We start from the raw sequence: 115,343 nt of genomic DNA, 5'->3' as shown, positions 1-115,343 counted from the left end.
GTCTTTTATGAGCGTCAGCCCGTCCTACCGACACACCTTTGCGTAAAGAACTCGTCAAAGATTAGGTAAGGTAACGAAGTACCGGTGGCCGGAGAATCGTTCCGGCACCCGTGCGTGAGGGCGCCTGACGGCGCGTGAGGGGAAGGATCGGCCACTGACTGTCCACCATCTCAACGAACTCCTGCTCATCTGCTCGCTCGTCCTGCTCATCGCCGTCGCGGCGGTGCGCGTCTCCTCCCGCAGCGGGCTCCCCAGCCTGCTCCTGTATCTCGGCATCGGGATCGCGATAGGGCAGGACGGGATCTTCGACGTCCAGTTCGACAACGCCGAGATGACCCAGGTCATCGGCTATGCCGCCCTGGTGGTGATCCTGGCCGAGGGCGGTCTGGGCACCAAGTGGAAAGAGATCCGCCCGGCGCTGCCGGCGGCGGTCGTGCTGTCGATCGTCGGTGTCGCGGTGAGCGTGGGGGTCACCGCGGCCGGTGCGCACTATCTGGTCGGGCTCGAATGGCGGCAGTCACTGATCATCGGCGCGGTGGTGTCCTCGACGGACGCCGCGGCTGTCTTCTCCGTCCTGCGCAAGGTCCCGCTGCCGTCCCGGATCACCGGCGTCCTGGAGGCCGAGTCGGGCTTCAACGACGCCCCGGTCGTCATCCTGGTCGTCGCCTTCTCCACGCCGGGCCCGGTGGACTCCTGGTACCTACTGGCCGGCAAGATCGCCCTTGAGCTGGCGATCGGCGCCGGGGTCGGGCTCGCGGTCGGCTGGCTCGGCTCCTACGGCCTTCGGCACGTGGCGCTGCCCGCGTCCGGCCTCTACCCGATCGCCGTGATGGCGATCGCCGTCACCGCGTACGCGGCGGGCGCCATGGCCCACGGCTCCGGCTTCCTCGCCGTCTATCTGGCCTCGATGGTCCTCGGCAACGCCAAGCTGCCGCACTGGCCCGCCACCCGGGGCTTCGCGGACGGCCTCGGCTGGATCGCCCAGATCGGCATGTTCGTCCTGCTCGGCCTGCTGGTCACCCCGCACGAGCTGTCCGGCGACTTCTGGCCCGCCGTGGTCATCGGCCTGGTCCTGACGATGGTGGCCCGGCCACTGGAGGTCCTTGTCAGCCTGGCGCCGTTCAAGATGCCCTGGCAGGAGAAGGCCCTGATGTCCTGGGCGGGGCTGCGCGGCGCCGTGCCCATCATCCTGGCCACGATCCCGATGGTCTCCGGGATCGACGGCAGCGAGCGGGTCTTCAACATCGTCTTCGTCCTGGTCGTCGTCTACACCCTCGTCCAGGGCCCGACACTGCCCTGGCTCGCCCGCAAACTGCGGATCTCGGACACCGAGACGGCCTCCGACCTGGGCATCGAGTCGGCGCCCCTGGAGCGACTGCGCGGCCATCTGCTGTCGGTGGCGATCCCACCCGAGTCGCGGATGCACGGCGTCGAGGTGCACGAGCTGCGGCTGCCGCCCGGAGCGGCGGTCACCCTGGTCGTACGGGACGGGACGAGCTTCGTGCCGGGGCCGACGACCGTGCTGCGGCGCGGCGACGAGCTGCTCGTGGTGGCGACGGATCCGGTACGGGACGCGGCCGAGGCCCGGCTGCGGGCGGTCGGCCAGGGCGGCAAGCTGGCGGGCTGGCTGGGCACGGGCGGCGGCACGGCCTCGCACCTCTAGGGCCTGTCCGGCCTCTAGGGCCTGTCCGGCGTCGTCCCGCGTCCATCGAATCAGGGAACCACCGGAAGAAGATCCGGTTAATCACAGGTGTGATCTCGGTCATCCGTGCGCTTTCACAGGCACGGAGCCGGATCCCCCTGTACCATGAAGGCACACCACTGATCGACCAACTCTGCCTGACGCAGAGCTGGCGCGACCGTATGGCGGTCGGAGGCTCTCGCAGTGAGCCCCGGCATCTACCGCAGTTCCGCGCAAGAGGACAGCTCTCGGCAACGCCCGTACTCACCCGTACCAGGGGCGCGCTACCAGGCGGCAGAAAGGCAAGGGCCGTGGCATCCACGGTCGCTTCCGAGCGTCGCCCGGGCTACGGGCAGCTCCTGCGCACTCCCGGCGCACTTTCGTACCTCCTGCCCGGCTTCGCCGCCCGGCAGCCCTTCGCGATGCTCACCATCAGCATCGTGCTCCTCGTCCAGCACACCACCGGCTCGTACGGCAGCGCCGGTGCCGTGGCCGCCGTCACCGGCGTCTCCATGGCCCTGTTCGCGCCCCAGAGCGGCAAGCTCGCCGACCGCTTCGGCCAGCGCGCCGTGCTGCTCCCCGGCGTCCTCGTGCACTCCGCCTCGGGCTCCGTGCTGATCGCGCTGGCGCTGGCCGGCGCCCCCCTGTGGGCGCTGTTCCTGGCCGCCGTCCCGACCGGCGCCTCGGTGCCGCAGATCGGTCCGATGGTCCGGGCCCGCTGGGCCGCCAAGCTCGACGGCTCGCCCCTGATGTCGACGGCCGCGGCCTTCGAGTCGGTGACCGACGAGTTCACCTTCGTCATCGGCCCGGTGCTGGCGACCGCGCTGTGCACCGGCGTCCACCCGGCGGCCGGACTGATCGCCGAAGCCGCGCTGACCCTGGTCGGCGGTCTGCTCTTCGCCGCCCAGCACCGCACCCAGCCGCAGCCCAGCCGCGCCGCCGCGGGCCACGCGCGCGTGGAGCACGTCTCCGCGCTCTCCATCCCCGGTGTGCGGGTCCTGGCCGTGTCGTTCCTCGGCATCGGCGCCGTCTTCGGCGGCATGCAGGTCTCGCTGACCGCGTTCTCCGAGGAGATCGGCAACCCCGGCGCCAACGGTCTGCTGTACGGGGTCTTCGCCGCGGGCAACATGCTGGCGGGCATCGCGTGCGGCGCCATCGCCTGGAAGTCCGCTCCCCGGACGCGGCTGATCGCCGGTTACACCGGACTGACCCTGGCCGCCTCGGGCCTGTGGGCCATGCACTCCGCGGTGCTGCTCGGCGGCCTCGGGCTGATCGTCGGCCTGTGCATCGCCCCGGCGCTGATCACCGGCTACACGCTGGTCGAGTCGCTGGTCCCGGCCTCCGCCCGGACCGAGGCCTTCACCTGGCTGACCGGCGCGGTGGCGCTGGGCCAGGCCGGAGCGGTCACGGTGGCCGGCCGACTGGCCGACGCCCACGGCTCCAGCGCGGGCTTCCTGGTGCCCATGGCGGGCACCGCGCTGGCCCTGATCACGCTGGTCTCGCTGCGCTCGCGGCTCGCGCCGCGCACCTCGGGACGGACCGTCGCCCGTAGTGGCGTGGGTCACCGAGTTCCCGTGACGGTGGACTGATCCAGCGGAATACGTCACTATGGACCGTCGTTAGCACTCATCGAGTGAGAGTGCCAGGAGGAAGACAAGTGCCGACCTACCAGTACCAGTGCACCGAGTGCGGCGAAGGCCTCGAGGCGGTGCAGAAGTTCACCGATGACGCCCTGACCGTCTGCCCGAGCTGCGACGGACGCCTCAAGAAGGTCTTCTCGGCCGTCGGCATCGTCTTCAAGGGCTCCGGCTTCTACCGCAACGACAGCCGCGGCGCCTCGTCGAGCAGCACGCCCGCGTCCTCGGCCGCCAAGCCGTCGACGTCGTCGAGCTCCGACTCGAAGCCGGCCGCCTCGACGACCTCCTCGTCGTCGAGCTCCACCAGTTCGTCGTCGGCCGCCTGACCCGGCCGTACGCCCCGGACACACCCGGACCCCGCCGTCCCCGACGGCGGGGTTTCGGCATGCCCACACCCGTTCTGGCCGCCGAGCGCCCCGGCTAGGGCCTGTCCGGCGGATCTGGTCGGCACGCGGGGGTCTGGCACGCCCTCCCCCAAGGCCGAAAGGGCCAGGGGGACCCCCAGCCGCGTTGTCGTCAATCACCGACGCTCCGCGTCGCCTCAATCCTCCGCCTTGCAGCATTGGGGTCTCCCCTGCTCGAACGAAGTTGAGAGCTTGGGGAAGCACCAGACCCCCGCTCACCAGCGCCAAAAGGCACCCCGGACCGAGGCCGACCAGATCCGCCGGACAGGCCCTAGGGTGCTGCGCATGACCAACGCGCGCGTGACCAACGCAGAGATCGGCGTCATCGGCGGCTCGGGCTTCTACTCGTTCCTGGAGGACGTGACCGAGATCCAGGTCGACACCCCCTACGGCAGCCCCAGCGACTCCCTGTTCCTCGGCGAGATCGCCGGGCGCCGGGTCGCCTTCCTGCCCCGGCACGGCCGCGGCCACCACCTCCCGCCGCACCGCATCAACTACCGCGCCAACCTGTGGGCCCTGCGCTCGGTGGGCGTGCGCCAGGTGCTCGGGCCGTGCGCGGTGGGCGGGCTGCGGCCCGAGTACGGACCGGGCACGCTGCTCGTGCCGGACCAGCTGGTGGACCGTACGAAATCGCGCGTCCAGACGTACTACGACGGCTACCCGCTGCCCGACGGCACGGTCCCGAACGTCGTGCACGTGGCGCTGGCCGACCCGTACTGCCCCGAGGGCCGCAAGGCCGCGCTCGCGGCCGCGCGCGGGCGGGACTGGGAACCGGTGGACGGCGGCACGCTGGTCGTCATAGAGGGCCCGCGCTTCTCCACGCGCGCGGAGTCGCAGTGGCACGCGGCGATGGGCTGGTCGGTGGTGGGCATGACCGGGCACCCCGAGGCGGTGCTCGCCCGCGAACTGGGGCTCTGCTACACGACGATGACCCTGGTCACCGACCTGGACGCGGGCGCGGAGACCGGCGAGGGCGTCTCCCACGAGGAAGTGCTGCGGGTCTTCGCGGCCAACGTGGACCGACTCCGCTCGGTGCTCTTCGACGCGGTGGCGGCCCTGCCGTCGGGCGAGCGGGACTGCCTGTGCACGCGGGCGCTGGAGGGGTTGGATACGGGGATTCGGCTGCCGTAGCGCTGCGGCGGGGGGGCGCTGGGGTCGGGGAGCTGCGGTCGGGGACGGGTCTGCGGTCAGCGACGGGCCTGCGGTCAGCGACGGGCCGCCCCATCTCCCCCACCGGGCGGCGGGGTTGTCCACAGCCGACGGCCCATCTGCCCGGGTGGGTGACGGAGTTGTCCACAACCCGCGAGTAATCCACAGGGCTCGGCGGGAAGTTGGCCGGGCGGGGATCGTGAGGAGCGTTCGAGCAGCACCCGCTCCTCACGATCGGTGGTGACCCGCCATGTCCTGGTCCTCTCCCCTGCCCTCCGCGACGCCCTCCTCGATCCCCTCCCCCGCCCCCTCTCCCCTGCCTTCCCCGGCCCCCGAGCCGGTCGGCGTCCCCGTCTTCCCGCCGCTGCGGGTGCGCGGGAGTCGGCACCGGCTACGGCGGGCGGTGCGGCGCCGGCGCCGCGCGATGGCGGCCGGGCTCGCGGTGGCGGCGGCCGCCCTCGCGGCGGTGGGCGCCCGGGCCCCGGGGCGTACGGATCCGGGGCACACGGACCCCGGATCCGCCGCCGCGACGAGTGCGGGCACCCAGCAGCGGAGCGCCGCATCCCGGCCCGCCCGCAAGGCCGTTGACGTGGTGTCCGCGCCGGTCCGGATCGCGGACGCGGAGACCGTGCGGCTGCTGCGGCCCGGCGACCGGGTCGATGTGATCGCGGCGGCCGACCCGCCCTCGGGCGGCCCGGGCGCGGCACACCTGGTGGCCTCGGACGTGCGGGTGACCGACGTGCCCCGGCCGCGCGAGCCCTCCTCCGACGAGGGGGCACTGGTCGTCCTGTCCGTCCCCCGCGCCACCGCGACGACGCTCGCGGGTGCCGGCGCGACCTCCCGACTGGTGGTGACCTGGCGATGAATCGCACTGACTTCCTGTCAAGTCACCTGTTTGCGTACGCGGATTGGACAGCGCGGCCATGCGCTGACGTAGGTTGCGGAACGGTTTGCTCCACCCCCCGCACCTGCGAAGAGAGGCTCACTCGTGACCGACGAGAAGAAGGGCGGCAGCCTGCTGGAGGGCTTCAAGGCCTTCCTGCTGCGCGGCAATGTGATCGACCTGGCGGTCGCGGTGGTCATCGGCGCCGCGTTCACCGCCGTCGTGAACTCGGTCGTGAAGGGCGTCATCAATCCGCTGGTCGGCGCGTTCGGGACGAAGGACCTGAACAGCTACAGCTCGTGTCTGAAGGGCCCGTGCGGGATCGACCCCAAGACGGGCGAAGCCGTCTCCGGCATCCCGATCATGTGGGGTTCGGTCCTCAGCGCGGTGCTGAGCTTCGTCATCACGGCGGCCGTCGTGTACTTCCTGATGGTCCTGCCGATGGCCAAGTATCTGGCCAAGCGGGCCCAGCGGGACAAGGCCAAGGAAGGCGTCCAGGAGACCCTGGAGGTCAGCGAGCTGGAGGTGCTGAAGGAGATCCGCGACGCTCTGGTCTCCCAGCGCGGCTCGGGGCACAGCGCGCCGTAGCGCACGGCCCGCGCACGGGTCAGATGTGGTGGGGCGGCTTCTCATCGAGGAAGCGCGCGAGATCGGCCGCGCTGCCGGTGGCAGGGGCCCGCTCACCCCACCCGCGGTCCGTGTCGTCCGAGGACTGCTGGTCCAGCGGATCGTCGAAGACCAGCTTGGGCCTGGGCTTCGGGTCGGACACCGGCTTCGCATCGCGCGGTCCGGGGGCGGGGGCGGTACTCATACCTCCAGGGTACGGCGAGGCGCCGCCCGGTGCGGCGACGCCCGGTGCGGCGACGCCCGGTGCGGCGACGGCCGATGCGGCGACGGCCGATGCGGCGACGGCTTCGGGGCCCACCCGTGCTCCCTCCCCCGCCCACGCTCCCGGCGCTCGCCCTCCCGCCGGCGGCCCTCTCCGTCAGGGCCCACCCCGTCAGCGGTCCTTCGGGTCGAGCAGCCGGAGGCCGAGGACCACGAGGAACGACAGGCCGAGGAACCCCGTGCCCCACCAGGCGGTTCCGGTGTTGCCCTTCATCCACTCGTTGACGATCACCGTCAGCCCCCAGAGCTGGCCGACGACCACGGTGATCGCCAGGGTGAGGCGGGCCGTCAGCTTCGAGGACCGCTCCGGCTCCTGCTCGGTGCCCGCGCCGGGGCCTGGTCCGGTGCGGCGGATCCGGGGATCGCCGTATCCGCTGGTGGCACGGATCTGGGGGTACCGGTCCCGTACGGGACGGTTGAGACGGGGCTGGGTGCTGCCGGAGGTGTACGGGGGCGGCGCGGGCACCATGGCCTCGCCGCTCCCGGCCGGGCCGGTGTCGGCGCTCATGTCCGCTCGCTCCTCTCGGTCTGGGTCCGCGTTCCCGGGCAGCCGATCCGGGCCGCCATGTCCGGTCGCTGCTCGCCGAACTGCCGGCACATGGCGGACTTGACGCTCTCGCCGGAGCGGGTGGTGGCGACCGCCCAGACGCTGCCGTCGATCTCCTCCACGAGGAGCACCTTCGGCAGCGGGCGGGGCGGCGGTCCGGCGGTCACCTCACCGGTGCGGGCGTCGAAGACGCCTTCGTGGCAGGGGCAGTACAGCTCGCCGTCGTTGCCCCGGTCCTCGCGCCACAGCACCGCGCAGGCCAGATGCGTACAGACGGCGGAGTAGCCGACGAGGGTGCCGTCCTTGAGGCGGACGCCGACCGCCCGGTCGTCCTCGCCGGGGAAGCGGAAGGCGATGGACTCGCCGGGGCGGAGCCGGTCGGCGACGCGCTTGGCCTTGGGGGCGTCCTCGCTGTCCCCGTGCCGGTGGAGCACGCCTCCGGCGACGGCGACCGCGCCGACGGCGAGCCCGCCGGAGACGGTGGTCACGATCCGCAGATAGTCGCGGCGGGTGGTGAGCGAGTCGGCGGCGACGCGGTCGCGCAAGGCCACCTGAGCGGGGTCGGGCCAGGGGGCCGGGCCGGGCTGACCCGGTCCGCTCTCGCCAGGGCCGCCGCCAGGGGTGCCGGGCCCTCCGGAACCGTCGGGGCCTCCCGGACCTCCCGGGCCTCCGGCTCCGCTCGGGTCGCCCGCCGCCGGGGGCTGTTCGGTCGTGCTCATCGGACCGTCCTTCCGTTCACCTCGACGATCGGGAGGCCGCCGGGGACCGGCCACTGGACCTTGTCGGCGGGGACGACCATCGCCACTCCGGTGGACACAACGACATCGCCGAACGTGAAGGAGTCGGCGACCTGGACGCCGGGGCGCTCGGCGCGGAGCTCTTCGACGGTTCCGTAGAAGAGGGCTCCGGTGGGGCAGACCGTGGCGCACATGGGGGCGAGGCCGTAGGCGGTGCGGTCGTAGCAGAGGTTGCACTTCATCTGCAGCTTCGCCTGGAGGTCGATCTTCGGTACGCCGAAGGGGCAGGCGTTGACGCAGTTGGCGCAGCCGATGCAGCGGGTGGTGTCGGCCTGCTGCACCACACCGTCGGCGGTCACCAGGATCGCGTCGGCGGGACACACCTCGGCACAGGGGGCGACCGGGTCCTCGCAGTGCATACAGACCGTGGGAAGGGAGGCGACCGAGTGCCCCTCGTCGGGGTAGTCGAGATGGATCATGGATTTGCCCCGGTGCGAATCGCACTCGCGGCAGGCCGAGACACAGGCCTGGCAGCCGATGCAGCGCCCGGGGTCGATGAAGATCGTTCTGCCCATCATGGCGGGCGTCAGCCCCTCTCGGCGGTGCCGCGCCCCTGCGGGGACGTGGGCGGCAGGGGGTCGGTACGGGAGACCTGGGCGGCCGGATAGGCCACGTGGCCGGGCGCGGTCGGGGGCGCGGGGACCTCGGCGACCCGGTCACCGGGCTCGATGCGGCAGGCGCAGACCTTGTACTCGGGAATCTTGGAACGGGGGTCGAGAGCGTCGATGGTGAGCGCGTTGGCGGCCGTGGGAACCGGCCAGTGGTACGGGATGAAGACGGTGTCGGGGCGGATCGCCTCGGTGACCAGGGCGGGGAAGACCGCGCTGCCGCGCCGGGTGACGACGCGGACCGGGGCGCCGTTGCGGAAGCCGTGCGAGGGGTGGACCTCGACCCAGGGGCGCGGGGTCTGCTCGACGAGGGCGCCGAGCCGGCGCGTCTGGTTGCCGGAGAGGAAGTGCGCCACGGTCCGGCCGGTGGTGAGGGAGAGGGGGTGCTCGTCGTCGTACGGGTCCATCGGCGGGTGCCATTCGACGACCTGCATATGGATCTTGCCGTCGGGGTGCGAGGTCCGCCCGTCCTCGAAGAGGCGGGGGGTGCCGGGGTGGTCGGTGGAGGGGCAGGGCCAGGCGATCCCGCCGGTCTCCTCCAGGCGCTCGTAGGTGATGCCGTAGTAGTCGTTGACCGTTCCGGCGGAGGCGATCCGCAGCTCGTCGAACACCTCGCGGGAGCCGGGGAAGGCGAACTTGTCGCCCGCGCCCAGGCGCTGGGCGAGCTGGCAGATCACCCAGGTGTCGGTGCGGACCCCGGCGGGTGGCTCCTGGGCCTTGTTGTGCTTGACGACCCTGGCCTCGGCGTTGGCCATCACGCCTTCGTCCTCGGCCCAGGTGGTGACGGGGAAGACCACGTGCGCGTTGGCCGCGGTCTCGGAGAGGAAGAAGTCGAATTGGGCGTGGAATTCGAGGGTGTCGTAGCCCTCCTTGACGGTCGAGTAGTTCGGGAGCGAGACGAAGGGGTTGTTGCAGATGCCGATCAGACCGCGGATCTCCTGGCGGCGCATCTGATGGACCATTTCCATCATCGAGGTTCCGGCGGGCGGGAGTTCGGACTCCTCGATGCCCCAGATCTCGCAGATCTGCCGGCGGTGCTCGGCGTTCATGATGGAGCGCCCGCCGGGCAGCAGATCGGCCTTCTGGCCGTGCTCGCGGCCGCCCTGGCCGTTGCCCTGGCCGGTGATGGTGCCGTAGCCGGCGCCGGGCTTGCCGAGGTTCCCGGTGGCGACGCAGAGGTTGATCACGGAGAGGCAGTTCTCGACGCCCTGCGAGTGGTGCTCGATGCCCCGGGCGTGCCAGGCCATGGCTTTCGGGGCGCGGGCGAAGGTGCGGGCCACCTCGACGATCTGGGCGGCCGGGACCCCGCAGATCTCGGCGGCCCGCTCGGGGGGATACTCGGCGGCTTTGTCGCGGACCTCCTCCCAGCCGGTGGTGTGGGCGCCGACGTAGGCCTCGTCGTCGAGCTCCTCCGTGATGACCACCTGGAGGAGCGCGTTGAAGAACGCCGAGTCGGTACCGGGCTTGAGGGCGACGTGGATGTCGGCGGTGCGGGCGATCGCCGTCTCGCGCGGGTCGACCACGATCAGCGAGGCGCCCCGGTCGCGCGCTCCCCACACGTACTGGGTCATGACGGGGAAGCACTCGCCGACGTTGGACCCGGCGATGAGCAGGCAGTCGGTGAGGAGGATGTCGGAGAAGGGGTTGGCGGCCCGGTCGATGCCGAAGGCGAGCTTGTTGGCGCCGGCCGCGGAGACCATGCACAGCCGGCCGTTGTAGTCGACGTGCCGCGACTTGAGCGCGACGCGGGCGAACTTGCCGACCAGATAGGTCTTCTCGGAGAAGAGGCTGGCCCCGCCGAGCAGCCCGAAGGCGTCGTTGCCGTGGGCGGCCTGGATGCGGCGGACCTCGTCGGCCGTGTGGTCCAGGGCCTCCTCCCAGGAGACCTCTCGGAACGGCTCGGCGCGGGAGTGGCGCAGCAGCGGTGCGGTGAGCCGGTCGGGGTGGTTGACCTGCTGGTACGCGTTGATGCCCTTGGGGCACAGGCGCATCCGGTTGATGTCGTGGTTGCGGGGTTCGACGCCGAAGACCTTGCCGCCCTTGTCGACGCGGAGATACATCCCGCACTGCACTCCGCAGAAGCAGCAGTGGGTGGGGACGAGGGTCTCGCCGTCCTGGTCGGCGCGCCACCGGTCGGCCGGGATGCCGCCCGCGTCGCGGAAGTTGCGGGTGCCGGGCGGGGCGAGGGAGGGGTCCAGCGGGAGCCGGTTCACTTGTAGCCCTTCTTGACGTGCGCGAGGTAGGCGGTGCCGCGCAGCACCCGCTTGCAGCGCGGGCAGTACTCGGCCCAGGCGTCGAAGCCGAGGTCCAGGTCGCGCATGGTCCCCCGCAGGTTCTCGACGTAGGGGGCGGTGTCGACGGGCTGACCGCAGCGGCGGCAGTGGAAGACCTGCTCGTCCTGGCGGGCGGTGTACTTGAACAGCTGCATCCCGACGGCGGCCGGCCGCTGGACGATGTGGAAGAACTTCCCGAACGGGATGTAGATGAGGGTCAGCACCACCGACACCATGTGCAGCACCGCGAGGAACTCGTAGCCCCCGCCGTGCAGGAAGATCGACGAGAAGGTGAGGAGGAGGCCGGTCACGGAGATGACGATCAGCAGGATCAGCGGGACCAGGTCGTAGGCGAACCGCTGGCCGGTGATCGCACCGCGGTCCTTCATCCGGCGCCACAGGAAGTACGAGGCGCCGGGGATGACCAGGACGGCGGCGATGTCCAGGCCGTGGAACATCAGCCAGCCGAGGACGTTCAGCGAGTCGAAGCCGAGGATCTTGACGCCCCAGATCCGCATCTCGTAGCCGGGTCCGGAACCGGTCGACGAGGTGAAGGTGAACCAGCCCCAGGTGAGGGGGAAGGTGATCGCGGCGGCCAGCAGACAGCCCCAGAAGATCAGCTGGTGGGCGGCCCAGCGGGCGTGCGAGCGGGCGCCAAGGAACTTCTGGAGGCCGAGGTAGGTGGCGGCCATCTTGGGCAGGGCGGTCGGTGCCCGGCGGAAGTTGGCGGCGGAGAACAGGCTGCGCCGGCCCTGCTTGAAGAGGCGGCGGGCGCCCGGGGAGGAGATCCAGACGGTGTAGCGGTAGGCGACGCCGAAGGCGAGGAAGACGGTGGCGCAGGCGTACGGCAGGAGGGCGGAGTCGAAGTCCTTCAGCCGGCGGCTGCCGAAGACGATGGCGAGGATCAGCAGGAGGGAGACGGCGGTACCGGCGGCGGTCGCGCGCAGCGCGACGGCGGGCTTCGCTGCGGGAGGCTTCGCTGCGGGAGGCTCGGTCACCCGGCCACCGTAGGTGCATCTGACTGGTTATCACCTGTTTTGACGGGTGGCGGGGTGAACCCTTCAGTCGGATGCAGCCAGACGCGGCCAGATGCACAGTCAGACGCGGTCGGGCTCGGTCGGGTGCGGGTGGATCCAGTCGGACGGCGTGCGGACCGTGGGCGGCGAAGGCCGCACGGGCGGCGGTGAGCTCGTCCGGGGACGGGACGGCGTGTCGTGCAGGGTGAAGCATGCCCAGCGCCTGCCACTTGGCCTCGCCGAGCTTGTGGAAGGGCAGGACGTCGACGCGCGAGACATTGCCGAGGGAGGCGGCGAAGGCGGCGGCGCCCTCGACGTCGGCGGGGTCGTCGGTGAGACCGGGGACGAGCACGAACCGTACCCAGACGTCCTGGCCGAGGTCGGCGAGGCGGTGGGCGAAGTCCAGGGTGGGCCGCAGGGGGCGGCCGGTCACCTTCTTGCAGGTGTCCCGGTCCCACGACTTGATGTCCAGGAGCACCAGGTCGACGTCCTTCAGCAGCGCGTCGGTGGCGCGGACGCCGAGGAGGCCGGCGGTGTCGAGGGCGGTGTGCAGGCCGAGCTCGTGCTTCATCCGGTGCAGCAGTTCCCCGGTGAAGACCGGCTGGACAGGGGCTCGCCGCCGCTGACGGTGGCGCCGCCGCCCGCGGCCGCGACGAACCGCGTGTACGTGCGGGCCTCGGCGATCACGTCGTCGGCCGAGGTGCGGCGGCCGTCGCGCATCCGCCGGGCAACCCGCCCGGCGGACCCGGTTGCCGCCCGGGGACGGGGACCGTCTGGTCTCCTATCCCCCATGCCCCGCATGACCGCACGCAGCCGCCACGAGGAACACCGCGCGGCGACGCCCCTGGAACTCTTCTTCGACCTCTGTTTCGTCGTCGCCGTCGCCCAGGCCGGCGCCCGGCTCGTCCACTCGCTCGCCGAGGGGCACCTCGGCACCGGGCTCGCCGGCTATGTGGCCGTCTTCTTCGCCATCTGGTGGGCCTGGATGAACTTCACCTGGTTCGCCTCGGCGTACGACAGCGACGACGTGCTCTACCGGGTCGTCACGCTCGTACAGATCACCGGCGTCCTCATCCTCGCCGCCGGTGTGCCGCGCGCCTTCGACGACAGCGACTTCACCGTCTGCGTCGTCGGCTACATCGTGATGCGGCTCGCCCTGACCAGCCAGTGGCTGCGGGCGGCGCGCAACGCGGCGGACCCGGCCGAGCGGCGGATGGCGCTGCTGTACGCCGCCGGGCTCGTCGTGTGCCAGCTCGGCTGGATCGGGATGCTCTTCGTGCCGGCCGGCACCGCCCGCTCCTGGGTGTTCGTGGTGCTGGCGGCCGCCGAGCTCTCCGTACCCGTGATCGCCGAGCGCGCCACGCAGAGCACCTGGCACCCGCACCACATCGCCGAGCGGTACGGCCTGTTCACCCTGATCGTGCTCGGCGAGACGGTCGCCGCCGCCACCGTCGCCGTACAGGAGGCGCTGGACGAGCACGAGGCGCTGGGCGAGCTGCTGCCGCTCGCGGGCGGCGGGCTGCTGATCGTCTTCGCCGCCTGGTGGATCTACTTCGCGGTGCCGATCGCCGGGCACCTCACCTCGAACAGCCAGGCGTTCGCCTGGGGGTACGGCCACTTCGTCATCCTCGGCTCGGCCGCCGCCATCGGGGCCGGGATGGAGGTGGCGGTCGAGCAGGCCGTCGGCAAGGCGCACATCTCCACGGCGGCGGCCGCGGCCGCCGTCACCGTGCCGGCCGCCCTGTTCATGCTGACCGTCTGGGCCCTGCACTCGCGCCACTTCAAGCGGACCCTCGCCCAGCAGCTGACCCTGCCGGTCTCGGCGGTGGCGATCCTGGCCTGCACCTTCGCCGGGCACGGCGCCGTCCTCGCCGCCGGTCTGGTGGCCGCCGCCACGGTCGCTGTCGGCGTGACCCTCAGCCGCCGTAGTGTCGGGAGTTATGACTGAGCATCAGAAGGCCCGGCCCGCGAGCGCCGACTCGATCACCGACGTGCCCGGCTTCCTCGTCGGGCACGCCTCCGTCCCCGGCGAGCGCGCCCTGTCCGGGACGACCGTCGTCCTCGCCCCGGCCCCCGGCGCCGTCGCCGCCGTCGACGTGCGCGGCGGCGGGCCCGGCACCCGGGAGACCGACGCCCTCGACCCGCGCAACGTCGTCGAGCGGATCGACGCCGTGGTGCTGACGGGCGGCAGCGCGTACGGACTCGACGCCGCGGGCGGGGTCATGGCCTGGCTGGAGGAGCGGGGGCGCGGTGTACGGGTGGGGCCCGAGCCGCACCAGGTGGTGCCGGTCGTCCCGGCCGCCTGCGTCTTCGACCTCGGGCGCGGCGGCGACTGGCGCGCCCGCCCGGACGCGGCCACCGGCCGGGCCGCCGCCGAGGCCGCGGGCCCCGAGGCCGCCCAGGGCAGCGTCGGCGCCGGGACCGGGGCGGTCGCGGGGGGCCTCAAGGGAGGGGTCGGCACCGCGAGCGTGACCCTGCCCTCGGGCGCCACCGTGGGCGCGCTGGTCGTCGTCAACGCCGCGGGGTCGGTGCTCGACCCCGACACCGGCGCGCTGTACGGGCTGCGGGGGCGTATCGCGTACCCCGAACCGGACGTCCACGAGGCGGCCTCGAAGCGGCTCGGCGAGGTCCTTGCCGCCGCCGGGCTGCCGCCCCTGAACACCACGCTCGCGGTCGTCGCCACCGACGCGCCGCTCACCCGGCCGCAGGCGCAGAAGCTCGCGGGCACCTCGCACGACGGGCTGGCCCGCGCGATCCGGCCGGTGCACCTGATGCACGACGGCGACACCGTCTTCGCCCTCGCCACGGGCGTCGGCGACCCCCTGCCGCCGGTCGACCTCAACCACGTGCTTGCGGCGGGTGCGGACGCGGTGGCCCGGGCGATCACCAAGGCCGTGCTCGCCGCCGACGGGGTGGAGGGCCCCGGTGGCACCTTCCCGTCCTACCGCGATCTGTACGGGAGTTGAGCCCCCGGGCCCGGCCTTCATGTGGCGTGAGTCACAGGCCTCGCCCGCAACCATTCCGCCCACATGGGTGCTCTGTGCACGTACTGGAGTAACGCACGTACAGATGGAGCAGCCCGTGACCTCGCCCGACACCGCCGCGCAGCCGCAGTCCCGCACCCCGCAGCAACTGCGCACCCGGCGGCGGGCGTTCGCCGCCGCCTCGGCGCTGCTGCTCGGCGCCCTGACCCTGACCGCCTGCGGCGGCAGCGCGTCGGGCTCCGACAAGGGCAAGGGCGACGGCAAGGGCGACGACGCGGCCGCCGCCCAGGAGGCCTCCTCGCTGAAGATCACCATCTCGGCGAAGGACGGCTCGGCCAACGCCAGCATCAACGGCACCGCCGTCACCGCCCAGGGCGGCAAGCTCACCCAGGTGACCCTGACCGAGGCCCAGACCGGCAAGGCGGTGGCCGGCGCGCTCGCCGCCGACGGTCTTTCCTGGAAGCCCGCAGGGAAGCTGGAGCGCGGCACCCAGTACAAGATCATGGCGACCGGCAAGGACGACAAGGGCCGGTCCGCGACCGAGAACTCGGCCTTCACCACGGTCACTTCGAAGAACAGCTTCATCGGCACCTACACGCCGGACAACGGCGCGACCGTCGGCGTCGGCATGCCGGTCTCGTTCACCTTCGACAAGGCGATCACCGACAAGAAGGCCGTCCAGTCGCACATCACGGTCAGCTCCAGCAGCGGCCAGCAGGTGGTCGGCCACTGGTTCGGCACCCAGCGCCTCGACTTCCGGCCGCAGGACTACTGGAAGGCCGGGTCCAAGGTGACGATGAAGATCGCCCTGGACGGGGTGCAGGGCGCGGCCGGCGTCTACGGCGTGCAGTCCAAGACCGTCACCTTCACCATCGGCCGCAACCAGGTCTCCACGGTCGACGCCAAGACGCAGACCATGACCGTGCAGCAGGACGGAAAGACCGTCAAGACGATCCCGATCTCGGCGGGCAGCGCCGAACACTCCACGTACAACGGGCAGATGGTGATCTCCGAGAAGTTCACCGAGACGCGGATGAACGGCGCGACGGTCAACTTCGGCGGCGAGTACGACATCAAGGACGTGCCGCACGCGATGCGCCTGTCCACCTCGGGGACCTTCATCCACGGCAACTACTGGTACCGGGGCAACCCGTTCGGCAACGCGGGAACCAGCCACGGCTGCGTGGGGCTCCGGGACGTCCAGGGCGCTCAGGGGGACACGCCCGGCAAGTGGTTCTTCGATCACTCGCTGATCGGTGACGTGGTGACGGTCAAGGGCTCGCCCGACAAGACGATCGCCCCCGACAACGGCCTGAACGGCTGGAACATGTCGTGGAGCGAGTGGCAGGCGGGCAGCGCCGGCTGACCGTCCACCGGAGCGCGGCCCGGCGCACCGCCCCGGGCCGCCTCCCCTCGCCTTTCCCGGGCCTTTCCCCGCCGTTCCAAGCCGATGAGAATGTTTCGGCCATGCCCGCTGCGCGAAGCGCGCGCAAGGGCTACGTTGAGCACCCTCTACGTGACGAACAGCTACGGCGGGGAGACGCCTTGGTGCCCAACGAGTGCGAGTACGAGACGGCCGAGGAGCACCTCGCCGGTCTGCTCGGCCGCGCGCTGAACTCGTTCGACCTGCCGGACGAGCTGGTCGAGAGCCTCGGCTCGGCCCTCGCGCACGCCACTTCGCTGCACTCGTCGCTGCACGCCTCGGGCGGCCCCGGCCGCCCCCGGCTCAGCCGCGAGACCTACCGCCACACCTATCTCCTCCTCGACGGCGCCACGGTCACCCTGTGGGAGGTCGTGCACGGCCGGGGCAACGAGGTGTACGCGGACGAGGAGAGCGCCCTGGTGGCCGCGGCCCGGCTGCGCGAGCGGGTCCTGCCGGGCCTCGCGCCCGGGTTCGCGGACGACGACCTGGACCCGGGCCTGACCGGCTTCGAGGTCCTGAGCGGGCCGGCGCCGGTGGAGCGCGCCGGGACGGGCAGGACGTACGAGGCGGACGGCTCGGCCGACCACGCGCGGCGGCTGCTGCGCCGCGCCGAGAACCCGGACCGGCCCGGCGAGAGCGTGGCCCGCCGGCTGCGCGGCGCCCTCGCCCACCGCATCACCCGGGCCCTGGGCGGCCACGGCGGGGCGGGCGGGCGCGGCGGGGTCATCCTCTACGAGCACGCGTTCCTGCTCCTCGACGGCGTCGAGCTGAGCCTGTGGGAGGTCGAGCACACGGCGACGCCGGACGGCAGCCACATGTGCGAGGTGTACGCGGCGGAGGAGTCGGCGCGGGCCGCGATGGAGCGGCGGGCACGGGTCTCCTGACGTACGAGAAGACGCCGGGCGCGGTGGAGGTCTCTCCACCGCGCCCGGCGTCGTTCGTCACCGGCGCCGCGTCACGGGGTGAGCGCGGGCTCCTTGGTGACGCCGTCGGACGGGGCCTCGTCCGCCGCGCCCTCCAGGTGCTGCTTCGGCTCGGCCGGGAGCAGGAACATCCCGACGAAGACCACGACGCAGACCGCCGTCACGACCCACAGCGAGCGCTGGAAGGCGTGCGAGAACGCCGGGCCGATCTCGGTGAGCGGCAGGTTGTCGCTGATCGCGCCGAAGAAGACCACCGAGACCAGACCGAGGCCCAGCGCGTTGCCCGCCTGCTGCACGGTGTTGATCAGGCCGGACGCCGAACCCGCGTGCTCCTGCGGGACCTCGGAGAGGACCGCGTCGGTGAGCGGGGCGACGATCAGGCCCATGCCGATGCCGAGCACCACCAGCGGCACCATCATCTGCCAGGAGGTGATGTCCGTCCCGTAGTGGTGCGCCTCCCAGATGTAGACCAGCATGCCGAGGGCGGTGACCAGGGCGCCCGCCTGGAGCACCTTGCGGCCGAACTTCGGCACCAGGGTCTGCACGGACATGCCCGCCGCGGCCGACAGGGCGATGGAGAACGGGACGCCGGTCAGACCGGCGTGCAGCGCGCTCCAGCCCAGGCCGATCTGCATGTACAGCGTCCAGACCAGGAAGAAGATGCCCATCGCGATGCCGAACGTCAGCTGCACCGCGATGCCCGCCGCGAAGCTCTTCACCCGGAACAGCGAGAGCTCCACCAGCGGCGAGCCGTCCTTGGCCGCCTTGTGCTTCTCGTACGCCACGAGCACGCCGAAGACGACCAGGCTGCCGACCATCGACAGGTGGCCCCACAGCGGCCAGCCCAGCTCGCGGCCGCGGGTCAGCGGGTAGAACAGCATCAGCAGGCCGAGGGTGACCAGCGCGACGCCCACGAAGTCGAGCTTGAGGGCCTTGGGCGCCTTGGACTCGGAGATGAACTTGGCGCCCAGGACCAGGCCCGCGATGCCGACCGGCAGGTTGATCAGGAAGATCGGACGCCACTCCAGGCCGAACAGGTTCCACTCGGTCAGCAGCGCGCCCAGGATCGGGCCGGAGACCGCGCCCAGGCCGATGATCGCGCCGAACATGCCGAAGACCTTGCCGCGCTCCTCCGCCGGGAAGGTCGCGTGGATGATCGAGAGCACCTGCGGCACCATCAGGGAGGCCATGCCGCCCTGGAGGATGCGGGAGGCGACCAGCATCTCCGGGTTGGCCGCGAGGCCGCAGAGCGCCGAGGCGACGGTGAAGCCGGTCATGCCTATGAGGAAGAGCCGCTTGCGGCCGTGGATGTCGCCGAGGCGGCCACCGGTGATCAGACCGGCGGCGAACGCCAGGCCGTAACCCGCGGTGATCCACTGGATCGAGGCGAAGGTCGCCCCGGTGTCCTTCTGGATCGAGGGAATCGCTACGTTGACGATCGTGACGTCGACCAGGTCCATGAAGGCCGCGGTCATCACGATGGCCAGGGCGAACCACCGTCGGCGGTCGTTCGCGGCGGCCGCTGTGCCGGGGCTCGCGGCTTCTGGGGGATTGGTCGTGGTGGAGGTCATGGAAAGAAGTTAGACCGTATGTAGGTCAGACTGCGTCCTAATTTTCCCGCATCCTGTATCCCATGACGGACACCCCGGCTCGGCTCCTCCAGCTCCTGTCCCTGCTCCAGACGCCCCGCGAGTGGCCCGGCGGCGAGCTCGCCGAGCGGCTGAACGTCTCGCGGCGCACGGTCCGCCGGGACGTCGACCGGCTGCGCGAACTCGGCTACCCGGTCCAGGCGACCCTGGGCACGGACGGCGGGTACCGCCTGGTCGCCGGGAAGGCGATGCCGCCGCTGGTCCTCGACGACGAGGAGGCCGTGGCCATCGCGGTCGGGCTGCGGGCGGGCGCGGGGCACGCGGTCGACGGGGTGGAGGAGGCTTCGGTACGGGCGCTGGCCAAGCTGGAGCAGGTGCTGCCGTCCCGGCTGCGGCACCGGGTCGCCACCCTCCAGGCCGCGACGATGCCGCTGGTGGGGCCGTGGCGGGGCGACGGCGCGAGTGTCGACCCGCACACGCTGACCGTGATGGCGTCGGCCGTCACCGGCAAGGAGCGGCTGCGGTTCGACTACCGCAAGGGCGACGGCAGCGAGTCGCGCCGCCAGGTCGAGCCGTACCGGCTGGTGTCGACGGGGCGGCGGTGGTACCTCGTCGCGTACGACATCGAGCGCGAGGACTGGCGTACGTTCCGGGTCGACCGGGTGGAGTCCCCGTTCGCGACGGGGTCGCGGTTCGCGCCCCGGGAGCTGCCGGCGCAGGACGCGGCGGAGTTCGTGAGCCGGTCGCTGACCCGGATGCAGCCGGAGCTGGACCTGGACGTGACGTTCGAGGCGCCCGCCGACTTCGTGGCGGCGCGGCTCACGGGGATGGGCACGCCGGTGCCGCTCGGGGAGGCGCGGTGCCGGCTGCGGGCCCGGGTCACGGAGTCGCTGGAGTGGGTGGCGGTCCGGCTGGCCCTGGTGGACTGCGAGTTCGCGGTGGCGTCACCGGTCGCGTTGACGGAGTACCTGGCGGACCTGGGCGGTCGGATCACTCGGGCGGCGGGGCCGGGGCTGGGGTAACCGGGCAAGGGGGGAGCCCCCGGCACCAGGGGGGGTGGGTGCCGGAGGCTCGTCTATGGGGGGCGGTGCTTACGCCGCCGCGTCGAAGCCCGTGTCCCGTGCCATCTTCTTCAGTTCGAGCAGCGCGTGCTTCTCGATCTGGCGGATGCGCTCGCGGGTCAGGCCGTGCTCCTTGCCGACCTCCGTCAGCGTGCGCTCGCGGCCGTCGACGATTCCGTACCGCATCTTGATGATGGAGGCGGTGCGCTGGTCGAGCTTGCCGATCAGGTCGTCGAGCTCCTCGCTGCGCAGCAGCGTGAGCACGGACTGCTCGGGGGAGATCGCCGAGGTGTCCTCCAGGAGGTCGCCGAACTGGGTCTCGCCCTGGTCGTCGACCGCCATGTTGAGCGAGACCGGGTCGCGCGCCCAGTCCAGGACGTCGATGACCCGCTCCGGCGTGGAGCCCAGCTCCGCCGCCACCTCGGTGGGCTCCGGCTCCCGGCCGTTCTCCCGGTTGAACTCGCGCTGGACGCGGCGGATGCGGCCCAGCTCCTCCACCAGGTGGACGGGGAGGCGGATGGTGCGGGACTGGTCGGCTATCGAGCGCGTGATGGCCTGGCGGATCCACCACGTCGCGTACGTCGAGAACTTGAAGCCCTTGGCGTAGTCGAACTTCTCCACCGCGCGGACCAGGCCCGCGTTGCCCTCCTGGATCAGGTCGAGCAGGGGCAGGCCCGCCCTCGGGTAGCGCCGGGCCACGGCGACGACGAGGCGGAGGTTGGAGCGGATGAAGAGGTCCTTGGCCCGGTCACCGGCGGCGACCAGGGTTTCGAGCTCCTCGCGAGAGGCGCCGCCCGCCTTGCTCTCCACCTCGCCGTCGAGGATCTGGCGTGCGTACACACCCGCCTCGATGGTCTGGGAGAGCTCGACCTCCTTGGCGGCGTCGAGCAGCGGCGTGCGCGCGATCTCGTCGAGGTACATCCCGACCAGGTCGCGGTCGGCGATCTCCCCGCTGACGGCGCGAACACTGCTCCCCGACTTGGATCCGCTGCTTGCGGTCCGACGGGCGACGGCGCGGGTTGCCATGCGTGCTCCCTTGCTGTGTAGGTCGCGACACCCTCCCGGGTGCCCTGCATCCGATGGAAACAACGGCTGGAATCCGGACAGAATTCCCGTCCCGCCCATCGATTTTCCTGATCATGCAGTACCCTGTGCCGCCACCGGTGGCGGACGGATGCCGCGGGAACGTACAGAGGCGCAGGTCAGACCCGGTGCCGGGACTCTCCGTCCGCGGCCGTGACCACCGTCCGCATGAGACCGGCGTCACACCCGAAACAGTTGCCTTCACCCCGGAAGAGCCCCATCCCCGTTCCGCTCTCCCACCCTGAAGACGACCCGCACCGCCTTCTGGTTGCTCAGGATGTCCAAACTGCCCGGATTCTCGGGCGCCCGTCCCGGCCGGACCGCTCTCAGCCGAACTGCACCGACCGCTTCGCCAGCCCCATCCAGAAGCCCTCGATGACGCTGCGGGCCCCGCCCGGCTCGCCCTCCGCCGCGCCCAGGGTCACGAACAGCGGGGCGAAGTGCTCGGTGCGGGGGTGCGCGAGGCGGCCCGCCGGGGACTTGTGCGCGAAGTCGAGCAGGGCGTCCACATCGGCGGCGGCCAGGGCACGCGCTCCCCAGTCGTCGAACTCGGCCGACCAGCCGGGCACCCCGCCCGCATGGCGCAGCGCCGCCAGGTTGTGGGTGAAGAAGCCGCTGCCGACGATCAGGACGCCTTCGTCGCGCAGGGGCGCGAGCTTGCGTCCGATGTCCATCAGCTTCCGGGGGTCGAGCGTGGGCAGCGAGATCTGGAGGACGGGGATGTCGGCGGCCGGGTACATCTCCACCAGCGGGACGTACGCGCCGTGGTCGAGGCCGCGGTCCGGGACGTCCTGGACCGGCGCTCCTGCGCCGCGCAGCAACTTCCGTACACTGTCGGCGAGTTCGGGGGCGCCCGGAGCCGCGTACCGCACCTGGTAGTAGCGCTCGGGGAAGCCCCGGAAGTCGTACACCAGCGGGACCGTCTCGACGGCGCCGAGGGCGAGCGGGGCCTCCTCCCAGTGGGCGGAGACCATCAGGATCGCCCTGGGGCGGGGCAGGTCGGCCGACCAGGCGGCCAGCTCGCCCGGCCAGACGGGGTCGTCGGCGAGCGGCGGGGCGCCGTGCGAGAGGTAGAGGGCGGGCATCCGTCCCGCACCGGAACCGGAGGTACCGGCCGCGTCGGCGGCGACTGCGGAAGTGGCGGTCATGGCGGACTCCCTGTCTACTGGACCCAGGATCTACTTGAACTCTAAAGCTTTCCTTTATACCGAGATTAGCGGTATCTTGTTCAACTTTCAAGGAGTGGCCGTACAGTGGAGTCCATGACCACCACCCCCGCCGAGGAGCCGCGCTGGCTCAGCGACGACGAGCAGCGCACCTGGCGTGCCTACCTCCATGCCACCACGCTCCTCGAAGACCATCTGGACCGCCAGCTCCAGCGCGACGCCGGGATGCCGCACATCTACTACGGCCTGCTCATCCAGCTCTCCGAGGCGCCCAGGCGACGGCTGCGGATGACCGAGCTGGCCATCGGCGCCAAGATCACCCGGTCCCGGCTCTCGCACGCGATCGCCCGCCTGGAGAAGAACGGCTGGGTGCGGCGCGAGGACTGCCCCTCCGACAAGCGCGGCCAGTTCGCGGCGCTCACCGACGAGGGCTTCGCCGTCGTGGAGCGCACCGCGCCCGGCCATGTGAGCGCCGTGCGCCAGGCGATGTTCGACCGGCTCACCCCCGAGCAGACCGAGCAGCTCGGGACGATCATGCGGGCGATCGCCGAGGGCCTGCAGCCCAAGGACGCGAACGCGGACCTGCCCTGGCTCCGCTGAGCCGGACAGATCCGCGTTCTGTTCCTTGCGTGTGCTCGCTCTCCGCTTACGCGTCCCCCACGTAGGCGGCGGGCGTCAGTGGGCGACCACCGGGACCCGGATCTCGTCCTCGGCGCCCTCGCCGTCGCCGGAGCCGGTCAGCGAACCGGTGTCCGGGCGGCCGGTGTTGATGAGGGTGACCGCGATCGCCGAGGCGAGCACCAGGATGCCGACCGCCCACCAGATGGCGCTGGTGAAGCCGTGCACCATCGCCTGGAGCTTCAGCAGCTCCACGCTCTTGGCCCCGGCGGCGTGCGAGGTGACGTACGCCGTGGTGGCCGAGGCCGCGATGGTGTTCAGCAGAGCCGTGCCGATGGCGCCGCCCACCTGCTGCGAGGTGTTGACCATGGCGGAGGCGACACCCGAGTCACGCGGCTCGACCCCGATCGTGGCCAGCGACATGGCCGGCATGAAGGCGGTGCCCATGCCGAGGCCCAGCAGGATCTGCGCCGGCAGGATCAGCCCGGCGTACGAGGTGTCGATCTGGAGCTGGGTCAGGATCAGCATGCCGATGCCGGCGGTCAGGAAGCCGGGGCCCATCAGCAGGCGCGGCGGGACCCGGGTCATCAGCCGGGCGCCGATCTGGGTGGAGCCGGTGATCATGCCCGCGATCATCGGCAGGAACGCGAAGCCGGTCTTGACCGGCGAGTAGCCCTTCACGACCTGGAGGTAGTACGTCAGGAAGAGGAAGAGGCCGAACATCGCGATGATCGCGAGGCCGAGGGAGAGGTAGACCCCGCCCCGGTTGCGGTTGGTGACCACGCGCAGCGGCAGCAGCGGGTTCTTGACCTTGGCCTCGGTGGCCACGAACGCGAGCAGCAGCACGGCCGCGGCGACGAACATCGACACGGTCAGCGTGTCGGACCAGCCGGCCGACTCGGCGCGGGTGAAGCCGTACACCAGGGCGACCAGGCCGAGGGTGGACAGGACCACGCCGGGGACGTCCAGCGGCGAGCGGTTGCGGGTGCCGGAGGGCTCGCGGATGACGAAGTAGGCACCGGCGGCCGCGACGATCGCGAACGGGATGTTGACGAAGAAGGTCCAGCGCCAGTTCAGGTACTCGGTGAGGAAGCCGCCGAGGATCAGGCCGACGGCGCCGCCGCCGCCCGCGATCGCGCCGTAGATGCCGAACGCCTTGGCGCGCTCCTTGGCATCGGTGAACATCACCGCGAGCAGGGAGAGCGCGGCGGGCGCGAGCAGCGCGCCGAACGCGCCCTGGAGCGCGCGGGAGCCGAGCAGCATGGCCTCGCCGGTGGCCGCGCCGCCGAGCGCGGAGGCCGCGGCGAAGCCGAGCAGACCGACGACGAAGGTGCGCTTGCGTCCCCACAGGTCGGCTATGCGGCCGCCGAAGAGCAGCAGACCGCCGAAGGCGAGGGCGTAGGCCGTGATGACCCACTGCTTGTTGCCGTCGGAGATGCCCAGGTCGGTCTGGGCGGAGGGCAGGGCGATGTTCACGATCGTCGCGTCGAGCACGACCATGAGCTGGGCGAGCGCGATGAAGGCGAGGGCCTTCCAGCGACTGGGGTCAGGAGCGAGGTCCTGGGCCGGGGCCTGGGCTGTTTTCGACATGGGTGTAGCCACCTTGGGACGCGATGTGCTGAAAGCGGAGTGCTGAGGTACGGGTGCGGAAAGCGGAGTCGCCGCCCGGCCGCGGGATCGGTTACGGCCGGCTGAGGTCCTGCAGGGTCGCCGCCGTCCCCGGCAGCCCGGACCGCGCCGGGGCCGTGAGCCCGTCGAGGAAGAGCTGGAGGTGGCGGTGGACGAACCGGTCCATGTTCGGGCACGCGGTGCCCGGCAGCGGCCGGGTGAGCTGGGTGAGGGCGACCATCAAATCGCCCACGTCGACGTCGTCGCGCAACTGGCCGCTGCGCCGGGCCCGCGCCATGAGGTCCCGGACGGCCTCGTCCAGTCGCTCGCGGGCGGCGTCGATCTCCGGCAGGTCCTTGTCGAAGCCCTCGGAGAGCATCGGGCACAGGGCGCCGATGCGCTCGTCGGCCGCCGCGAACACGAACCGCCGCAGCGCGGCGAAGGCGTCGGGCTCCTCGGCGGTCGCGGTCTCCGCGGCCGTCGAGACCCGCTCCATGACCGCGAGCACCACGCTGGTGATCAGCTCGCCGCGGTCCTTGAAGTGCCGGTAGAGCGTGGCGTTGCCGATGCCCGCGCGCTTGGCGATCTCGTCGAGCGGCACCATGGCGCCCTCCTCGACGAACATCTCGCGCGCGGCCGCGATGATCCGCTCCCGGTTGCGCAGGGCGTCGGCCCGCGGCCGCGGGGCGCGACGGGGCTCCGCTGCGGTGGTCGGGGTGGCGGTCGACACGGCGTGCTCCTTCTCGTACGTACGAAGTCGTCGTCCCCACCGGAAGCGGAGCGCCTCCGGGGGTCTCCGGAAGTCTCCGGAACCGGGGAAGCTCTCCCCGTTTCGGCGGGACACAGGTGCAAACGGGGAAAGGCTCCCCGGTTATTTCCGGCCGGGTGACCTGTTTGGTGTGACCTGAGTCACAGCTTCCTCTTGTGGAAACCACACGCCCGGCCCACCCAGCGCGCGCCCGCGACACGCCCGACACAGGGTGATCGCACGAGCGCAGTCAGGAACGGCCTGCTGCCGGTGGCCGAAGGCGAGCGTGCGCATGGAGGAGTCCGGCAGACCGCGCCGTCGGATATCCGGCGGGCCGCGCGACCCGCGCCGCCGCCGCACCCTCGCGGGCGCGGCCCTCGCCGCCGTCGTGCTCGCCTCGATGACCTCGGGCAGCACCACCCTGGCGCCCCCCTTGCGGGCGTCGGCCGGGCCGGTGGCCACCGGCGGCGAGACGGCGCTCGGCCCGTGCCGGATCACCGCCACGCTCGGCGTGCAGATGTCGGAGGGCCTGCCCACCCCGCCCGGCTACGCCCACTCCACGGGCACGGTCCGCGCGCTCACCCTGATGGTCGACTTCCCGGACGCGCAGGGCACGGAGTCCGCGCTGAGCCGGTACGCGGAGTTCTTCCCGCAGACCACCCGGTGGTTCCGCACCGCGTCGTACGGGCGGCTCGACTACCGGCCCGACGCCCCCCTCCCGCAGTGGCTGCGGATGCCTCAGGCGTTCTCGGCGTACGGCATCGAGCGCGGCTCGCCGTACGAGCCGGGCTACCGGCGGCTGGTCAAGGACATCGTGGCGGCGGCCGACTCCAAGGTGAACTTCGCGGCGTACGACCTGGTCAACATCCTGATGTCGCCGAACGCGGGGCCGTCGGCGCTGGACACGGTGCTGTCGGTGACGTTCTCCGGGAACGAGGACGCGCCGCTCGCGGACGGCGTGCCGCTCTCCAACACGTCCTTCGTCTACAGCCGCCAGGACGACGGCTCCGGCTCGTACCGCGAGACGGGCTACCGGGTGCTGCCGCACGAGAACGGCCACGTCTTCGGGCTGCCCGACCTGTACACGCCCGAGGGCGGGGGCGCGGTCGGCCACTGGGACATCATGTCCGAGGACTGGGGCGCCAACAACGACATGCTCGGCTGGCACAAGTGGAAGCTGGGGTGGCTGGACAACTCGCAGGTGGGGTGCGCGTCGGCGGCGGCGAGCGTGAGCGAGTACGTGCTTCGCCCGCTGTCCGCGGCGGGGGGCGGACGCAAGCTGGTCTTCGTCCCTCTGTCGGACGAGTCCGGGTACGCGCTCGAAGTGCGGACCCGTTCGGGGAACGACGAGGCGGTGTGCAAGCCGGGGGTTCTTGTGTACCGGGTGAGCACGGACGTGGATACGGGGCGTGGGCCCATCACTGTCGCGGACAGCGCCAAGGACAGCGGTGGCTGCACCCGCCGTCCCAACGTCCACGCGGAGCTGTCCGACGCGCCGTTCGCGGCGGGGGAGGCGTTCACGGACCGGGAGCGGGGCGTCCGTGTTTCGGTCCTGGGCGCGGACGAGCTGGGCAACTACCGCGTGCGGGTGACCCGGGGCTGAGATTCCGTCTGCGGGCCGGTGGGGGCTGGTCGCGCAGTTCCCCGCGCCCCTAAAAATGCGCCCCTGCGGGGCGCCCAGGGGATTGCCGCGCAGCGGCACCTAAGGGGCGCGGGGAACTGCGCGAGCAACCACGCACGGTCTGCAGACGGACGACAGCCGCCCGGCCAGGGCTTTAGGGAAGGGGTGGGGTGGGGGATGCCAAAGCCGCGGCCACCTCCGCCCGCAGCTCCCGCTTCAGCACCTTTCCCGTCGCGTTGCGCGGCAGGGGAACGGTTCGCACGAGCACGTGCGCGGGCACCTTGAACGCGGCCAGGACGCGGCTCGCGTACGCCCGCAGCTCCTCCGCACCGACCGGCGCAGCCACCTGCACCACCGCCGCCACCTCCTCCCCCAGCAGAACGTGCGGCATCCCCACCACCGCCGCGTCGAGCACCGCCGGGTGCCCGTGCAGGACCGACTCGACCTCCACGCAGTAGACGTTCTCGCCGCCCCGGATCACCACGTCCTTGATCCGGTCGACGACCGCGAAACGGCCGTCCCGGGCCACCGCCAGGTCCCCGGTCCGGAACCAGCCGTCCACGAAGGCGAGCGCGGTGGCGGCAGGGTCGTTCCAGTAGCCGCGCACGTTCGACTGGGCGCGCAGCCAGAGCTCGCCCACCTCGCCGTCCGGCACGTCCGCGCCGGAGCGCCCGACGACCCGCGCCTCGGTGGTGGGCGTCGGGCGGCCCACACTGCCCGGCCACTCCCGGTACTCCGCACCGAAGTTGGCCAGCACTCCCCCGCTGGTCTCGGTCAGCCCGTACCCGTTGCGCGGCTCTATCCGCTCCCCGTACCGCGCGGTGAGCCGCCCCACCAGGGTGGGCGGCGCGCTGGACCCGCCGGTGTTGAACATCCGCAGCGAGTCCATCGGGTCGCCCGCCCGCTCGGCCTCGTCGAGCAGTTGCAGGGCGGTGGTGGGGACGCCCGCGTAGTGGGTCACGCCGTGCTCGCGGATCAGTGCGAGCGCCCGCCGGGCGTCCCACTTGCGCATCATGACCAGGGTGCCGCCCGACCCCATCACCGAGTAGAACCCGCTGAACCCGGCGACGTGGAAGAAGGGGTACGTCACCAGGGACACCGGCGCGGGCCCCTGCCCCGGCACCAGGCCCCGGCCCAGCGCGGAGGCGGCCGCGTGGAAGCGGGGGTTCATCGCCGCCCCGGCCTGGGCGAGGTGGGTGGCGACGGCGCCCTTGGGGCGGCCGGTGGTGCCGGAGGTGTAGATGATCGTGGCGTCGTCCTCGGGCGAGACCGTCACGTCCGGCGGCCCGGCGGCGGGATCGGACGGGCCCAGGTCCTCGTACGCCTCGAAGCCCTCGGGCAGCACGCCCGCGCCCTCGAAGACCACGCCCGGCACCCGCGCCTTACGCGCCCACCCCTCGACCCTCGCCAGCCGCTCCCCGTCCACGAGCAGCACACCGGGCGCGCAGTCGTCGAGCGCGTACGCGAGCTCGGCCTCGGTCCACCAGGCGTTCAGCGGCACCGCCACCAGACCGGCCAGCTGCGCGGCCCAGAACGCGATGTGCCACTCGGGCAGGTTCCGCATCGCCACCACCGCGCGGTCGCCGGGCCGCAGCCCGTACCCCTCGACCAGCCGCCGGGCCAGCGCGGAGGCGGCCGCGAAGAACTCGGCGTAGGTGTGGGTGCCGCTCTCCGCCACCAGGAAGGGCCGGTCGCCGTACGCCCAGGTGACCTCCACGAACTCGCGCAGGGTCCGCGGGCCCCCGGCGTAGACGGGCACCCCGTCCGGGCCCCGCTCGACGGCGAAGGGCGCCCCGGGTGCGGTGAGGAGCGCTTCTGCGGCAGCGGGGGTGTACGGCACGGGGTGCCCTCCTTGGCGGCGGGTGCGGGGCGCGGGCTCCCCACAACATAAACGCCGCCCTTCTCAGCGAGCTCGGCGCGCCTCCCCCGCCAGCGGTCCGCCGCCGGAGCGGACCACTCCGGCCAGGGCCTCGGCGAGGATCCGTACACCGTCCTCGGTGAGCACCGACTCGGCGTGGAACTGCATCGAGGCGAAGCCCGGGCCGCGCAGCGCGTGCACCTCGCCCGTGTCCGGGTCGCGGCTGATCTCGATGACGCCGTGGTCGGGGTGGGTGAGCTTGTCGTCGGCGCTGCGGGCGGCGAACGTGTTGTAGAAGCCCACCCGCTCGTACGCGCCGAACAGGTCGATCTCCTTCTGGACGCCCTGGTTGGGGGTGTCGCGCCGGGCCAGGCCCAGGCCCAGCAGGGTCGACAGGACCTGGTGGCTGAGGCAGACGGCCACGAACGGGCGCCGGTCGTCGAGGAGCCGGGTCACCGCGCCCCGCAGATGCGCGATCTTGGGGTGGGCGGTCTCCCGGGGGTCGCCCGGGCCGGGGCCCATGACGACCAGGTCGTGGTCGGCTGCCTCGTACGGCTCGTCGAACCGACGGACCGTCACCTCAAGGCCCAGGGCGGCCAGTTCATGGCCGATCATCGAGGTGAAGGTGTCCTCCGCGTCCACGATCAGCACGCTGCGCCCGGCGAGCTCCTCGACGGGGGCCGCCCGCTGCGCGGGGTCTCGCAGCCAGAAGCGGGCGATGCGGTCGTTGCGGCGCTCCAGCGCCTCGCGCACCCGGGCGTGCCCGGCGAACCGCTCGACGGCGGCCGGGCGGGGTGCGCCGGCGGGACCCGCGTCGAGGGCGGCGAGCAGCCCTGCCGCCTTCGCCCGGGTCTCGGCGACCTCGCTCACCGGGTCGGAGTGGCGCACCAGGGTCGCGCCCACGCCGATGCTGAGCCGCCCCTCGTCGCTGATGTCGGTGGTGCGGATGAGGATGGCGGAGTCCATGGTGCGCCCGCCGTGCTCGTCGCGGCCGATGAGGGCCATGACGCCGCTGTAGTAGCCGCGCCCCTCCGGCTCGTACCGCGTGATCACCTTGCAGGCGCTCTCCAGCGGGCTGCCGGTCACGGTGGGGGCGAACATCGTCTCGCGCAGGATGTCGCGCACGTCGTGGCCGGTGCGGCCCTCGATGAAGTACTCGGTGTGCGCGAGGCGGCCCATCTCCTTGAGGTACGGGCCGACGACCCGGCCGCCGCCCTCGCAGATCCGCGCCATCATCTTGAGCTCTTCGTCGACGACCATGTAGAGCTCGTCGGCCTCCTTGCGGTCGGCCAGGAAGGCCATCACTCCGGGCAGGTCGGGGCCCGCCTCCGGGTAGCGGTAGGTGCCGCTGATGGGGTTCATCACGGCGGTGCCGCCGTGCAGGCTGACGTGCCGCTCGGGGCTGGCGCCGACGAAGGTGCGCCCGCCGGTGTGCACCAGGAACGTCCAGTACGCGCCGGACTCCCGCTCGACCAGGCGCCGGAAGAACGACAGGGCGCTGTGCGGGGTGTACGGCGTGATGTCGGCGACGAAGGCGCGCTTGATGACGAAGTTGGCGCCCTCGCCGTTGCCGATCTCGCGCTCGATGACGTCGCGCACGATCTCCGCGTAGCTGTCGTCGTGCACGTCGAAGCGGCCGTCGGTGAGGGTGACGGGCTCGTCGGGCAGCCGCCGCAACGCCTCGTCGAGCGGCAGTTCGCCCTGCTCCTCGACGGACATGACGAGCAGCGGCTCGCCGTCGTCGGTGCTGGTGAAGCCGCGCTCGGAGATCTGCCGGTACGGGACGACCGCGAGCACCTCGTGGCGGGCACCCCCGCCGGTGGGCGCGTCCGGCAGCGGTATCCGCGCCAGCGCGTCGACGGCGGACACCTCGCCGAGCAGCACTTCGAGGACGTCGCGGCCCAGCGTCTCGGGCCGGTGCAGCAGGGCGTACGCGGCGGGGCTCTGGGTGAGCACCCGGCCCAGCAGGTCCGAGGGGAGTCCGTCGGTCATCGCCCGGCTCCGTCCGCGGGGGCCAGCTCGGCGAGGACCGACTTGGCGGTGGTGACCACGGCGCAGCGCTCGGCCGCGTAGTCGAGGGCGAGGCGGTGGTACTGCTCGGAGAAGTCCGCGACCGCGTCGGCGACCAGGAAGGGCTGGATGTCGTTGGTGAACGCCTCCACCGCCGTCATCAGGATGCCCACGTGCGCGTACACCCCGCAGACGATCAGCTGGTCGCGGCCGGCCGCGCGCATCCGCTCCAGGAGGTCCGACTTGAAGAACGCGCTGTAGCGCCACTTGGTGAACACCCAGTCGTCCGCGCCCGGTTCGAGCTCGTCGATCACCTTGCGGTCCTCCGGGGCGACCCGCATGCCCGGCCCCCAGAAGTCCTTCAGCAGCCCGCGCTCCTGGTCGCTCATCCCGCCGGGCTGCGCGGTGTACGCCACCGGGATCCCGGCCGCCGCGCAGCTCTCGCGCAGCAGCGCGGCGTTGCGCACGAGGGCGGCGCCGGGCGCCTGGTCGGCCGGGAACGGCCGCAGGAAGTAGCGCTGCATGTCGTGGACGAGCAGCACGGCGCGGGTTTGGTCGACCTTCCAGGTCGCGGTGTTCGCGGGGAGGTCGCCCTCGGAGGGCATCGGATACGGGTCGATGGAGGGCAAGCCCGCCATGGGTGGTCCTTTCGCTGTGCCGGTGCGTACGGAGTCATGCTCGGCTGCGGGCCGTCTGTGGCTGGTCGCGCAGTTCCCCGCGCCCCTTACGGGGCCCGGAGGGCCCCCAATCGCGTCAGCCCAGCCAGGCCGAGGCCACCGAGACCGCCTGGCGTGGGTTGAGGCGGGGGTCGCAGAAGCTCGTGTACTTGTCGCCGACCTCGTGCAGCCGGTCCTGGTCGGTGACGCACTCGGTGACGTCGTCCGGGGTGGTCTCCAGATGGATGCCGCCCGCGGTGCCGCCCGCCGCGGTGACCGCGCGGTGGAACTCCACGACCTCCCGTACGACGGTCTTCACCAGCCGCGTCTTGAGGCCCTCGGGGCCGTTGACGGTGTTGCCGTGCATCGGGTCGGTCAGCCAGATCACCGGGTGGCCCGCCGCGCGCACCGCCGCCACGAGCGACGGCAGCCGCTCCCCCACGGTGTCCGCGCCCATCCGGGCGATCAGCGTGAGGCGCCCGGGCACCCGCTCGGGGTCCAGTTTCTCGCAGAGCGCCAGCAGGTCCGCCGAGGTCATGCCCGGGCCCACCTTGCAGGCCACCGGGTTGGCCACGGCCGCGAGCAGCGCCACATGGGCGCCGTCCACCTGGCGGGTGCGCTCGCCGATCCACGGCCAGTGGGTGGAGGTGAGCAGCAGGCGGCCGTCGTCCTGGGTGCGCACCATCGGCAGTTCGTAGTCGAGCAGCAGCGCCTCGTGGCTGGTCCACACCGGCGCCTCGTGCCGTGCCCCGCGCGCCGGGCCGCTCCAGCCGAGCAGCTCCAGGATGCCGCGCGCCGACCGGTAGCCGGTGAGCATCCGGGTGGGGTCGGGCCTGCGTAACTCGGGGTCAGGCTCGGGGGCGTTGACCATGTGGCCGCGGTAGACGGGGAGTTCGACCCCGGCGACCGTCTCGGTGGGCCGGGAGCGGGGCTTGCCGTACTGGCCGGCCAGGCGCCCGACCCGCAGGACGGGCTTGTGCGAGGTCATCCGCATGACCCCGGCCAGCATGTCGAGCAGCCCCACCTTGCGGGCCACGTCGCCGTGGCTGTTCTCCGCCCAGTCCTCGGCGCAGTCGCCGGACTGGACGACCTGGACCCGCCCGGCCGCGACCTCGGCCAGCCGCGTGCGGAGGTGTGCGACGTCGTCCGCCTCGACGAGCGGTGGCAGCGCGGCGAGCTCCTGCCTGACCCGTACGAGTTCCGCGTGGCCTTCCCAGTCCGGTTGCTGCACTGCGGGGAACGAGCGGAGGAACGTGTGGACGCTGTGCACCTGATACCTCCCAGGGTGGCGTGGCACCGCTCACCCGAAGGCGGATCAGCAAGCGGCCGGACGCCGAGCCTCGCCGACCGCGCGAGCAAAACCGAAGCGGGTTTCCAGGACTCCCGGAAGTACGGGCACAACCTCGGCCCGACTTGACGGAGTGTGCGTTCCGGCGCCGCCGACGGGATCCGGCCGGGACGGGCCCCGGCGACTTGCGCGCGCGCCGCGCGGCACCGCGTGCCGGGTACGCGGTGGCGCAGTCACCACCGGGGCGCACCGTACCGCGTGGCGCCGCGCCGGGAACGGGTGCGCCGGCGGCCTCGCAGTGGCGAGCCACCCACGCGGCGGCGCGATGGGGTGCCCCCTGCACCTCGCCCGCCCGTCGAGTACCGGCCATTCTCGGAACGGTGGCTTCGACCAGCCGCTCAAACAGCTCTTGGAGGGGGTTTCCGGTGAGCGTTCCCGCCGACAGTATGAGGCCTGTATGGAATCGTCGCGCCGTGCCGTCGCAGCGGACTTCACCGGCGGTCATGTACGAGCGCGAGTTCATGCTCAGGGACATGAGCAACGTGCTGTTCTCCTCCTTACCGAGGCGGGACCAGCGGCACAAGGGGGAGCAGTATCTGCGCGGGCTGCTCACGGCGAAGGGGCGCCGGTCCATCAGGAACGTGGCGGCCTGTCTGGGCGATCCCACCCTTGAGCAGACCCTGCACCACTTCATCTGCAACTCCACCTGGGAGTGGCGGCCGGTGCGCGAGGCGCTGGCCTGCTGGCTCGGCCAGGTGATCTCGCCGCAGGCCTGGGTGGTGCGGCAGATGTCGATCCCCAAGTCCGGCAGCCACTCGGTGGGCGTGGGCCGCAGCTTCGACCTCTACCGCAACCAGATGTTCCACGGCCAGCAGGCCTTCGGCGTGTGGTGTGCCTCCGAGGAGGCGGCGGCGCCGGTCAACTGGCGCCTGGTCCTGCCCGGAACGCGGGGCGAGCAGGAGGGTACGGCCTCCGGTGCGTCCGGCGGAAGGTCCTCCCGGCACACCGCCGAGACGCCGGAGGAGTGCGCCACCACCGCGGCGCTTGAGTTCGCGGGTCTGCACGGCGCCCCGCTGCTGCCCGTGGTGCTGGATCTGCCGGTGCGCGACCCCGAGGCGCTGGTGCGGCGGTTCGGCGCGGCCGGGGTGCCGGTGCTCGCCCGCGTCGGGGCCGCCTCGCTGTTCACCGTGGAGGAGCCCGCCCTGGCCCGGTTCGGCACCGGGCCGCTGCCGGTGCAGCGGATCCTCGACTCGGTCAAGGGGCGCCGCCAGCGGGTCGGCAGGTTCGACCCGGGCGCGCCCTCGGGCGTACGGCACACTCCCGCGGTCAAGGTGCGGGTCGGACTGCCGGGCGGGACGCCGGTGGTGCGGGACGCCCGCGAGGGCGGGCTCGCGCTGGTCGGGGAGTGGGAGGAGGCGCACCGGGCGCCCACCCAGCTGTGGCTCACCAACATGGGCGGCGTGCCCACGTCCACGCTGCTGAGCCTGACCCGGCTGGCCGACCGGGTCGGCCGGGACCTCGCGGACCACGGGGACCGGTCGGGGCTGCGGGACTTCGAGGGGCGGTCGCTGCGCGGCTGGCACTGCCACATGACGCTGGCCTCGGCGGCGCACGCCCTGGAGGTCCTGACCGCGAGCCGCAGGCCGGCGGAGGGCTACTTCCCCAAGGTGTCCTGACTCCCCGGGGCGTCCTGCGGGCCGGCGGCGGCCTCCCGCTGCCCGAGCACCGCCTCCCGGCGGCGGCGCAGGACGTCCCGGGCGCGCAGCAGCCGCAGCGCCAGCTGCGCCTCGGTGGCGCGCTCGGGCTGCTGCCAGCCGGGGCCGAGCAGCTCCGTGATGCGATCGAGGCGGCGGGTCACCGTGTTGGGGTGGACGTGCAGGCCGCCCGCCGCGCGGGTCGGGCTGCTGCCCGCGGCGAAGTACGCCTCCATCGTCGCCACCAGGTGCGTCGCGCGCTCGGCGTCGTGGTCGAGCACCGGCCCGATGACCGAGGCGACGAACCCGTCGACGTCGTGGTCGTCGGAGAGCAGCAGCCCGAGGAAGCCCAGGTCGTCGATGGACGCGGCGCTGCCCGCCCCGTCGAGCGCGAGCAGCGCGTCGAAGCAGCGCAGCGCCTCCTGGTAGACCTGGGCCACCGAGGCGAGCGAGGCGGCGGGGCCCGCCGAGGCCACCGTGACGGGCTCGGCGAGCAGCGGCGACAGCTCGCCGGAGACGGCGCGGGCGACGGCCGAGGCGTCGGTGCCGGGCAGCAGCAGCACGATGTCGCCCTCGTGCACCTTCATCAGCCCGGAGCTGCGGTACGCGTACGACGAGGACCACACCACCGCCTTGCCGTGCTCCCCGCCCTCCGGCCGAGCCACCACCACGACGTACGGCGCGTCCGCGTCGATGCCCAACTGGTGGGCCTGGCGGGCGAGTTGTCCCGGCGGCTGGGCGACGGCGGTGAGCAACCCGTCGAAGAACTCGTCGCGCAGCGGCCCCTCGGCCACGGCCGTGCTGCGCTGCACCACGAGCAGCAGCGCCACCGTCTGCCCCACCGAGCCGAAGAAGGCCCGCTCGTCCTCGGTGAGCGCCCGGTCGGCCCGCAGCAGCACCAGGCCGCGCTCCCCGCCCGCGCCGACGGGGGCCGCCCAGACGTTCTCCGCGACCTCCACCGGGCCGCCCGCCGCGTGCGCCTCCAGGGCGGCGTCGCGTGTGCGCGCCTGATCGAGCCCGGGTGGCTCCCCGGCGCAGACGAGGGTGCGCCCGCAGCCGTCGCTCACCACGAGCCCGGCGTCCAGGGTCCCGGCGGCGGCCTTCGCGAGCTCGTGCAGCTCGCCGCCGGAGAGGACCAGGTGGACCAGCGCGGCCAGGGCCCCGGACAGCTGCCGCGTCCGTGCGATGGTGGCCCGCGCCCGGACGCCCGCCACCCGCAGCTCGGCGATCTCCTTCTGGGAGCGGTCCAGGAGGCGGGCCTTCTCCAGGGCGACCGCGGCGAAGTCCGCGAGGTACCGCATGAAGCTGATCTCGTCGGGCGTGAAGTGCCGGACGACCCGGTCCGCCCCGTACAACGCCCCGATCGGCACCCCGCTCTGGTGGATCGGGACGACCATGATGGCGTGCAGCCCCTCGGCCCGTACGACCGCGTCGAGCTGTTCGCCGTGCGGGATGCGGTCGTCGTTGAGGTAGTCCGAGGTCCAGTAGGGCGCGCCCGACTCGTGGGCCATCTCGCCCAGGCCCCGGCTCTCCTCGACCACGAGCCCCACGTTGAGCGAGGTGGTGTCGCCGTCCGAACTGTGCACGTACGAGCCGCCGCCGGGCCTGCGCAGGCTGATGTAGGCCATGTCGAACCCCAGCAGTCTTCGAGCGCGGCTCGTGATGACCTTGAGCAAGGTGTCGGGGTCGTAGGGAATCGTCATGTCGTGGACGGTGTTGACCAAGTCGGCCATGACGGACTCCCGCTGCCGGCGCTGATGACTGGAGGCCTGGATTTTCAGGGCGAGACGGGTCGCCCTTTCCAGTTCCTCCATCGGCATCCGGGGCAGCTTTTCGCGACGGGCGCGGTCGAGCAACTCCTGAAAGTGCCCGGGGGGTGAATCCAGTGCGAGCAGTTCCAGAACGGCCAGCGCCGGGGCATCCGCTAATGCCTTGTCGTCCACCATGTCGCCGCCCCCCATAGGCTCGAAACAGGGCGCAAGCCCTCATCGAACTTACGTTCCTCCGTAGGGTGGGTCAAGTTGCGGTCAAGTTGCTGACCAGCGGACGGCACCGCCCCGCGCGGGGCCCGATGCGGAACGAATTGGGGGCGGGATGACCGAAATCAAGAACTATCTGCGATCGCTGGAGCGAAGCCGTGCGGCGCTGCTGCGCGAGGACCGGCCGCGCACCTTCGCACTGGCCGGACGCGAGTGGGATCTGCTGGACGGCGTGTTCGCGCCGCCGTTCTCCGCGTCGACCGGCGCGGCGATGGAGCTGCTCGGGCTGACCGGGCGACGGCAGGCGCCCTGGCACGGCTCCTTACTGGAGGTGGGCTGCGGGACCGGGGTGATCGCCGTCTGCGCCGCGCTGGCGGGCGCCGACCCGGTGACGGCCCTGGACATCAACGAACAGGCCGTGCGCAACACGGAGATGAACGCGCACCGCCACGGCGTCGCGGACCGGCTGACCGCCGTGCACAGCGACCTCTTCGACGCGCTGGGGACCGACGAGCGCTACGACACCGTCTACTGGCACTCCAACTTCGTGCTCGCCCCGCCCACGTACCGCCACGAGACGGTCCACGAGCAGGCCTATGTGGACCCGGGCTACCGCGCCCACCGCCGCTATCTCGCCGGGGCCCCGGCCTTCGCGGCCGCCGGGGGAAGGGTGCTGCTGCACTTCAGCGACCGCGGGGACATCGACGCGCTGCACGAGATCGCCGCCGAGTGCGGCCGCGCTCTGCGTGTGCTGGACAGCCGCCCGATCGACGAGGGCGAGGAGACGGTCGAGCACATTCTCTACGAAATTACCGCGCCATGACCAAAGCCATCCACACTCTGCTCGTCGACAACTACGATTCTTTCACCTTCAATCTTTACCACTCGCTCGCCCGCGCGGGCGGGGCCGAGCCAGTGGTAATCCGCAATGACGATCCGGCGTGGGATTCCGCGCGGCTCCCGGAATTCGACAATGTCGTGCTTTCCCCGGGGCCCGGACACCCCGGCCGCGCGGCCGACTTCGGAATCTGCCGGGAAATCGTCGAACGCACCCGGATTCCGCTCCTCGGGATCTGCCTCGGCCACCAGGGAACGGCGCTGCTGCACGGCGCCCGCGTCGACCGCGCCCCCGAGCCGCGCCACGGCCGCACCTCGCCCGTACTGCACACGGGGGAGGACCTGTTCAGGGGCGTCCCCTCGCCCTTCGACGCGGTGCGCTACCACTCGCTGGCCGTGACCGGCCTGCCGGACGGGATGGAGGCGACGGCCTGGACGGCGGACGGCGTCCTGATGGGCCACCGCCACCGGCACCGGCCGCTGTGGGGGCTCCAGTTCCACCCCGAGTCGGTCCTGACCGAGTACGGCGACGAACTCCTCGCGAATTTCACGGAGTTGACGAGGCAGTGGCACCGCGCACGGGGTACGTCAGCGGCCCGCGGCACCCTCCCCCGTACCGTGAAAGCCACGAGCGCGGCGGAGCCGGACGAGGCCGCGCCGCGGAAACTGCGCGTCCTGGAGGAGCGGCTGCCCACCCGCTGGACCGGTGAGGCCGCGTTCCACCGGGTGTTCGGCCGCAGCGCCGACGCCTTCTGGCTGGACAGCAGCCGGCCCGACGCCGACGCGGGGCGCTTCTCCGTCCTGGGCGACGCGGCGGGCCCGCTCGCACGGGTGGCGCGCGCCGACGCGCACGGCGGCACCGTCACCATGGAGTGCGCGGCCGGACGGCGGACCGTCACCGCCGACTTCCTCGACTGGCTGGACCAGGACCTGAAGAGCATCCACGCCGAACTCCCCGACGTGCCCTTCGACTTCGCGCTGGGCTGGGTCGGCTATCTCGGCTACGAGCTGAAGGCGCAGTGCGGCGGCGAGGCCGCCCACCGCGCCGAGGACCCCGACGCCGCCCTGGTCTTCGCCGACCGCGCGATCGTCCTCGACCACCTCACCGGCCTCACCCATCTGCTGGCGCTCACGGAGGACGGCGACGAGGACGCGGCCCGCGCCTGGCTGCGCGCCACGGCGGGAGCCCTGGAGTCGGTGGCGGGCGAGGAGTTCGGCGATCCGGCCGCCCCGGCCGCGCGCGCCGCCATCCGGCTGCGGCACGACCGGGACGCGTATCTGCGCCTCATCGACGCCTGCCGGGAGCAGATCGCGGCGGGCGAGACCTACGAGGTCTGTCTGACGAACCAGGCCGAGGCCGCGTTCGACGGCGACCCGTGGGAGGCGTACCGGCTGCTGCGCCGCGTCAGCCCGGCCCCGTACGGCGCGCTGCTGCGGTTCGGGCGGCTCGCCGTGCTCAGCACCTCGCCCGAGCGGTTCCTGCGGGTGGACGCGGACGGCACGGCCACCTCCCGGCCGATCAAGGGCACCCGGCCGCGCGGGGCGACGCCCGAGCAGGACGCGGCGCTCGTGGCGCGGCTGCGCTCGGACGAGAAGGACCGGGCGGAGAACCTGATGATCGTGGACCTGGTCCGCAACGACCTCGGCCGCACCGCCGAGATCGGCTCCGTCGAGGTGCCGCGCCTCTTCGACGTCGAGACGTACGCCACCGTCCACCAGCTGGTGAGCACGGTACGGGCCCGGCTGCGCCCGGACCGCAGCGCGGTGGACTGCGTGCGCGCCGCGTTCCCGGCGGGCTCGATGACCGGCGCCCCCAAGATCCGGACCATGCGCCTCATCGACGTCCTGGAGGCGGGGCCCCGGGGCGTCTTCTCCGGGGCCATCGGCTACTTCTCGCTCTCCGGCGCCGCCGATCTGAGCGTGGCGATCCGTACGGCGGTGATCACCCCGGGCCGGGTCCGGTACGGGGTCGGCGGGGCGATCGTCGCGCTGTCCGACGCGGAGGCCGAGTTCGAGGAGACGGCGGTCAAGTCGGCCCCGCTGCTCGCGCTGACCGGCACCGCCTTTCCCGGCCGACGGCCGTAGCTCAGCGGGCTACGGACACGGCTGCCTCGGGACTGGCCGCTTCCGGGAGCGCGGCGAGGCTCGCCGCGATCTCGTCGGCGCGCCGGGTGAAGGCGGCGACGGCGCTCACGAAGTAGTAGGCGCCGCGCGTCAGTTCACCGAGCACGAAGAGGCGGTCGTCGGCCTCCCCGGACGGGGTGAGGGCCCGGCCGGTCGCCTCGTCCACGCGGATGCCGCCGTGCGGGTGGTCGGCGAGGACACCGGAGGTGCGGGCGAGCCCCAGGAGCCCGCCGGCCGACGGCGGCTCGGGCCGGTAGACCGAGGTCACGGCGTTGACCACCAGGTCGGCGCGGTCGGCCTCGCCGTCCTCGTACCGCACCAGGAAGCCGTCGCCGTCCCGCTCGACCGTCTCGATGCCCCCGCGCACCCGCAGCCGCTTCTCGTCGCACAGCTCGACCAGCTTGACCGCGGTGGACTGCGGGATAGGGGAGGCGAAGCTCCACAGCCGGGAGTGCAGGGTGCGCAGCACCTCTTGCTTGTCGCTCTCGTGCAGGGCCAGCCACAGGTCCTGGCCGATGTCGATGACCGCGCGCTGGAGCAGCTGGGTGCCGATGTCGGACGAGAGGGCGTCGTCGAGCTGGCGGCGCAGCCGCTCCTCGGCCGGGGCCGGGTCCAGGAGGTCGGTGGTGATCGCGGCGAAGTCGCCGCCCGCCGCCTCGACTTCCTCCCGGGCGAGCGCCGCGATGTCCGCGAGCCGCAGCGGCTTCGGCAGCCCGGCGAGCCGCTCGGCGGTGAGCACACCCGGCCGTACGGGCGCGGCCTTGCGGCGCACCGAGGGCAGCAGCCCGGACCGGGAGGCCAGGGTGACCCGCCCCTGGTGGCCGAAGGCGCGCAGGGCCATCAGCACATCGGTGGCGATCATGCCGGAGCCGATGACCGCGATCTCGGCGTCCTCGGGGACCTCCGCCAGCGCCTCCCGCAGGGGGTACGGGTCGTCGATGTAGCCGGGGGTGCCGCGCAGCCCGTACGCGTCGCCGTCGGCGCGGCCGCCGACGCACAGCACCGCGTGGTCCACCCGGACGCTCCCGCTCGCGTGCCGGATGACGACGCCGTCCCCGTCCCGCTCGATGCCCGTGGCCGTCTCCTCGACCGACCGCACGCTCCACCCGGCCGCGCGCAGCTTCTCCAGGGCCTCCTCGACCCCGTCCTCCAGATAGTCCCCGTAGACCGGCCGGGACAGGAAGCGGTGCACGCCGCGCCCGTCCGGGTGCACGGCGAGGCCCCTGGCCTCGGCCCAACGCACGCCGTGCTCCGGGTCGTTGAGGTACAGCGACATGCCGATCATCGGCCCGTTGGCGAGGACCGCCTCGGTGTCGCGCTGGTAGGCGCGGCCGCGCCAGCGGCCCTCGGGGCGGTCGACGAGGACCAGTTCGTTGGTCCCGGTGAACTCCTCGGCCCGGGCGGCGAGCGCGGCCACCAGCGTCGCCCCCACGGTTCCGCATCCGATCACGCCGATGCCGGTCATGCGGTGTTCCTTTCCTGAAGCGGGGTGACGGATACTCAGCGAGCGTCTGCCGGGGGGATGTTGTGATAGCCCCGGAACAGGTTCCCGGGGTCGTACACGGCCTTCAGCGCGGCCAGCCGCTCGTAGTCCGCCTCGTCGTAGCAGGCCCGCAGCTGCTCGGCCGTCACGGGGCCGCCGAGCAGGAAGTTCGGCGCGATGCCGGTCACCCGGTCGCCGAAGAGGGCGTAGACCCGCTCGTGCCCGGCCCGCTCGGCGGCGGCCACGGCGTCGCCCGCCCCGGGGGCGACGCGGCTCAGCACCCGTACCAGGAAGCGGGCGTCGCGGTGGCCGACCGACGAGGGCACGGCCGGGCGGCGGGCGAGGGCGCCGCCCAGGTGGCTGATCTGGACGACGCAGTTCATGCCGGAGCCCGGCCCGGTCAGCTCGACGATCCGGGCGGCCGTCGCCACGTCCAGGTCGTCGAGCAGGACGTTGGTGCCGTAGTACGCCATCGGGGTCGGCGGGTCGCGGTAGATGGCGTCCGATTCGGTGTACGGCATCTCCGTGAGCGTGTCGAGCACGTACGGGCCGAGCGCGCGCAGCGGCACGACCGCCGCCTCGCCGTCGGAGGCGCTGCCGGTGTGGGCGATCCGGATGTGCGCGGTGTACCGGCCGCGTACGGGCACCGGCACCACCGGCTTGTCCGGGAAGGGCACCAGACCGATCGAGGAGGTCATCTCCTCGCCCACGCCCGCCGTCCACTCCAGCCAGGTGCGCAGGGCGTCGGGCACGTGCTGTTCGGCGAAGTACAGCCCGCCGCCGTAGATCCGGGGCTGGCGCACCAGCTCCACGTCGAGCGAGGTGACCACGCCGAAGTTGCCCCCGGCGCCGCGCAGCGCCCAGAACAGGTCCGGGTCGCTCGCGGCGGTGACGTGCCGCAGCTCGCCGTCGGCGGTGACGACCTCGGCCGCGGTGATCCGGTCGGCGGCGAAGCCGTAGGTGCGGGCCAGCAGGCCGATGCCGCCTTCGACCGTGTAGCCGACGGCGCCGACGCCGAGCGTGCTGCCGGAGAGCGGCGCGAGCCCGTGGAGCGCGGCCTCCCGGATCACGTCGCCCCAGGGCGTTCCGGCCCGGATCCGGGCGATGCCGCTGCCCGGGTCGACCTCCACCCCGCGCATCCGCGCGGTGGTCACCAGGACGCCGCCGGTGCGGTCGCCGGGCAGGCCGTGGCCGGTGGACTGCACCGCGAGGGGCAGCCCGCGCCCGGCGGCCAGCCGGACGGCGGCGCGGACGTCGTCCGGCCCCGTCGCGCCGACCACGACGTCCGGCCGCTGGCCGAACCCCAGCTGATAGGCGGCGACTTCCTCGTCGTAACCCGCCGACTCCCGCCCGAAAACCGGGCCTTCGCTCGCGATGTCCGCGGGCACGCTCACTGGACTGCCTCTCTACACATAGATCGTGCCGCGGGCGACGACCGCACCGTGACCGCCGACGTGCACCGCGCCGACCCGGTCGCCCTCGCCCTCGGCGTTGGCGTACATCGGGGACGGGCGGCCCATCTCGACGCCCTGGAGGATCTCCAGGTCCTGGCCGTACGCGGCGAGGCCGTGGCGCGCCAGGTGGATGGCCATCGGCCCGGCCGCCGAGCCGGTCGCCGCGTCCTCGACGACGCCGTACGCCGGGGAGAACATCCGGGACCGCCAGCGTGTGCCGGAGCCCGCGAAGCAGTAGGCCGACATGTCGGGGAAGGCGCGCAGCGCGTTGTGGTCCGGGGTGAGGGCGGACAGCGCCTCGACGCTCTCCAGGCCGACGAGCACGTGCCGGGGCCCGTTGCGGTAGGCCTCGACGGGGGTGACCGACGCGTCGAGGCCGAGCGCCGCGAGCAGTTCGGCGGCGTGCTCGTACGGCTCCCAGACAGGAGTCGGCTGGAGCATCCGTATGGAAGTGGCGTCGTCGTCGTGGACCAGCTCGAAGGGGACGGCGCCCATGGCGGTCTCCAGGAGCAGCCGCTCGGCCTTGCGCGGGCGCCCGATGGCGACCGCCGTGCCCAGGATCGGATGCCCGGCGAACGGCAGCTCGTTGACCGGCGTGAAGATCCGGATGCGCGCGTCGCCGCCCTGCTCGGCCGGGAGCACGAAGGTGCACTCGGACAGGTTCATCTCCTTGGCGATGCGCTGCATCGCCTCGGCCGGCAGGTCCCCCGCGTCGAAGAACACGGCCACCGGATTGCCTTCGAGCGGGGTACGCGCGAAGGCGTCCACCACCGTGTACTCGTGCATCAGGTGGGGATTCCCTCTCGCTTCACCGACGGGACCGGGATGCCCAGGGCGCGCAGCTGCTGGTTGGGGTTCATGAACTCCCGCTCCAGCTTGATCTTCCCGTTCTCGAACTCGAAGGAGTGGATGAAGTGGTTGCGGTAGTACCCCTCCGGGTAGCCCGGGAAGAGGATCTTGCCCTCGCCGTCGCACTCCACCCAGAACCGGTTCGGGTCCTGCGTCTCGAAGATCTCGACGTTGGTCCACACCCAGTCGGGGAAGCACTTCAGCGACCACACCGCGTGCTCGCCGAGGGTGTCGCGGCCGCGGATGGCGATGGGCTCGCCGGTGTCGGTGGTCCACAGGCCGCCGACGCCGTCCTCGGTGAACAGCAGATGCCGCTTCAGCCGGTCCTCGCCACGGGAGTTCATGTACTGCTCGACGATGGCGCGGTTGTTCCTGCGGAGCTCCGCGTCGTCCTGGAACGCCTGCGGCTGGGTGGTCTCGGACATCGCTCGTCCTCCAAGTGCTGCGTCTGCCGGTGTACGTGCCGGTGTTCCGGGGTCCCGTCCTGCTGCGACCCTGTTCCGGGGCCCGGCGCACTGGCAACCGAGTACCGGGGACTTTGGCAAGTACCGGCGAGAGAGCGCGTGGACCTGACGGAGTCCTGGTCCGGGACCCGGTCCTCAGCCCGCCTGGGGCAGCCGGGCGCGGGCGTGGGCGATGAGCGCGGCCCCGGCGGGGCTGGTCGGGCCGTCGGTGCGCCAGGCGAGGGCGAGGCTGCCGTGGATGCGCGGCCGGTCGATCTCGACGAGGTGGAGGTCCGCCTCGTTGGCGCGGGCCAGCGAGGCCGGGATGAGGGCCACGCCGAGCCCCCGCCCGGCGAGTTGGGCCAGTACGTGCGGGTCGGCGGCCTCGAAGGCGATGTGCGGCCGGAACCCCGCCCCCGCGCACGCCGCCTCCACGACGCTGCGCAGCCCGGTCCCCTGGGTGAGGCAGATCAGCGCGCGGTCGGCGAGCTCGGCGAGGTCGACGCGCTCCCGCCCGGCCAGCGGGTCCCGGTGGCCGACGGCGGCGACCAGCGGCTCGTTGACGATGTCGTAGAGCGTGATGCCGGGCGGGCGGGTGCCGGTGCGGCCGATCACCGCGAGATCGATGCGGCCCGCGTGCAGGGCCTCCAGGAGGTGCTCGGAGCTGTCCTCGGTCAGCCCGATCTCCACCCCCGAGTGCGCCTCGTGGAAGGAGGCGAGGAGCCCCGGCAGGTCGATGGTCTTGCCCATGGAGATGACGGTGCCGATGGTGACCCGGCCCCGTACCAGACCGCTGAGTTCGTCGACCGTCTGGCGGACGGCGGCGACCGCGGCGAGCGCGGCCTGCGCGTGCGGCAGGACGGAGGCGCCGACCGGGGTGAGCCGGACCGTGCGGCTGGAGCGGTCGAGCAGGTCGTGGCCCAGCTCCCGCTCCAGCTTGCGCACTTGGGCGCTGACCCCCGGCTGGGCGACGTGCAGGGCGTCGGCCGCCTTGGTGAAGCTCGCCAGCTCGGCGACGGTGACGAAGTACTCCAGCTGACGCAGCTCCATAACTGCTGATTATAGTTCGCAGAAAATGTAGATGTTGGACTTCTACATACGGACGGGCGCAGAGTGGTTACCACCCGAGAACGGGAACCACCCGACACCGGGAACCACCCGGAACGGGAACCACCAGAGCCGGAACGCCGACCGAGCGGCTACGCGTCGAGAGGACCGTCCGATGTCCCAACGCCCCACCCAGCCGCGCGCGTTCACGTCCCCCACCACACGGGCGGTGGTCGAGGCGTTCTTCGCCCGGCAGCGCGCCGGGGACCACACGGGCCTGCTCGACCTCTTCGCGGACCGGGTCGACTTCTTCGCCCCGGGCGCCCCGAACGCGGGCGCGCTCGGCCCCGGCTCGACCCGTTCGGACATCTCCCTCTTCTTCTCGACGCTCGGCAAGGTCCTCGTGCCCGACCGGGACTTCCTGGTCCTGGGCCAGGACGCGGTCGTCACGGGCTTCGCCCGCTGCGACACGAGCCTCAACCCGATCGCGATGCACTTCACGGTGGTGGGGGCGAAGATCGGGCGCTGCCACCTGACCGAGGTCAGCACGAGGCTGTGAGCCCCTGCCCGGCGAGGCGTCGTCCGCGTACGCCTGACTGACCGTCAGATCAACTTCCCCCACCGCCCCGGCGAGGACGGTTCCCCCGGCACGCGCTCTTCGGGCGCCCCGGGGACGTAAAGGAGTACTCAGTGAATGCCACGACCGCGGCGAGGGGCGGGCGCGACAGCCGTGCCGCCACCATCGCCATGGCCTGCGTGGGTGTGTTCGTCGCCTACCTGCCGGTCACCACGGTCTCGGTGAGCCTGCCGACGATCCAGCGCAGCCTGGACGCGTCGACCGCCGACCTGTCCTGGGTCACCGATGCCTTCGTCCTGCCGATGGCGGCGCTGATCCTCACCGCCGGAGTCGTCGGTGACGTATACGGCCGCCGCAAGGTCTTCCAGGTGGGTCTGGCGTTCTGCGCGATAGGCGCGGCGATAGCCCTGAGCGCGGACGGCCTGGACAGCGTCGAAGTGCTGTGGACCGGGCAGGCGTTCGCGGGAATCGGCGCCGCCGCCCTGCTCCCCGCCACCCTCGGCCTGATCAGCCACGCGGTGCCGGATCCGCGCGAGCGCTCCAAGTACGTGAGCCTGTGGACGGCGTCCCTGATGGGCGCGCTGGCCGTCGGCCCGATGCTCTCCGGCGTGATCCTGGAGAACGGCGCCTGGCGCTGGATCTTCCTGGCGCCGATCCCGACGTCGCTGCTGACCATGGCGGCGGCGTCCCGGTACGTGGCGGACTCGCGCGCCGCCGGCGCCCGCAGGCTCGACTGGCCGGGCCAGATCACGGCGGCGATCGCGATCACGGCGCTGGTGTACGCGGTGATCGAGGGGGGCGGGGACTCGTTCGGCGAGACGCGCGTACTGGTGGCACTGGCGCTGTCCGCTCTGTCCCTGGTGACCTTCATCGTCGCGGAGCTGCGCAGCGAGAGCCCCATGCTGGACCTGAAGCTGTTCCGCTCCCCCGCGTTCAGCGCCACGGCCCTGGTCGCGATGATCAGCTTCCTCGGCCTGATCGGCTTCATCTTCGTCCTCAGCCTGTACCTGGGCCAGGTGCAGCAGCTGGGCACGCTGGACGCGGGCTACCGGATGCTGATGTTCACGGTCACGGCGATGCTGGCGGGACCGATCTTCAACCAGATCATGCACAAGGTGTCGGCGCGGATCCTGATCACGACGGGCCTGCTGCTGGCGACGGGCTCGCTGCTGTCGCTGACGACGATAGACGCGGACACGTCGTTCGGGGCGCTGGCCTGGCGCCTGATCATCCTGGGCATCGGCTTCGGCGCGGTCTTCGCCCCGATGACGGCGACGGCGATCAACTCCGTACCGCACCAGCTGGCGGGCATGGCGGCGGCGGGCAGCAACGCGTTCCGCCAGGTCGGGGCGGCGCTTGGCCCGGCCCTGATGAGCGCGCTGCTCACGACCAAGGTGGGCGACGCCCTGCCGGGCCACCTGTCCGACGCCGGCCTCAGCGCGTCCGCCCGGGACCAGGTGACCGGCGCGGTCGACAGCGGGGGCTTCGGGGCGGTCCACGCGATCGACCTGGGCGCGGACACACCCCGCATGCTGCACGCCTTCAGCCAGGCGTTCCTGGACGGCATCCACCTGTGCCTCACCATCTCGGCGGCGGCGATGCTGCTGGCGGCGGTGGCGAGCGCGGTACTGCTGCGACGGCCGCGCGCTTCGGCCCCGGCGCCGGCGGCTCCGGCCCGGCGCCAGGAGGAGCCGGCGCTGAACGGCTGACGCGCCGCGCTCCTACCGCCCCTCCCCCGCCCCACAGACGGCGGGCGGACCGGTACACCCCCGCACCGGCCCGCCCGCCCCCGCCGTCCCAGCGCCATCCGCTACCCTGTCCTGGGCTGCCCAACCACGGGCGACCCGGACGCGCCTCCGTAGCTCAGGGGATAGAGCACCGCTCTCCTAAAGCGGGTGTCGGCAGTTCGAATCTGCCCGGGGGCACAACGCAGTAGGCCGCTGACCTGGGGTTTATCCCCCAGGAAGGCGCCTCATTCGGCCTCGGACTCCTCGTCCGAGGCCGTTTGCGTGAGCGGTGCGTGAGCGGACGGGCCGCCAACCCCCGGTCCTTCTCCGGATTCCACCGCACTCCCCGGCACAGATTCCTCACCGGACTTTTCAGCCTCGTCGGGCTCGGACTCCCCTTTCGGGGCAGTTGCCTCATGGGTCGTGCGGGCACGCGGTACGAGCTTGGCTGCGGCCTCGGCGATCGCCAGATCCGCCTCGGGCAGCAGACTCGTGTACGTGTCGGCCGTGATGGTGATCGAGGAGTGGCCGAGCATCTCCTGGATGTCCTTCAGGTCGGCCCCTGCCGCGTGGGCCAGCGTCGCTGCGCCGTGCCGAAGGTCGTGGAGCCGGACGGGCGGGAGACCGATCTCCTCGTACAGCTCGATGAAACGGCGGGTGACGTTGGCGGGATGGAGCATCTCGCCATTCGTCTGGGTGAAGACGCGTCCGGTCTCCACCCAGGCGCTCTCCCACTCGTCGCGGTCCTCGTCCTGCTGGGCGCGGTGCCGCTTGAGGGCCAGGACCGTGTCCGAGTCGAGCGCGATGGTGCGGGCGCCCGCGTCGGTCTTGGGGTCGTCCTCGTACACCTCCCAGCCGTCCACGACGAGTTGCTTGGCGACGGTGATGAGCCCGGCGTCCAGATTGGTGTCGGTCCACTTCTGCCCGCACGCCTCGCCCCGCCGCAGCCCTCGGAAGGCGATGAGGTGGAACAGCGCGTACAGGCGGTCCTCGGCGACGTGGTCGAGGAAGAGGCCGGTGTGCTCCGGCGTCCAGACCATCACCGGTGAGGGCTTCTCACCGGTGCGCTTCCAGTGAAGGATGCGCTCCTCGGTCCACACCAGCGCCTTGGGGCGCTTGCCCGCCTCCAACTCGACGTGGGCGGCCGGGTTGAAGGTGATCAGCTGCTGGGCGATCGCGGCGTTCAGTGCGGCCCGCAGCGTGGAGCGGACCCGCTGGCGCGTGGCCGGGCCGACGATGCGGCGGTAGGGCTCCATCTCGGCAATGGCGGCCTTCATCGCCTTGCGGTGGGCGCGGTGCTCGCGCCCCTTCCAGGGAATCTGGGCGAGATCCTCGAACGCCTTGCGCCGCGCGGCGTTGCCCTCGGCGATCTCGACGTTGGCCTCGGCGATCGCCTCGAACATCTCCGAGAGGTGGGCGACCCGCAGCCGGTCGAGGCGGTAGTGCCCGATCCGCGGTCTGAGGTGCACGCGGATGTTGCTCTCGTCGCGGCTGATGGCGCTCTGCCGCCCCTTCTTGCCCGCCAGCCACATGTCCAGCCACTCGCCGACCGTGAGGCGGCTCGTCAGGTCCAGGCCGTGGCTGAGGCGCCTGCGGGTCGCCTCGATGTCCGGCAGTGGAGCCTTCTCGTCGGCCACCTTCTCCAGCAGCGCGGCGATCTGGGTCAGCCCCTCGGGGTCGTCGGATTCGGCGAGACCGAGGAGCGCGCGTATGTGGTCAAGGTCGGCCTGGGCGGCCTTGAGGGTCTCGTAGCCGGCGCGGCTGAAGGAGCGGCGCGTGCCGTCCTCGCGGGGCGGCAGCTCCTGGCGTACGGAGTACGAGCCGTGCTTGCGGTTGGAGAGCTTGGGGCACTTCTTGCCGAGCGGCTTACCGGTCTTGGGGTCGCGGCAGTAGCAGCGGCGGTGGGTGGAGCCTTTCAAACGGAGTCGTCCTCTGCGGGGTCGGCCGCCTCGATGGCGGTTGTCGGGTCGATGTCGGTGGCGAAGGAGGGCGGGAGGTCGGGGGGCGTGCCGCCTGCCTGCCGGATGAAGGCGCGGGCCCTGCGGAGCTGGTCCATGGCGGCCTCGGCCCGCTGTGTGGCGCCGGCCTGGGCGTGCAGGGCCTCGGCCTTCCGTGCCGCGTTCGGGGCGGTTTTGGCCTGGTACTGCGCGAACGCCTCGTCGCGTTGCGCCGCTGCGGCCGCCCGCTCAGCGGCGTGGTGGGCACGGAAGTAGCGCAGCATGTCGGCGTCGCTGCCGATGGTCCTGTCCTCGCCGGTGAACCAGTTCAGGGCCCCCAGAGCGGAGGTGCCGTCCTGGAGGGGAAGGCGCTGGACGTCCTCGACGTAACCGACGGGATAGATCAGGCAGACGGGAGCGGTGTTCAGCGCCTCGGCCAAGATCATGACGTCGACCAGGGGCAGGGTGGAGCGGCGGCCGGACTCCATATTGGCGATCACGTTGCGGGGGATCGGGTGACCGATCTCCTCGCACCTGTCGGCCAGGTCCTGTGCGCTCCACCGCAGTTCCTTCCGTCGTCTGCGGACCTCACCGGCCACGGTGGCCATGACGTGGTCCGCCCACTCGGGGACGTCATCCTCGTCGTCCGTCTCAATTCCAGTCTCGGAACGGGGCTGTGTCATGAAGACACAGTAGCTCGCCTAGCGTTGATTCCATGGCCTGGAGACGAGCGCAATCACCGTGTTCGCCGAGGGCTCAGCCGTGGAGGGAGCGCGCATGCGCGAGAAGGAACCCGTCGACCAAGTGAAGGGCATGAGCCGTGAGGAGCTGCTGGACCTTCCGGTCGCTGTTGACCTGGAGACCGGCAACCGGGCATTGGGGCTCGGACGGAGCAAGGGGTACGAACTGGCCAAGCGCGGTCAGTACCCGTGCAAGGTGCTGCGCCTGGGCAACGCCTACCGGGTGGTGACCTCCGACCTGTTGAACCTGCTGGGCCTGGCCGCATGACCGCAGGCACACGTAGCAGACGCTTCTGCGCTGAGCTGACACAGAAATGCTGGACTGTGGTGGGACGTGGCCGTACGGTTCGTGATCCCTCGCCATGGCCCAGCGCCCGCGAGAAGAGGGAAGGCCCCCGGCGGTGCGACGCCGGAGGCCCCAGTGACTCCCTTGCCCCCAATGACAGGAACCGACCCGGCGGCTAGGGCGTGCGAGCCCGCCACCGCCAGACGAGGAGCTGCCGAGTGCAACCCACCAACCCCGACTCCTATTCCGCGCCCTCCAACGCGGCATGGCCCGCAACTGCCGTCCCTGGTCAGCCCGGTGCGCACCTGCGCAGCGAGGAAGACGAGGAGACGGGTACCGGCCGAAGTGATTGCTCCCACGACGCCGAGGGACAGGCCCTGGGTGGGCCCGAGGAAGTATCCGGTACGGAGCCGGAGGCGACCGAGGGTGCGCAGGTGCTGGATGATCTGCGGGCGCAGGTCCAGCGGTACGTCATCATGCCGAGCGAGGAGGCCCTCACGGCGGTGACGCTGTGGACAGCCGCCACCCACCTGCAACGCGCCTGGCAGCACGCGCCCCGACTAGCGGTGGTCGGTCCGGCCAAGCGGTGCGGCAAGTCGCGGCTGCTGGACATCGTGACCGAGACCGTCCACAACCGGCTGATCACGATGAACGCCAGTCCTGCGGCGATCTTCCGCTCGATCACGGACGAGGACCCGCCAACGCTCCTGCTGGACGAGGCCGACACCCTCTTCGGCACCGCCAAGGCGGCGGAGAGAAACGAGGAGCTGCGCGGCCTGCTCAACGCCGGGCACCAGCGCAACCGGCCCACCCTGCGTGTCACCGGCCCCGAGCACAAACCGGTGGCGTTCCCCACCTTCGCCATGGCCGCGCTCGCCGGGATCGGCGACCTGCCTGACACGATCATGGACCGTTCCGTGGTCATCCGGATGCGCCGTCGGACAACTGGCGAGAAGGTGGCGTCCTTCCGCATCGGACGCGACACCCCTGCCCTGCACGCGATCCGCGACCGGCTCGCGGCCTGGCTGACGCCGCTTTACGCACAGGCGGTGGACCTGGAGCCGTCCATGCCCGTCGAGGACCGCGCGGCCGACACCTGGGAACCACTGGTGGCGGTGGCCGACCTCGCCGGAGGCAGCTGGCCCGCACTCGCCCGCGCCGCCTGCCACACCATGGCCGCCTACGAGGCCGAAAGGGACAAGGACCACGGTCCGAAAATCCGCATCCTGATCGACATCCGCCGGGCGTTCGCCTTCCACGGTGACCCGCCCGTCCTTCAGACGCACACCCTGCTCAGCTACCTCAACGAGGACGCAGAAAGGAATTGGTCCGATAACGGCCGCGATGGACTGACCCCACGGGGCCTGCAGGAACTGCTGAAGGACTACGGCATCAGCTCAGTCACCAGCCGCTTCCCCAACAGCCCGCAGGCCAAGGGCTTCAGGCGGCGCCAGTTCCTCGACGCCTGGGCCCGCTACTGCCCAGAGCCCGCTCCTGCGACCGGGCCTGCCCCCGAATCGGCGGCCTGACCCGACTTGTCTCGTACCACTCGTATCCACGCAGGTCAGCGCAGGTACGAGTGAGCGGCCCGTGACGAGTCGTCCCGTCGTCACCACTTCAGTCGTACCTGCCCTGACCAGGCATGTAACGAGTGGTACGAGTCACCGCGCCCCACGGCGGCCACCCCCTGCCTCCTCTCCCCGGCCGGTGGCCGCCGCCCAATCCCACCAGGAGTGCCCTCGCTTGACCTCCCCCACCCTCACCAACCCCTCCCGGATATCCGGGACCCGTGCGATCCGCCTCGGCGTCGCACTGCTCGCCACGTTCGCCTTCGCCCTCTCCTACGACGCCCTGCGGCAGATGGCCGTCGCCATCCACATCCGAGGACTGCTCACCTACGCCTTCCCGCTCGTGATCGACGGGTTCATCGCCATCGGCGTCGGCGCCCTGCTCATGCTCCGCGCCGCCCCGACCCGCTCCCGCGTATACGTGTGGGCACTCGTCGGTGCGGCCACCGTGACGAGCATCTGGGCCAACGCCCTGCACGCCGTCCGCCTCAACCAGCAGTCCCGCCGCGACGATGGTCTGCGACTCGATGACCTCACTGTCGGCGCACTGTCCGCTATCGCCCCACTCGCCCTGGCCGGTGCTGTCCACCTCTACATCGTCATCCGACGCCAGCCCACTCCCCTCCCCCTGAAGCCAGGCAACACCGCGAACCACCACCTCGTCGGGCACAGCCACAACGACACCGACGGCGCCAAGCCCGCTTTCCCGGTTGGCGACGCTCCCGATACACAGGAGCCAATCGCTGCCGACATGGCTCACGTCTCCGGCGACGTGGCTCGGGATTCCGCCGACGTGGCTTCGGACATGCGCGGCGTGGCCGAGGGGGCTCGCCCCTCCGTCGAATCGCCAGACCAGGGGACCAGCACGATCTCCCCAGAACGGCTCGCCATCGCGCGTACCGCGCCGCTGGGCCGCAAGGGCCGCGCCTCGCGCCGCCACATCGAGGACACGTTCCGCAGCAAGAACCTGACCATCGGCAGGAAGGAGGCGGACAAGCTGAAGGACACCCTTCAGGCCGAACTCGACGAAGCCGCCTCCCAGCGGGAGACAGAACTCGGCACGGCCCCAGTCGGCACTGCCTGACCCCTGCGACCACGTCGACCGCACCGCTCCGGCGATTACGTCGGCTCACCCCGTGTCTCCGCGCAGACAGCGTGGGGCCACGGGGGCCGGGCACAGCAGGGCACCTGAAACCAGCACCCCACGGAGAACCGATTCATGCACGACCAGCAGCACGACCTCCCCATCCCCCAGCAGGAGATGCCCACCGACCTCAACAGCGCAGCAAGTTGTCGGGTAAGGAGTCCTTACCCGGCCTCCACCCCTGGAGTGGCGGAGGCATCCGGCGCCGAGGGGGCGCCGGAGTCGGCCGCCCCTGGGGGGCCGACCGAGACGGGGACCGGCAAGCCGTCGTCGAACGTGCCGCCGAAGCCCGTGCAGCGTCGCCGTCTGCGTGACAAGCAGCTCCGCGAGCACCGCTTCCATCCCCGCTACAACGACGACGAGTTCGCCCTCGTCAAGAACGCCGCCGTCCTGAGCGATATGGCAGCGGGCGGCTACGTCGCCGAATGCTCCCTCGCTGCCGCCCGTGCCGACGACCCCACCGCGGCCGTCGCCGACTACCGCGCCATGGTCAAGGCGCTGATGGCCGCCAACGGACAGCTCGGCAAGATCGGCAGCAACCTCAACCAGCTCACCCGCCACCTCCACCAGGACGGCGCCTGGCCCACCCTCGACAGCGTCCAACGCCTCCTGGGACACATCGAGGCATCGATCGTCACGCTGGACGCCGCCATCGACCAGGTCACCGAGGGCCGGTGACCCGGTGATACCGAAGATCATCCTCGGCAAGGGGCCGAACGCCGTCCGCCGCACGATCGGCTACCTCTTCGGCAAGGGCCGGGCCAACGAGCACACCGACCCGCACTTGGTGGCGTCCTGGAACGGCTTCGCGCCAGACCCCGGCCGCAGTCCCCACCGGTCACAGAAGGAAGTCGAGGGCCAACTCGCCGCACAGCTCGACCAGCCCGTGAAGATGCTGGGCGACAAGGCGCCGAAGTTCACCGTGTGGCACTGCCCGGTCCGTGCCGCTCCCGAGGACCCGTTCCTCACCGACGAGCAGTGGGCAGACATCGCCCGCCGCATCGTGGCCGCCGCCGGCATCGCCCCCGACGGCGACGAAGAAGCCTGCCGTTGGGTCGCCGTCCGCCATGCGGACGACCACATCCACATCGCCGCCACCCTCGTACGCCAAGACGGCCGCCGCCCCAAGCGTGACTACGACCAGCGCGCCGTCCAGCGCGAGGCACGCAAGATCGAAATCGACTACGGGCTCCGACGGCTCAAGCCGGGCGACGGCACCGCCGCCAAGCGCCCCACCAGCAAGGAGCATTTCAAGGCTAAGCGCCTGGGCCAGGACGCCACATCCCGCGAGATCCTGCGCCTGCGGGTACGCCGCGCCGTGGCCGCCGCCTCCAGCGAAGCCGAGTTCTTCGCCTTCCTGAAGGCAACCGGAGTGGAAGTACGGCCCAAGACCGAACCGTCCGGCGACGTGACCGGCTACAGCGTCGCCCTGCCCGGCGACACCAACAAGCAGGGTGAACCCATCTGGTTCGCGGGCTCCACCCTCGCAGGCGACCTCTCCCTGCCCAAGATTCGCCAGCGCCTCACCAGCACCAGCCCCGCCCCCGTCGTTACCCCGCCGGGCAATCCGTGGCACCAGGCCACCGCCGCCACCGAACGCATCCCCCACCACCTCACCCACAGCGACGAGCACGCCGCCCAAGGCCAGCTCGTCGCTCTCGGCGCCGCCCTGGACCTGCTGCCGCTCACCGCACCGACCGCGATAAGGGCCGAGCTGGAACGGGCTGCCGTGACGTTCGAACGCGCCACCCGCTCCCGCATCGCCGCCGACCACGACAGCGCCCGCGTCCTGCGCCGCAGTATCCAGGCGATCTGGCGCACCCCCTCGCCGGGAGGTGGCGGGTCCGGCCTGGCAATGCTGATCGACGTCGCGCTTACCGCGGTCGCCTTCGCCCGGCACTGGCACCGCACCCGCCAGCACGCCCAGCAGGAGGCGGCAGCCGAACAGGCCCTCCTCCACCTGCAGACCGCCTACGCGCACATCGCCGGACCGGTCCTGGACGGCCTCGCCCACCGCGCGCCCACCCTGCAGACCAAGCACCGCTTCGCCCAGCACATCCGGCAGGCCGCTCCCGAGTACGCCGAGCGCATCCTGCAGGACTCCGCCTGGGATGCCCTCGCCGCGGTGCTTGCGGAGGCGGAGAAGGCGGGGCACAACGCGGCTATCGTCCTCGACCAGGCCGTCAGCCAGCGGCCCCTGGACGACGCCCGCAACCCCGCCCGCGCCCTGACCTGGCGCATCCAACGCCTCGGCCAACGCCACGCCCCCAGCCCCCGCGCCCAGGCAGCCAAGGCCCGCAGCACCGCGCAGCACCCCACCGCTCCGGTTCACACGGCAGCGGCTGCCCCGCCCCCGCAGCAGCCGCAGGCACGACGACGCTGATCAGGCCAGAGTGGACAGCTTGGGGGTGAACAGTTCCAGCGCCTCCTCACACCGGAAGCGGTCCTTCCCGCCGCCGGCCTTCGCCCGATGTGGCTCGTACGAGCCGATGAGGACGCCCATCCCACGCAGCCGGTCCAGGCTCTGGCGATACACGGGGGCGGGCGTCTTGGGCCGAGTTCAGGTACGACAGGACGGCGGTGCGGATGCCGAAGCCGTATCCCCACGCAGGATACGAAGAGCCTGATCAACCGCATATCCGGCTGTGAGGCCAATACTGGCAGGCGCCCAGGCAGCCGTGGCTCTGACGACGGACTCGCCTTCCGGGCACGATTGTTCGCGGGGTCGTGACTGGGCGCAGGGGGTGCGGTCGCCGCGAATGCGGACCCAGAGGTTCAGCCGAGCTTTTCAGCTCCCTGGTCGCTAGTGGCGTGAAGTAAATGGTGAACCTCATGGCAGGCTCAAGTCCCTTGCGGCTAACAGATCTTGATTGGCAGGGTCTTGCTTGCCACCGGCTATCCAGCCTTCTCCGTGACCGGGGCGAAGGCGTGCCGGAGGGCAATAGCTGTCCTACGAGCAAGGGGGAATACCTATGTCCAGCACCCGAATAGACCACGAGATTCCGGTTTCGCCGGTATCAGCGAAAAAGATTCGCCTCGGTGCAGTCGCCGCGATCGCCGCCCTCGCCATGGGCGCTGCTGCGCCGATGGCATCCGCCACCGAGGCACGGCACGCTCGCGTCGCCCAGCAGACAGAGTCCGTCCGTGAGCTCGCGACTGCGGTCTCCGAGTTGGATGCTCCCCCGATTGTCGAGGAGGGACTCGACGAGCGGGCCGCGGCCCTCCCGGCGAACCGGACCCTGCCGCAGATCCTCGAAGCGATGTACCCGGGCGACCAGGCCGCGCAGGCCCAAGTGCTCGCCGTCCTCACTGGCCAGACCGACACTGCGGAGCCCGTCGAGACGCAGCAACCCGCATCACCCGGCAGCCCGGTCGTGGCATTCAGTCCCTGGGGTAAGGCGTGGAAGTACACCAAGTGTGTGGCCTACGTAACGGCCGCCTTCGTGCCGGGAGCCGCAGCGTACAAGGCGATCAAGGCGCTCGGTGGGGTGAAGACGACCGCCAAGCTGCTGATCAAGGCCGGTAACTCCGACGACTTCCTCAAGCTTGCCGGCGGCTCGGCCTCTGAGATCATCGGTGTCAAGGGCATACGGGACAACTGCTTCTAAGGATGGGCGACATGGCGGACTCACGCGCGATCGGCGTACTCGCGCCTATGGCTCCGGCAGGCAAAGTGGGGCTGGCCTATGCGCTGCTCTATGCCTCCGTGGCCCTGTCGCTCAGCAGGACCGTGGAGCTGGACTGGCTCGCGCTCCCGGCACTGGCGCTGGCCGCTGTGACAGCACTCGCCGAGCGAACCTCTCTGTCCGAGCGGCGCATCGCGGTCCTCGGCATGGCGGGCCTCACTGTCATCGCCGCCGTCGCGGCCGCAGTGGCCTCGTGACCTGATATCCAGGACGGGCGCGGTATACCCTGCGGAATACGCCGCGCCCGCTCCGGTATCCCCCTTTCGAATTTCCGGAGGAAACACCATGCTGTTCGGTAAATCACCTGTGATTGTGTTACGCGACGGGCCCGAAATCCTGAAAGTCGTGCGGGAAGCACTCGCCACGATAGCCCCCGGCGAGCAGGCCGGGCTGGAACGAGCCATCGACATCATCGAAGCTCAGTGCGCACGCACCGAGGACGACGTCCTGGGGCAATGGGTTCGAGGCGTGCTGTCTGATGCCGGCCTCGATGTGCGCAGCGACCACGCCGAATCCGTCGCCGCACTCCGCAAGGCCGTACCCGACCTCACGCTCGTCGTGGCCAACCGCCTGGTGACGAACGCGGTCAGTCAGTAGAGCCCCCGCTCTCCGAAGAGCGCTGATTACGATCGCGCGGACACCTTGGGGGTGAGCAGTTCCAGCGCTTCCTCCCAGCGGAAGCGGTCGGCCCCGCCGCCGACCTTCGGGCGGTGTGGCTCGTACGAGCCGATCAGGACGCCCATCTCACGCAGCCGGTCCAAGCTCTGCCGGTACGCGGGGTGGGCGGCCTGGGCGGAGTTGAGGTACGGGAGGACGGCGGTGGGGATACTGAAGCCGTACGCCTCGCACAGGATGCCCAGGGCCAGGGTGTCGGAGATCCCGGCCGCCCACTTGTTGATCGTGTTGAAGGTGGCCGGGGCGACCGCGATGGCGTCGGCGGGCGGCAGCGGGCGGGGGTCACCGGGGAAGCGCCAGGCAGAGCGGATGGGGTAGCCGGTCTGGGCCTCGACCGCCTGTGCGTCGATGAAGCCGAGGCCCTGCGGAGTGGCGATCACGCCGACGTCCCAGTTGGCCTCCTGGGCGGCCGTGATCAGCTTGCCGACGCCGTCGGCGATTCCGGCCGCGCACACAACGATGTACAGGAACGGCTTCTTGGTCTGTGGGTCGGGCTGTTCGCTCACGCGGGGACTCCCAGTTGACGACTGAAGCGGTGCAGTTCAGGCAGCGTACGGCGCCGATCGCGGGCGGCCATATCGGCCACTAGCTCGCGTACGGCCGGGCGGCGGATGTCCTGGGCCGCGCAGCTCTCGGCGATGCGGAGGGCCTGGTACCCGTCGGCCAGGCGGCCTTGCTGGGCGTAGGCGCGGCCGGCTTCGATCCACAGGGCGGCACGGCGCTCGGGGACGGGGATGTGGCGGCGCATGAGAGGCCGGGCGGTCTCCAGAGCGACGCCCGCGTCGCCAAAGGAGACGGCCGCGCTGAGCCTGTGCAAGGCGACGTTGGTCGGGCTGAAGTTGGCCCAGGCGTCGGGGCTGTCGAGTGCGACGTACCGGGCGACTTCCTTCGCCTCGGTGAGGAAGTCCTGGGTGGCGGAGCGGTCTCCGCCACCGCTGGCGGCCGTGACCCCTCGCAGAAGCAGCAGGCCGAGTGCGGCGAGGTACTTCGGGGAGCGCTGGTCGTACGAGCCTGTGAGCTGGTCGGCGGTGTGGCGGACGAGGGTGACGGCCTGGGCGGTGTGGCTGTCGCGGGCCAGCGCGTGGGCGTGGACGCGGACGCTGGAGGCGAGGACGACGGGATCGCCGGAGCATTCTGCCTCGGCCATGGCGCGTCCGACCGCGAGCCAGGCATTCCCCTGGTCGCTCTGTTTGAGCAGCAGGCTCGCCGAGGTCTGGTACGCCGTGGCAAGGAGGCCGGAGAGGTCGCTCGAGCCAGGGCTGTCGCTGATGGCCTGCCGTAGCCGCCCGATCAGGACGGGCAGCGTGCTCTCCAGCTGTGTGTAGTCGCAGGTGCAGAAGAGACGACGTACGCCTGCGACTTGGTCCCGAAGGTTCTGGAGATCCGGAACCGGTTCGGCGGCCACATGGACCGCTCCGGGCAGCAGGGCCTGGACCAGATCCTGATGGGCGGTGCTGGGGATGGCCGGGGCCGCGAGCGCGGCGATGCCTGCGGCGAGAACGGTACGGCGGCGCATGTCCTCTGTCTCGGGATCGGAGGGGCTGATGTCCGAAGCGGCGGCAAGGCCCAGGTGGTGTAGCGGAATCGCCAACACCTGCGCGATCTCGCGCAGCATGCGAACGTCTTCCGTGCCCCTGCCGTTCTCCAGGCGGCTCACCTTGGACTGGTGATAGCCCAGGGCGGCGGCGACGTCCCTTTGCGAGCGCCGCTGTAATACGCGCGCCTGGCGGATCACCTCACCGATCCGTCTCGCTTCGCTTTGCGCTTCGGCCATCTGTGCCACGGCTCCTACTGCCGTCGCCGATCCTGCCTGCTCAACCGAGCGTAATGGACTGGCAGTTCACCGTGATGCAGCTCCCGCATCGACGATGCAGCACCGGCACACGTCCTGGTTCGAGGGGCCCGTGTGGCGGTTGCGTGGAGTGGCCGAACCAATCCAGGAGGCCGCTCATGGAAGCGCACCAGATCCGGATTTCCGTCTCCGGCACGCCTGCCGGTGCCGCGTCCGCGCGCCAGCAGATCGCGGAGTGGATACGGGCCTGGGGTGTCCTTCTCGAGCCTGACCTCCTGGACACGGCAGAGCTGGTGGCCTCGGAGCTGATCACGAACGCGGTGCGGCACGCGCACGGTCCGATCACGGCCAGCGCCTACCTGAGTGCGAAGGCGCTACGGATCGCGGTGATCGACACCAGCTCCGACATCCCAGAGGTCGGCCTGCCGGATGCGGACGAGGAGGACGGACGCGGTCTGTTCCTCGTCGCCGCACTCGCGGACCGCCATGGATTCGAACCGTTGCCTTCCGGCAAGCGCTGCTGGGCCGAGTTCGAGCTCAGCGCCCCACTCCTGCCCGTCGCATCCCACCTGCCCTGCAGAGGAGTTGACTGTTGACAGCCGTACGGATTCCCCCAGTCGCCGCGGAAGTGGTCGCCGTGCGACCGAGCATTCCGCTTGCCGGGGCCGTGACCGTCGACGGATCGAAGAACGCGGCCCTGCCCCTGCTGGCCGCCGCTGCGGCCATGCACCGCCCGGTGCACCTGAGCAACGTCCCGGCGAACACGGATGTCGAGACGATGCTCACCCTTCTCCAGCAGGCCGGCTGGCACGCGGCCCGTCCGGTGAGCGATCCGCACACCACGGTGATCCTGCCGAGCGACAGACCGCAGCCGGATCCCGCCCCCGAGGTCGCTGCCCGCATCCGGGCCTCGTATTACCTGGTCCCGGCGCTGCTCGGGACCTATGGACGGGCCCGCTTGCCCTGGCCGGGCGGCTGCGACATCGGAGAACGCGGGATGGAGCAACACTTCAAGGTGTACGAGCGCTTCGGTGACCGCTCGACCGTCGATGACCACGGCTACCTCGTGGAGGCAGCCACGGGCGGACGCGGGACGGTGTCGATCATGCTGCCCTTCCGGTCCCGAGGCGCGAGCCTTGCCGCCCTCCTGCGCACGGTCGTCGCCGGACGGCCGCTGCGTCTGGGCCAGCCGAATCTGTCGCCCGAAGTGCTCAGCGTTGTAGAGGCGTTGAAGATCGCAGGGTGGGAGTGCCGGGTCAGCGAGACCGTCCTCGCAATCCAGCCGCCTCGGTCCATCTCCGGCGACACCATCGCGTGGAGGGTGCCCGGCGACAAGATCGAGGCAGGCAGCCTGGCCTGCGCGGTCGCGGTGAGCGGTGGCAACGCGCACATCCTCGGTGTACGCAGCGACGACATCGCTCCCCTGGTCGCCGCGCTGCGCTGGCTCGGCGTACCCGCCGACGTCGAGGACGGCGCCCTCGCCGTCCGGGCCCAGGACGCCCAGCCCACCGGCCGACCGCTGCGAGCCATCGCCTCCCTGTCCCCCGGCGGTCTGGACGCGGACTTCGAGCCGCCGCTGATAGCCCTGGCCCTCACCCTCCCTGGCACCCACCTGTTCGCCGACGACATCAACCCCGGCCGCCACGGCAACCTGCTACCCCAGCTCGCTCGCCTCGGAGCCACGATCGACGAGCTGTCGCCCACCCAGTGCCGCTTCACCGGTCCGCAGCAGCTGACGGGTGCCGGAGTGGAGGCCACCGACATCCGCACGGGCTCCGCCCTGCTCATCGCCGGCCTCACCGCTCGCGGCGTCACCACTCTCGGCGGCCTCGAACAGCTCCGACGCGGCCATGCCGACCTGCCCGTCAAGCTGCATGCCCTGGGCGCCGACATCTGTGAGGTGATCCCGTGAACCGGCAGCTGCGGCAGATCGTCGCCACGACCGACGTCCACTCCGCATTCGACCCGGCCGCGCCGATGCTCACCTACCTCCACGCCGCGAGGCCCGACAGCCTGATCGTGGACTGCGGTGACTTTTTCGAGGGCAGTGGCTTCTACCGCCTCGGCAGGGGGCACATCGAGCGTGAAGTCCTCACCACGCTGTACGACCTGCTCGCCCCCGGAAACCACGGCTGGCCGCACTACTTCGAGCCGCAGCTGCGCAGGATGACGGTGTGCGCGAACACAACCGACGACAGCGGCAATCCGCTCTTCGACCGCGTACGCATCCAGGCCATCGGCGGACGGCGAGTCGCTGTCACCGGGGTGATGGGCCCACAGGCGTTCAATGCCATCCCTGCCAGCCAACGAGTCGGCCACCACGTCACCGAACCAGCCCAAGCGCTGCGCGAAGTGATGCTCGAACACCACCACCGCACCGACGCCTGGATGGTGCTGTCCCACTCCGGCTTCGAGGAGGACCTGAAGCTGGCCGCCGCCTGCCCGTTCGCCGACGTCATCTTCGCCGGGCACTGCCACAGCGACACCCTCGGCCCCGTACACGTCGGCGACACCCTGGTGGTCAAAGGACGCGAACTCGGCGTCGGATACGCCGCCGCCGAACCCGTCGGAAGCGGCTGGGCAGCCCGCACCAGCGCCTTCCCCGATGCCTCCGCTGTTCCCCACAACCTCGCCGCACTGCTGGAAGAGATCTCGACCATCGGGCAGCAGCTGAGGAGTCCCATCGGCGCCGTGGACGAAACCCGCCGTAACGCGCTCCTGGACCGCCGCCGGCTGCTTGAAGAGATCACCGGTCGACTGCACACCGGCCTCGGCGCTGACGCGGTCGTCCTCAACGAGACCGCTCTGCGCCCTGTGCAGCTCGGTACCACCCTCACCCTCGGCGACCTGCTGGCCATCGAGCCCTTCGGCAACCAGCTCGTGCACGCCTTCCTCCCCGAGCATCACGCGCAGGACCTCGACAAGCTGCTCGATCACCTCACCGAACACGTCGGCCCTCTGGTCGTCGTCGCCCCTGCTCCCCTGCCTTCGGAGATCCGCACCGTGCTGACCACCGACTACCTCGCCGACAGCTACCTCGGCGGGAGAACTCACCGAGCAGGCATACGGCTTGGGCAGGCCGTATGCCGCGTCTTGACCGCCTCGCTCCCCAACTCCGCGGAGTCCCAAGAAGGAGGCGAGCAATGATCCTCACCGGCCCTGAGATCAAGGCTGCCGTGGCCGACGGCCGCCTACGGATCACCCCCTTCGCCCCGGACCAAACGAACCCCAACAGCTACAACGTCCGCCTCGGTCCGACCTTGCTGACGTACGCCGCCAAGGTGATCGACGCCCACGACGCCAACGCCACGCGCTCGGTCCTGATCGGCAAGGACGGCTACGTCCTCCAGCCCGGCGAGCTGTACCTCGGCCACACCATCGAGGAGGTCGGCTCGGACGTCTTCGTCCCGCTGCTCTTCGGCCGCTCCTCGGTCGGCCGCCTCGGCTTGTTCGTCGAGATCACCGCGCCGATCGGCGACATCGGCTTCCACGGCCAGTGGACCTTGATGCTCTCGCCCGTCCGCCCGCTGCGGGTGTACGCGGGGATGAAGATCGGGCAGATCATGTTCTTCGTCTCCACCGGCGACGTCGACCTGTACCGCGGCAAGTACCAAGGGGCTGCCGGCCCACAGCCCTCCCGCTACTGGCGGGACGCGGCACACATCCAGGCGGTCGCCTCATGATCCTCACGGGCCCCGCGATCGCCGCCGCCGTCAGCGCGGGAGAGATCATCATCGCCCCCTACGCCCCCGCACGCCTCTCCCCCAACGCCTACGACTGGCGCCTGGGCGACACGATCCGCGTCTGCGACAGCGACCTGGACGCCGCCACGCCCACCGCGTACACCGAACACCCCATCCCTGCCTCCGGCTTGGTCCTGATGCCTGGCGTGCTCTACCTCGGCGTCACTCTGGAGAGGACGGGCTCCGAGACGTACGCGCAGTTGCTCAACGGAGACCGCACCACCGGAGCCCTCGGCATCTGGGTCCACGTCTCCGCCCCACTCGGTCACCAGGGCCACGCGATCCGCTGGACCTTGGAGATCCGTGTCGCCAAGCCCGCCCGCGTCTATCCGGGAATGACCTTCGGCAAGCTCGTCTTCCTCACCACCCTCGGCACCCCGGCCAGCTACCAGCGACAGCGCGCCAAGTACGCGGCCACGAACGGCATCGACATCTCCCGCCTGTACGAAGAGATCCCCCAAGGAGCGGCGCTGTGAGCCCCGTCGTACGCCCGGCCGCGGGTCCGCTGGCCGCCACCTTCCTCGACCTCCCAGCCGGAAGCCCCGGCGGCAGCGTCGAACTCTTCCTCGACCTTTACACCGGCGACAAACCCCTCATCCCCGCACGGGCCTTCATGCTGACCCCCGCCGGGCCCAGACCCAATGTCCCTGCCGGGCTCGACCTGCTGGCCGTGTCCGGGAAGTGCCTGGAAGGCACCGGCTTCAGTCGCTACGTCGCGGCCCTACGCCAGGCCCTGGTGGCCGCGATCGATCCAGCGCAGATCGGCGTACTGCACCTGCAACACCTCACGTTCGGCGCCACCCCTGCCTTGCTCCGGGCTCTACCTGCGCACCCTAGGATCGCGTTGGTCCATGGCACCGACCTGCTCTTCGCCGAAGCCCACCGCGACCAGCTCCAGGTGCTGCGCGAGACAGCAAGGGCCGCCGACGCCATCGTGGTCCCCACCGGCGCGATGGCCGATCACCTTCTCAGGCTCGCCCCACAGGCCGACCGCCGCAAGGTCGTCCACATTCCCTGGGGCATCCCCGACCACCTGCTCACCGATCCGCCGTCCCGGCCAGCCCGCACCTCGACCAGCCACCTGCGGCTGCTGTACGCAGGAAGACTCACAGCCGAGAAGGGCGCCGAGCACCTGGTCACAAGCCTGGCGCCCATTCCAGGCATCGAGCTGAGCATCGCCGCCCCCAGGTCCCAGTTCCACGCCATGGCCCCGCTGCTCCAGCGGGCCGGCGTGCGGGCCCAGTACCTCGGCTGGCTCCGCCGTCCACAACTGTGGAAAGCCTTCACCGAGCACGACGCGCTGGTCATACCCTCCACCACTCTGGAGGCCATGGGCCTGGTCGCGCTGGAGGCCCAAGCCTGCGGCCTGCCCGTCCTGTACCAACCCGTCCCCGGCCTCAACGAGGTCCTCGCAGCATCCGGAGTGGCCACCGACTTCACCCACTCCGCCGCGCTCGCCCGCGACCTCGACCGCCTACGAAAGACCCCCGGTCTGCTGCCCGCTCTGCGTCAGGCGGGCTACGCCAACGCCTGCCGCTATCCGCTCTCGACGACCGCCGAGGCACTGGCCGACCTCGGCCGCCAGCTCACATGAACACGGCCGCGGACCGGAGTTCAACGCGCCATTGCCCCACCCGTCCTGCCCACGTCACTACGCTGATCCGGCGGGATGCCCACGGCGAACAGGGAGACCATGACGCACCACACCGACCGCATCGAGCAGCTCCTGAGCGAAGGCGTCCGTGACAAGGTCTACCCAGGCGCCGTATGGGCGGTCGGTGACGCCACCGGCACCCGTGCCAGCGGCGTCGCCGGAGTCCTCGACCCCAACGAGCCAGACATTCCCATGCGGCTCAACACCGTCTTCGACGCGGCCAGCCTCACCAAGATCCTCGCCGTGTGGTCTTCGATCGGCGCTCTCTGGGAAGAAGGCAAACTCGACCTCGATGTCCTTCTCGGTACCTTCTGGCCCGAGGTCGACGGTCACCCGCTGGGGGCCGTGACCTCCCGCCACCTACTGACCCACACTGCCGGCCTGCCGCTCCGCGCCCAGCTCAAGAACCTCTACGGCACCGATCCGCAGGATGTCCGCGACGGAGTCCTCCATGAAGCCCTCCACCGTCCGCCAGGCGAGGCCGTCGAGTACACCGACCGAGCCGCCCTCATCCTCGGCTACCTCGCCGAGCACCTCTCCGGACAGCGCCTCGACCAGCTCGCTACGGAACGGATCTGGCAGCCGCTGGGCATGAACTCCACTCGTTTCGGGCCACTGTCTGGCGAGATCGTCGCACGGTGCGCACCGACCGAACTCGACCAGGACAGCGGCACCCACCTCCAGGGCGTCGCCCACGACTTCTCGGCCCGGCTCCTGGGCGGAGTGTGCGGCATTGCCGGCACTTTCACCGTCCTCGACGACCTCATCAGCTTCCTTCTCTACATGCTGAACACCGCAATCGCTCCAGGGCGGGCCGGATTCGGCCGCGCTTGGACCACGGAGTCGCTGACCGTCCAGACCGGCGACCTGGAGCCCGCACGCGGCCTGTTCTGGCACCCCGCCCGCGCCGTAGACGAGGTCTGGGTCCACTACGGCTTCACTGGCACCGGTATGTGGATCTCACCTCGTCAGCGGCGCTGGGCTGTGCTCCTGACCAACAAGCTCTACTACACGCGCGACCGGCAGCCACTGACCGACGTTCGCAACACGTTCCGCGCGCTGGCTTTCGCTTGAGATGCAGCCCGCCGGGGCAGGCTCGAACAAGACCATCCATCACGTTAAGCATGCAGGTCAGCACACATTGTCAGTGACTGGCACTAGCCTCCCGGCTCTCAAGCACAGAGCAGATGGAGGTTGTGATGACAGTAGCCGCGAGCGTTCCCAGGGGAAGCCGAACCAAGCAGGCAACACACGTGTGGCTAATGGGGCTCACCGCAAACAAGGGGATGTGCACCTATTGCAGCACGAGCCCGTCGACAACCCTTGATCACGAAGAACCCATTGCGGACAACGGAGCCGACGTCTGGTGGAACTTCCTTCCCGCCTGCAAGCCCTGTAACGACTGGAAGCGCAAGCGGACGGCGCTCGAGTGGCTCATCGATCAGAAGCTCCATCGCGCCCAGCCCACAGTGGGGTTCGACACGCGCCGCATGCCGCTCATCATGTTCCACGGGTTCGAGGCCCGTATCGAACGCGTTCATCGCGAGCTCAGCGAGACTGGCCGAAGGGATTGGTTCCGTCACCACTACGGAGAAGCCCGCCACAAGAACAAGGCAGAGATGTTGGATCAGCTTGACTCCTGCCGAAAGGAACTCTCCGGCTACCCGCACCTTCCATGGACGACGCCCAACGTCCGCGCCACAGCAGCCGATGTGTGCACACGCCACATTTGCTGCGGGTGGCGGCACCCCCACGCCCGCTACATGGAGGCCGTGATCCTCACGGACGATCAGTTCGCAGCATTCTCAAGATCAGCCTTCGAGAACCGTATGTCGGAAGGTGACCTCACTGCCATGCTGATCCTGCGGCACTTGAACGCCCTCACCAACGGTGGGGCACGTTCAACATCAGCTGCAAGCGACGGGGCAGCGGTCCCCGGTCAACGCCGCTACTGAAGCTGACGCACGTGCCGTCGACGATCCGGCCCGAGCCGACGCGCGCGGCCACGACAGTGGCCGGGGCGTCGCCTGTCCTGCTCGGTCTTCTTCGTCGCCGAATCCTTTACGCGGCCTGATCGCCGGGCGGTGAAGTAGGCGTCACCGCCCGGCGACCCTCGTGCCGGTGCACGGCGCAGGGGAGTGCCGGGGCGGCGACGGGCTGGCTTTGCCGGCTGGCCCGATCCCTGCCGCTTGACCTGCGGGCCTCATGTCATCGTTGTCAGAGCCCGATCGCCAGGTCGTGGTAGACACCGGATGCGATCTGGGTGATCTTCTTGCCCGCCGCCTGCTTCAGGAGCCCCGACACCTCACCGAAGCCGTCGGAGCCAGCGACCAGGAGGGTGCCGTCATCGGCCACCGCCAGAGTGACGGTGCCACCTTGGGAGGCGGAGACCTGGGTGATCTTCTTGCCCGCTGCCTGCGCCAGGATCCCCGACACCTGGCCTCTCACGTCATTACCGGCGGCCAGCAGGGTGCCGTCATCGGTCACCGCCAGGCTCTGTTCCACCCCGGCGAAGACCTTGGTGATCTTCTTGCCCGCCGCCTGCTTCAGGAGTCCCGACACCCGACCGTAGACGTCATTACCGGCGGCCAGCAGGGTGCCGTCATCGGTCACCGCCAGACTGTAACCAGGACCGGCGAGGACCTGGGTGATCTTCTTGCCCGCGGCCTGCGCCAGGAGGTCGTCCACCTGGCAGGTGTAGTCCCAGCCGGCGGCCAGCAGGGTGCCGTCGTCGGTCACCGCCAGACTCTGGGTCTCCCCGGCGGAGATCTGGGTGATCTTCTTGCCCGCCGCCAGCTTCAAAATCCCTGACACCCGGCCGTACGTACCTGATACCTGACCGTAATCGTCACGGCCGGCGGCCAGCAGGGTGCCGTCATCGGTCACCGCCAGGCTGTGGTAGTAGCCGGATGAGATCTGGGTGATCTTCTTGCCCGCCGCCTGCGCCAGGATCCCCGACACCTGGCCGTTACCGTCCAAGCCGGCGGCCAGCAGGGTGCCGTCATCGGCTACCGCCAGAGCGTTGAAGTAGCCGCCGTTGATCTGGGTGATCTTCTTGCCCGCGGCCTGCGCCAGGATCCCCGACGCCGGACTGTTATAAGAGTTGCCGGCGGCCAGCAGGGTCCCGTCGTCAGCCACCGCCAGACTGTAGGTATAACCGGCGGAGACCTGGGTGACCTTCCTGCCCGCCGCCTGCTTCAAGATCCCCGACACCTGGCCGAAACCGTCGTCGCCGGCGGCCAGCAGGTCACCAGGAGTGGCGACGGGGACCGGTGCGCCGTGGGTCGCGGCCACCATCCCGACAGCGGGCGCGGCGTGGGCGGGAACGGCTGCGGACAGGACAGGTGTGACGAGGGCAGCGGTGAGGGCGACGGCACTGGCCAGCCGGCGACGGCGGACACCGCAGTGGGGCCGCGAGGCGGAGCGGGAACGTGCGGGGACGGTCATGCGCGGGACTGCCTTTCAGAATGACGGGAACGACTGCAACCAGGCGGTACGGCGCGGGATAGGTGCCGAACCCGCCGTGCAGGCAGCACTGCGTGCCCCTCCGGCTGAGGCGGTCGCACACACATGGCACTCATGAGATATCAGCTTTTAAGTGTACTTACCGGGCAATCCGCTGCCGGGGATGCGATGTTCACCCTGTTGGCCGGTGGTCGCGCCAGGGCGGACCCCTGACTCCCGGCCGGACGGTCACCCGCCGGCACGGCCAGGCACCGGTTCACGCTTCTGAGGTTCCCGGTTCGGGGTGACCTCATGGCGGGGCCAGGGTGAGTCCGGTCTCGGCGATGAACCCGTCGAGCAGGTCGGGGCGGTATTGCACGCGCTTGAGCCGGGTGCGGGCCAGGTCGGCGAGCCCGCTCTTGCTCGGCCCGAAAGCCGCCGAGAGACGGAGAGCTTCCTGGGAGCCGTTTGGGAGCCGGTTTACTCCCGGATCCCCTTCCACGCCGCACGAGGCCGACCGGGACCACATGCCTGACCAGGGCAAACATCATCCGCGCTAGCAAGATCAACAACCGAACCTCATTCGGGACGAAGAGGTCGCGGGTTCACGATCCCAGCCACCCCGAAGGGGCTCCATGCGTGAGCGGTGCGTGAGCGGTGCGTGAGCGGACGGTGTAGCAGGAGCCACCGGAAGCAGGACTGGCGATCATGCCGGGTGGCACTGACCTGCAAGGACAGCGCCACTCAGCATCAACGAGCACCCTCGATCAGGGATTCGATCCCGCTCCTAAAGCGGGTGTCGCAGGTTCGAATCCTGCCGGGGGCACCGAGAAATAGCAGGCCGGAGGCCCTGTCGTCCCAGCGGGCGGCGGGGCCTTCGGGCTGTCTCAGAAGTGCTGGAGCTCGTCGGCCGACGCCGCGAGCTCGCGCAGCAGGCGTACCTGGTCGAGGCAGCAGCGGGCCAGTCGCTTCGTGTGGGCCTGTTGGCGTGCGGGGTTCAGTGGCGTGCTGTCGGCTTCCAGTTGCCGGTGTGCCTCGGTGATGGCGCGTGTGAGGCGGGCCTGTGTGGTGGGGTCCAGGGCCAGTTGGGTGGCCGCTTCCTGTGTTACGGGCAGGAGTGCCGTCAGGAAGTCCCGGGCCCGTGTGGTCGCGGTGGCGGTGCCTTGCGGGCTGTCGTCGTCGAAGAGTGCGCGGCAGGCCTGCTCGATGCCGTCCAGCCCGGGGAGGGCGCGCGGCCCGGCCAGGACCTGGCTGCCGAGGCGGATGAGCTCGGCGAGGCCGTGCGGTGAGCAGAAGTCCTCGCAGTGGCGGGGCGGGCGGGTCCAGTACGCGCCGGGGGCGGGCCGTGCGGTGCGGGGCCGGGATGCCCAGCCAGGTTCCCTCCTCCAGGCGGTACGCCTCGGGTGCCGTGCGCTCGCCGGGCCGCGCCAGCGCGTAGTACCAGCGGCCCGGCTCGTACGCGTCATGGATCACCGCGCCCCCGGCCAGGTCGCCGAGCCGGGGGCGCACCAGCTCCGGCAGCGCGGAGCCGACCGCGCTGTGGACGACCGCGGACGGCAGACGGACCGCGTCGAAGACGCGGCCGGTGGGGATCAGGGCGATCCCGCTGAGCCTCCACTCATGGTGGGCCACCTCCGGGGTGGGGTGGGCGGAGGCGAGCCAGTCGGAGACTGTTGCCTGCGCGTCCTTTGCGTTCTGCGTTGCCATGAACTGGACGCTAGGGAGCCGACGTTGAACGCACGAGCGTCATTTCTCGGATTTTCTCGTGCCGACCCTTGCTTAGCCGAGAATTTCTCGCAAAGGTGCTCACATCCGGTATCGCACGGGGGCGGACCCGCCGATGCTGGACAGATCACTCCCGACAAAAGGGGACGATCATGGCGCGACGACTGCGCTTCAACGGCACGGGCAGCGGCGGCGGTTCCTGCCCCGCGATCCACGAAGACCTCGACTCGGGCGAGATCATCGTGCACGGGCCCCGGCTCACCGACCCCGAAGCCCCCGCCCAGCTTCAGCACCTCGACGACGACGAGATCCCGATCGTCGTCCCGCGCAACACACTGATCGACTTCGGACCGAAGGCGCGCGACACCGAACCGCGCATCCTCGACCCGGACACGTTCGCCCGGCTCTTCGAGAACTTCCGGCACAGCGCCTGGCATCTGGAGATGCGCCGCGGCTATGCGTCCGACGAAGCCACCGACACATACGCCCAGTTCGCGCGGGGCGAGGCGCCGACATGGGACATGGAGTCACCGTGGGCCCGCACCATCGGAGCCAAGACGCGGGACGGCGCGGCCGTCGGGCGCGTCCGCATCGTCGACAACCCGCCGACCGAGGGGCAGCTGTACCTCCTCGCGCACGCCGAGCACAACACCGCGCTGGGCGAGGACGTACGCAGCATGTGGCGCGACGACGCCAAGCGCGTCAACCTTCCGGACGAGGACTTCTGGATCTTCGACTCCCACATCGTCGCCCTGTGCATCTTCGACGAGGACGACAACCTCACCGGCGCCGAACTGATCACGGAGCCCGCGGCCGTCAATCAATACAACCGGCTGCGTGATGTCGCGCAGCACTACGCCATTCCCTACGACCAGTTCGCGGCAAACATGACTGCGGAACGGTAGAAGCAGGTGCGCACCGGTGGGCACGGACTATCAGCAGGCACGCGAGGCGCTCGGGGTGCGACTGCGAGAACTTCGGCTCACTGCTCCTGACGGTCGGCTCACCGGTACGGCCCTGGCGCACAAGCTCGACTGGCCCAACTCAAAGGTCTCCAAGCTCGAACTGGGCAAGCAGACCGCCACTCCGGACGACCTGCGGCAGTGGGCGGAGGCGACCGGCCGCCCCGATACATACGAGGAACTGCGGTCCAGGCTCGCAGGGTTCGAATCCCACATCCGCTCGTGGCGGCGACAGCTGGTGACCGGGCACAAGTCCGTACAGGACGCCGCCGCGGTCGAGCACGAGCGGTCACGGGTCCTCACCATCTGGGAGAACTGCCTCATCCCCGGCATGCTGCAGATTCCCGAATACGCCCGGCACGTCTTCGTCCGGCATGCCGACCTCATGCGATCACCGCGGGACACGGAAGACGCCGTACGTGCCCGTATCCAGCGACAAGGAGGGCTGTACCAGCCGGGCCGAAAGTACCGGATCATGGTCTGGGAAGGGGCGCTCCGCTCCCTGGTGTGCCCGCCGTCCGTACTCGCGACGCAGCTCCATCACCTGGCCGGCGTGATCGGGCTGGACACCGTGGAGCTCGGCATCGTTCCCTTCGACGCCTCGCTGAAGATCTATCCGGGCAACAGCTTCTGGATCTACGACGAACGTCTCGTGATCGTCGAGGACTGGCACGCAGAGCTGTGGATCGACGACACCGACAGCATCGCCACCTACCTCCGGGTCTGGAACACCCTGCGCGAGTCCGCCGTATACGGCCCCGACGCCCACCGCCTGATCGCCCGCGCCCGCACCGCGCTCCAAGACCCCTGAGCATCACCCGCGCACCCCCCTCACGCGCAATGACTGTCGAACCCCCCGACCCCCGCCGCCCCCCTCCCCACCCCCACCGCCAGCGCCACCGCCTGCCCCGCGTAGGCCAGCATTCGTTCGCCCTCGGGGGTGAGGGCCGTGCGGGGGCGGGCCAGGATGTGGCCAAGCCAGGTTGTGCCGGCCCAGATCGCTGCCTGCCAGGTGCCCGCGTCCAGGAGCACGGGGGTGCGGGGGGACGCGGTCGGTGGGGGGAGGGGGGGCCAGGTTTCCTCGCGGCCTGCCAGTACTCGGCCCCGGTGGTCGCGGACCAGGATCTCCGCGTCCAGGAGTACGCCGACCTCCGCCGCCAAGCCCGCCACGCCCTGGCCGGAGAGGGCGAAGCCGATGATGTGGTCGCGTACCGCCTCCAGCCAGCGCTCCGTCTCGATCGTCTCCATCGCCAGCGCGCTGTGCTCCTCCAGCTTGGCCACCTCGGCGTTGTAGAGCTCCAGCCACTGGGCCTTGTCGACCGCGGCCGCCGCCAGGTCCGCCAGGGAGCCGAGGAGGGCTGCCTCGTCGGGCTCGAAGTGGCGTACGTCGCGGTGGGCCGCGTACAGCACGCCCACCGTGCCGCTCGCGTGGTGCAGCGGCAGGGCGAGCACCGAGCGGATCCCCTCGCGGGCGATCGCCGCGTCCAGGGCCGGGTCGTGGTCCACGCGCGTCTCGGACTGGTAGTCCGAGGTCCAGAACGGGGCGCCCGTCGCCCTCACCACCGCCCCTATGCCGTGCTCGCCCGGCAGTTGCAGGCCTATGTGGAGTGAGGTGGTGGCTCCTGCCGAGGCTCTTATCACCGAGTCGCCCGTGCCCGTCGTCAGCAGGGCCACGAACGCCATGTCCACCTGGAGCAGCGCCCTGGTGCGGTGGGCCACCGTCTTCACCAGGCCGTCCACGTCGCACGACGAGGCCAGTTCGCGGGCCGTGTCCAGGAGGGCCGCCAGGTCCGCCTCCCGTCTGCGGCGGCGGTCCAGGAGCCCGTGCACCGTACGGCCCAGGCGGCCCGCCCGGTGGATGGCCGCCAGTTCGTCCGCCGTCGCGCCCCGGTCGTGCGCCCGTAACAGGACCTCGTCGATTCCGTCCAACGGTGCTTGTACGGCGAGCAGTTCAAGGATCTCCAGAGCCCCCGAGCCGTCTCCCTCGTCGTCCGGCTCCCAGTGCGCCGCCGCAGCCGTCGTCCTCTTCGCCACAACAAGCCTCCCGGACCCCGGACGCGTCGGCATCAGCGTTCCCGCCCAAGATATGTGCGCATTATGTGGAGGCGGAAGGGGGGAGTCATGTTCATCCGACATTTCTCACCGAGGCATTGAACCCAACGGGGTCCCGCCCCGTGTGTACTCACCCCCCGGGCTCACCCCCACACCCGCTGCTCCGACTCCTCCCCCAGCGGCGCGTAGTGCTCGGTGAACAGCTTCGCCACCAACTCGCCGCGGCTGGACACCCGGACCTTCTCGAAGATCGCCTTCACATGGTCCCGGACGGTGTGCGGCGAGAGGAACAGTTTCCCGGCCATCTCCGCGGTGCCCAGACCGCGCGCGATGTGCTGGGTGATCTCCAGCTCGCGGTCGGTCAGTTCGTACGCCTTCACCATCAGCGGGGCGACCTCCGAGATCGAGGCGCGCTCGATCACCACCGCCGACGCGCCCAGCTCGCCGTCCGCGCCGCGCAGGCAGGAGGCATGGCAGGCCAGCCAGCGGCCGCCCTTGCTGCGCACCCGCACCCGGGCCACGCCCTTGTCCCAACCGGCCGCGATGGCACGGGCCTTGCTGGCCGTACTGTGCATCCAGGCCGGGACGGACACCCCCAGCGGGGTCGGTGTCGCGGGGCCGGGGACGATGTCGTCCAGGAGTTCGCGGGCCTCGTCGTTGACCGAAAGGAGACGGCCCGCCGCGTCGAAGAGCAGCAGTCCGGGGCCGGGGCCGTGGCTCGGGGTCGGATCGGCGGAGGCGGACGGCTCGGTGAAGGAGCGCAGCCGGCGGGCCATCGCCGCCGACAGCTCCTTGACCACCAGGGTGTCGTCCGCGCCGAACGGCGGTGCGCCCTGCGCGCGGAACAGGCTGACCTGGCCCCACGGGTGGCCGCCCACCCGCAGCACGGCGCGCAGCTCGTCGTCGAGGCCGCGCGGCGCCAGGAAGTCGCGGTAGAGCGTGCTGCGGCCGGGCAGCCCGCCGGTCGCCTCGCGCAGCCCCGCCACCGGCAGCGGGGCGCGGGCCAGATCGCGGAACAGGTTGATGTTCTCCGCGAGCAGCTCGGACTCCCAGTAGACCGAACAGCCCTCCTCGGTGAGGTTCTCCACCCGGATCGGCGAGGTCATCATGCCCGTCACCGGGTCGGTGGCCCGCCACACCGAGGCGTCGTACGGGATGAGCCGGCGCAGCTGCTCGGAGGCGGTGGCGAACAGCGCGAGGGCGTCGGGGGCCGCGCCGATCGCCGTGAGGAGCGTGTCGATGGCGTGGGCTGTGGTCGCGTTCCTGGGCACGGTCACGGGGCCGGTACTCCTTCGCACTGCGCTGGTGGCGTTCGTCGACTGCGGGCCGGTGGGGGCTGGTCGCGCAGTTCCCCGCGCCCCTTACGGGGGCGCGGTACCTCACCCCGCCATCGTCCCCCACCCAACACCCCCGCACACCCCCCTCAGTTGAGGGGGGCCGCCTCGCGCCAACACCTTGATCTCGGGATGTCGCCCGGGCCGCCGCGCGGCCGACGATGGATGACGCCACGCCGACCCCGCCCCCCACCCCGCGCCGAATGAGGAGGCACCCACCGTGCGATCCGCCGTCCAGCACCCGCCGCACTTCCCCGCCGACCAGGTCGCCGGGCTCGCCGCCGCCGTGCGGGGGCCCGTCCTCCTTCCCGGGCAGGACGGTTACGCCGAGGAGGGCGCGGGCTTCAACACCCTTCTGGAACACCGCCCCGCGCTGGTGGTGGGCGCGACCGGGGCGGCGGACGTGGCGGCGGCGGTGAAGTTCGCCGCCGCGCACGGGCTGCCGGTCGCGGTCCAGGCGACCGGCCACGGCGCGGCCCGGGCCGCCGACGGCGCGGTGCTCGTCTCCACCCGCCGGATGACCGGACTGCGGATCGATCCGGACCGGGGCACCGCACGCCTGGCCGCCGGGGTCCTGTGGGAGCAGGTCATCCACGAGGCCGCGCCCCACGGCCTCGCCCCGCTCAACGGGTCGTCGCCGCTGGTCGGCGCCGTCTCGTACGCGCTCGGCGGCGGCCTCGCCGTGCTGGCCCGCACCTTCGGGTACGCCGCCGACCACATCCGCAGCGTCGACCTCGTCACCGCCGACGGCGCCCTGCGCCAGGTCGACGCGGAGCGCGAGCCGGAGCTGTTCTGGGGGCTGTGCGGCGGCAAGGGCAACTTCGGGATCGTCACCTCGATGGAGATCGGCCTGATGCCGGTGCGCCGCCTGTACGGCGGGGCGCTCACCTTCGACGGGGCGATGGCCCCGGCCGTGCTGCGCGCCTGGCTGGAGTGGACAGTGCTGGTGCCCGAGGAGATGAGCTCCTCGCTGGCCCTGGTCCGCTTCCCCGACGACCCGGAGCTGCCCGCCGAGGTGCGCGGCCGCTTCGTCACCCAGGTGCGGATCGCGTTCACCGGCGCGGCGACCGAAGGAGCTCAACTGGTCATGCCGCTGCGGGAGTTGGGGGATCGCGTCCTCGATACCGTACGAGAGATGCCGTACACGGAGGTCGCCTCGATCCACGGCGATCCGACCGAGCCGTACACGTACCACGAACGCACCATGATGCTCGGCGAGCTGGACCGGGCGGCGGCCGGGCGCCTGCTCGCGGTGGCCGGGCCGGGCTCGGGCTGCTCGCTCGGGCTCGTGGAGCTGCGCCACCTCGGCGGGGCGCTGCGCCGCCCGGTGCGGCACGCGAACGCGGTGGGCAACCGGGACGCGCGCTACTGCCTGCTCACCGTCGCCCCCGGTGGGCCGCGCCCGGCCGGTCAGGGGCCTGACGACCTGCTCCTCGACCGCCTCGCACCCTGGGCGACCGGCGGCAAGTACCTCAACTTCCTGGACTCCTCGGCCGGTGACGAGCACGTGCGCGCCGCCTTCACCCCGGACGCGTACGCCCGACTCGCCGCGCTCAAGGCGCAGTACGACCCCGGGAACATGTTCCGCGTCAACCACAACATCGCCCCCGCGGCGCTCGCCAGCGAGGTGTCGGCGTGAGGGTCGGGGTGATCGGCGCGGGGCCCATGGGCCGGGCCGCCGCGCGGCAGTTCGCGCTCGCGGGCGAGACCGTACGGCTCGCGGACCGCTCCCCGGAGCTCGCGGTACGGGCCGCGGCGGACGCGAGCGCGGGCACCCGGGGCAGCGTCGAGGCCCATGACGTCGAGGGCGCCCTGGAGGCCGAGCTCATCACGCTCGCGATGGGCACCGACGAGACCCTCGCCTTCGTCATCCACCACCGTTCGGCGCTCGCCGGGAAGATCCTCATCGACACCACCAACCCGGTGGAGGAGGCCGGAGGCACCGCCCTCGGCCGCACCGGCCCCAGCATGACCGAGCTGATCGCCCGGGCCGCCCCGCAGTCCTCCGTCGTCAAGGCGTTCAACACCTCCTGCGCGGCCACCCTCTTCGCCGGGCAGGTCGACGGCGCCCACCTCGACGTGTTCGTGGCGGGCGACGACTACAGCGCCAAGATCCCGGTCATCGAGCTCATCGACCGGGCGGGGCTGCGCGGCCTCGACGCGGGCGATCTGCGCAACGCGCACGTCCTGGAGCAGATGGCGCTGCTGTGCATGGAACTCATCGAGCGGCTCGGTCTGGGCCTGGGCGCCGGGATCAAACTCCTGCCCGACGGGTGACCGCGCCCCCGACCGCACCCGACAGGCCGTCCCCCGACCCTTCCCCGCACACTCCCAAGGAGCCACCGTGCGACTGCGCCTACTCGTCCTCGCGCTAGGAAACTTCGCGATGGGCGTCGACACGTTCATCATCGCGCCGATCCTCGACCCCATGGCCGACGACTTCGGCGTCTCCCGCACCACCGCGGGCTGGCTGATCACCGCGTTCGCCCTCGCGTACGCGATCGGCGGGCCGCTGCTCGCGGCGGCCACCGGGCACCGGCCGCCCCGCCAGCTGCTGCTCGGCGCCCTGGGCGTCTTCGCGGTCGGCAACGCGCTCACCGCCGTCGCCGGGGACTACTCCTGGGCCATGGCCGGCCGGGTCGTCGCCGGTGCGGGCGCCTCCATGTACACCGCCAACTCCCTCGCCGTGGCACGGGCGATGGTGCCGCCCGAGCGGGCCGGACGGGCGGCGGCGCTGGTGGTCGGCGGGCTCACCGCGGCCATCGTCCTCGGCCTGCCCCTTGGCGCCTGGCTGGGCGACCAGGCGGGCTGGCGCGCGGCCCTGTGGCTGGTGGTGGGGCTGACCGCGGTCGCGACCGCCGGGATCGCGGCGACCGTCCCGCAGCTCAAGGGGCAGGCGGCGACGACCCTGCGGGCCCGGCTCGCGCCGCTCGGGCAGCCGCGCGTGCTGGTCACGCTGATCGCCACCTGGCTCTGCCTGAGCACCAGTTGGACCGTCTACAACTACATCGACGAGGTGATGGACAAGGCGACCGGCGGCGACGCGGGACGCACCTCGCTGATCCTGCTCTGCTTCGGCATCGGGGCGGTGTCGGGCAACCTGCTCACCGGGCGCCTGACCGACCGGATCGGGCCGGTGCGGACCATCACGGTCGCCGCGCCGCTCCTGGTCACCGCCGCCACGCTCACCCCGCTGCTGTCCAAGTCGCTTGCCGCGGGCATCGCGATGGCGGTCGCGTGGGGCGTGTGCCACTGGATGATCAACGTGCCGCAGCAGATGCGGCTGGTGGCGACCGCGCCGCAGTCCGCCCCGCTCCTGCTCGGCCTGCACCAGAGCACGATCTACATCGGCATCAGCACCGGCGGTGTGGCCGGGGCCGCCGGGTACTCCGCCGACGGCGCCTCCGGCGTCGGCTACGCCGCGCTGACCGTGGGGGTGGTGGCGCTGGGCGTCCTCGCGCTCTCCCTGCGGATCAACCGGCCCGCCGCCGCCCCCTCGACGGCCGCGCCCACCGCGGCTCCGGCCCGGTAGGCGGACGCGGTAGGCGGGCGCCTCCACGCGTACTCCACGGGCCATCTGAAATCCTTGCCGAAGACGTTCCGCCCGGCCGCCGCATCGGCCGGGCCGGAATAGCGTGGCGCTTGGCTGGAAGTGCGGTGATTCGGCTGCGGACCGTCCGTGGCCGGTCGCGCCCACGCGGCGGAGCCGCACGTGTCACAGCCCCGCGCCCCTTACGGGGCGCGGTGGCGCGCCAGGCGTCGAAAAGATTGCTTAGAACGCCGACTTGGGGAGGGCTCAGCCAATGCAGTCAGCGGGAAACCAAGCATTCACTTTCCGGATACTCGGCCCACTTGAAGTGGAATGCGGGGGCCGGAAGGTCCGTCTGGGCGGATTTAGGCAGCAGGCACTGCTCGCCACGCTCTTACTGGAAGCCGAGCACGTCGTACCGATCGAACGGCTCCTGGAGGCCATCTGGGAGGACACCCCGCCCGCCTCGGCCAAGGGGCAGGTGCGGATCTGCGTGTCCGCTATCCGGCGCCAGTTCGTCGGCGCGGGCGTGGGCGACCTCATCGAGACGCACCCCGCCGGGTACCGCATCCGGCTGCCCAACACCGCGCTCGACCTGGCCCGCTTCGAGCACCTGGCCGCCCTCGGGCGCCGGGCGGCCCGCGACAAGCAGCCCGAGCAGGCGGTGGACCTGTTCCGCTCGGCACTGGCGCAGTGGAAGGGCCCGGTGGCGGCGGGCCTGGAGAGCAGGGTGCTGCGCCAGGCCGCCACGATGCTGCGCGAGGAGCAGCTCTCCGTACTGGAGGAGTGCGTCGACCTGGAGCTCCAGATGGGGCGGCACCGCAAGGTCGTCGGGGAGCTGTACCGGCAGGTCGCCGAGAACCCCTACCGCGAGCAGATGTGCGCCCAGCTGATGCTCGCCCTGTACCGCTCGGGGCGGCAGGCGGACGCGCTGCGGCAGTTCCGCGAGACCCGTACGCTCCTCTCGGCGGAGCTCGGCATCGACCCCGGCGAGTCGCTGCGCACCCTGGAGCGGGCCATCCTGGCCGAGGACCCGTCCCTTGAGACGCCCAGCCGGACCGCCCCGGAGCAGCAGGGCCCGGCCCCGGTCGCCTCGCTGATCCGCCAGCCCGCGCACCGCGCCGTGAAGACCTCCTGGACCGACCACACCCTGGCCATGCGCACCCGGCTGACCAGTTTGCAGCAGGCCAACCTCCGCCTCCAGGCAACGTTGAAACTCTGACGAAATCCGGTGGGCGCAGTCCCCACCAGCGGTTTCCCCGATGCCCCGTGCCCTCGGCACGGGGCATTTCGCATCCGGTATCGCCGCGCGCGCCTCCGCGATATCCGCGTGAAACCTGGCCGATACGCGCCTCGGGGAGCGTCACCGCCGGTGGGGCCGGACGGGAAGGCACGGGGACCCGGGAAACGGCCTCGCCGAAGCCGCAGGAAAGGACTGCTTCATGGCTCTCTCGAACGGCGGAGGTGACCCCTCGCACGCCGAACGCCCCGACCGGCGCGGGCCCGTGGTGCACAAGTACGGCGGGAGCTCGCTCGCCACGCTCAAGCAGGTCCGCGCCGTGGCGCAGCGGGTCGCGGCCGCCCACCGCACCGGCCGCGACGTGGTCGTGGTGGTCTCGGCCCGGGGGAACACCACCGACCGGCTGCTCCAGCTGACGGAGTCCGTCGGGGCGCCCCCGGCGGGCCGGGAGACCGACCAGCTGCTCGCGACCGGCGAGAGCGCGTCCGCCGCGCTGCTCGCCATGGCCCTGCACCGGACCGGGGTGCGGGCGGTGTCCCTGGTCGGGGCCCAGACCGGCATCCTGGCGACCGGGGCGCACGGCCGGGGCGTGATCGTCGCCGTCGACACCGAGGCCATCGGCGAGGTGCTCGCCCAGGGCGCGGTCGCGGTGGTCGCCGGGTTCCAGGGGCTGACCGCCCGGCGGGACGTGATCACCCTGGGGCGCGGCGGGTCGGACACCACGGCGGTGGCCGTGGCCGCCGAACTCGGCGCCGCCCACTGCGAGATCTACACCGACGTCGACGGCGTGTTCACCGCCGACCCCCGCAAGCTGCCCACCGCCTCGGTGCTGCCGGTCGTCGACGTCGACGTGATGGCCGAGATGTCGTTCGCCGGCGCCAAGGTCATGCACGCCCGGGCCGTGGAGCTGGCGGCGCTGCGCAACGTCGACATCCACGTCAAGCACTCCGCACGGCCCGGCCCCGGGACCGTGATCGCCGCCAGGGAGGAGACGAAAGCCGACATGCTCGAATCACCGACGACCGTCACCGGAGTGGTCCTCGACGCGGACGTGGCCCGGGTGACCCTGCGCTTCGGCGCGGGCGACGCGGACGCGGCCACCGACGTCTTCGCATTCCTCGCCCGCGAGTCCCTCTCCGTCGACATGGCGGCGCTCTCGGACGAGAGCACGGGCGTGAACATCGGCATCACCCTGCACACCGACGACGTACAGCCGCTGCGGGACTACCTGGCCCGGCGCCCCGGGCCGCCGGGCCGGCGCATGGAGTCCGACGAGGGGATCACCAAGCTCTCCCTGGTCGGTACGGGACTGCTCAGCCGCCCGGACAGCACCGCCCGGATGCTGCGCTGCCTCAAGTCCGTGGCCGTCGCGCCCAGTTCCGTCTCCACCTCGCAGATGCGGATCTCGGTGACCGTCCCGGACGACGACGCGGTCCGGGCCGCCCGGGTCCTGCACGACGAGTTCGGCCTCGCCGCACTCAACGCCGGGACGGGGTTCACCGCGCCCGTGCCCGCCTGATCCGACAGAGGAGGTTCCGATGATGTTGCACCATTCGTTCGCACGTCAGTTACGGCTGCGGCGCATCCATCGCCACGGCGGCGACCGGCTGCTGATCGTCCCGCTGGACCATTCGGTCACCGACGGCCCGCTGACCGGCGGCAACCGTCTCGACCACCTGGTCGGGCAGCTCGCGGACAACGGCGTGGACGCGGTGGTCCTGCACAAGGGCAGCCTGCGGTACGTCGACTCCGCCCGGTTCGCCCGCACCTCGCTGATCGTGCACCTGAGCGCCAGCACCGTGCACGCCCCCGACCCCAACGACAAGTACCTGGTCGCCAGCGTCGAGGAGTGCCTGCGCCTGGGCGCGGACGCGGTCAGCGTGCACGTCAACCTCGGCTCCACGCAGGAGCGGCAGCAGATCGCGGACATGGCCGCCGTGGCGGACGCCTGCGACCGGTGGAACGTGCCGCTGCTCGCCATGATGTACCCGCGCGGCCCGAAGATCACCAACCCGCGCGACCCGGCGCTGATCGCCCACGCGGCCTCGCTCGCCGCCGATCTGGGCGCCGACATCGTCAAGACCGTCTGCGCCGAGTCCATCGCCGAGATGCGCGACATCACCTCCGCGTCCCCCGTCCCCCTGGTCGTCGTCGGCGGCCCCCGGGAGCCCGACGAGACCCGGGTGCTCGCGTACGTCGACGAGGCGCTGCGCGGCGGCGCCAGCGGCGTGGCGATGGGCCGCAACGTCTTCCTCGCGCCGGACCCCGGGGCCATGGCCGCCAAGGTCGCCCGGCTGATCCACCCCGTACCGCACGACCTGCCCGCGCACAGCGCGGCTCCCGAGGCTCTCGCCGTACCGCTGACCACCGTCTCTTAAGAGGAGTTCTCCCCATGAAGCTCAGCTGGCTCGACGCCCGTTCGCTCGGCGAGGCCAAGGAGGCCATCCTCCAGGAGGCCCTGCACTACCGGCTCGAAGGCGTCGTCGCGGACGACCCCGCCGACCTGGCCGACCTGCCGCCGACGATCACCAAGGTGCTCTTCCCGCAGGGCAAGCCGCTCCCGGCGGAGTTCGGCGACGCGTCCGTGGTCATCGTGGACCCGGCGGCCCACGGCATCACCCCGGCCGAACTGGCCATCAAGCACCCGGAGATCGAGTTCGGGCGCTTCGTGGAGATCATCGACGCGCCCACCCTTGAGGACGCCTGCGAGTCCGCGCGCACCGAGAAGTGGAGCGTGCTGCTCTTCCGCGACCCCACCAAGATCCCGCTGGAGATCGTCATCGCGGCGGCCGCCCGGGCCACCGGCAGCATGATCACGGTCGCCCAGGACGTGGAGGAGGCCGAGATCATCTTCGGCGTCCTGGAGCACGGCTCGGACGGCGTGATGATGGCGCCCAAGGCCGTCGGCGACGCCGCCCAGCTCAAGAAGGCCGCCACCGCCGACGTGCCCGACCTCAACCTGGTCGAGCTGGAGGTGCGCAGCACCGAGCACATCGGCATGGGCGAGCGCGCCTGCGTCGACACCTGCACGTACTTCCGCGAGGACGAGGGCATCCTGGTCGGCTCGCACTCCAAGGGCATGATCCTGTGCGTCAGCGAGACGCACCCGCTGCCCTACATGCCGACCCGCCCGTTCCGCGTCAACGCGGGCGCGATCCACTCGTACACGCTCTCCAAGGACGAGCGGACCAACTACCTCAGCGAGCTCAAGGCGGGCAGCAAGGTGCTCGCCGTGGACATCAAGGGGCAGACGCGGCTCGTCACCGTCGGGCGGGTCAAGATCGAGTCGCGGCCGCTGATCTCGATCGACGCGGTGGCGCCGAACGGGCAGCAGGTGAATCTGATTCTTCAGGACGACTGGCATGTACGGGTCCTCGGCCCCGGTGGCGTCGTCCTCAACAGCACCGAGCTCAAGCCGGGCGACAAGGTTCTCGGGTTCCTGCCGAGCGAGGACCGGCACGTGGGTTATCCGATCGATGAGTTCTGCCTGGAGAAGTAACGGTTCGCTGCGCGGTCGTTTGTCTGCGGGCCGCCTTGGGCTGGTCGCGCAGTTCCCCGCGCCCCTGTAGGGCGCCCGGCACCGCAGGTGCTGGGCGCCCCCCACCCCCACCCACAGAAAGGTCCCCCCATGCTCAACCGCCGCGATGTGATCAAGCGGGGCGCCGTCGCCGCCACCGTTGCCACCGGGATCGCCGGAGCCGGCGGGGTCGCCGTCTACGGCACCCGCGACGGCTCCCCCGCAGTCGCCGCCGCCCACAGCGACGACCACACCGAGACCTACAAGGGCCGCACCATCCGGGTCACCCAGGCCGGCGCCGACCACGCCGTCTCCATAGACGGCAAGCCGCTGCACCTGATGAAGCTCGGCGAGGGCGCCTATCTGAGTGCCCTGTGCCACTACGAGGTCGCCAAGACGCCGCTGCACGCCGCCCGCGCCGCCGTCGACGAGCTGCACGGCGCCAACCTCGTACCGCTCGGCGACGGCTCCCACCACTCCATGTGATCCCGCGAGATTCGAGGAACAGGACCATGACGCACGTCCGCAGGAACCACCTGGACATGTCGCGCAGCGAGCGGCGGCGGTTCATCAAGGCCGTCCTGGAGATCAAGCGGCGCGGGATCTACGACCGGTTCGTCAAGCTCCACGTCGACGTCAACTCCCAGGACTACCTGGACAAGGACACCGGCAAGCGGGTCGGCCACATCAACCCGGGGTTCTTCCCCTGGCACCGGCAGTACCTGATGGAGTTCGAGAAGGAGCTGCGCCGGGTCGACCCGACGGTGACCCTGCCGTACTGGGACTGGACCAAGGACCAGTCGCCCCACTCCCCGCTGTGGGCCGACGACTTCATGGGCGGCGACGGGCGGGCCTCCGACGGCATGGTGATGACCGGGCCGTTCGCCTACCCCAACGGCTGGCAGCTCAAGGTCAACGTGCAGCCCGAGGGCGACGAGAACCCCGCGCTCAACGGCCACTACACCGTGGACGACCGCAAGTTCCTGATCCGCCGCATCGGCCAGAAGATGCCCTCGCTGCCCTCGCCCGAGCAGTTGCAGCAGACCATGGACCTGCCGGTATACGACTGCCCGCCGTGGAACTACACCTCCGGCAGCCAGCCGCCGTACAACAGCTTCCGCAACCACCTGGAGGGCTACACCAACTTCGCCTGGGAGCCCCCGGCCGGGAAGCTGCACGGCGCCGGGCACCAGTGGGTGGGCGGCCACATGATGTACATCTCCTCCCCCAACGACCCGGTCTTCTTCCTGCACCACTGCTTCATCGACAAGATCTGGGCCGACTGGCAGACGCTCCACCCGGACGTGCCGCACTACCTGCCGCAGGAGCCGACCCCCGAGGTCGCCGACCCGAGCACACCGCTGTTCCCGTGGCACACGAAGACCGTCGCCGAGGTCGTCGACCACCGCCGGTTCTACACCTACGCCTGACGAGAGGGGGGTCTGAGACATGTGCGGTATAGCGGGCTGGGTCGGTTACGGCCACGACGTGACGCGGCACGAGGACAGCGCCCGGGCCATGACCGCCACCATGGTCTGCCGAGGACCCGACGCGGGCGGCGTGTGGACCGGCCGGCACGTCGCCCTCGGCCACCGGCGCCTGGCGGTCATCGACATCGAGGGCGGCAGGCAGCCGATGGCCGCCGGGTTCGGCGTCGCCCCCGAGGCGGTCACCACCTACAGCGGCGAGGTCTACAACTACCGGGAGTTGCGGGCCGAGTTGAGCGCACGGGGCCACCGGTTCCGTACCAACAGCGACACCGAGGTGGTGCTCCAGGCGTATCTGGAGTGGGGCGACGCCTTCGTCGAGCGGCTCAACGGCATGTTCGCGTTCGCCATCTGGGACACCCGCACCGAGGAACTGCTCCTGGTGCGCGACCGGATGGGCGTCAAGCCGCTCCTGTACTACCCCACCGACGACGGGGTGCTCTTCGGCTCCGAGCCCAAGGCGATCCTCGCCCATCCGCTGGCCGAGCCGGTCGTCGACGCCGAGGGCCTGCGCGAGGTGTTCGGCCTGACGATGACGCCCGAGAACGCCGTGTTCCGGGGGATGTACGAGGTGCGGCCCGGCAGCATGGTCCGCCTCTCGCGGCGCGGGCTGCGCAAGACGCGGTACTGGCAGCTGGAGTCGCACCCGCACACCGACGACCTGGACACCACCGTCGGCACGGTCCGCGAGATCCTCGACGACACCGTGCGCCGCCAGCTCGTCTCCGACGTGCCGCTGTGCTCGCTGCTCTCCGGCGGCCTCGACTCCAGCGCGGTCACCGCGCTCGCCGCCCGGGCGCTCGCCGAGGAGGGCGGCGGCGACCGCATCCGCACCTTCTCCGTCGACTTCACCGGCCACGCCGAGCGGTTCGAGGCCAACGCGGTGTGGGAGGCGCCGGACGCGCCCTTCGTGAAGGAGGCCGTCGCCCACATCGGCACCGACCACGAGGACATCGTCCTCGACAACGCGCAGCTGCTCACGCCCGAGGTGCGCGGCGCGGTCCTGCGGGCGCTCGACCTGCCCACCGTCACCGGTGACATGGAGTACTCGCTGTACCTGCTCTTCCAGGCGGTACGGGCCCGCTCCACGGTCGCCCTGTCCGGCGAGTCGGCCGACGAACTCTTCGGCGGCTACAGCCACTTCCACGACCCCGAAGCGGTCTCCTCGGCCACCTTCCCCTGGCACCTGCCCTACCGCAGGGCCGGCGGCCAGGACGCCCTGCGCACCACGGGCCTGTGGGACCGGCTCGACCTGGGCGGCTACATCGACCAGCGCTACAAGGAGGCGATCGCGGACGTCCCCGCCCTGCCCGGCGAGAGCCCGCAGGAAGCGCGGATGCGCGAGATCAGCCATCTGCACCTGACGCGCTTCGTCAACTTCCTGCTCGACCGCAAGGACCGGATCAGCATGGCGGTGGGCCTTGAGGTCCGCGTCCCGTTCTGCGACCACCGCCTGGTCGAGTACGTCTTCAACACCCCCTGGGCGATGAAGACGTTCGACGGCCGCGAGAAGAGCCTGCTGCGCGCCGCGACCCAGGACGTGCTGCCGCGCTCGATCGTGGAGCGCAAGAAGAGCCCGTACCCGTCGACCCAGGACGTCCAGTACGAGATCTCCCTGCGCGACCGCATCACGGCCCTGGCCTCGGGCGACTCCCCCGTCCTCGACCTGGTGGACCCGAAGGGGCTGCGGCGCCTGCTGGACCGGCCCGTGGGCTCGTACTCGATCGGCGGGCCCTACAGCGGGCGCGCGGTCATGGAGCGGCTGATCGACCTGGACGCGTGGATCCGCGGCTACGGCATCCGCTTCGTGCCCGAGGCGGGCTGAGATGCCCTCACCCGCGATGGGGCGCCGGGCGGTGCTCGCGGCCTCCGCGGCGGCGGCCGTGGCGTACGCGGCACCGGCCGCCGCCAAGCCCTCCGGCCCGGCGGTGGCCCGCACCACCGCCGGGCCGGTGGCCGGGGCCCGCGTCGGCGGCGCCCTGGCCTTCCGGGGCGTGCCCTACGCCCGACCACCGCTTGGCGAGCTCCGGTTCGCCTCGCCGCGGCCGCCACGGCCCTGGCGGGAAGTGCGCGACGCCACCCGGTTCGCCCCGGCGTTCCTCCAGACCATCGACCCCGCCAGCAGCGAGGACGGCCTCTACGCCAACGTCTGGACGCCCGCCCTGCACGGGCGGCGCCCGGTCCTCGTCTACATCCACGGCGGCGGCTGGCAGGTCGGCGCGGGCAGCCTGCCGACGTACGACGGAGGCCGCCTCGCGGTCCGCGGCGACCTCGTCGTCGTCACCTTCAACTACCGCCTGGGACCGTTCGGTTTCGGCTACCACGAGGACCTGACCGACGAGACGACCGGCGACTGCGCCAACTGGGGCCTCCAGGACCAGGCCGCGCTGCTGCGCTGGGTACGCGACAACGCCGAGGCCTTCGGCGGCGACCCGCACAACATCACCCTCAGCGGCACCTCGGCGGGCGGCGCCTCCGCCTGGCAGCTCGCGCTCCGCCCCGAACTGCGCGGCCTGGTCCGCCGGATCGTCCCGATCAGCGCCTGCCACGTCTGGCAGCCCGCCACCTCGCTGACCGTCCCGGACGCGCGCCGGGCGTACGAGGAGGTGGCCGCCCGGCTCGGCACGACCGTACGGGGACTGCGCGCCGCGCCCGCCGGGGCGCTCCGGGACGCCTGGTGGACGGTCTTCAGCGGCGCCCCGGGTGGGCGGAGCGTGGGCAGTGGGCGCGAGTACCGGGGCCCGGTCGTCGACGGCCGCTGGATGCGCGGCTTCGACCACGAACTCCCCACGCCCGCCCTGCCGATCCTGTCGATCCACACCCGTACCGAGGGCTCCTTCTACACCGGCCCCGGCTCCCCGATCCCCACCCCCGCGCCCACCGACGACACCTCGTTGCGGGAGTCGGTGCGCGGGGTGCTGCTCAAGGGCGCGGCACAGGTGCCGGACTCCCTGGTGGACGGGTGCGTCGACGCGTACAAGGCGGCGGCCGGGGCCGACGGGCTGCCGCTGGACCCGGTCTCGCTGTGGACCGACGTCTGGGGCGACGGCCTCTTCCGGTACCTGAACGTCCGCCTCGCCGAGCGGCACGCCCGTACGGGCACGGCGCCCGGGTATCTGATGGAGTTCGCGCACCCGGCCTGCCCGCCGTGGTTCGGCACCCCGCACGAGCACACCTCGCCGTTCCTCTTCGGCACCTACGCCCTGCCCGAGAACACCGGCGCGTGCGGCGACGGCCCCGCCGAGGCGGAGGTCAGCGCCGCCTTCATGGACGTGGTGGCGTCGTTCGCGCACACCGGCGCCGCGCCGTGGCCGGTCTTCTCCCCGGACCGCCCGAGCACACTGATCCTGGGCGAGCCGGGCGGCCCGCGCACGGCGTACCCCACCAAGGCGCGGCAGCTGCGGTTCTGGGACGACAACGCGTGGGTGCCACGGCTCAGTTGAGGGCCCGCAGCGAGGACGCCCTCGGGGTGAGCCGCGCCGGAACGGTCTGCCCCGCCCCGCCGGGACCGCCCTCGACCAGGTCCACGAGCGCGGCCACCGCCGCCCTGGCCGTGCGGTGCGGTGCGAGCGTCACCGTGGAGACGGGCGGGGCGGTGGTCTCGTACGCCGGATCCTCGCTCGCGCACACCACGAGCAGGTCGTCCGGCACGCGCAGCCCGCAGCGCGCCGCCGAGGCCAGGACGCGGTGGCCGCACGGGTCGTAGAGGCCGTGCACCGCGTCCGGCCGGCCGGGCCCGGCGAGCAGGGCGTCCAGGGTGCGGCCGTCGCGGTCGCCGAAGTCCAGCGGCACGACCATGGGCTCGCTGCCGCGCGTCGCGCACCACTGCTCGTACGCCGCCCGGCAACTGCGCGTGTAGTGCTCCTCGCCCGGGCCCGCGACCAGCGCGATCCGCCGTGCGCCGCGCGCCGCGAGGTGGTCAAGGACCTCGTGCGTGGTGGCCCGGTGGTCGTTGTCCACCCACGCCTCGCGCACGCCGAGCCGGGCCGGGCGGCCGTCGAAGACCAGCGGCAGGCCCCGGGCGCGCAGGATGCGGACGACGGGGTCGTCGGGCGGACTGTCCAGGAGCACCGCCCCGGCGACCGGCACGGTCCGCCACAGCGACTCGGCGGGCGCGGCCGGGAGCGCGATCAGGGCGTAGCCGCGCCGGTGGGCGGCGGCCGTGGCGGCGCTGATCGACCGGGCGTAGAACGGGATGCCGGCGAAGTCCCAGGAGAGCGTGCCGTACGTGGTGACGGCGAGGGCGAGGGTACGGGGCGGGGGCTCGCCGTAGCCGAGCGCGGCGGCGGTCGCCCGCACCCGGGCGCGGGTCGACTCGGCCATGCGGCCGGTGCCGTTCAGCGCGTTGGAGACGGTCGCCACGGACACCTCGGCCGCGCGGGCCACGTCGGTGAGGGTCACTCGGGGCACGGGCTCAGCGTACGGAATCCGTTGCCGGAGCGGGAGTTCGCGGGGCAGATCGGCTGCGGCGGGGCGCTGGTGGTTAAGGGATTAATCGCGAAGGGTGCGGTGCGGAACGGGGCGTACGACCGCCGCTCGCGGCCGCGAACCGCCCGGCCGCGGACCGCGGTCGCCGCCCCGGACCGTCCCGCCCTCGTCCCCTCGCCCCAGGAGCAGCCATGCGCAGCAGCGCCCGACCCTCCCGCCGTCTGGTGCTGGCGGCCGCCCTCGGGACGGCCGCCGCCGCCTCCGTCGCGGCACCCGGCACCGCCGTCGCCTCCTCCCCGCGGCGTTCCGCCGCGCTCGTCGTGCACCGGGCGCGGGTGCTCACCGGCGAGACGCACGCGCCCGTACGGGAGGCGGTCGCCGTCGGGCGGGACGGCCGGATACTGGCGACCGGCACCGATGCCGAGCTGCGGCGGTACATCGGCCGGGACACCGAGGTCGTCGACGCGCGCGGGGCGACGGTCATGAGCGGCATCCACGACGGCCACGCCCATCCACTGGGCGCGGGCGAGCGCAGCCTCCACCCGACGCTGGAGGGAGCGACCCTGACGATCCCTCAACTTCAGGACACGCTACGAGAGTTCCTGTCATCCGACTCCTCCCACGAGCCCGACGGCTGGCTGGTGGTCGAGGACTGGAACCCGGTCGGGCTGCTCCCCGCCGGGACCGTCCCGCACCACCGCATGCTCGACTCGCTGCCGACCCGCCGCCCCGTCGCGCTCATCGGCAACGACGGGCACAACGCGTGGGCCAACCAGCGCGCGCTCGACCTCGCCGGGATCACCGCGAGCACCCCCGACCCGTCGGGCGGCCAGATCGTGCGCGACCCGGACGGAACGCCGGGCGGCCTCCTGAAGGACACGGCCCAGGACCTCCTGACGAGGGTGATCCCGCCGCCCACCGAGGCGCAGCTCGTCGCCGCCTGCGCCAAGGCGCTCGCCCGGGCGGCGGCGTCGGGCATCACCACGTTCATGGACGCGTCGGTGGGCACGCACCAGCTCGACACGTACGCCGCGCTGGCCGCCGCCGGACGGCTGCCGCAGCGGATCGTGCCCGCGCTCCTGATCGGCCCGGACCTGGCGAAGGATCCGGCGGGAGCGCTGCGTCACGTACGGGACCTGCGGGCGCGGTACGGGCAGGTGCCGGGGCTGCGGTTCGGCACGGCGAAGGTGTTCCTGGACGGGGTGATCGAGTACCCGTCGCAGACGGCGGCGCTGCTGACTCCGTACCTGGACGCGGAAGGCAGGCCGACCGGCCACCGAGGCGACCTGTACGTCTCTTCTGCGGACTACGGCCGTCTGGCGACGGTCTTCGACCGGGCGGACTGGCAGTTGCACGCGCATGCGATCGGGGACCGGGCGGTGCGGACGGCGCTCGACGGGTACGAGGCGGCGGTGCGGGCGAACGGCCGCCGCGGCAACCGCCACACGGTGGCCCACCTGCAACTGGTCCACCCCTCCGACTACCGCCGCTTCGCCCCGCTCGGGGTGGTGGCGTGCATGCAGCTCCAGTGGGCGATGCGGGACATCTGGACGATGGAGGCGCTGCTGCCGTACATCGGCCCGGAGCGGCACCGGCTGCTGTACCCCGCGCGGAGCCTGGAGCGCCACGGGGCGACCCTGGCGGGCGGCTCCGACTGGCCGGTGGACCCGCTCCAGACGTGGAACCAGGTCCGTACGGCGGTGGACCGGGAGGGGTCCGAGGCGGGGGAGGGTGCGCTGTATCCGGAGCTGGAGGGTCTGACGCGTGCGTCGTCGTTGCGCATGCACACGGCGGGGACGGCGCACCAGTTGCGCATGGACCGTCTGAGCGGCCGCCTGCTGCCGGGGATGGCGGCGGACCTGGTCCTGCTGGACCGCGACGTGACGCGCGTCCCGATCCCGGAGGTGTCGGGGGTGGGGGTCCGCCTGACACTGGTCGGAGGCCGGGTGGTCCACGAGGGCGTGACCCCGTCGGCGTCGCCGCGCCGGGCGAGGTCCGTGGCGGGGGTGCACGGGGCGTGCGGGTGCGGGTGACCGGGGTGCCTGGTGCTTGTTTTGTCTGCGGACCGTGCTGGGTTGCTCGCGCAGTTCCCCGCGCCCCTTAAATGCCGCTGCGCGGCATCCTCGGGGCGCCCCGGAGGGGCGCTTTTAGGGGCGCGGGGAACTGCGCGACCAGCCCCCACCGACCCGCAGACGAATCGGGGCCGCAAATGTCACAGCGGGAAGGGGCGGGGTGGGGCTGATCCACACCGTTAGTGATCGGGACGGAGTTCCGTCGGGCACGCCGTCCCCCGGCGGAGGCTGTACGGGGCCGCCAAGCGGTACGTGCCCGCCTTGGGCGCGAGCAGCTCAGTCCACTCGTCCCCCGCCGCATCCTCCGGCGCCTTCCACAAACACCCATTGGGGTTCGTGAACGTCTTCGGCGTGCCATGAGCCCGGCTCTTGGACTCCGGCGTCTCCTGCGGCGGCTCCACACCCTTCCCCTTCTCGTCCACCAGCTTCAGCCACGGCGAGTAAGGGATACGGACCAGGACCCGCCCGGGCGCGCTCACCTTCAGCGTCCACTCGCCCTCCCCCGCGTGCAGCACCGTCGCGGGCGGATCGGCGAGCGGGGTCGGGTCGTCGACCGCGAACAGCCGCCAGTTGTCGTTGCTCCACACTTCCTTCAGGTACGGCAGGCCCTTCTGGATCAGCTTGGCCTCCTGCTCGGCGCCGTTGGAGTCCGGCGGCCCCATGGGCAGCACCACGTAGTGGACGGCCCAGCGGCCCAGCCAGCCCCGGTAGCTGGCCGAGTTCAGCGTGTCGTCGTAGAAGAGCGGGTTGCGCTCCATGTCGGCCTGGCGGTTCCAGCCCCGGGCGAGGTTGACGTACGGCGCGACCGCCGAGGCCTCGCGGTGGCTGGACGCGGGCACGACCTCGACGCGCCCGCGCTCCGCGCCGACCTCCTGGAGCTGGTCCACGAGCGGCGCGAGCTCACGCGCCCAGGACGCGGCCGGGAGGGTGCTGACGATGTCGTCGACGGCCTTGAAGCCGATCCAGAAGTTCATCCCCGCGAAGGCGATGACCAGCGCGTACCACTTGCGCGAGCGCGGCACCACGTACGGCAGGGCGGCCAGGAACACCACGCCCGCGAAGAGCATCGCCAGCCGGGTCACATTGGACCCGATCTGCGAGTCGATGATCCAGGTGAGCAGCACGCCCACCCCGTACACCGCGGCCCCCGTGCGGACCGTCCGCCAGTCCTTCGGCACCGCGAAGAGGGTGATCACCGCGAAGAGGAACGGCAGCGACACCGAGGCGAGCGACATCGGCTGGGTGCCCGAGAAGGGGAACAGCAGGGCCGAGAGCGCCACGACGGCGGCCGGCGGCAGACCGAGGGCGTACGCGCCCGGGCGGCGCCCGTTCAGGAACAGCGCGGCCGCGATCACCCCGAGGAAGAGGCCCGCGACCGGGCTGCTCGCCGTGGCGAGCCCGGCCAGCGGCGCGGCGACCGCGCCCTTGGCCCACCGGTTCTCGGCCCACTTGCGGGGCCAGCAGAAGACCGCCGCGACCGCGCCGAGCGCGAACATCGTGCCGAGCCCGAACGTCACCCGGCCGGACATGGCGTTGCACAGGAAGGCGAAGAGGGCCGCGAACGCGCACGGCAGCGGATTGCGGACGGCCCGCACCCGCACCAGGATCAGCGTGATCAGCCCGGCCGACACGGTCCCGGCGATCATCATCGTCGAGCGGACGCCGAGCATCGACATCAGATACGGCGAGATCACGCTGTACGAGACGGGGTGCATCCCGCCGTACCAGGCCAGGTTGTACGCGGAGGCGGGGTGCCGGCCGACGAACTCGGCCCAGGCGTCCTGCGCGGCGAGGTCGCCGCCGCTGTTGGCGAAGAAGAAGAACCAGAGGATGTGGCCGACGGCGGCGACGGCCGTGACCGCGTACACGGGGTACCGGACCGCGAGGGCCCGCAGCCGGCACAGCACGGTGGAGTCGACGGCCGGGACGGGGTCCTCGGCGGTGCCCGATTCCTTGGCGGTGGCCGGGTCCTCAGTGGGGACCGGGTCCGCAACGGGGACCGAGCCCTCGGCCGACCCTACGGCCGCACCCGCATCCCCATCCGGGACCGCGTCCTCAGCCAGGCCCGACCCCTCGGTCCGGACCGCTTCCTTCTCCAGGACCGGGGCCGCGTCGACGCGCCCGGTCGGGTTCTCTTCCCTCACCGGGTCCCTGTTCTCGTCCTGTATTCGTCCACCCGGCCGAGAAGGGCTGCTGCCGTCGGCGCGGGTGGGCGTCGGCTCAGCGGTGGTCACTGCGGCTCTCCCGCCTCACACAGTCTCAGGACGTCTCTCGCCCCATCGCTCATAGGGACGCCGCCCAGCGTCCTCCAGTTGACCGAAGCTAGCACGAGAGCGCGAGCGACCTGCGCCCGAAGCCCGGCGGGCGCGGGCGATCCCCGCTCTCCAATAAAGATCATTTTCCGTTCGCCCCCTTCGCGTCGGAGCCCATCGTCACGCGGGCCCGGCACCCTTCCCGGTGCCGGGCCCGCGCTCGTACGTCCGCTGCGCCCGCTAGCCCAGACGGGTCAGCTTCGACCCGAAGCCGGGCTCGGCGAGCGCCTTCTGGAGGGCGACCGGCGCGGAGACCTGGCCGGAGCCGGAGCCCACGGTCAGCTTGCCGACCACCGTGCCCGCCTTCGCCGAGTGCGGGACCTTGCCGTCACTCGGCGTGAGCGAGATCGCCGTCCTCAGTCCGGACCAGCCGGCGACGGTCAGGTCCTTGGTGGCGACGACCGGCGTCCTGCCGCCGAGGCCGTCGTCCACGTACCCGACGACGGCGCCCTTCTTGATCACGGTCGCCGAGGTGAGCGACTTGCGGGTGGCGATCAGGACGTCCTTGCTGACCTTGTTGACCAGGTCCAGGATCGACACCGCCTTGTGCTGGCCGAAGACCGCGCCCACGATCGTCTGCTTGGTGCCGCCGACCTCCTTGACGGCGGCGAAGAGCAGATTGCCACCCGCCTTGGTGGTGGAGCCGGTCTTGATGCCGATCGCGCCGTTGAACGGCACCAGCTTGTTGTAGTTGGGCCACTTGCGGCCGGTCGAGTCGTACCAGTACGGCTGCCGGGTGATGTCGACCAGCGCCGGGTCCTTCACCAGCTCGGTGGCCAGCTTCACCTGGTCGACGGCGGTCGAGACGGTGGTGGCGTTCAGACCGGACGGGTCGGTGTACGTGGTGTTCGTCATCCCGAGCTGCTTCGCGGTGTCGTTCATCTTCTTGACGAACGCCGCCTCGGAGCCCGCGTCCCAGCGGGCCAGCAGCCGCGCCACGTTGTTCGCGGACGGGATCATGACCGCGCTCAGCGCGTCCTTCTGGGTGAGGTTCTGGCCCGCCTTGATGGTGTCGACGGTCGACTCGTCCTTACCGGCCTTGTTGTAGCCGCCCTCCTTCTCCGCGAGCTCGTCGACGGGGATGGAGGCGCCCTTGGAGCCCACCTTCATCGGGTGGTCGCGCATGATGATGTACGCGGTCATCGACTTGGTCACGCTGGCGATCGGGACCGGCTTCTCCTCGCCGAACCGGCCGACCGTGCCGAGGCCCGACACCGTGATGATGCCCTGCCCCTCGCTGGGCCACGGCAGCTGCGGCGCGCCGCCCTCGAAGGTGAACTCCGGCGCCGACGTCATCTTCAGCTCGGCGTCCGGGAGCGGGCGTACGAACTGTACGACCGCAAACACGATCAGCAGCAGAAGGACCAGCGGGGTCCAGATCTTGAACCGCCGCACCGCGGTGCGGACCGGGGTCTGCGGCGGGGGCGGGGTGTTGGTGAGCTCCGCGAGCAGGTCGAGCGGCGGCTTCGGCGGCAGCGGCTGCTGCCGGGTCCGCTCGGCGGCGTCGGCGTCCGGCACGGAGATGCGGGGCGAGGTCGGGAGCTTCGGCGCGGCGGGCGCGGCGGCCTTCGGGGCCTCGGCCTTCGCGTCCCCGGCCTTCGGGGCCTCCGTCTTCGGCTTCTCGGTGTCCGGGCGTACGTCGTCGGAGCGCAGCGGGACGAAGGTGCTGGCCCGCTCGCCCGCGCCCGGCCGCCGGATGGCGGTGGTCGGCTGGTCCACCACGGGCGGCTTGACGGCCTTGAAGACGGCGGTCGGCTGGTCGACCGCCTCGGGCTTGCCCGCGCTCTCGGCACTGGGCTTGGCACCCCAGGAGGCGGCCCGGCCCTCGGGGGCGGGCTTGTCGGCGGGGGTGGAGGGGCGCTCGGGCTCGGCGTCGGCTTCCGGCTCGGCGCCGGAGTCCTTGGCGTCCGACTTCGCGTCGGACTTCGGCTCGGGCTCGGGCTTCGCGTCCGGCTTGCTGTCCTTCTCGGCGTCCTTCTCGGCCTCGGGCGCGGCGTCCGGCTCGGCAGCGGCCTCAGGGGCGGCCTGAGCAGGCTCGTCGGCCGCTTCGGCGTCCGCCTCGGGCTCCGAGGCGTCGTCGGCCGCGGCAGCGGCCTTCTCGCCGGACTCCTGAGCCGCGGGCTCGTCCCCGGAAGCGTCGGAGGCGTCGTCCGCCTCGGGCGCCGCCGTCGGCGCGGGCACGGTCTCCCGTACAGGCGTGGCCTCGGCAGCGGGCTCCTCGGCCGCGCCCTCCGCGTCCGCGCCCGTGCCGTCCGGCTTCTCGGCGGCGGCAGCCGGGGCGTCCGCCTTCGCGGCACCGGACCCGGACCCGGCGACCTCGGCCGCGTCCGCGTCGTCGTCCGTGGCCACCCACGCCGCCACGGCCGCCCGCAGACGGGTGTCGCGGGACTCGTGGTCCTCCTGGCGCGGGGTGCGGAAGACGGCGGTCGCCTGGTCCACGGGGGCGGAGTCGCCGTCGGCGGCCCGGTCGGCACCGGAGCCGTCGCCCGAGCCGTTCACGGACCCGTTCGCGGCACCCTTCGCCGAGCCGTTCGCCGAACCGGCCGCGGAGCCGTTGGCGGAACCGTTCGCGGAGGCCTTCGCGGAGCCGTTGCGCTCCGGACCGGAAACGGAGCCGGAACCGGACGCGGCCCGGGGGCCGTCATCCGATCCGAACACCGCCACACGGGGGTCGCGTTCGCTCGGAGTCGTCTCCCCCGACGACTGCTGCTGCTCCGACCTGTCGGGGGACTCGCCCGCCACCGATGCCTCCTCCCGGCGCCCCGGGGCGCCGTCCGAACCTGTCCGAACCATCTACCAGTGTCCTGTGTGCGGGGTTGACCCCCGTGCTAGACGAGAACGACATACCTGTCGGTTCCCGTACTTACCGCCCAGGCGCTCTCGACAGATGAATGTGAGAGGGGTCACCCTGTCATTCATCCACGCGGGGAGGCATGGATGGGCAGGAGCCGCAGAACAATTCCGGAGGAGCTTCTGCTGCTCGCTCTGGACCCGGCCACGGGTACCACAGCGCAGCCGCAGTCGCTCGACCTCGGCCTGGCCGGAGCCCAGCTAGTGGAGCTGGCTCTGGCAGGACGGATAGCCCCAGACGGGGATCGTATCGCCGTGGTGATGGCACGGCCGACAGGAGATCCGACACTGGACTCCGCACTGGAACTGCTGCGCAGGCGCGGCAGCCCGGTCCGGGCCGTCCACTGGATCGGCGGGCCCCGACTGGGGCTGCGCCAGATTTACCTCGCGCACCTGGAGCGGTGCGGCATGGTGCATGCCGTCTCGGGCCAGATGTGCGGAGTGTTGCCGACGACTCGCTACCAGGCGACGGACACGGCGATCAGCCGGGACATCAGGGCCCGGCTGGACAGTGCGATCCGCACCGGCGTACCGCCGGACCCGCGGACCGCGGCGCTCGCCGCACTGGCCCACGCGGTCGGACTCGGCAAGCACCTGTACCCGGGCAACGAGGGGCGTTCATCCCGCTCCCGCCTCCGGGACCTGATCAGGCACGACCCGATGGGCGGACTGGTGGCGCACGCCGTCATGGACGTCCAGAACGGAGTGGGCGCGCAGCCGCGCCGCACCGCCAACGGCACCGGCAACGGCGCCCCGGCGGGCACGCGCGCGACCGCGACCGCGCCGGGCGTGCCGATGCAGCCGCACCGCGGCAGCATGGCCCGCGCAGTGGCCCACTAGCGGCCGCTCCGGCACCGGTCACACGCACCACCTCACGCACCACGCACGGCCCGCACCACCGAGCACCACGGCACCACCCCGCACCACCCGCCGCACCGACGTCCCCCTCACGACCCGGTTCGGGAGCCGCAGCACGGGCGCGCGGGGCCGGCCATCGCCGGTCCCGCGCGCTTCGCGTCTTGCGAGGCCCGGCGCTCGTACCCGCGGTAGCCGGTACCCCACCGTGTGTGGCCATTTCCCAGCGCGGCCAGGAACATTGGTGGCAGTCTGCTGAGCACAAGAGCAGAGAACAACAGAAGTGCCGCAGCCGGAGGTGCAGTTCCCGTGGCGTCCAACGTCAATCCCACCGTCAGGCGACGCCGACTGGGCCAGGAGCTCCGTCGACTCCGCGAGCTGAAGGGCATGACGGCCGAGGAGGTCGCCGAGCGCCTGCTGGTCTCCCAGTCGAAGATCAGCCGACTGGAGAACGGCCGCCGCTCCATCAGCCAGCGCGACGTGCGCGACCTGTGCGGGGTGTACGAGGTCGAGGACCACCGGATCGTCGACTCGCTGATGCAAATGGCCAAGGACTCCCGGCAGCAGGGCTGGTGGCACGCCTTCGGCGACATCCCGTACAGCGTCTACATCGGTCTGGAGACCGACGCGGCGAGCCTGCGCGTCTACGAGTCGCTGATCGTGCCCGGACTGCTGCAGACGCGCGAGTACGCGCAGGCGGTGATCGAGGGCATGTGGCCCGAGGCCACCTCCAGCGACATCGACAAACGGATCCAGATCCGGCTCAAACGCCAGGACCGGCTCACCGACCCGACCAACCCGCTGCGCTTCTGGGCGGTGATCGACGAGGCGCTGCTGCGCCGTGTGGTCGGCAACGAGCAGATCATGCGCGACCAGCTGCTGCACCTGGCCCAGTTGAGCGAGCAGCCGCACGTGACGCTCCAGGTGCTGCCGTACGACGCGGGAGCGCACCCGGGCATGTACGGCAAGTTCGCCATCCTGGAGTTCCACGACGCCATGGACGCGAGCGTGGTCTATCTGGAGGGCGTGACGAGCGACCTCTATCTGGAGAAGGCCAACGACGTGCAGAGCTACACCGTGATGTACGAGCACCTGAGGGCCAAGGCGCTCAGCGCCGAGCAGTCGCGGGAGTTCATCCACCGTGTGGTCGACGGGTACGCGTCGTGAGCGAGTGACAGGAGAGGTGACCGCGGACGCCGTGGGGCGCGCACCCTACACCTCTGCGGCCTCGACTGAGAAGGACCCGATGGAATATGCCATCCGGATGGGTGAAGGGCCCCTGTCATCGGTGATGTTGCGGCGTAGCGTCGCACGCAGAGCCGCTGGGCTTCAGCGGCCGGGCACATCACCCGGGCAACCGGATCAACCATCGGAGTCATTATGCGCGTTCAGCAGCATGCACTGACGGAGTGGACCAAGTCCTCATACTCCGCCGTGAACGGCGACTGTGTGGAAGTCAAGGCCGCAGATCACTCGACCGTGTCGGTCCGCGACTCCAAGAACCCGCTCAACGGGATGATCGACTTCGCCCCCACGACGTGGTCGGCCTTCATCCAGGACGTCAACCGCACCGCGCCGCGTGGAGTCTGATCTTCACCGGCGCCGCTCCACCGCAAAGTGAGCAAGGCCCTCTCGACTGGTCCGCCGTCCTGGCCGAGGGGGCTGGTTGCTGTCCGGGCACCCTCCGCCTCACTCCGTCCGGCGCAGCCGGTCCACATGGCGGTCCGTGCCCGGCACCGTCGGAATGAACGGCGCCACCAACTCGACGTTCCCCAGGCCCGATTCGGCCACCGCCGCGTCAAGCCCCGCGAAGTGCTCCTCCCACACCTCGCCCGGGTCCCGCTCCAGGAACCACAGCAGCGTCAGCCGGGTGTCCACCCCCTCGACCTGCTTCACGTACGTCATCCGGTCGCCGGGCAGCGGGGTCGGCCGGAAGACCGTCACCAGCGCGGCCGGACCGCCCGCGAGCCGGCGCGGCAGGTGCCGCGACCGCAGCCACTCCACCAACTCACCTCTTCGGTCCGCCGCTTCGGCGTCGATCACCTGGAGCACCAGGCCCGCGTACGGGTGGTCGAGCGCGTGGTAGTCGCGCGGACCCGCCGCCCCGTCGCGGTAGACGGTCGCCTCGTGGTCCTGGAAGGCGGTGAAGACGTGCGTACGGCCCTGGTAGACGCGGCCGTCCCGGTTGAGCCGCCGGTTGATGCCGACGGTCCACTTCATGTGGTCGTCGTAGCGGCCCTCGGTGATCCAGTACGTGGAGAGGTAGCACCCGGCGGTCACCGGCCGGGCGATCGCGGACTTCTCCGGGTAGCGCAGCTCCTGGAGCTCGCGGGTGGCCACCCAGCGCCGCCCCGCGAACATCCAGGGCATGGCCATCGCCCCGGCGTAGTAGTGGTCGTCCTCGTACCAGCGGTTGTACGCGTACTCGTGGCCCGGGTGCGGCTCCACCATGGTGATCAGGGCGTGGCCCGGGTGCACCCCGTACGGCCCGACCGCCGCCAGCTCCGCGTACTCCTGACTCCTGGTCTCCTCACCCACGACGCTCCCCTTCCCTCCTGCTGCGGTCCGCCCTACTCTGACGCCCCGTCAGAAGAACTGCCAGAGCCGGGAGGCGTCCAGATGCTGCTGAACGGGAAGACGGTCGTCGTGTCCGGCGTCGGCGCCGGGCTCGGGCACCAGGTGGCCGCGGCCGTCGTCCGGGACGGGGGCAACGCGGTGCTCGGGGCGCGCACCGAGGAGAACCTCGCCAAGGCGGCCCACGAGATCGACCCCGAGGGCGCGCACACCGCGTACCGGCCGACCGACATCACCGTCGAGGCGTCGTGCGAGGCGCTGGCCGCGCTCGCGGTGGAGCGGTTCGGGCGGATCGACGCGGTGGTCCACGTCGCCGCCTGGGACAGCTACTTCGGCGGGATCGAGGACGCGGACCTCGCCACCTGGCAGGGCGTGCTCGACGTCAATCTGCTCGGCACACTGCGGATGACCCGGGCGTGCCTGCCCGCCCTCAAGGAGCGCGGCGGCTCGGTGGTCGTCATCGGCACACAGTCGGCCGTGGCCGCACCGTCCCAGGTGAGCCAGGCGGCGTACGCGGCGTCGAAGGGGGCGCTGACCTCGGCGATGTACTCCATGGCCCGGGAGTTCGGCCCGCACCGGATCCGGGTGAACACGGTCCTGCCGGGCTGGATGTGGGGCCCGCCGGTGCAGGCGTACGTCCGGTTCACCGCGCACACCGAGAAGGTCCCCGAGGCCGAGGTGCTCGGGCGCCTGACCGAGCGGATGGCGCTGCCGGAGCTGGCGACGGACGCGGACGTGGCGGAGGCCGTGGCGTTCCTGGCCTCCGACCGGGCGAGGGCGATCACGGGGCAGTCGCTGCTGGTGAACGCCGGAGAAATCATGCGCTAGGCGCTTCGGTGGCTTTGGCCCACTCTCTCGGCCGCACGGGACCCGCATCCCGTGCGGCCGTTCACGTATGTACGCGTCTGACGAAGTGCTCGTTCATGGTGTGGCCCGGGTCACGGGTGCGGCAATGACCCGTTCCGTAAAGCAGAGGCAAAATCGTTCCACTTTATGATCTGCGTTCATATCCATGACCACCGAAAGCCTTGACCAGCCCTCCGAACAGGCGGTTCAATCCCCGGAAGTCCCCGCTCCCGCACGGGGCCCGCTGAGCCGGACGCACTGACGAAGAGCACCGGCAGACACCTCGATGTTCACAAGGCGGACCCCTCGGAGGGGACAATGAACAGTCTCGACTGGGCCGTGCTCATCGGCTACTTCGGCGTGATGGTCGCGATCGGCGTCTGGTCCCACAAGCGGGTCGACGACGTCGCCGACTTCTTCACGGCCGGCGGCAAGATGCCGTGGTGGCTCTCGGGCATCTCGCACCACATGTCCGGGTACAGCGCGGTGATGTTCACGGGGTATGCGGGGATCGCATACACCTACGGAGTCACCTCCTACGTGACCTGGTCCTTCCCCATCGCCGTCGGCATCGCCATCGGGGCCTCCCTGTTCGCACCCCGGCTCAACCGGCTGCGCTCGCGACTGCACGTCGCCTCACCGCTCGAGTACCTCAAGAACCGCTACAACATCCCGACCCAGCAGGCCCTCGCCTGGTCCGGACTGCTCCTGAAGATCGTCGACGTCGGCGCCAAGTGGGCGGCCATCGCGACCCTGCTCTCCGTCTTCACGGGCATGTCCATCAATCAGGGCATCCTCATCACGGGCGTCATCACCGGCATCTACTGCACGGTCGGCGGCCTGTGGGCCGACGCCCTCACGGAACTCGGCCAGTTCGTCATCCAGCTCTGCGCGGGCGTCGCGATGCTGATCGCCGTGATGTCGAAGCTCGGCGGCTTCAGCACCCTGTGGACCGTCTGGGACAAGCTCCCGGACGCACACACCCACCCGACGGCGGGCCCGTACACGGTGACGTTCCTGCTCGCCTACCTGTTCATAAAGACGTTCGAGTACTCAGGCGGGATGTGGAACCAAGCCCAGCGCTACATGGCCACCGACTCGGCCCGCTCCGCGACCCGTTCGGCCCGGCTGTCGGCCGTCCTGTGGCTGATCTGGCCGCTGGTTCTCTTCTTCCCGATGTGGTGCGCGCCGCTCCTGGTGCACGCCAAGAAGCCGGACGCCTCCGACTCGTACGCCCTGATGACCGAGAGCCTGCTGCCGCACGGTCTGCTCGGCCTGGTCATCGTCGGCTTCTTCTCCCACACGATGGCGATGTGCTCCTCGGACGCCAACGCCATCTCGGCCGTCTTCACCCGGGACATCGCGCCGGTCCTCTCGAAGGCCGCCCGTTCCTGGAGTTCACGGGGCGGGCTGCTCGCCGCGCGGCTGTCCACGGTCTCGTTCCTGGCCCTGTCGATGGCCCTCGCCACGCAGATCAACTCCCCCGCGTTCAAGGACATCATCACGGTGGTCATCAAGTGGGTGGCCGGGCTGATGGGTCCGATCGCGATCCCGTTCATGCTCGGTCTGCTGCCGCGGTTCCGTAAGTCGGGTCCCACGGCGGCGCTGACCAGTTGGGCGATGGGCCTTGTGGCGTTCTGGCTGGTGAACTACCCGATCAACTGGGCCATCAAGGACGGCGTTCCGCTGCAGTACCAGGTGTCGGTGCCACTGGCCGTCTCGCTGGTGCTGTACATCCTGATCGGCTACATCAAGCCGGAGGACACGCCCGAGCGGGACGCGCTGCTGGCGCGGATCAACTCGGACGACGGCGGGGCGGCCGCCGCGGTTCCGGCTCCGCGGGAGCCGGGCGGCGAGCTGTTCCGGGAGCCTGCCAAGGATTGAGGCCATGTGCCCGTACGGCCGTTCTTGGGCCGTACGGGTGACCCTTTCCTCGACTCGTCGTTGTCCCTTTCGAATACAACGGCGGCATGCCGACCGCCCCCGGCCTCGCGCCTGGTCGGCCAGCCCCAGTCATCGTGCGGGTGATCGCAGAGGAGGTGCATTCGATGACTACGTTCCACATGAGCGAGCAGACCCACCCTGTCGTGCTTCCTCAGCGGCAGGCTCTGGAACCGGTGTCCGCAGACAACCTCGGGGGCGAGGACGAAACGGGGCATCGGCGCTCGGCCGACGGCCGGGCCACTGGTGTGGGACACGGGCGAGGGGAGACTCCCGGTTGCGGCACCCGCGACCGGGGGCGTCACCCCGATGTTCCGGCCGTAGCCGGGGCGGAGGGAGAGAACCCGGGCGGTGACGCCCGTATACATGTGGTCGGGGTGGGGGCGCCAAGGGTGTTCGTCCTCGATCGGGGCGGATGTCCGTTGATGCCGACGCATCCGGCGCGGGCCCGTGAGTTGCTCGGTAAGGGGCGGGCCGTCGTGGTTCGGCACACTCCTTTCGTGATCCGGCTGAAGGACCGGGGCGCTGGGGCCTCGGAAGTGGCAGGGGTCGCTGTGCGGATCGATCCCGGTTCGAAGGGCACGGGGCTCGTGCTCACGGATGAGAAGCCCGAGTTGGGACCGGATGGCGGGAAAGCCATGGTCCGGCGAGGCCTGGTCGCTCTTCAGTTGAATCACCGGGGTGGTCAGATCCGGCGGCAGATGGAGAAGCGGGCGCAGCTTCGGCGGAGGCGGCGGCTGGCGCATCTGCGGTACCGCGCTTCGCGGTTTCGCAATCGCCGCCGTCCGGACGGCTGGCTCGCTCCCTCCGTCCGGCACCGCGTGGAGACGACGGTGTCGACGGTGCGGCGTCTGATGCGGTTCGCACCGGTCTCCGAGATCCATGTGGAGCGTGCGGCGTTCGACACTCAAGCTCTCTCGGCGGGGCGGGCTCTGGTGGGGGTGGAGTACCAGCAAGGTCCGCTGTTCGGCTTCGAGCTTCGGGAGTATCTACTCGTCCGCTGGGGGCGGGCGTGTGTGTACTGCGGCGTGAAGGGAGTGCCGCTGCAGATCGATCATCTGCGGGCCCGATCGCGCGGTGGAACGGATCGTCTCAGCAATCTCGTACTGGCCTGTGCGCCGTGCAACAGCTCCAAGTGCGGGCGGCCTGTCGAGGAGTTCCTTGTGGGTCGCCCGGAGCTGGCTGCGCGGCTTCTGGCCCGTGCGAAGGCTCCGCTGAGGGACGCGGCCGTCATGAACTCCACTCGCTATGCCCTGTGCGCACGCCTCGGGGGCTTGGGCGTTCCGGTGAGTGGCTGGTCCGGTGGCCGTACGAGTGCGAACCGGGCGCGTTTCGGGCTGCGGAAGAGCCACGTGTCGGACGCTCTGTGCGTCGGCGAGTCGCTGCCGGGGGACCGGATCGTCAGGCGCACGGGAGTGGTTCTTCTCGTGGGGTGCACGGGTCGGGGTTCGTACCGTCGGACCACGCCGGACAGGTTCGGGTTTCCCCGTCTGACTCGGCCACGACGGAAGCAGTTCCATGGGTATGCAACGGGTGATCTGGTGCGGGCGACCGTGCCGCGTGGCAAGCACCGTGGACGGTATGTGGGGCGGATCTCCGTGCGCAGCAAGGGGACGTTCGCGCTGACGCATGCGTCCGGGCGCATCGATGTTCACCACGGCAATGTGGTGCTGATCCAGCGCGGGGACGGATATCGATACGACTGGGGGCCGGACCCGACAGGCCGCTGAGCAGGTGCGGCCCTCGGCCTCAGCTCCTGGGGTAACGGGCCAGCCAGCCCGGGGTGTTGACCGCTGGGCCGTGCAGGGCCGGGCCCTGGGTCATTTCCATCGCGAAGTCGTCGGCGAGTTCGAGGACCGTGGACCGGCCTTCCAGTTCGGCGAGCCAGCCGGGTGGGAGGGCGGTCTCGCCGTGCAGGGCGCCCAGGAGCGTGCCGCAGAGGGTGGCGGTGGCGCCGGAGGGGCCGTCGTGGTTGACGGCGAGCAGCAGGCCGTGGCGGATGTCCTCGCCGACCAGGGCGCAGTACACGGCGATGGCCAGCGCCTCCTGGGCGAGGTGGCCCTCGCCGAGGGAGGCGACCAGGCCGGGGCTCGGCATGCCCTGGCGTACGGCGCCGAGGGCATGCTGGAGGGCGTCCGTGACGGGCTGGTGGCCGGGGCGCTGGGCGAGCAGGGCGAGGGTGCGCTGGACGGCCGCGTCCAGGGACTCGCCCCGGGCCAGGCCGTGGACGATCACGGCGTGGGCGCCGGCCGAGAGGTACGCGGCGGGGTCGCCGTGCGTCTGGGCCGCGCACTCCACGGCGAGCTGGAGCACGAGCTGCGGCTCCCAGCCGACGAGCAGGCCGAAGGGGCCGGAGCGGGTGAGGGCGGCGGGGTCGCGGGCGTCGGGGTTCTTGGGCCGGTCGAGGGTGCCCATGACGTCGTCGGCGAGCCCGAGCAGGCAGGCGCGGGCGGGGTCGCGTCTGCTGTACAGCCACTCCTCCCTGGCGAGCCACCCGTTGTCCTTGCGCCGCTCGTCCGGTCCCCAGTCGCGCTGGGTGGCGGCCCAGCGGAGGTACGCGCGGTGGACGTCGGTCGGGGGGTGCCAGGCGCCGGTGTCGCGGCGGACCTGGGCGCGGATGAGGCCGTCGACGGTGAAGAGGGTGAGCTGGGTGGCGGCGGTGATGCGGCCGCCACCCGCCTCGCCGGCCGGGCCGGTGACGCCCTCGGGCCCGTACCGGGTGCGGATCGTGTCGAGGGTGAGGGGGGTGACGGGGGCGCCGAGCGCGTCGCCGATCGCGCCGCCGAGGAGGCTGCCGCGGACTCGGCTGCGGAAGTCCTGCTGCTCGGTGCGGCCCCATATGGACGTGGTGGGTCCGGTGGCTGCTGCGCTCATGGCGCAGCACTGTAATTGATTGGGTGCGTGCGAATAAGAGCGCGAGGGGTATGGGGTGGGACGCCCTTTGAACGCTTTCTGTCCTCCCGGACGGGGGCCCAGTGTTCGTCTGCGGGCCGGTGGGGGCTGGTCGCGCAGTTCCCCGCGCCCCTTTTAGGCCCGGTGTTCGCCTGCGGACCGTGGTGGGTTGCTCGCGCAGTTCCCGCCCCCTCAGATGCGCCCCTGCGGGGCGCCCAGAGGATGCCGCGCAGCGGCATTTTTAGGGGCGCGGGGAACTGCGCGACCAGCCCCCACCGGCCCGCAGACGAACGGGGTCCGGGGGCGCAGCCCCCGGGAAAACCGCCCTTCGCCCCCTCTCCCCCGGAGGGTTCAGGGAAGGGGTGGGGTGGGGGGGCTGCTCTGTAGGAGCGTCCACGCTCGTTGTGTTCGGGGGGTCAGCTCCCCCGCGTTCACGCCCCCGCACAGCCCCAGCTCCTCCAACCCCTCCGCCTCCTCCCAGGAGACGTCCGGCAGCAGTTCGTCCGCCCGCGCCCAGTCCCCCCGGGCGCACGCCGCCACCAGGCCGTCGCCCCACCAGGCGTCGGGCGGGCAGCCCCTGCGGCTCGCTGCCATCGCGCGGTGGAAGGCGCCCGACTCGCCCGGCAGCGACGCCGCCGCGTCGGCCGCCGGGCCGAAGTTCCCCCGGGCCCGGTGCGAGGCCGCCAGAGCGGGCCCGGTGGCCGTGCCGTCCAGCAGCGACAAGCAGTGGTCCAGGAACGGCAGAGCCGCGCCACCGGAAGCCAGGCACACCCGCGCCCGCCGCCCGTACGCCCAGCCGATCTCCGGGTCCAGCTCAAGAGCTCGGTCCAGCGCCGACAGCGCCTCCCCCTCGCGCGACAGCGACAGCAGCGTCGCCGCCAGCGCCACGTGCAGCGCGCCCTGGCCGGGGTCGAGCGCGACCGCCCGCGTCAGGCACGCGTACGCCTCCTCGTACCGGCCAAGGGCTCGCAGCACATGCCCCCGGCCCGCCACCGGCACCGCGTCCCGGGGGTCCTCCTCGGCCGCCGCCGCGTAGTCCGCGAGGGCCTCCTCGTACCGCCCGGCCCGCCGGTACGCCTCCCCCCGCAGCGCCCGGACACCCCCGTCCTCCGGGCCGGACATGGCCACCGCCCGGTCCAGGTCGGCGACCTCCGCCTCGGCCTCCCCCAGGTCCGCCAGCAGGAACGACCGTTCCACCAGCGGCGACGGGCCGGAGCCGTGCAGGCCCACCGCGCGGTCCAGGTCCGCCCGCGCCCCCTCCACCCGCCACAGCCGCCGCCGTATCCGGCCCCGCCAGGTGAGCGCGTACACATCGTCCGGCGCCGCCTCCAGCGCCCGGTCCAGGTCCTCCAGCGCCCCCTCGGGGTCGTCCAGTTCCGAGCGCAGGCGGGCCCGCATGATCAACGCCCAGGTGTACGCGGGCTCCAGGTCCAGCGCCCTGCCGTAGTCCGCGAGGGCCTCCTCGTGGCGGCCCAGCGCCTCCAGGGACAGGGCGCGGCTGCCCAGGGCCCACGCGTACCCGCCGTCCAGGGCGAAGGCGCGGCCGTACTCCGCCACCGCCTCCTCGTGGCGGCCCGCCGAGCGCAGCACGTCGCCGCGCTCACCGACCACCCACGCCGGGTCCGCCGACAGCCGCTCCGCGCGCTCCAGGTCGGCCAGCGCGCCCGCCGTGTCCGCGAGGCCGCGCCGCACCTGGGCGCGGCGGACCAGCGCCCACTCGTAGTCCTGTTTCAGCTCCAGGGCCCGGTCCAGGTCGGCCAGGGCGCCTTCCAGGAGGCCCATCTGGTGGCGGATCCGGCCGCGGCTGGCGGGGGCCCAGGCGTCGCCCGGGTCGAGGAGGATCGCGCGGTCCAGGTCCGCCAGCGCCTCCTCGAAGCGGCCGAGCCGGCGGTACATGTCGCCCCGGTAGCCGATGTAGTACGCGTCGTCCGGGGACAGTTCGCAGGCCCGGTCCAGATCGGGGAGCGCCGCCGCGGGGCCGTCCAGCGCGCTGCGCGCCACGCTGCGGCCGTAGTACGCCCGTGCCCGCCCCGGGTCGAGCGCGATCGCCTGGTCCAGCTCGGTCAGCGCCCGCGCGTGGTCGCCCTCGTGGCGCAGCTCCCGGGCCCGTACGACATGGGCGCCCGCGCGGCCCTCGGCGCTCAGCCCGCCCCGGGACAGCAGCAGGGCCAGCACCCTTTCCACGCCCGCCTGTTCGTCGGCGAGCGCGGCCAGGCAGTCCGCGCCCCAGCGGCGCAGCGGCTCGTCGTCGGCGTCCTCGCCCGCCTCGGCCAGGGTCGTGGCCCAGCGGCGGGCGACGGCGGGCCCGGCGTCGCAGGCGTCGACGCCGTCGCGCAGCACCTGGGCGAGCGCGGCCCGGGGGTGGGCGCACAACAGGTGGTAGGACTCCTCCAGGCGCAGCTCGCGCCACCGCTCGCCTCTCCACAAGCGCTGCGCGGGAAGGGGCTCGGCGGCGGCCTCACGGCGCGCCCCGATCGCCTCGGCGAGCCGCTGGTGGCAGGCGCTCCAGCGCTGCGGCGAGCCGGTGCGCTGGACGCCGAGCATGGCCGTGCGCACCACCGCGTGGTATTGGGCACGGCCGCCGTGGTCGCTCACGAACGGCAGCGACCGGAGCCAGCCGTACAGGCCCGCCGCGTCCTCGTCGACCGCCGCCCGGAACACGTCCTCGTCGATGTTCCGGGGCAGCGCGCAGGCGAGTGCGGCCGCCCGCCGCACCGGGTCGCCCTCCCACTTCAGGAAGCGGTCGACGGCGGTGGCGCCGGGGGCGCGCGCGTCGCCGGGGTTCTCCGCGAGCGTGGACACCAGGACGGGCAGCCGCCCGGAGAGCCGCAGCACGTCGCGGACGACCTCCTCGTCCACCACGCCCTTGGCGGCGAGCAGTTGGCGCGCCTCGGTCTCGGTGAACAGGTCGAGGGGCAGCTCCGCCACCAGGTCGGCGCAGTCCGCCCAGCAGCCGGGGTCCAGACGGCGCTGGCCCGCGAGGACCACGACGACCTGGGCGGGCAGCGCCCCGTACCGCTCGGTGGTGAGCAGGTCGCGCAGCCAGGTGTCGAGGAAGGGCGAGGTGCGTTCGTACGTGTCGAAGAAGAGCACGGTCCACGGCACGTCGTCGGCGATCCGCACCAGCTCGGCCACCAGGACCGGGGTGAGGACCTTCAGCGGGTCCAGGACTAGCTGAACGTCCTCCTGTTTGCCGAACCGGGCGCTCAGCGCCGCCCGCATCCGGTCCGCGCCGAGGGCGAGTTGCTGGGCGTCCATGCCGTTCGCGAGCACGCCCACGCCGGGCACCAGGCCGAGGCCGACCAGGGACGCCTGGGCGAGCGCGGTGGAGCCGGGCGAGGGCGCGGCCGCCGGGCCGGCGGGCGCGGTGGTGAACTCCGCCTCGTACCGCCGCTGGCGGTAGGTGGCCAGGAGGCGCTCCAGGGCCTTGAGCGGGTGGCCCTGGCGGGCGAAGTGCGTGCAGATCGCGGCGAGCGTCTCGGGGACGCTGTTGACGGCCTCGTCCGCGTAGGCCGTCAGCGCGCCGCGTTCGCGCGCGGTGTGCTCCAGCTCGCGCACGAGCGACGTCTTGCCGACCCCGGCGGCGCCGTGGACGTGGAAGACGAACCGGTGCCGTTCGTCGTCGACCGGGGTGTCGAAGTTCTCCCGGAACAGGGCGAGTTCGCCCCGTCGTCCGACGAACCCGGCCCGTCTGCGCCGCCGGATGAGCTCCTGCATCGACGGTTTGCCCGCTGCCATGGGATCAGTATGCGATCCCCTGGCACACGTGAACCCCTCAGTCCCCCAACACCGGCAGCAGCTCGGGCAGGTGGCCGTCCGAGGCGTGGGCCGCGTCCTGCCGCTCCTGGGGCACCTCGCCGTACAGCGTGGTGCGCGGCTTGGCCGGGCGGCCCGCCGCCTCCGCGATGGCGACCAGGTCCTTGATGGAGCGGTACGAGCCGTAACTCGACCCCGCCATCCGGGAGATGGTCTCCTCCATGAGCGTGCCGCCCAGGTCGTTGGCGCCCGAGCGCAGCATCTCGGCGGCGCCCTCGGTGCCCAGCTTCACCCAGCTGGTCTGGATGTTGGTGATGTGCGGGTGCAGCAGGAGGCGGGCCATCGCCATCACCGCGCGGTTGTCGCGGGTGGTGGGGCCGGGGCGGGCGATCCCGGCGAGGTAGACCGGCGCGTTGGTGTGGATGAAGGGCAGCGTCACGAACTCGGTGAAACCGCCGGTCTCCTGCTGGATGCGGGAGAGCGTACGGAAGTGGCCGAGCCAGTGGCGGGGCTGGTCCACGTGCCCGTACATCATGGTCGAGGAGGAGCGGATGCCCAGTTCGTGGGCGGTCTTCACGACCTCGATCCAGGTGGCGGTGGGCAGTTTGCCCTTGGTGAGGACCCAGCGGACCTCGTCGTCGAGGATCTCGGCGGCCGTCCCGGGGATCGAGTCGAGGCCCGCCTCCTTGGCGGCGGTGAGCCACTCCCGTATCGAAAGTCCGGTGCGGGTGGCGCCGTTGACGACCTCCATCGGCGAGAAGGCGTGCACGTGCATGCCCGGCACGCGCTCCTTGACGGCCCGCGCGATGTCGAAGTACGCGGTGCCCGGCAGGTCCGGGTGGATGCCGCCCTGCATGCAGACCTCGACCGCGCCCACGTCCCAGGCCTGTTCGGCCCGGTCGGCCACCTGGGAGAGGGAGAGGGTGTACGCGTCGGCGTCGGTGCGGCGCTGGGCGAAGGCGCAGAAGCGGCAGCCGGTGTAGCAGACGTTGGTGAAGTTGATGTTCCGCGTGACGATGTACGTGACGTCGTCGCCCACCACGTCCCGGCGCAGCTCGTCGGCGATGCGGCAGAGCGCGTCCAGGGCCGGGCCGTCGGCGTGCAGCAGCGCCAGCGCCTCGTCGTCGGTGAGCTTCGTCGGGTCGTCGGCGGCCGTCGCCAGGGCCGCCCGTACGTCGGTGTCGATGCGGGAGGGCACCATGCCGGGGGCGGCCGCCTCGCGCAGCGCCTCCCAGTCGCCGTACACCTCGTCGAAGTCGTCGCGGCGGTCGGAGGTGCGGCCGTCGGTGTCGATGGTGCGGTGCAGATCGGTGCGGCCGGTGGCGGCGAAGGCCTCCTCGGGCTCCTGCCACGGGTGGCCCTCGACCACCGCGTCCTGGCGCGCCAGGCCCGTCTCCGGGTCCGCGAGCGCCCGTACGTGCGGCAGCAGCCGGGGGTCCAGCCAGGGCTCGCCGCGCTGGACGAACTCGGGGTAGACGCAGAGGCGTTCGCGCAGCTCGAACCCGGCGGCGGCGGACTCGGCGGTGAGCTGCTCGATCTGCGGCCAGGGCCGCTCGGGGTTCACATGGTCGATGGTCAGCGGCGAGACGCCGCCCCAGTCGTCGATGCCCGCGCCGATCAGCCGTCCGTACTCGCTGTCGACGAGGTTGGGCGGCGCCTGGAGGCAGGCGGAGGGGCCCATGATGTGCCGCGCCACCGCGACCGTGGCGACCAGCTCGTCCAGCTCCGCGTCCGGCATGCCGCGCATCGCGGTGTCCGGCTTGGCGCGGAAGTTCTGGATGATGAGCTCCTGGATGCCGTGGTACGAGCGCGCCACGCGGCGCAGCGCGAACAGCGACTCGGCGCGCTCCTCGTACGTCTCGCCGATCCCGATGAGCAGCCCGCTGGTGAACGGCACGGACGAGCGGCCCGCGTCCTCCAACACCCGCAGCCGGACGGCCGGTTCCTTGTCGGGCGAGCCGTGGTGCGGGCCGCCCGGCTCGGACCACAGCCGGGTGGCGGTGGTCTCCAGCATCATGCCCATGGAGGGGGCCACGGGCTTGAGCCGCTGGAAGTCGGTCCACGACATCACGCCCGGGTTGAGGTGCGGCAGCAGACCGGTCTCCTCCAGGATGCGGATGGAGATGGCGCGTACGTACGCGATGGTGTCGTCGTAGCCGTGCGCGTCCAGCCACTCGCGGGCCTCGGGCCAGCGGTCCTCCGGCTTGTCGCCCAGCGTGATCAGGGCTTCCTTGCAGCCGAGTTCGGCGCCCCGGCGGGCGATGTCGAGGACCTCGTCGGGGGACATGAACATCCCGTGCCCGGCCCGGCGCAGCTTGCCGGGGACGGTGACGAAGGTGCAGTAGTGGCACTTGTCCCGGCACAGCCGGGTGAGCGGGATGAAGACGCTCTTCGAGTACGTGATGACCCCGGGGCGGCCCGCGGCATCGAGGCCCGCGTCGCGCACCCGGGCGGCCGAGGCGGCCAGGTCCACCAGGTCCTCGCCGCGCGCCCGGAGCAGCACGGCCGCCTCGGTGGTGTCCAGCGCGACGCCGTCCCTGGCACGTTTCAGCGCGCGCCGCATCGCGTTGGCGGTCGGTGCTTCTGCCTGCGGTCGCTGCGCGCTCGAAGTCATCCCCCGAGCATACGAGCGGGACGCGTACGGCGGTGGGCCGCCCGGTGATCTTCGTGTACGCGCACTCTTCCGGCCAATCTCCCGCGAGCGCCGGGGATTCGCCCTGTGTCCGCGTCGATACTGAGAGTCGCTCCGGGCCCGGGTGCGACCTGCTCAGCCTTCCGATCCGCACCACGACGAACGGGACGGTACTGACGTGACATCAGAGCGTACGCGGCCGACGACCCTGTACCCGGAGCTGGACGAGGACGCGCTCAAGCGGTACTTCGAGGCGCTGACGAGCGGCGACACCTCGCACGTGGCGCCCGCGCGGGCCGCCGAGATCGAGGAGGCCAGGGCCGTGGCCCTGCCGGTCCGGGTGAAGATCCCCGGGGCGCGCGGGGACGAGCTCGACGGGGTGCTGTGGAAGCACCTGGTGGGCGCGCGGGAGCGGCCCGCGGTCATCATGCCGTCGCCGTGGACGTCGTACGGCTGGCTGGTCTACGTGGCGCAGGCGACCCGGTTCGCGGCCGCCGGGTACAACGTCCTGGTCTACTCGGCGCGCGGCTTCGGCGCGTCCGGCGGCGAGGTGGAGGTCGCGGGGCCGCTCGACGTCGAGGACGCGGGCAAGGCCATCGACTTCCTCACCGCCCAGGTGGGCGCCGAGCCGAGCAGACTCGGCTTCCTCGGCGACTCGTACGGCTCCGGCATCAGCCAGCTGATCGCCGCCCACGACGAGCGCGTCCACGCGGTCGCGGCCCTGTCCACCTGGGGCGACGTGGGCGAGGCGTTCTACGAGAACGACACCCGCCACACCGCCGCCGTCGCCACCCTGCTGGGCGCGGCGGGCGATGCGCGGCTGAGCGAGCGCACCCGGCGGGCCTTCGACGACCTGCTGGCCGACCGGAACATCGAGGAGACGCTGGAGTGGGCGGCCGAGCGCTCCCCGCTCACCTACGTGGACGGGCTCAACGGGCGCCAGGTGCCGGTGTTCTTCGCGCACGCCTGGCACGAGACGCTCTTCCCGGCCAACCAGACGCTGCGGATGTTCCAGGCGCTGACCGGTCCCAAGCGGATCGACCTGTCCATCGGCGACCACTCCGGCCCGGAGATGACCGGGATGCTCGGGCTGCCCAACCGGATCTGGGAGGACGCCCACCGGTTCTTCGCCCACCACCTCAAGGAGGTGGACAACGGCGTCGACACCGAGGGCCAGGTGGTCAGCCAGGTCATGTGGAGCAAGGCGCTGGAGTCCAGGCCCACCTGGGACGCGGTCACCGGCAGCACCGAGCGCCTGTATCTGACCGGCGCGGCCGTCAACGGCAACGGCTGGGGCAAGGCCGAGACCGACGGCGGCCTCGCCGACAAGCCCGACAGCGGCTGGAGCGTCCGCTTCCAGACCGGCGCGGACACCCCGGCGACCGTCGCCGACGCGGTCGTCACCGGCGGGTACGCCGAGATGGCGGGCAACCCGAAGGTCTATCCGGTGCACGACATCAACCGGGCCGACGCGGGCGTGTGGGCGAGCCCGCCGATGGCCGTCACCACCAAGCTGCGCGGCATCCCGCAGCTGCACCTGACGTTCACGCCGAGCGCCCACGACTCGACGCTGATCGCCCACCTCTTCGACGTCTCCCCCGACGGCTCGGCGCACATCGTCACGCACGCGCCCTTCACCCGCCTCGGCGGGGAGCCCGGGCAGCCGGTCCGGGCCGAGATCCCGCTCCAGGCCACCGGCTACGACGTGCCGGCCGGGCACCGGCTGCTGCTGGTGGTCGACGCCCGCGACCCGTTCTACGGCGACGCCAACCAGCCGCGCGCCACCATCGACATCGCGGCGGACGACGACGACCCGTCGTACCTGGACGTCCCGCTCGGCTGAGCCTTACGCGGCGGCCCGGCCGGTGCCGGGCCGCCGCTGACTCACACGTACGGCGCGAACTCGTCCAGCGCCTTCAGCACCGCCGCCTCGTCGGCGGACGGCAGCTGGAGGACGATCTCCTCGATGCCCAGGTCCGCGTAGTGGGTGAGCTTCCCGGGCGAGGGGAGCACCGCGTACGGGACGATCCGCAGGTCGTCGGGGGCGCGGCCCGCCTCCTCCCAGGCCCGGCGCAGCTGCGGCAGGGACTCGGTGAGCCCGCCGCCGCCGATCGGCAGCCAGCCGTCCGCGTACTCGGCGACCGCCGCGAACAGCTTGGGCCCGGCCGCGCCGCCGAGCAGGACGCGCGGCGCCCCGTTCCGCGCCGGCTTGGGATGCGCCTCGCTGGCCCGCACCGACCCGAAGGGGCCCTCGTACGCGGTGGGCTTCTCCGCCCACAGCGCCCGCATCAGCGCCATGCGGTCGCGCACCAGCTCGCGGCGCGTGGACCACTCCACCCCGTGGTCGGCGGCCTCCTCGCGGTTCCAGCCGTAGCCGACGCCGAGTGTGAAGCGGCCGCCGGAGAGGTGGTCCAGGGTGGCGGACTGCTTGGCCAGGTCGATCGGGTCGTGCTGGGCGACCAGGGTGATGCCGGTGCCCAGGCCGAGGGACGAGGTGACGGCGGCCGCCTGCCCGAGAGCGACGAAGGGGTCCAGGGTGCGGCCGTACTGGCGGGGCAGCTCGCCGCCCGGCGGGTACGGCGAGAGCCGTTCGACGGGGATGTGCGTGTGCTCCGGCAGATACAGCCCGGCGAATCCGCGCTCCTCCAGCTCGCGGGCGAGCCGGACGGGGGTGATCGTCTCGTCGGTGAGGAAGATCGTGGTGGCGATACGCATTCCCACTTCTTAGCCCCCGGGGACCGAGGGTGCAAGGGAGGCGCCCGGCCACCACCGCCACGGACCGGCCACGGAGCGGCCACCGCTCAACCGCCGCCCCTTGCCCGGGAGTTCACGCGCGCGTACGACTGTGGGCAGGCACGCGCACCGACCGACAGGCACCCCTTCCATCCCGCTGGGAGCACAGGCCATGACCGGACCCGAGGACAGAGCCCAGGACGACAGCGGCGCCGACCGGACCATCGGACGGCGCGGACTGTTCGTGACGGGAGCCGCCACCGCGCTTACGTTGGGAACCGTGAGCTTCGCGAACGCGGCCCCCGGCGGCGACGGCGGCGGCGCCCCCGCAGAGCGGACCCGGGTCGTCACCGGCACCCTGCCGCCCGGCGCGCCCGACTTCGTCTACCTGCCCGTGGAGGTCCCGCGCGGGGTGCGCGAGATCGCGGTCTCGTACGCGTACGAGAAGGCGACGGTCCCGGCGGGCACCCAGAACAACGCCCTGGACATCGGCATCTTCGACGAGCGCGGCACGGAGCCGGGCGGCAAGGGCTTTAGGGGCTGGTCGGGCGGCGCCCGCACCGAGTTCTTCATCCGCGCGGACGCGGCGACCCCCGGCTACATCCCCGGCCCGGTGCGCGCCGGGACCTGGCACATCGCGCTCGGCCCGTACACGGTCGCGCCGCAGGGCCTGCCGTACACGGTGACGATCACGCTGAAGTCCGGCGAGCGGGGCAGCACGCCCGCGCCGGTGTACCCGCCGACCCGGGCCAAGGGGCGGGGCCGGGCCTGGTACCGGGGCGACTGCCACCTGCACTCCTGGTACTCGGACGGCCGGCGCACCCCGGCCGAGATCGCGGCGCTGGCCCGGGCGGCGGGCCTGGACTTCATCAACACCTCCGAGCACAACACCCACTCCTCGCACCCGGCGTGGGAGGGCCTGTGGGGCGACGACCTGCTGATCCTCACCGGCGAGGAGATCACCACGCGCAACGGGCACGTGCTGGCGCTCGGCGTCGACCCGGGCACGTTCGTCGACTGGCGCTACCGCGCCCGCGACAACCGCTTCGGCCACTTCGCCCGGGAGATCCGCCGCGCGGGGGGCCTGGTCGTCCCCGCCCACCCGCACGCCACCTGCATCGGCTGCAACTGGAAGTTCGGGTTCGGCGAGGCGGACGCGGTGGAGGTGTGGAACGGGCCGTACACGCCGGACGACGAGGTGTCGCTCCAGGAGTGGGACAACACGCTGGCGGCGGCCGGGCGTTCGGGGGGCCGCTGGGTTCCGGCGATGGGCAACAGCGACGCCCATCGCGACCCCGACCGCATCGGCGGCCCCCAGACGGTGGTCCTCGCCGACGAGCTGTCCCGCGAGGCGATCCAGGCGGGCCTGAAGGCGGGCCACTCGTACGTGGCGGAGTCCTCATCCGTCTCGCTCGCCTTCGCGGTGTCGGGCGGGCGGGGCGGGCACGCGGGGATCGGGGACCGGCTGCGGGCGGCTCGCGACGAGCCGGTCACCGTGCGCCTCGATGTCACGGGTGCGGTGGGCTGCACGGCGGCGTTCGTCACGGACCAGGGGACGCTGTTCAGCACCGCGTTGCCCGCGTCCGGGGCGGGGGCGGTGGAGTGGCAGACCACGGCGTCGTACGCGACGTACGTACGTGCCGAGGTCCGCCACGCGCCGCTGATGCCGGGGTTGCCCGGGCCGCTGGCTGCGTTCACGAACCCGGTGTTCCTGGGCGACTAGGAGTTCATCTGCGACCCGGTGGGGGCTGGTCGCGCAGTTCCCCGCGCCCCTGAAAATGCCGCTGCGCGGCAATCCCCTGGGCGCCCCGAAGGGGCGCATCTCAGGGGCGCGGGGCTGTGTCATTGTGCGGCTCCGCCGCGTGGGCGCGACCAACAGGGAACGCCCCGAAGGGGCGCATTCAGGGGCGCGGGGAACTGCGCGATCAGCCCCCACCGGGCCCCAGATGACGCACTCAGCGCCCCTAGCCCGGCCAGACGATCGCCTGGAGCTCGCTGTACGCGTGCAGGGCGTACGAGCCGACGTCACGGCCCACCCCGCTCCGCTTGAACCCCCCGAACGGCGCCTCCATGTTCCGGCCGATCGTATTCACGCCGACCCCACCCGCCCGCAGCCGACGCGCGACACGGAAGGCGCGGGCCACGTCGCCGGACCACACATAGTCCAGGAGGCCGTAGTCGCTGTCGTTGGCGAGGGACACCGC

General features: G+C 71.7%; 94 protein-coding genes, 1 tRNA gene and 2 pseudogenes (1 of these 97 running past the window's edge). 57 read left to right on the top strand and 40 right to left on the bottom strand.

Annotation, left to right across the window (positions count from 1 at the left end):
• Positions 1–124: 124 nt before the first annotated feature.
• From QIY60_RS16175 to mscL, 6 genes are all read left to right on the top strand, one after another.
• The gene (locus QIY60_RS16175; RefSeq protein ID WP_283145958.1) at positions 125–1,663 is read left to right on the top strand and encodes a potassium/proton antiporter; all 1,539 of its coding nucleotides are present in this window, start codon (positions 125–127) and stop codon (positions 1,661–1,663) included.
• Between the two features lie 329 nt (positions 1,664–1,992).
• Positions 1,993–3,270 (top strand): MFS transporter, encoded by a 1,278-nt coding sequence (locus QIY60_RS16170; protein ID WP_283143082.1) that lies wholly within the window; start codon positions 1,993–1,995, stop codon positions 3,268–3,270.
• 68 nt (positions 3,271–3,338) lie between these two features.
• Positions 3,339–3,644 carry an FmdB family zinc ribbon protein gene (locus QIY60_RS16165; protein ID WP_101388728.1) on the top strand — a complete coding sequence of 102 codons (306 nt, stop codon included), beginning with the start codon at positions 3,339–3,341 and terminating at the stop codon, positions 3,642–3,644.
• Positions 3,645–4,007: 363 nt separating this feature from the next.
• The gene (locus QIY60_RS16160; protein WP_283143081.1) at positions 4,008–4,853 is read left to right on the top strand and encodes an S-methyl-5'-thioadenosine phosphorylase; all 846 of its coding nucleotides are present in this window, start codon (positions 4,008–4,010) and stop codon (positions 4,851–4,853) included.
• A gap of 268 nt (positions 4,854–5,121) precedes the next feature.
• Positions 5,122–5,736 carry a hypothetical protein gene (locus QIY60_RS16155; protein ID WP_283143080.1) on the top strand — a complete coding sequence of 205 codons (615 nt, stop codon included), beginning with the start codon at positions 5,122–5,124 and terminating at the stop codon, positions 5,734–5,736.
• Positions 5,737–5,859: 123 nt separating this feature from the next.
• Positions 5,860–6,342, top strand: coding sequence for a large conductance mechanosensitive channel protein MscL (gene mscL, locus QIY60_RS16150; protein ID WP_283143079.1), 483 nt, complete (start codon positions 5,860–5,862; stop codon positions 6,340–6,342).
• 19 nt (positions 6,343–6,361) lie between these two features.
• Here mscL and QIY60_RS16145 read toward each other — a convergent pair whose 3' ends face one another.
• The 7 genes and pseudogenes from QIY60_RS16145 to QIY60_RS16115 form a co-directional block, all read right to left on the bottom strand.
• Complete coding sequence (locus QIY60_RS16145; RefSeq protein WP_190088233.1) at positions 6,362–6,565, bottom strand: hypothetical protein; 204 nt, start codon at positions 6,563–6,565, stop codon at positions 6,362–6,364.
• Between the two features lie 189 nt (positions 6,566–6,754).
• A complete protein-coding gene (locus QIY60_RS16140) occupies positions 6,755–7,111 on the bottom strand; it encodes a hypothetical protein (protein WP_283145957.1) in 357 nt (118 codons plus the stop codon).
• A gap of 35 nt (positions 7,112–7,146) precedes the next feature.
• Positions 7,147–7,908: a Rieske (2Fe-2S) protein gene (locus QIY60_RS16135; RefSeq protein WP_283143078.1), complete on the bottom strand. Its 762-nt coding sequence runs from the start codon at positions 7,906–7,908 to the stop codon at positions 7,147–7,149.
• Positions 7,905–8,504: a 4Fe-4S dicluster domain-containing protein gene (locus QIY60_RS16130; protein WP_101388734.1), complete on the bottom strand. Its 600-nt coding sequence runs from the start codon at positions 8,502–8,504 to the stop codon at positions 7,905–7,907. Before QIY60_RS16130 ends, QIY60_RS16135 begins: the two co-directional genes overlap by 4 nt.
• Positions 8,505–8,512: 8 nt before the next feature.
• Positions 8,513–10,807 (bottom strand): molybdopterin oxidoreductase family protein, encoded by a 2,295-nt coding sequence (locus QIY60_RS16125; protein WP_283145956.1) that lies wholly within the window; start codon positions 10,805–10,807, stop codon positions 8,513–8,515.
• Positions 10,804–11,865 (bottom strand): MFS transporter, encoded by a 1,062-nt coding sequence (locus tag QIY60_RS16120; protein ID WP_283143077.1) that lies wholly within the window; start codon positions 11,863–11,865, stop codon positions 10,804–10,806. The genes QIY60_RS16125 and QIY60_RS16120 overlap by 4 nt, the downstream gene beginning before the upstream one ends.
• Positions 11,866–12,007: 142 nt before the next feature.
• Positions 12,008–12,606: pseudogene (locus QIY60_RS16115) on the bottom strand (radical SAM protein); the annotation flags it as partial.
• A 67-nt stretch (positions 12,607–12,673) separates the two neighbouring features.
• Between QIY60_RS16115 and QIY60_RS16110 the strand changes: the two are divergent.
• From QIY60_RS16110 to QIY60_RS16095, 4 genes are all read left to right on the top strand, one after another.
• The gene (locus QIY60_RS16110) at positions 12,674–13,831 is read left to right on the top strand and encodes a low temperature requirement protein A (protein WP_283143076.1); all 1,158 of its coding nucleotides are present in this window, start codon (positions 12,674–12,676) and stop codon (positions 13,829–13,831) included.
• Positions 13,824–14,849 (top strand): P1 family peptidase, encoded by a 1,026-nt coding sequence (locus QIY60_RS16105; RefSeq protein ID WP_283143075.1) that lies wholly within the window; start codon positions 13,824–13,826, stop codon positions 14,847–14,849. The genes QIY60_RS16110 and QIY60_RS16105 overlap by 8 nt, the downstream gene beginning before the upstream one ends.
• Before the next feature lie 103 nt (positions 14,850–14,952).
• Positions 14,953–16,233 (top strand): Ig-like domain-containing protein, encoded by a 1,281-nt coding sequence (locus tag QIY60_RS16100; protein WP_283143074.1) that lies wholly within the window; start codon positions 14,953–14,955, stop codon positions 16,231–16,233.
• A gap of 182 nt (positions 16,234–16,415) precedes the next feature.
• The gene (locus QIY60_RS16095; protein ID WP_283143073.1) at positions 16,416–17,174 is read left to right on the top strand and encodes a DUF6227 family protein; all 759 of its coding nucleotides are present in this window, start codon (positions 16,416–16,418) and stop codon (positions 17,172–17,174) included.
• Positions 17,175–17,245: 71 nt separating this feature from the next.
• On the opposite strand, the gene QIY60_RS16090 is transcribed toward QIY60_RS16095, so the two are convergent.
• Positions 17,246–18,784: an MFS transporter gene (locus QIY60_RS16090; RefSeq protein ID WP_283143072.1), complete on the bottom strand. Its 1,539-nt coding sequence runs from the start codon at positions 18,782–18,784 to the stop codon at positions 17,246–17,248.
• Between the two features lie 62 nt (positions 18,785–18,846).
• On the opposite strand from QIY60_RS16090, the gene QIY60_RS16085 reads away from it, so the two are divergent.
• Positions 18,847–19,824 carry a WYL domain-containing protein gene (locus tag QIY60_RS16085; protein ID WP_283143071.1) on the top strand — a complete coding sequence of 326 codons (978 nt, stop codon included), beginning with the start codon at positions 18,847–18,849 and terminating at the stop codon, positions 19,822–19,824.
• Between the two features lie 69 nt (positions 19,825–19,893).
• On the opposite strand, the gene QIY60_RS16080 is transcribed toward QIY60_RS16085, so the two are convergent.
• Positions 19,894–20,889 carry a sigma-70 family RNA polymerase sigma factor gene (locus tag QIY60_RS16080; RefSeq protein WP_283143070.1) on the bottom strand — a complete coding sequence of 332 codons (996 nt, stop codon included), beginning with the start codon at positions 20,887–20,889 and terminating at the stop codon, positions 19,894–19,896.
• A 383-nt stretch (positions 20,890–21,272) separates the two neighbouring features.
• Positions 21,273–22,031 carry a class III extradiol ring-cleavage dioxygenase gene (locus tag QIY60_RS16075; protein WP_283145955.1) on the bottom strand — a complete coding sequence of 253 codons (759 nt, stop codon included), beginning with the start codon at positions 22,029–22,031 and terminating at the stop codon, positions 21,273–21,275.
• 177 nt (positions 22,032–22,208) lie between these two features.
• On the opposite strand from QIY60_RS16075, the gene QIY60_RS16070 reads away from it, so the two are divergent.
• Entirely contained in the window at positions 22,209–22,712 is a 504-nt protein-coding gene (locus QIY60_RS16070) for a MarR family transcriptional regulator (protein WP_283143069.1), read from the top strand.
• Between the two features lie 75 nt (positions 22,713–22,787).
• Here QIY60_RS16070 and QIY60_RS16065 read toward each other — a convergent pair whose 3' ends face one another.
• Positions 22,788–24,320, bottom strand: a complete 1,533-nt coding sequence (locus QIY60_RS16065; RefSeq protein WP_283143068.1) for an MFS transporter — start codon at positions 24,318–24,320, stop codon at positions 22,788–22,790.
• Between the two features lie 91 nt (positions 24,321–24,411).
• Positions 24,412–25,068 carry a TetR/AcrR family transcriptional regulator gene (locus tag QIY60_RS16060; protein ID WP_283143067.1) on the bottom strand — a complete coding sequence of 219 codons (657 nt, stop codon included), beginning with the start codon at positions 25,066–25,068 and terminating at the stop codon, positions 24,412–24,414.
• 310 nt (positions 25,069–25,378) lie between these two features.
• Here QIY60_RS16060 and QIY60_RS16055 point away from each other — a divergent pair, with 310 nt between their 5' ends.
• On the top strand, positions 25,379–26,689 hold the full coding sequence (locus QIY60_RS16055) for a M6 family metalloprotease domain-containing protein (protein ID WP_283143066.1): 1,311 nt from the start codon (positions 25,379–25,381) through the stop codon (positions 26,687–26,689).
• 172 nt (positions 26,690–26,861) lie between these two features.
• Here QIY60_RS16055 and QIY60_RS16050 read toward each other — a convergent pair whose 3' ends face one another.
• From QIY60_RS16050 to QIY60_RS16035, 4 genes are all read right to left on the bottom strand, one after another.
• Positions 26,862–28,547: a class I adenylate-forming enzyme family protein gene (locus tag QIY60_RS16050; RefSeq protein WP_283143065.1), complete on the bottom strand. Its 1,686-nt coding sequence runs from the start codon at positions 28,545–28,547 to the stop codon at positions 26,862–26,864.
• Between the two features lie 63 nt (positions 28,548–28,610).
• Positions 28,611–30,557: an anthranilate synthase family protein gene (locus QIY60_RS16045; protein ID WP_283143064.1), complete on the bottom strand. Its 1,947-nt coding sequence runs from the start codon at positions 30,555–30,557 to the stop codon at positions 28,611–28,613.
• The gene (locus QIY60_RS16040) at positions 30,554–31,213 is read right to left on the bottom strand and encodes an isochorismatase family protein (RefSeq protein ID WP_283143063.1); all 660 of its coding nucleotides are present in this window, start codon (positions 31,211–31,213) and stop codon (positions 30,554–30,556) included. Before QIY60_RS16040 ends, QIY60_RS16045 begins: the two co-directional genes overlap by 4 nt.
• A gap of 115 nt (positions 31,214–31,328) precedes the next feature.
• Positions 31,329–32,501 carry a 3-deoxy-7-phosphoheptulonate synthase gene (locus QIY60_RS16035; RefSeq protein WP_283143062.1) on the bottom strand — a complete coding sequence of 391 codons (1,173 nt, stop codon included), beginning with the start codon at positions 32,499–32,501 and terminating at the stop codon, positions 31,329–31,331.
• A gap of 551 nt (positions 32,502–33,052) precedes the next feature.
• On the opposite strand from QIY60_RS16035, the gene QIY60_RS16030 reads away from it, so the two are divergent.
• Positions 33,053–34,195: a transposase gene (locus QIY60_RS16030; RefSeq protein WP_283143061.1), complete on the top strand. Its 1,143-nt coding sequence runs from the start codon at positions 33,053–33,055 to the stop codon at positions 34,193–34,195.
• On the opposite strand, the gene QIY60_RS16025 is transcribed toward QIY60_RS16030, so the two are convergent.
• Positions 34,174–36,159, bottom strand: coding sequence for a GAF domain-containing protein (locus QIY60_RS16025; RefSeq protein WP_283143060.1), 1,986 nt, complete (start codon positions 36,157–36,159; stop codon positions 34,174–34,176). The two genes, QIY60_RS16030 and QIY60_RS16025, sit on opposite strands and share 22 nt — an antisense overlap.
• Positions 36,160–36,307: 148 nt before the next feature.
• Between QIY60_RS16025 and QIY60_RS16020 the strand changes: the two genes are divergently transcribed.
• Together QIY60_RS16020 and pabB are read left to right on the top strand one after the other, a co-directional pair.
• On the top strand, positions 36,308–37,015 hold the full coding sequence (locus tag QIY60_RS16020) for a 50S ribosomal protein L11 methyltransferase (protein WP_283143059.1): 708 nt from the start codon (positions 36,308–36,310) through the stop codon (positions 37,013–37,015).
• Positions 37,016–37,023: 8 nt separating this feature from the next.
• Positions 37,024–39,114: an aminodeoxychorismate synthase component I gene (pabB, locus tag QIY60_RS16015; protein ID WP_283145954.1), complete on the top strand. Its 2,091-nt coding sequence runs from the start codon at positions 37,024–37,026 to the stop codon at positions 39,112–39,114.
• Between the two features lies 1 nt (position 39,115).
• Here pabB and QIY60_RS16010 read toward each other — a convergent pair whose 3' ends face one another.
• From QIY60_RS16010 to QIY60_RS15990, 5 genes are all read right to left on the bottom strand, one after another.
• A complete protein-coding gene (locus QIY60_RS16010) occupies positions 39,116–40,618 on the bottom strand; it encodes an FAD/NAD(P)-binding protein (protein ID WP_283143058.1) in 1,503 nt (500 codons plus the stop codon).
• Positions 40,619–40,653: 35 nt separating this feature from the next.
• Complete coding sequence (locus QIY60_RS16005; RefSeq protein WP_283143057.1) at positions 40,654–42,030, bottom strand: FAD-binding oxidoreductase; 1,377 nt, start codon at positions 42,028–42,030, stop codon at positions 40,654–40,656.
• Between the two features lie 12 nt (positions 42,031–42,042).
• A complete protein-coding gene (locus QIY60_RS16000; RefSeq protein ID WP_283143056.1) occupies positions 42,043–42,876 on the bottom strand; it encodes a PhzF family phenazine biosynthesis isomerase in 834 nt (277 codons plus the stop codon).
• On the bottom strand, positions 42,876–43,364 hold the full coding sequence (locus QIY60_RS15995) for a PhzA/PhzB family protein (protein WP_101388753.1): 489 nt from the start codon (positions 43,362–43,364) through the stop codon (positions 42,876–42,878). The genes QIY60_RS16000 and QIY60_RS15995 overlap by 1 nt, the downstream gene beginning before the upstream one ends.
• A 174-nt stretch (positions 43,365–43,538) precedes the next feature.
• Positions 43,539–44,432 (bottom strand): LysR family transcriptional regulator, encoded by an 894-nt coding sequence (locus tag QIY60_RS15990; RefSeq protein ID WP_283143055.1) that lies wholly within the window; start codon positions 44,430–44,432, stop codon positions 43,539–43,541.
• A gap of 172 nt (positions 44,433–44,604) precedes the next feature.
• Here QIY60_RS15990 and QIY60_RS15985 point away from each other — a divergent pair, with 172 nt between their 5' ends.
• The 3 genes from QIY60_RS15985 (at position 44,605) to QIY60_RS15975 (ending at position 46,931) form a co-directional block, all read left to right on the top strand.
• A complete protein-coding gene (locus QIY60_RS15985; protein WP_283143054.1) occupies positions 44,605–44,988 on the top strand; it encodes a hypothetical protein in 384 nt (127 codons plus the stop codon).
• A gap of 188 nt (positions 44,989–45,176) precedes the next feature.
• The gene (locus QIY60_RS15980) at positions 45,177–46,715 is read left to right on the top strand and encodes an MFS transporter (RefSeq protein ID WP_283145953.1); all 1,539 of its coding nucleotides are present in this window, start codon (positions 45,177–45,179) and stop codon (positions 46,713–46,715) included.
• Between the two features lie 143 nt (positions 46,716–46,858).
• Positions 46,859–46,931: transfer RNA gene (locus QIY60_RS15975), tRNA-Arg, on the top strand.
• A gap of 47 nt (positions 46,932–46,978) precedes the next feature.
• Here the strand turns inward: QIY60_RS15975 and QIY60_RS15970 are convergent.
• Positions 46,979–48,652 (bottom strand): site-specific integrase, encoded by a 1,674-nt coding sequence (locus QIY60_RS15970; protein WP_283143053.1) that lies wholly within the window; start codon positions 48,650–48,652, stop codon positions 46,979–46,981.
• Positions 48,649–49,353, bottom strand: coding sequence for a helix-turn-helix transcriptional regulator (locus QIY60_RS15965; RefSeq protein WP_283143052.1), 705 nt, complete (start codon positions 49,351–49,353; stop codon positions 48,649–48,651). Before QIY60_RS15965 ends, QIY60_RS15970 begins: the two co-directional genes overlap by 4 nt.
• A gap of 94 nt (positions 49,354–49,447) precedes the next feature.
• Between QIY60_RS15965 and QIY60_RS15960 the strand changes: the two genes are divergently transcribed.
• From QIY60_RS15960 to QIY60_RS15940, 5 genes are all read left to right on the top strand, one after another.
• Positions 49,448–49,678: a hypothetical protein gene (locus QIY60_RS15960; RefSeq protein ID WP_283143051.1), complete on the top strand. Its 231-nt coding sequence runs from the start codon at positions 49,448–49,450 to the stop codon at positions 49,676–49,678.
• A 494-nt stretch (positions 49,679–50,172) separates the two neighbouring features.
• The gene (locus QIY60_RS15955; protein WP_283145952.1) at positions 50,173–51,225 is read left to right on the top strand and encodes a DUF3631 domain-containing protein; all 1,053 of its coding nucleotides are present in this window, start codon (positions 50,173–50,175) and stop codon (positions 51,223–51,225) included.
• 214 nt (positions 51,226–51,439) lie between these two features.
• The gene (locus QIY60_RS15950; protein WP_283143050.1) at positions 51,440–52,348 is read left to right on the top strand and encodes a DUF2637 domain-containing protein; all 909 of its coding nucleotides are present in this window, start codon (positions 51,440–51,442) and stop codon (positions 52,346–52,348) included.
• Positions 52,349–52,483: 135 nt separating this feature from the next.
• Positions 52,484–53,086, top strand: coding sequence for a plasmid mobilization relaxosome protein MobC (gene mobC / locus QIY60_RS15945; RefSeq protein ID WP_349253922.1), 603 nt, complete (start codon positions 52,484–52,486; stop codon positions 53,084–53,086).
• A 4-nt stretch (positions 53,087–53,090) separates the two neighbouring features.
• Complete coding sequence (locus QIY60_RS15940) at positions 53,091–54,791, top strand: relaxase/mobilization nuclease domain-containing protein (protein ID WP_283143049.1); 1,701 nt, start codon at positions 53,091–53,093, stop codon at positions 54,789–54,791.
• Here the strand turns inward: QIY60_RS15940 and QIY60_RS15935 are convergent.
• A pseudogene (locus QIY60_RS15935) lies at positions 54,792–54,999 on the bottom strand (flavoprotein); the annotation flags it as partial.
• 381 nt (positions 55,000–55,380) lie between these two features.
• Between QIY60_RS15935 and QIY60_RS15930 the strand changes: the two are divergent.
• From QIY60_RS15930 to QIY60_RS15920, 3 genes are all read left to right on the top strand, one after another.
• On the top strand, positions 55,381–56,016 hold the full coding sequence (locus QIY60_RS15930) for a hypothetical protein (RefSeq protein WP_283143048.1): 636 nt from the start codon (positions 55,381–55,383) through the stop codon (positions 56,014–56,016).
• A gap of 65 nt (positions 56,017–56,081) precedes the next feature.
• Positions 56,082–56,291: a hypothetical protein gene (locus QIY60_RS15925; protein WP_283143047.1), complete on the top strand. Its 210-nt coding sequence runs from the start codon at positions 56,082–56,084 to the stop codon at positions 56,289–56,291.
• Between the two features lie 88 nt (positions 56,292–56,379).
• Complete coding sequence (locus QIY60_RS15920; protein WP_283143046.1) at positions 56,380–56,691, top strand: hypothetical protein; 312 nt, start codon at positions 56,380–56,382, stop codon at positions 56,689–56,691.
• 26 nt (positions 56,692–56,717) lie between these two features.
• Here QIY60_RS15920 and QIY60_RS15915 read toward each other — a convergent pair whose 3' ends face one another.
• Both QIY60_RS15915 and QIY60_RS15910 read right to left on the bottom strand, forming a co-directional pair.
• The gene (locus QIY60_RS15915; protein WP_283143045.1) at positions 56,718–57,275 is read right to left on the bottom strand and encodes a flavoprotein; all 558 of its coding nucleotides are present in this window, start codon (positions 57,273–57,275) and stop codon (positions 56,718–56,720) included.
• Positions 57,272–58,543 (bottom strand): helix-turn-helix transcriptional regulator, encoded by a 1,272-nt coding sequence (locus QIY60_RS15910; RefSeq protein WP_283145950.1) that lies wholly within the window; start codon positions 58,541–58,543, stop codon positions 57,272–57,274. Before QIY60_RS15910 ends, QIY60_RS15915 begins: the two co-directional genes overlap by 4 nt.
• Positions 58,544–58,719: 176 nt before the next feature.
• Here QIY60_RS15910 and QIY60_RS15905 point away from each other — a divergent pair, with 176 nt between their 5' ends.
• The 8 genes from QIY60_RS15905 to QIY60_RS15870 all read left to right on the top strand — a co-directional run bounded on the left by QIY60_RS15905 (position 58,720) and on the right by QIY60_RS15870 (position 65,913).
• Entirely contained in the window at positions 58,720–59,157 is a 438-nt protein-coding gene (locus QIY60_RS15905) for an ATP-binding protein (RefSeq protein ID WP_283143044.1), read from the top strand.
• A gap of 32 nt (positions 59,158–59,189) precedes the next feature.
• Positions 59,190–60,473 carry a UDP-N-acetylglucosamine 1-carboxyvinyltransferase gene (locus QIY60_RS15900; protein ID WP_283145949.1) on the top strand — a complete coding sequence of 428 codons (1,284 nt, stop codon included), beginning with the start codon at positions 59,190–59,192 and terminating at the stop codon, positions 60,471–60,473.
• On the top strand, positions 60,470–61,708 hold the full coding sequence (locus QIY60_RS15895; protein WP_283143043.1) for a metallophosphoesterase: 1,239 nt from the start codon (positions 60,470–60,472) through the stop codon (positions 61,706–61,708). The genes QIY60_RS15900 and QIY60_RS15895 overlap by 4 nt, the downstream gene beginning before the upstream one ends.
• Positions 61,705–62,244, top strand: coding sequence for a dCTP deaminase (dcd, locus tag QIY60_RS15890; protein ID WP_283143042.1), 540 nt, complete (start codon positions 61,705–61,707; stop codon positions 62,242–62,244). The genes QIY60_RS15895 and dcd overlap by 4 nt, the downstream gene beginning before the upstream one ends.
• A complete protein-coding gene (locus QIY60_RS15885; RefSeq protein ID WP_283143041.1) occupies positions 62,241–62,780 on the top strand; it encodes a deoxycytidine triphosphate deaminase in 540 nt (179 codons plus the stop codon). The genes dcd and QIY60_RS15885 overlap by 4 nt, the downstream gene beginning before the upstream one ends.
• Positions 62,777–63,898, top strand: coding sequence for a glycosyltransferase family 4 protein (locus QIY60_RS15880; RefSeq protein ID WP_283143040.1), 1,122 nt, complete (start codon positions 62,777–62,779; stop codon positions 63,896–63,898). The genes QIY60_RS15885 and QIY60_RS15880 overlap by 4 nt, the downstream gene beginning before the upstream one ends.
• Before the next feature lie 99 nt (positions 63,899–63,997).
• The gene (locus QIY60_RS15875) at positions 63,998–65,032 is read left to right on the top strand and encodes a serine hydrolase domain-containing protein (protein WP_283143039.1); all 1,035 of its coding nucleotides are present in this window, start codon (positions 63,998–64,000) and stop codon (positions 65,030–65,032) included.
• Between the two features lie 188 nt (positions 65,033–65,220).
• Positions 65,221–65,913 (top strand): HNH endonuclease signature motif containing protein, encoded by a 693-nt coding sequence (locus QIY60_RS15870; RefSeq protein WP_283143038.1) that lies wholly within the window; start codon positions 65,221–65,223, stop codon positions 65,911–65,913.
• 262 nt (positions 65,914–66,175) lie between these two features.
• On the opposite strand, the gene QIY60_RS15865 is transcribed toward QIY60_RS15870, so the two are convergent.
• Positions 66,176–67,405 (bottom strand): hypothetical protein, encoded by a 1,230-nt coding sequence (locus QIY60_RS15865; RefSeq protein ID WP_283143037.1) that lies wholly within the window; start codon positions 67,403–67,405, stop codon positions 66,176–66,178.
• Between the two features lie 884 nt (positions 67,406–68,289).
• Complete coding sequence (locus QIY60_RS15860) at positions 68,290–68,868, bottom strand: DUF6415 family natural product biosynthesis protein (protein ID WP_283143036.1); 579 nt, start codon at positions 68,866–68,868, stop codon at positions 68,290–68,292.
• A 411-nt stretch (positions 68,869–69,279) separates the two neighbouring features.
• On the opposite strand from QIY60_RS15860, the gene QIY60_RS15855 reads away from it, so the two are divergent.
• Complete coding sequence (locus tag QIY60_RS15855; protein WP_283143035.1) at positions 69,280–70,032, top strand: DUF6879 family protein; 753 nt, start codon at positions 69,280–69,282, stop codon at positions 70,030–70,032.
• Between the two features lie 16 nt (positions 70,033–70,048).
• A complete protein-coding gene (locus tag QIY60_RS15850; RefSeq protein WP_283143034.1) occupies positions 70,049–70,900 on the top strand; it encodes a helix-turn-helix transcriptional regulator in 852 nt (283 codons plus the stop codon).
• A gap of 20 nt (positions 70,901–70,920) precedes the next feature.
• Here QIY60_RS15850 and QIY60_RS15845 read toward each other — a convergent pair whose 3' ends face one another.
• Positions 70,921–72,123, bottom strand: coding sequence for a GAF domain-containing protein (locus QIY60_RS15845; RefSeq protein ID WP_283143033.1), 1,203 nt, complete (start codon positions 72,121–72,123; stop codon positions 70,921–70,923).
• Between the two features lie 161 nt (positions 72,124–72,284).
• On the bottom strand, positions 72,285–73,418 hold the full coding sequence (locus QIY60_RS15840; protein ID WP_283143032.1) for a helix-turn-helix transcriptional regulator: 1,134 nt from the start codon (positions 73,416–73,418) through the stop codon (positions 72,285–72,287).
• Positions 73,419–73,695: 277 nt separating this feature from the next.
• Between QIY60_RS15840 and QIY60_RS15835 the strand changes: the two genes are divergently transcribed.
• The 11 genes from QIY60_RS15835 to QIY60_RS15785 all read left to right on the top strand — a co-directional run bounded on the left by QIY60_RS15835 (position 73,696) and on the right by QIY60_RS15785 (position 86,691).
• Positions 73,696–75,114: an FAD-binding oxidoreductase gene (locus QIY60_RS15835; protein ID WP_283143031.1), complete on the top strand. Its 1,419-nt coding sequence runs from the start codon at positions 73,696–73,698 to the stop codon at positions 75,112–75,114.
• Complete coding sequence (locus QIY60_RS15830; RefSeq protein ID WP_283143030.1) at positions 75,111–75,752, top strand: NAD(P)-binding domain-containing protein; 642 nt, start codon at positions 75,111–75,113, stop codon at positions 75,750–75,752. The genes QIY60_RS15835 and QIY60_RS15830 overlap by 4 nt, the downstream gene beginning before the upstream one ends.
• A 67-nt stretch (positions 75,753–75,819) precedes the next feature.
• Positions 75,820–77,007, top strand: coding sequence for an MFS transporter (locus QIY60_RS15825; protein WP_283143029.1), 1,188 nt, complete (start codon positions 75,820–75,822; stop codon positions 77,005–77,007).
• A 325-nt stretch (positions 77,008–77,332) separates the two neighbouring features.
• Complete coding sequence (locus tag QIY60_RS15820; RefSeq protein ID WP_283143028.1) at positions 77,333–78,226, top strand: AfsR/SARP family transcriptional regulator; 894 nt, start codon at positions 77,333–77,335, stop codon at positions 78,224–78,226.
• Positions 78,227–78,446: 220 nt separating this feature from the next.
• Positions 78,447–79,763 (top strand): aspartate kinase, encoded by a 1,317-nt coding sequence (locus tag QIY60_RS15815; protein WP_283143027.1) that lies wholly within the window; start codon positions 78,447–78,449, stop codon positions 79,761–79,763.
• A gap of 19 nt (positions 79,764–79,782) precedes the next feature.
• Entirely contained in the window at positions 79,783–80,622 is an 840-nt protein-coding gene (locus QIY60_RS15810; protein WP_283143026.1) for a 2-amino-3,7-dideoxy-D-threo-hept-6-ulosonate synthase, read from the top strand.
• 14 nt (positions 80,623–80,636) lie between these two features.
• A complete protein-coding gene (gene griH / locus QIY60_RS15805; RefSeq protein WP_283143025.1) occupies positions 80,637–81,743 on the top strand; it encodes a 3-amino-4-hydroxybenzoic acid synthase in 1,107 nt (368 codons plus the stop codon).
• Between the two features lie 129 nt (positions 81,744–81,872).
• Positions 81,873–82,247, top strand: coding sequence for a tyrosinase family oxidase copper chaperone (locus tag QIY60_RS15800; protein WP_283143024.1), 375 nt, complete (start codon positions 81,873–81,875; stop codon positions 82,245–82,247).
• Positions 82,248–82,273: 26 nt separating this feature from the next.
• Positions 82,274–83,191, top strand: a complete 918-nt coding sequence (locus QIY60_RS15795) for a tyrosinase family protein (protein ID WP_283143023.1) — start codon at positions 82,274–82,276, stop codon at positions 83,189–83,191.
• Between the two features lie 19 nt (positions 83,192–83,210).
• Positions 83,211–85,073 carry an asparagine synthase (glutamine-hydrolyzing) gene (gene asnB, locus QIY60_RS15790; protein ID WP_283143022.1) on the top strand — a complete coding sequence of 621 codons (1,863 nt, stop codon included), beginning with the start codon at positions 83,211–83,213 and terminating at the stop codon, positions 85,071–85,073.
• Between the two features lies 1 nt (position 85,074).
• A complete protein-coding gene (locus QIY60_RS15785; protein WP_283143021.1) occupies positions 85,075–86,691 on the top strand; it encodes a carboxylesterase family protein in 1,617 nt (538 codons plus the stop codon).
• Here the strand turns inward: QIY60_RS15785 and QIY60_RS15780 are convergent.
• Positions 86,684–87,658, bottom strand: coding sequence for a LacI family DNA-binding transcriptional regulator (locus tag QIY60_RS15780; RefSeq protein WP_283143020.1), 975 nt, complete (start codon positions 87,656–87,658; stop codon positions 86,684–86,686). The two genes, QIY60_RS15785 and QIY60_RS15780, sit on opposite strands and share 8 nt — an antisense overlap.
• 209 nt (positions 87,659–87,867) lie before the next feature.
• On the opposite strand from QIY60_RS15780, the gene QIY60_RS15775 reads away from it, so the two are divergent.
• Positions 87,868–89,709, top strand: coding sequence for an amidohydrolase (locus tag QIY60_RS15775; RefSeq protein ID WP_283143019.1), 1,842 nt, complete (start codon positions 87,868–87,870; stop codon positions 89,707–89,709).
• 218 nt (positions 89,710–89,927) lie between these two features.
• Here the strand turns inward: QIY60_RS15775 and QIY60_RS15770 are convergent, their stop codons facing one another.
• Both QIY60_RS15770 and QIY60_RS15765 read right to left on the bottom strand, forming a co-directional pair.
• On the bottom strand, positions 89,928–91,655 hold the full coding sequence (locus QIY60_RS15770; RefSeq protein ID WP_283145948.1) for an MFS transporter: 1,728 nt from the start codon (positions 91,653–91,655) through the stop codon (positions 89,928–89,930).
• A gap of 585 nt (positions 91,656–92,240) precedes the next feature.
• The gene (locus tag QIY60_RS15765; RefSeq protein WP_283143018.1) at positions 92,241–94,802 is read right to left on the bottom strand and encodes a D-alanyl-D-alanine carboxypeptidase; all 2,562 of its coding nucleotides are present in this window, start codon (positions 94,800–94,802) and stop codon (positions 92,241–92,243) included.
• Positions 94,803–94,997: 195 nt separating this feature from the next.
• Between QIY60_RS15765 and QIY60_RS15760 the strand changes: the two genes are divergently transcribed.
• The 3 genes from QIY60_RS15760 to QIY60_RS15750 all read left to right on the top strand — a co-directional run bounded on the left by QIY60_RS15760 (position 94,998) and on the right by QIY60_RS15750 (position 97,355).
• A complete protein-coding gene (locus QIY60_RS15760; RefSeq protein WP_101388776.1) occupies positions 94,998–95,750 on the top strand; it encodes a GPP34 family phosphoprotein in 753 nt (250 codons plus the stop codon).
• Positions 95,751–96,074: 324 nt separating this feature from the next.
• On the top strand, positions 96,075–96,932 hold the full coding sequence (locus QIY60_RS15755; protein ID WP_190088185.1) for a helix-turn-helix transcriptional regulator: 858 nt from the start codon (positions 96,075–96,077) through the stop codon (positions 96,930–96,932).
• A gap of 213 nt (positions 96,933–97,145) precedes the next feature.
• On the top strand, positions 97,146–97,355 hold the full coding sequence (locus QIY60_RS15750) for a DUF397 domain-containing protein (protein WP_101388778.1): 210 nt from the start codon (positions 97,146–97,148) through the stop codon (positions 97,353–97,355).
• A 99-nt stretch (positions 97,356–97,454) separates the two neighbouring features.
• Here the strand turns inward: QIY60_RS15750 and QIY60_RS15745 are convergent, their stop codons facing one another.
• Positions 97,455–98,303, bottom strand: a complete 849-nt coding sequence (locus QIY60_RS15745; protein ID WP_283143017.1) for a hypothetical protein — start codon at positions 98,301–98,303, stop codon at positions 97,455–97,457.
• Between the two features lie 81 nt (positions 98,304–98,384).
• On the opposite strand from QIY60_RS15745, the gene QIY60_RS15740 reads away from it, so the two are divergent.
• The 3 genes from QIY60_RS15740 (at position 98,385) to iscB (ending at position 102,856) form a co-directional block, all read left to right on the top strand.
• Complete coding sequence (locus QIY60_RS15740) at positions 98,385–99,167, top strand: SDR family oxidoreductase (protein ID WP_283143016.1); 783 nt, start codon at positions 98,385–98,387, stop codon at positions 99,165–99,167.
• A 336-nt stretch (positions 99,168–99,503) separates the two neighbouring features.
• The gene (locus tag QIY60_RS15735; RefSeq protein WP_283143015.1) at positions 99,504–101,069 is read left to right on the top strand and encodes a sodium:solute symporter family protein; all 1,566 of its coding nucleotides are present in this window, start codon (positions 99,504–99,506) and stop codon (positions 101,067–101,069) included.
• Positions 101,070–101,494: 425 nt separating this feature from the next.
• Complete coding sequence (iscB, locus tag QIY60_RS15730; protein ID WP_283145947.1) at positions 101,495–102,856, top strand: RNA-guided endonuclease IscB; 1,362 nt, start codon at positions 101,495–101,497, stop codon at positions 102,854–102,856.
• A gap of 19 nt (positions 102,857–102,875) precedes the next feature.
• Here iscB and QIY60_RS15725 read toward each other — a convergent pair whose 3' ends face one another.
• The 3 genes from QIY60_RS15725 to QIY60_RS15710 form a co-directional block, all read right to left on the bottom strand.
• On the bottom strand, positions 102,876–104,000 hold the full coding sequence (locus QIY60_RS15725; RefSeq protein ID WP_283143014.1) for an ADP-ribosylglycohydrolase family protein: 1,125 nt from the start codon (positions 103,998–104,000) through the stop codon (positions 102,876–102,878).
• 369 nt (positions 104,001–104,369) lie between these two features.
• A complete protein-coding gene (locus QIY60_RS15715; RefSeq protein ID WP_349253921.1) occupies positions 104,370–107,756 on the bottom strand; it encodes a tetratricopeptide repeat protein in 3,387 nt (1,128 codons plus the stop codon).
• Between the two features lie 37 nt (positions 107,757–107,793).
• Complete coding sequence (locus QIY60_RS15710) at positions 107,794–110,388, bottom strand: bifunctional FO biosynthesis protein CofGH (RefSeq protein WP_283143013.1); 2,595 nt, start codon at positions 110,386–110,388, stop codon at positions 107,794–107,796.
• Between the two features lie 196 nt (positions 110,389–110,584).
• On the opposite strand from QIY60_RS15710, the gene QIY60_RS15705 reads away from it, so the two are divergent.
• Positions 110,585–112,249, top strand: a complete 1,665-nt coding sequence (locus QIY60_RS15705; RefSeq protein WP_283143012.1) for a CocE/NonD family hydrolase — start codon at positions 110,585–110,587, stop codon at positions 112,247–112,249.
• 41 nt (positions 112,250–112,290) lie between these two features.
• On the opposite strand, the gene QIY60_RS15700 is transcribed toward QIY60_RS15705, so the two are convergent.
• Positions 112,291–113,121 (bottom strand): LLM class F420-dependent oxidoreductase, encoded by an 831-nt coding sequence (locus tag QIY60_RS15700; RefSeq protein WP_283143011.1) that lies wholly within the window; start codon positions 113,119–113,121, stop codon positions 112,291–112,293.
• Positions 113,122–113,311: 190 nt separating this feature from the next.
• Between QIY60_RS15700 and QIY60_RS15695 the strand changes: the two genes are divergently transcribed.
• The gene (locus QIY60_RS15695; RefSeq protein WP_283143010.1) at positions 113,312–114,862 is read left to right on the top strand and encodes a CehA/McbA family metallohydrolase; all 1,551 of its coding nucleotides are present in this window, start codon (positions 113,312–113,314) and stop codon (positions 114,860–114,862) included.
• A gap of 241 nt (positions 114,863–115,103) precedes the next feature.
• Here QIY60_RS15695 and QIY60_RS15690 read toward each other — a convergent pair whose 3' ends face one another.
• Positions 115,104–115,343, bottom strand: partial view of an aldehyde dehydrogenase family protein gene (locus QIY60_RS15690; protein ID WP_283143009.1) — the final stretch only. The gene runs 1,221 nt beyond the window's last position; the window shows 240 of its 1,461 coding nt (coding positions 1,222–1,461); the start codon falls outside the window, past its right edge; it ends in the stop codon at positions 115,104–115,106.

Source organism: Streptomyces sp. BPTC-684 (genome assembly GCF_030028635.1).
Classification (GTDB): domain Bacteria; phylum Actinomycetota; class Actinomycetes; order Streptomycetales; family Streptomycetaceae; genus Streptomyces; species Streptomyces noboritoensis.
This window is presented reverse-complemented; position numbering and strand designations above follow the sequence as displayed.

What these genes read in the sequence shown, in the direction of transcription:
- QIY60_RS16160 (WP_283143081.1), top strand. Translation starts at nt 4,008, where the DNA reads ATGACCAACGCGCGCGTGACCAACGCAGAGATCGGCGTCATCGGCGGC.
- QIY60_RS16155 (WP_283143080.1), top strand. Translation starts at nt 5,122, where the DNA reads ATGTCCTGGTCCTCTCCCCTGCCCTCCGCGACGCCCTCCTCGATCCCC.
- QIY60_RS16145 (WP_190088233.1), bottom strand. Translation starts at nt 6,565, where the DNA reads ATGAGTACCGCCCCCGCCCCCGGACCGCGCGATGCGAAGCCGGTGTCC.
- QIY60_RS16140 (WP_283145957.1), bottom strand. Translation starts at nt 7,111, where the DNA reads ATGGTGCCCGCGCCGCCCCCGTACACCTCCGGCAGCACCCAGCCCCGT.
- QIY60_RS16135 (WP_283143078.1), bottom strand. Translation starts at nt 7,908, where the DNA reads ATGAGCACGACCGAACAGCCCCCGGCGGCGGGCGACCCGAGCGGAGCC.
- QIY60_RS16130 (WP_101388734.1), bottom strand. Translation starts at nt 8,504, where the DNA reads ATGATGGGCAGAACGATCTTCATCGACCCCGGGCGCTGCATCGGCTGC.
- QIY60_RS16110 (WP_283143076.1), top strand. Translation starts at nt 12,674, where the DNA reads ATGCCCCGCATGACCGCACGCAGCCGCCACGAGGAACACCGCGCGGCG.
- QIY60_RS16105 (WP_283143075.1), top strand. Translation starts at nt 13,824, where the DNA reads ATGACTGAGCATCAGAAGGCCCGGCCCGCGAGCGCCGACTCGATCACC.
- QIY60_RS16100 (WP_283143074.1), top strand. Translation starts at nt 14,953, where the DNA reads ATGGAGCAGCCCGTGACCTCGCCCGACACCGCCGCGCAGCCGCAGTCC.
- QIY60_RS16090 (WP_283143072.1), bottom strand. Translation starts at nt 18,784, where the DNA reads ATGACCTCCACCACGACCAATCCCCCAGAAGCCGCGAGCCCCGGCACA.
- QIY60_RS16085 (WP_283143071.1), top strand. Translation starts at nt 18,847, where the DNA reads ATGACGGACACCCCGGCTCGGCTCCTCCAGCTCCTGTCCCTGCTCCAG.
- QIY60_RS16080 (WP_283143070.1), bottom strand. Translation starts at nt 20,889, where the DNA reads ATGGCAACCCGCGCCGTCGCCCGTCGGACCGCAAGCAGCGGATCCAAG.
- QIY60_RS16075 (WP_283145955.1), bottom strand. Translation starts at nt 22,031, where the DNA reads ATGCCCGCCCTCTACCTCTCGCACGGCGCCCCGCCGCTCGCCGACGAC.
- QIY60_RS16070 (WP_283143069.1), top strand. Translation starts at nt 22,209, where the DNA reads ATGACCACCACCCCCGCCGAGGAGCCGCGCTGGCTCAGCGACGACGAG.
- QIY60_RS16065 (WP_283143068.1), bottom strand. Translation starts at nt 24,320, where the DNA reads ATGTCGAAAACAGCCCAGGCCCCGGCCCAGGACCTCGCTCCTGACCCC.
- QIY60_RS16055 (WP_283143066.1), top strand. Translation starts at nt 25,379, where the DNA reads ATGGAGGAGTCCGGCAGACCGCGCCGTCGGATATCCGGCGGGCCGCGC.
- QIY60_RS16045 (WP_283143064.1), bottom strand. Translation starts at nt 30,557, where the DNA reads ATGACCGACGGACTCCCCTCGGACCTGCTGGGCCGGGTGCTCACCCAG.
- QIY60_RS16040 (WP_283143063.1), bottom strand. Translation starts at nt 31,213, where the DNA reads ATGGCGGGCTTGCCCTCCATCGACCCGTATCCGATGCCCTCCGAGGGC.
- QIY60_RS16030 (WP_283143061.1), top strand. Translation starts at nt 33,053, where the DNA reads ATGAGCAACGTGCTGTTCTCCTCCTTACCGAGGCGGGACCAGCGGCAC.
- QIY60_RS16025 (WP_283143060.1), bottom strand. Translation starts at nt 36,159, where the DNA reads ATGGTGGACGACAAGGCATTAGCGGATGCCCCGGCGCTGGCCGTTCTG.
- QIY60_RS16020 (WP_283143059.1), top strand. Translation starts at nt 36,308, where the DNA reads ATGACCGAAATCAAGAACTATCTGCGATCGCTGGAGCGAAGCCGTGCG.
- QIY60_RS16010 (WP_283143058.1), bottom strand. Translation starts at nt 40,618, where the DNA reads ATGACCGGCATCGGCGTGATCGGATGCGGAACCGTGGGGGCGACGCTG.
- QIY60_RS16000 (WP_283143056.1), bottom strand. Translation starts at nt 42,876, where the DNA reads ATGCACGAGTACACGGTGGTGGACGCCTTCGCGCGTACCCCGCTCGAA.
- QIY60_RS15995 (WP_101388753.1), bottom strand. Translation starts at nt 43,364, where the DNA reads ATGTCCGAGACCACCCAGCCGCAGGCGTTCCAGGACGACGCGGAGCTC.
- QIY60_RS15990 (WP_283143055.1), bottom strand. Translation starts at nt 44,432, where the DNA reads ATGGAGCTGCGTCAGCTGGAGTACTTCGTCACCGTCGCCGAGCTGGCG.
- QIY60_RS15985 (WP_283143054.1), top strand. Translation starts at nt 44,605, where the DNA reads ATGTCCCAACGCCCCACCCAGCCGCGCGCGTTCACGTCCCCCACCACA.
- QIY60_RS15980 (WP_283145953.1), top strand. Translation starts at nt 45,177, where the DNA reads ATGGCCTGCGTGGGTGTGTTCGTCGCCTACCTGCCGGTCACCACGGTC.
- QIY60_RS15965 (WP_283143052.1), bottom strand. Translation starts at nt 49,353, where the DNA reads ATGACACAGCCCCGTTCCGAGACTGGAATTGAGACGGACGACGAGGAT.
- QIY60_RS15960 (WP_283143051.1), top strand. Translation starts at nt 49,448, where the DNA reads ATGCGCGAGAAGGAACCCGTCGACCAAGTGAAGGGCATGAGCCGTGAG.
- QIY60_RS15955 (WP_283145952.1), top strand. Translation starts at nt 50,173, where the DNA reads ATGCCGAGCGAGGAGGCCCTCACGGCGGTGACGCTGTGGACAGCCGCC.
- mobC (WP_349253922.1), top strand. Translation starts at nt 52,484, where the DNA reads ATGCACGACCAGCAGCACGACCTCCCCATCCCCCAGCAGGAGATGCCC.
- QIY60_RS15930 (WP_283143048.1), top strand. Translation starts at nt 55,381, where the DNA reads ATGTCCAGCACCCGAATAGACCACGAGATTCCGGTTTCGCCGGTATCA.
- QIY60_RS15920 (WP_283143046.1), top strand. Translation starts at nt 56,380, where the DNA reads ATGCTGTTCGGTAAATCACCTGTGATTGTGTTACGCGACGGGCCCGAA.
- QIY60_RS15910 (WP_283145950.1), bottom strand. Translation starts at nt 58,543, where the DNA reads ATGGCCGAAGCGCAAAGCGAAGCGAGACGGATCGGTGAGGTGATCCGC.
- QIY60_RS15905 (WP_283143044.1), top strand. Translation starts at nt 58,720, where the DNA reads ATGGAAGCGCACCAGATCCGGATTTCCGTCTCCGGCACGCCTGCCGGT.
- dcd (WP_283143042.1), top strand. Translation starts at nt 61,705, where the DNA reads ATGATCCTCACCGGCCCTGAGATCAAGGCTGCCGTGGCCGACGGCCGC.
- QIY60_RS15885 (WP_283143041.1), top strand. Translation starts at nt 62,241, where the DNA reads ATGATCCTCACGGGCCCCGCGATCGCCGCCGCCGTCAGCGCGGGAGAG.
- QIY60_RS15875 (WP_283143039.1), top strand. Translation starts at nt 63,998, where the DNA reads ATGACGCACCACACCGACCGCATCGAGCAGCTCCTGAGCGAAGGCGTC.
- QIY60_RS15870 (WP_283143038.1), top strand. Translation starts at nt 65,221, where the DNA reads ATGGGGCTCACCGCAAACAAGGGGATGTGCACCTATTGCAGCACGAGC.
- QIY60_RS15865 (WP_283143037.1), bottom strand. Translation starts at nt 67,405, where the DNA reads ATGACCGTCCCCGCACGTTCCCGCTCCGCCTCGCGGCCCCACTGCGGT.
- QIY60_RS15860 (WP_283143036.1), bottom strand. Translation starts at nt 68,868, where the DNA reads ATGACGCGTACGAGCCGGGCCGCTGGTACTACGCGCTGGCGCGGCCCG.
- QIY60_RS15855 (WP_283143035.1), top strand. Translation starts at nt 69,280, where the DNA reads ATGGCGCGACGACTGCGCTTCAACGGCACGGGCAGCGGCGGCGGTTCC.
- QIY60_RS15815 (WP_283143027.1), top strand. Translation starts at nt 78,447, where the DNA reads ATGGCTCTCTCGAACGGCGGAGGTGACCCCTCGCACGCCGAACGCCCC.
- QIY60_RS15810 (WP_283143026.1), top strand. Translation starts at nt 79,783, where the DNA reads ATGATGTTGCACCATTCGTTCGCACGTCAGTTACGGCTGCGGCGCATC.
- griH (WP_283143025.1), top strand. Translation starts at nt 80,637, where the DNA reads ATGAAGCTCAGCTGGCTCGACGCCCGTTCGCTCGGCGAGGCCAAGGAG.
- QIY60_RS15800 (WP_283143024.1), top strand. Translation starts at nt 81,873, where the DNA reads ATGCTCAACCGCCGCGATGTGATCAAGCGGGGCGCCGTCGCCGCCACC.
- QIY60_RS15795 (WP_283143023.1), top strand. Translation starts at nt 82,274, where the DNA reads ATGACGCACGTCCGCAGGAACCACCTGGACATGTCGCGCAGCGAGCGG.
- asnB (WP_283143022.1), top strand. Translation starts at nt 83,211, where the DNA reads ATGTGCGGTATAGCGGGCTGGGTCGGTTACGGCCACGACGTGACGCGG.
- QIY60_RS15785 (WP_283143021.1), top strand. Translation starts at nt 85,075, where the DNA reads ATGCCCTCACCCGCGATGGGGCGCCGGGCGGTGCTCGCGGCCTCCGCG.
- QIY60_RS15775 (WP_283143019.1), top strand. Translation starts at nt 87,868, where the DNA reads ATGCGCAGCAGCGCCCGACCCTCCCGCCGTCTGGTGCTGGCGGCCGCC.
- QIY60_RS15760 (WP_101388776.1), top strand. Translation starts at nt 94,998, where the DNA reads ATGGGCAGGAGCCGCAGAACAATTCCGGAGGAGCTTCTGCTGCTCGCT.
- QIY60_RS15750 (WP_101388778.1), top strand. Translation starts at nt 97,146, where the DNA reads ATGCGCGTTCAGCAGCATGCACTGACGGAGTGGACCAAGTCCTCATAC.
- QIY60_RS15740 (WP_283143016.1), top strand. Translation starts at nt 98,385, where the DNA reads ATGCTGCTGAACGGGAAGACGGTCGTCGTGTCCGGCGTCGGCGCCGGG.
- QIY60_RS15735 (WP_283143015.1), top strand. Translation starts at nt 99,504, where the DNA reads ATGAACAGTCTCGACTGGGCCGTGCTCATCGGCTACTTCGGCGTGATG.
- QIY60_RS15725 (WP_283143014.1), bottom strand. Translation starts at nt 104,000, where the DNA reads ATGAGCGCAGCAGCCACCGGACCCACCACGTCCATATGGGGCCGCACC.
- QIY60_RS15715 (WP_349253921.1), bottom strand. Translation starts at nt 107,756, where the DNA reads ATGGCAGCGGGCAAACCGTCGATGCAGGAGCTCATCCGGCGGCGCAGA.
- QIY60_RS15710 (WP_283143013.1), bottom strand. Translation starts at nt 110,388, where the DNA reads ATGACTTCGAGCGCGCAGCGACCGCAGGCAGAAGCACCGACCGCCAAC.
- QIY60_RS15700 (WP_283143011.1), bottom strand. Translation starts at nt 113,121, where the DNA reads ATGCGTATCGCCACCACGATCTTCCTCACCGACGAGACGATCACCCCC.
- QIY60_RS15695 (WP_283143010.1), top strand. Translation starts at nt 113,312, where the DNA reads ATGACCGGACCCGAGGACAGAGCCCAGGACGACAGCGGCGCCGACCGG.